Origin of the sequence: Candidatus Planktophila lacus, assembly GCF_002288385.1 — a bacterium.
Lineage (GTDB): Bacteria > Actinomycetota > Actinomycetes > Nanopelagicales > Nanopelagicaceae > Planktophila > Planktophila lacus_D.
Map to the genome: position 1 here is coordinate 1,198,150 of NZ_CP016783.1, position 113,798 is coordinate 1,311,947.

Consider the following 113,798-nt stretch of genomic DNA (forward strand, 5'->3'; position numbering starts at 1 on the left):
TTCGTTCTGCGTTCTTGGTTACTAAAGAAAGATCTCCTTCGCCATGGAAGGGAACTTCTGCTTTATACAAATCTGGCTTCCAAGTCGCAGCTTCACGTGCTGCGATAATTAACTCTTCTTCGCGATCAAAAGATCTTGAAGTATCAGTTGGTGGCTTCACGATGATTTCTATAATCGATGGCAGACCAGAGACTTCGCATAACTTATTAAATTCGGCTACGAGTTTGGCTCGGCTATCCGGAGATTCATCGTTGCGCCACAGCACCAAGAATTTCAATCCGACGCTTTTGATATCACGCATTCTGATCGGATCAACATCAGGATCGACAGCAGTATCAGTAGCTGCGCCACCTGCGGGACCAACCAATAAATCAGCGGCAGCGATTAATCCGCATGAGCCTTTTAGCGCGCCCTGGTTGATAATCGCATCAATGCCAAACTCTTGATCAACTAAGAGCGCTGATGCAAATGGCGAAAGTTCGCGGGCAACATCTACTTTAAATTGAGTTAACTGTGAGTCAGGGACCGGTGTGCTCTGATGTGCCGCAAACATTCCGCGCAGAGCTTCACGTTGATCCACGGCAACCATCGCAAGTGCACCAGATGGACGGGCTAATTTGGTAAGTGGTGCTCTCATGATCGCTCCTTTAGGAATTTATCTAGCTCTGCGGTATTTGGAATCATCGATTGACCATCTAGGCCACGACATGAAAGTGCGGCGACTGCATTAGCGCGCATTAAAGAGGCTTCGAGAGTGTGGCCTTGAATTACTTGAGCAAGAAGCGCTCCATGAAAAACATCGCCGGCGCCTAGCGTGCTTACAACATCAACGGCAAAGCCATCTGCGTGAACTAAGCCTGATTCGCTGGAATAACCAGTACTTCCCGCAGAACCTTGCGTTGCAACCGTTATATTTTTTGCGTTAACCGCATCTCTTTCGACCGCTGTGCCCAGTTGAAGGTCGGGGTAACGAAGCGCCATCTGCCGATCAGTTGGAACAAATAGATCTACCTCTGAAGCCTCGAAATCAGCAACGTTGTAGCCGGCATCAAATGAAATCTTCGGTCCGTTTCCACGAGCGATCTTTTCAGACTTTAAACGGTTAATTCCAACGTGATCTACGTGGAGCCACTCAGCCTGACTAATCAACTTCTTCGCTTCTGCATTTAGATTTACTTGTTGCATTGGTTGACGGGTGCTAATTGCACGTGCGCTATGGGCCTTCGAAGCAACGATTACGCTTCCTGATGTTGCGCTAGCACCGATTGAAATCCCTGAAGTATCAACGCCTTCACGGACAAAAATGCGCAGAACTTCTGCGCCATCTTCATCATCGCCAATTGTTCCCACAATCGCCGTTGAAACACCGAGGCGGCTTAGCGTTACTGCGGCAACAGCTGCCGGGCCACCACCTGCACGGGCTATCTGGTGGGCTAAAACTCTTTCATCTTCGCCTGGATAGTTATCGACTAAGGCGATTGTGTCGATAGTTATTACGCCGAGACAAACAACTTGAATATCGCTCAACGCTCATTCTTTTCATTTGCATCGGCAAGGGCTACTGCACGTGCGCCAGAAATATGTTGCAGCGTTAACTTAGAGACAAGTTCTCCATCTCTTGCTTCAATCGCATCCAAAATAGCGTTGTGCTCGCGCTTTGATACATCTGATCTGCCTGGCAAACGCAACGTGGTTTCCATCGACATCTTCATTACATCTTGCAAGACGTTGAGAGTTTGGTTGATAAATCTATTTTCGGCGATTCCGACGATTGTTAGGTGAAACTTCGCATCTAACGCCTGCAATTGGTTGTAATCAATTGGCGTCGTTGAAGTAACTGTCTCGATCTGATTTAAAGTTGCACGAAGTAAGCGGATATCTTCCTTGGTTGCCTTTGCCGCTGCCCACTTTGATGCCGGAACTTCCAGAACTTCACGAGCATCAAAGAGCTCATTTAAGCCGTGGGTGGTGGCCATCATCGAAGCGCGCAGTTCTTGCGCAACTATCGGTTCTTGAACAAAAGTGCCTTGTCCATGCTTTATTTGCACTAAGCCTTGGGCCTGCAGAATATGTAGAGCTTCGCGCAGAGAAGGACGACTAACCGCCAACAATTCCGCGAGAGTTCGCTCTGATGGCAGGCGGTCGTTTGGCTTTAGATTCTGAATTTCAATTAGTTCAACTAATTGTGTAGCAATGCGCGCTGCACGTTGTGGAGCAAGCGGGGTTACAGCGCTCATCATTTAACCCTTTACCGCTCCTGCTGTAAGACCGGCGATAAACGAGCGTTGCATCATGAGGTACATGATAACCATTGGAAGTGATGCCACCATCACAGCGGTGAAGAGCATCGAGAAACTAACGAAATATTCACCGCGGTATGCCAACATCGCAAGTGGCAGAGTTTTCTTATCTGATTCTTGAATAAGCAAAAGTGGCCAGAGAAGATCGTTCCAGTTGATTACAAATAGGAAAATCGCTGTTGCACCCATCGCAGGTCGGGATAACGGTAGGGCGATAGAGCGATAGATGCGAAGCGGCGATGCGCCATCTACCTCAGAAGCTTCATACATATCTCGAGATATCTCTCGGAAGAAAGCGGTAAGAATAAAGATAGAAATTGGCAGGGTTGTGGTCACATTGATAATCACTAAGCCAAAGAACGAGTTGGTAAGTCCCAAATCTCGGAAGATGTAATAGATCGGAACAAGGTTGATCTGGGCGGGAATTGCCAAGCCGAGTGCAAATAAAGTTGCCAATACTTTTCCGGAAACTGTGATCATTCGGGCGATTGCAAATGAGGCCAGGCTGGCAAATAGCAAGGTGAAAATTACGGATAGCAGGGTTACAACTACGCTATTTCTAAAACTAACTTCAAGGTCGCTGTCGCTAAGCAATCTCTTGTAGTTATCCAGACTCCAGACATCTGGGAGAGAAAGTGGCTTGTTATAGACCTCAGAGTCGGTCTTGAAGGAGCCTAGAACAACAATAAGCGAAGGAATCAGAATTAGCGCGGCAAAGAAAGTAAGCGAGACAATCCGAGAACTCTTAAAGATCATTTCTTATCCCTCACTTCTCGTATCGTCCGCTAAATGCCCGGCGTTGCAACCAAGTTATAAGCACCATAGTGGCAACCATAAAGATTGTCTGTGCCGCCGCGTATCCAAGTCGAAGTTCATTAAACAAAGTGAAATAAACCAAGGTGCTAAAAATACTTGTTGAGTTATTTGGTCCCGCGGTTGAATTTGTCATAACCATGATCAAATCAAAGGCGCGGAACGATTGAATAGTCGTATATGCCATAACCACCAAGGTCGTAGGCATCGCCATTGGCCAAGTTATCTTTGTAAATTGCTTCCAGCGAGATGCGCCATCTACCTCTGCGGCCTCATAAAGTTCTTTGGGAATCTGCTGCAGGCCGGCGATATAGACAACCATCATCTGACCGGTGTGGAACCAGACTTGGCTAAAAGCGATCGCATAGAGCGCGCTGCTTTCACTACCCAGCCAGTTAAGTGCAAAGGAAGGCAATCCAACGCTATTAAAGAATAGGTTGATCGCTCCGAAGTTTGGATCATATAGAAAGAGCCAGATCATTCCCACAGAGACTGAAGAGAGAATTGTTGGGAAGAAGTAAAGAGTACGAAGTGCAATATTAACTTTGGTGTTTTTAACTAAGAAGACTGCAAAAATCAGAGCCAGCGCAGTTTGGAAAATAACAACCAGGAATGTGAATTCAATGTTGTTACCTAGCGTTTTATAGAAGAGATCGTCATTGGTAAGTAGATTTGTAAAGTTTCTAAAGCCCACATTTTCAGGCTCGGTGATGCCATCCCAACGTCGTGTGGCAAATTGCAGGTTTTGCAGCGCTGGATATAAATAAAAAGCAAGGAAGAGAATCATCGCCGGTGCGCCCATTACATAATAAACAAGCGCATCTTTCTTACGCTTTTTACGGGTAGCAGGAGTACCGCTCCCACCAATGGTGGGAGCGGTACCGGTAGCTAGTTTTGTCTTAATTAGCCTTGCAACTTCTGCTTGATCTGCTTAGAGAAGTCAGGCAGAACATCGTCTGGGCTCTTGCCACCAACGATTTGAATGAGGGCATCCTGAGTCAAATCTGAAACTGAAGTATTCAGAATCAAGAAGCGTGGAGCCAACATTGTGTTCTTAGCCTGGAAGGCAGATGTATTTAGCAAGTCAACGTTTGCTGAGTAATCAACATCTAGAACGTTAACGTGCTGAGTAGTTGCAACTGCATAGATCGCTGCAACTGGACCTGTAGCCAAATATGACAAGAAGGATTTTGCAATCCGCTGGTCAGTTGGATTTGACTTAGCATTTACACTGAGGTTGAAGGTGTTGTTCATAATTCCTTCAGCGACAACTTTGCCATCTGTTAGAACCATGCTCATCAACTGCATCTTGCCGGTTAGCGCTGGGGCCAAAGTCTTGATTGAACCCATTGAGAATGTACCGGTAGGAAGAATTGGTGACTTACCTGTTGCGAACAAGTTGTAAGCAGCAGCTTCAGTAACACCTGTTGGGTTATCTGGGAAGCATCCTGCGTTACGTAGCTTGACGTAGATATCTGCAACGCCCTTGAACCATGTTGAAGTCAGATCGATCTTTCCTGAGTTCAAATCTGCCAAGTTTGCAGATAACGCATCGTAATCTGCTGCAGAGTTCATTAGAGCAGAGTTTGAGATCTGCGCTGCTTGTCCACGTGTTGCTCCTGGCCATGCAAGAGGAACATATCCCTTGGCCTTGGCATCCTTACACCAGGCGACCCAACCAGTTAGGTTCTTAGGAATATCCCACTTCTCTTTTGCCCAGAGTTCAGTGTTATAGACCGGGTTGTTAAATAGGTAGTGATAAGGAACTGCGAGTACGCGACCCTTTTCAACTCCCGCTGTTAGACCCTTTGATACGAGGTTGCGCTTTACGAAACGCTCGTTAGTTAGATCTGCTGGCAATCCACTCTTAACGAAGTCGTTGAAGATTGAACCACGTGCTGCAGCGAATAGAGCAGCCTTTGGATTTGCGAGGATCTGCACGCGTGCAGTTGCGTTGTAATCAGTTGTTGTCTTGATTACCTGAGTAATTTTTGTACCTGGGTACTTTGCTTCGTAGTTTGTAATGATCTTTTCGAAGTGGGCTTTATCTTCTGGGCGATAGTGCCAGAATTCAATTGATCCAGCTGGTGGAACAATCTCCTTGATTGGAGCACCGAGGCTTGAGCTTAGGCGAACCTTCTGCCAAGTCAGTTTTCCATTTGATCCAGCCTTGCAAACTAGTGATGTTGAACTTGTTCCTGTTGAAACACCTTCAACCTTGCAAGCCTTTCCTAAGACTTCTCCAGCTGCAAATGCCGATGGCAATGTTGAAACAGCGACTGCGAATGCAACCACAGCTACTGCGCCAAGGCGACGTGCACTAAAGGAAGTCATTCCTTGAGTTTTCATCATTTGTAGTCCTTTGCTAATCGAGGGTTTTAGTTGTTTTACCATTCTGTGAGGGGTATCCCTAACATCTTTGCCATTTGACGAATACCCGGACGCACATCTATCCACGAGATGACTAGATGATGCGGATATCCGCCAGTGACTATTCCATTTACTAACGCAGCAGCATCAGGTTGAGTGATAACCGTTGCGGTATTACCTTGGAAGTGATTGGGAGCAGGGATAGATTCCCCTCGGCTCACAACCATTCGTAAACCCGTGCTATTGCTCGGATCTACATCCCGATCAATACGGAACAGCGTTACTGGTCCGGTCTTGAGCGGAAAATTACCTGCAACGCCTAGTTTGCGATTGCAGTGTGTTGTTTGCGTTGCATTTTGTGGATCTGCCGCCAACTTTGTCGCAGCTGATCCGCAATGCCATAGTCGAACTAAACCTTTATCTGCATCTAGATCGACGATATCTACCAAATAGTTTTCATCTGAACCCAGTGACTCGCAAACCATCATGGTTACGGCGCCCAGCACATCGCGTTCGCAGGTTGTGACTGTGCCGCGATCTGAAAGGCGGCCAAGGGAAGAACAGATACAGGCACCCATTTCCGTTGGAAATTCTGGCCAGCAACGGATAGCAATTGCATCTAGGGACTCTTCTTCGCGCCAAGTATCTAGCGCAACTTCAACACCATAAACTTTCTTTGCCTCATCAACGTTTACTGAAGAAAGAGAAGGCTGCGCTGCTACCGCGTTTGCATAGGCTAATTCACGCGCTTCTTCCTTAACTTCAGCAATTCGGCCAAATGCATCTGTAATTGTTATCTGGCGAACATCAAGTCCAAAATACTTATTCAACTGTTTGCCATCAAATACACATGGAGTAAATCCAATTGGAGCATCTCCAACAGCGCCGATCTTTTTGCCCTTTAACCAAGCAAAAGCTTTTTCAACTTCGCCAGCGGGTGCAAATTCTCCAACAATAGATTTTGGAGCAGTCGCCTCTGGAAGTTTGCCGGCGAGCGCATCACGAATTGCACTGCGCACATTCGCTTCATCGGCGTTTCCATGGATATGACGGATTGATTGCCCAACATTCATCAGAGCATGTGCCGCAAGATTTACGCCGCACATTGAATTCAATTTAAGTCTTTCGCCAACTTCACCAGGTTCGCGCATCGACCAACCAAGGATGGGTCCATTAACTTTTCCAAAGAGTTCAACTGCCGGTGATGCATCTGCAAATGAGGCCATAAATAAAATGTGAAGGTCAGCCGCTGGAAGTTTTACCGCAGCGAGATCTTCAACAGTCATTACGAGTTCACTTGGCCCTACTACTGATGCGCCTAGTTCATTTAACAGTGCACGCGCGCTATCGAAATTAGCCTGGGCGCAGGTCAGATCAAAGGTAGGTCGCGCTAACGCGACGAGAGCTACAGTGCTCAATTTGCCTCCAGTGGTAAGACCTCTTGGTGAAGGGTGCCACTGGCGACCTAGCGAGTCAATGGGAAAGCGCGAGTTTTTCGCTTGTTATGAGACCGTTATGAGCAGGGCGATGGGGTTATCTTTGAAGGATGAAGGGTCTGGTCCGACCATTGACCTCAAAAGCGGGCCAATTCGGATCGTTGGTAAGTACCTCAACCCCCGACTTGGTCGCCAAGATCGTATCCTCAGCCTTCCAGCCTGTACCCGTTGGGTTCCATGCGATCGGTTGGTTGTGCGCAATCAATCTGGTTGTTCCCTGATTTGCTGGCCAATCACGAGGAAGGAAGCCGGTTGGCCCACCTTGGTGATGGTTCTGCCACTCATCCTTATCGAAACCATTTAGCGGGTAAGCAGCGATCGCAGCATTTATTGGATCTGAGAAAGGCCGACCAACCACAGTGGCATCGAACATCGCCGCCTCAACTTTAAATATTGATTCGTAGCCGTTTATCTCCTCTTGAGATAACTGCCCAAAACTGACAATTCTGGTTATTGATGCGATTAGCCCCTTATGTTTTGCGCATATTGAGGCCGAGACACGGTCTCCAATTGGCGTTGAGGTCGGTAGTGGATGGCGAAACTTGGTGACTCGCTCTTGGCCGGCAACGCCTAGAAATGCGATCTCTAAATTAGAGCGCCATAAGGAACTAGTTATTAGCGCTGCCACATCGATTTCTCGATCGCTACTTTTTACCTCTTTCATAGCGCTTCCTAGAGCTGATGCGGCTTCCAGGCAGATCTTCTTAAAGCGTTCTACATCATCTGCAATAAGTGAGCCGCGAATAATCTCGATCTCAACGCCTAGATCAACTCTGTCACCACCAGGTTGATCAGAACCAACTTTTGCTCCTGTTGGCAATAACGGATCGCGTCCTTGTGACCACGGCACGGTTTGTACTGAAACTTCTGCAGGAAACTCTTCAGCAATTAATCGTGGCGCCTCGACAACATTTGTTATTGCAACAGCTGAATCTTTTGTAATGATTAAATCAAAACACGCCGCATCGATAGTTGTTGGAACATGTGCTCGTCCAGAAATGGCCCAAGCCAGATTTGGATTACGGCGGAGCACAAATGCATCAAGCCCTTTTTCAGCCATTAAATCTCGTACTGGTTGGATCCGAAGATTAAATGCGCTCATGGTAAGGATGCTACAACTTTGGGCTCATAAGAAAAAGTGAGCAAAATAGGCGTTACTGGTGGCGGGTGAAGGATTTGAACCTTCGAAGGCAGAGCCGGGGGATTTACAGTCCCCTCCCATTGGCCGCTCGGGCAACCCGCCAGGGTCATTCTTTTACGGCGGGCGCAAGATTACCTCAAATATTTAGCGAGGGGTAATCGGCTATTTTGCCCGCTTTTTCCAGATAAAAATCAAGATTAGTAAGCCACCAACAATCGCAGTAGCGCTAAGAATTAGATAGATAGAAATTTTATTACCTGAAGGAGATGGTGAAGTGGTTATAGGTTCAGATTTAATCTCTGAAGTTGTTACTGACGATGCTTCAACTGTGAAAGTAAATTCGCCCTCAATCACATGCCCATCAGCAGCCACTGCACGATACTCGACTCTAAATTCTCCAGTTTTATCGATTGTTTTTAGCGCTTTAGTAAGCGTTGGACCAGCAACTAAAACCTTACCTTGGCTTACATCATTATTGGTGGAGTCAAAAACCTTTATTGAATTCGAATCTCCAATAGCAATCAACTCTTCTGCAAAGGTGATAGTCGCTTCTGGTGGAAGCGAATTAATCACTGATTCACTCTGAGGAATTGAGTTAACTAGCACTGTGTGCGCTGGCGCTGGAGATGCCAAAAATGCAAGGAAAATGGCTCCCGCTAAAGCGATAATCTGTCGTAAGCGCATGGATCAATTCTACTTCGCATAAACTTTATTAATCCTTCTAAGCGCGATAACCTAGCGCTATTCAAAGTGATCTTCACCGCTTTTAGGAGGGCCCCATGGCTGATAGCAGTTTCGATGTAGTTTCAAAGATTGATCGTATGGAGCTTGATAACGCGATCAACCAAGCGATCCGCGAGATTGACACGCGCTTTGATTTTAAAAATACCGGCGCAAAAATTGAAATGGCCGGCGAAAAGATAAATATTGAAGCTGATACCGAAGAACGCGCTAAGGCAACTCTCGACGTCATCAAAGATAAAATGATTAAGCGCGGGGTTTCACTTAAGCATATTGATCCAGGCGAGCCACAACTTTCTGGAAAGATCTACAAGATCTCTTGCCCGCTTAAAGAAGGTATCTCTACAGAGAATGCAAAGAAGATCGCTAAGTTTTTACGTGATGAGGGTCCAAAGTCAGTTAAATCTCAGATCCAAGGTGATGAACTACGCGTCACTAGTAAGAGCCGTGACGACCTGCAAGCCACGATGGCGATGATCAAAGAAGGTAAGTGGGAGTTCGCAGTTCAATTTGTGAATTTCCGTTAATTGAAAAAGCAGAAGCTTGGCCTCATATATGGGGTTAGCGCATATGTCTTGTGGGGAATGTTTCCTCTCTATTGGCCGCTGCTCGAGCCTGCTAACCCACTTGAAATAGTTTCGCACCGCGCTGTCTGGACTTTGATCTTCTGTGTAATTGTTCTGGCCATTACCCACGCCCTTAAATCGACCTTAGCCACATTCCGCCGGCCAAAGGTGGCAATCAAGTTATTTCTTGCCTCAATTCTTATCTCAATTAACTGGCTGATTTATATCTGGGCAACCAATAACGGGCACGTTGTCGAGGCTTCGCTTGGTTATTACATAAACCCACTGATCATCATTGCCTTCGGTGTGATTTTGCTGAAAGAGAAGATGCGCCGGCTTCAATGGGTAGCAGTTTCAATTGCAACAGTTGGAGTAATTATCCTTACCGTTGATTACGGTCGTCTGCCTTGGGTTGCTTTGGGGCTTGCTCTTTCCTGGGGAACTTACGGACTTGTTAAGAAACAACTTGGGCTTGGTGCGCTCGAAGGCCTAGCGATTGAAACGATGATCGCCTTTATTCCTTACTGCGGTTATCTCATCTTTATCGGATCTAAGGGCGAAGGACAGTTTGGCAATGGCGCAGGTCTAACCATTCTCTTGATTAGCGCAGGCGCAGTAACTGCGATTCCTTTGCTGTTATTTAACGGTTCTACTACACGACTTCCATATTCAACGATCGGACTCTTGCAATATATAACTCCGACGATTCAATTTTCGATCGGTGTTTGGGTAAACCATGAAGCGATGCCTACTGCTCGTTGGGTGGGATTTATCTTTATCTGGTTAGCGCTAATGACGCTGGCAACGGATCTTTTAAAATCAGGCAGATCTGTCGACAACAGCATCGCATAGCGAGAATAAAGCGCTAGTTGCTGAATTTAGTGGCAGCGGGCCAAGTGCGGTGCGCGCATCTTTAGCAACGTTTCCAAGCTGTTGGCGGGCTTGCTGCAAGCCATCATGGGTGCGAAGAGCGCGAAGAACTTGCTGCACTACAACTTCATCATGAATAGGTGCACTCAATAGCTCTTTAAGTTCGGCATCTTCAGCTTTATTTGAAGCCATAACATTTAAAGTTACAAGAGTAGGAACGCCTTCACGTAGATCCGTTCCTGGAGTTTTTCCAGATTGGCTAGATTCGCTTGCGATGTCGATTACATCATCAGCCAGTTGGAATGCGATACCGATCTGTTCGCCAAATTTAGTTAGCGTTTCAACGGTTTCACGCGGTGCTCCCGAGAGAAGTGCACCAAAGCGCGCACTAGTTGCAATAAGCGAGCCAGTCTTATCCCCCACAACGCGCAGATAATGTGCGAGTGGATCTTCACCATTCTGCGGACCTTGGGTCTCCATAATCTGACCAATAACTAAACGCTCGAAAGTTCGCGCTTGCAGGCGAACTGCTTCCGGGCCTAAGTCAGCAAGTAGATCTGATGCCTTAGAGAAAAGATAATCACCGGTCAAAATTGCGATGGTATTTCCCCAACGATTATTCGCACTTTCTACACCGCGACGAAGTGGCGCTTCATCCATTACATCATCGTGATAAAGCGTTGCCAGATGCGTTAATTCACAGACCACCGCTGCGGGAATTACTTCCTTGCGCGTTGGATCACCAAAGTGAGATGAGATAAGAGTTAATAGCGGGCGCAATCGCTTGCCACCGGCAGCAACTAGGTGGCGAGAGGTTTCTTCAACTAGTGGGTAATCACCTTTGATGTGTTCACGCAGTAAATGTTCAACGCCTTGCATACCTGTAGCAAGATCTGCCTCAAGTGCGGGATCAAGATCAGGAATGCCGAATGATGACATTAGCGAAGGAATGTAGCTGAGCTTTGAATAAAGTTAATCAAAGGAGTTGGGTAGATTCCGAGTGCGAATGTTGCTAATGCAGATACCGTGATTGTGATCTGTGTATAGATTGAAGGAATCACAACGCTAGTGCCATCTTCGACTGGATCTTTAAAGAACATCAGAACAATTACGCGGATATAGAAGAAGGCTGCGATCGCTGATGAAAGAACGCCGGTAATCAAAATTGCTGTTGATCCACTTTCGTAGGCAGCTGAGAAGATCGAGAACTTTCCGATAAATCCGCTCGTTAGCGGAATTCCAGCAAAGGCCAGTAAGAAACCAGCGAAAGCTGTGGCAACCCAAGGAGAACGCTTTCCTAGACCGCTCCAGCGATTTAGATCGGTAACTTCACCAGCTGAATCGCGAACTAGAGTCACGATTCCGAAAGCACCTACTGTGGCAATTCCATATGCGAAGAGATAGAAGATTGAAGATTCCAAACCTGATTTGCTTAATGCAACTACACCTGAGAGCAAAAACCCTGCATGGGCGATAGATGAGTAAGCGAGCATGCGCTTTATATCGCGCTGTGCGATTGCAACAAGTGAGCCAAAGACCATTGTTATAAGTGCAATTGCGATAATCGCTGGACGCCATTGCCAGTAAGCCTCAGCGAATGAAACATAGAAGATACGGAGCATTGCACCGAATGCGGCAACTTTGGTGGCAGCTGCCATAAGGGCGGTAACTGCAGTTGGTGCGCCCTGGTAAACATCTGGCGACCAAGCGTGGAACGGAACTGCGCCAACTTTAAAGAGAAGTCCGATTGAGATAAATGCGATTCCGAGAAGTAGATAAATATCGTTTCCGCTTCCACCGATTACCGCTGAGTGGATTCCAGCGAAGGTAACTGATGATGAATAGCCGTAAAGATATGCGATACCCATCAGGAAGAACGCTGATGCGAAAGCGCCGAGCAAGAAGTATTTAAGCGCTGCCTCTTGCGACATCAAACGGCGACGGCGCGATAGACCAGCCAATAGATAAAGTGGAAGTGAGAGAACTTCTAGCGCCACAAAGAGCGTAATTAAATCTGTAGCAACTGGAAAGAGCATCATGCCCGCAACTGCAAAGAGGGTCAGTGGGTAGATCTCGGTGACTCTTAGATCTTGCTGCAGTGATGCACGTTCTTCATCTGATCCTGGAAGAGCAGCAGCCAGCGCGGTGAAGTTCTCTTGATCTGCAAGCAAAAAGACCGCAATAATTGAAATAAGAAGTATGGAACCTTGAATCAACATACCTGCGCCATCGAAGGTGACTGACTCCATCGCAGCCGCTGATGAGGAACGATCGCGCACACGAATTAACGATGCCACTTGCGATAGAACCAAAGTTGCCAGAGTAATAAATAGTTGTGATGAAGCGCGTGATTTACGAGGAGCAAAGGCTTCGATGAGCACGCCGAGAACTGCGCCACCAAGCACGATCAGAATCGGTGCAAGAAGTGCGTAATCAAGGGTTGGAGATACGAATTCAATCATTACTTGCCCTCACTCGTGGTTGGCGCTGGATCGCTAAATCCTTGTTGCGAAATGATGGTCTGCGATGCTGGATTAATGATGTTTAACAACGGTGATGGGTAGAAACCAAGCACAACGATCGTTGCGATAACTGGTGCGATCGCAATTTTTTCGCGCAGAGTTAGATCGCTTAAATTCTCATTGCCCGGAGTTGTTGGGCCATGGAGCGCGCGTTGTACCGGAATCAAAATGTATAGAGCCGCTAAGACGATACCGAAGGTAGCGATAACCGCTGCAACTGGATATCGCGTAAAGGTTCCAACTAGAACGAGGAATTCGCTAACGAAGCTAGAAAGACCCGGCAGCGCCAAGCTCGATAGACCTGCGATGAAGAATGACCAAGCCATGATTGGTGTGACGCGTTGTAGTCCACCGAAATCAGAGATTGTTGATGAGTTACGGCGAGTGATCATAAATCCAGCAACTAAGAAGAGCGCTGCTGTTGAGAATCCGTGGTTAAACATGTACAGCGTTGAACCAGACATACCTTGCGAAGTCATCGCGAAGATTCCCATGGTGATAAATCCGAAGTGAGAAATCGAGGTATATGCGATCAAGCGCTTGATGTCTTTGGCGCCAATTGCAAGGAATGCACCGTAGAGAATGGAGATAACTGCCAAGGTAATAATCATCGGAGTAAATGTCTTACTTGCCTCTGGAAAGAGAGTTAAGCAATAACGGATCATTCCGAATGTTCCGACCTTATCGAGAACACCTAAGAGCAATACTGAAGTTCCAGGGGTCGCTGACTTTGCAGCATCTGGTAGCCATGTATGTAGCGGCCAGAGCGGAGCCTTGATCGCAAATGCGATAAAGAATCCAAGGAATAAGACGTTCTCCATCATTGGTGTTAGAACTGTGTGCAGCCCCGAAAGAGTTGTTATATCGAAGGTGCGGTTGCCGTAGCGAGTTGCCATGACATAGATACCGATAATTGAGGCGAGCATCAGCAAGCCACCAAAAAGGCTGTAGAGCAAGAATTTAACTGCTGCGGCAGCGCGTTCGCCGGAACCAAAACCACCAATTAAGAAGTAAACCGGAACCAACATCGCTTCAAAGAAGACGTAGAACAAGAAGACGTCAGTTGAAGCAAAGACGCCGATCATCATTGTTTCAAGTACTAGAAGTAGTGAGTAGAAGACCTTAGGGCTCCAACGTCCGCCTTCAGATTCATTCCATCCCGCAACTACAACAATTGGAGTTAAGAGAACAGACATCAAGATCAATACGAGGGCAATGCCATCGACGCCAAGTGCATATTTGATACCAAAGGCAGGAATCCATTCGCGAGATTCTACGAATTGAAAACCATTAGCGTTGAAGTCAAAGGAGATCGTCATGTAAATGCCAACAAGAGCAACCAATATTGTGGTCACAAGTGCGATCTGTTTAGTTAAAAGAACGTTTGTCTTAGGAGCTAGCGCGATGAAAGCGGTACCAATCAGCGGCAGCAGCATCAAGAAAGAGAGGATGTTCATATCTGCCAGGTTCACGTTGTTACCACCCAAATTGCCGCGATTAGCGCTGCTGCGCCGATCAAGATTAGAACTGCATAGCTACGAACAAAACCTGTCTGAGTTTCGCGGAGCGCAGAACCAGAGCCGAGCGCCATCTTTCCAACACCGCGAACTGCGCCATCAACAACTGAGCCATCAATCTTGACTAGGGCAGAAGTTAACGCTTGTCCTGGTCGCATAAAGAGCGCTTCGTTTACATCATCTTGTAGCAAGTCGCGACGTGCGATGCGAGTAAAGATAGAGACTTTCTCTGGTGCCACGTTATCAATTTCAGAGAGTTGGTATTTGATAACTGCGATTGCAACACCAATTGCAACCATTGTGAGAGCAAGACCGGAGACAACAATTGGAGGCAGTAGCTCGGTGTGCTCACCATGTTCTTCAAAGAGTGGCTCAAGCCAATGCTTAAAGGCTTTTCCACGATAGAGCAGATAACCTGAAATAACTGAGCCGATTGAAAGGATCACCATCGGTGCCCACATCAAAGCAGGTGATTCATGTGGATGTTGGTTATCGTCCCAACGCTTTGGACTTGTAAAGGTCAAGATCATTACACGCGTCATATAGAAGGCGGTGATCGCTGCACCTAAGAGCGTGACTGAACCAAGAATAATTCCCTTTGCACCACCGGCATTTAGCGCCGTTTCAATAATCATATCTTTGGAGTAAAAACCAGCGAATGGTGGAACCCCGATAATTGCTAAGTAGCCAAGACCAAAGGTCACAAATGTGATCGGCATAAATTTACGCAGTCCACCATATTTGCGCATATTTACTTCATCGTTCATGCCATGCATTACCGAACCTGCGCCAAGGAACATTCCGGCTTTAAAGAATCCGTGGGTAAGTAAGTGCATGATTGCAAATGCGTAACCGGCAGGTCCAAGGCCTGATGCCAAGATCATGTAACCGATCTGAGACATCGTTGAAGCAGCAAGTGCTTTCTTGATGTCATCTTTAGCCATACCGATAATGGCACCGAACAAGAGAGTGATTGCACCAACGATAACGACGAGAAGTTGCGCGGTTGGCGCAGCATCAAATACAAAGTTTGAGCGAACGATGAGATAAACGCCGGCAGTAACCATGGTTGCGGCGTGGATCAACGCAGAAACTGGAGTTGGGCCTGCCATCGCATCGCCGAGCCATGCCTGCAATGGGAATTGCGCAGACTTTCCGACTGCCGCAACCAACAACATAACTCCGATGGCAGTCATCGCTGCTTCAGATGCATGATGTGATTGTTCTTTTACTCCGCTAAATGAAACGGTGCCTAATGTGGCAAAGGCGATCATGATCGCAAAGGAAAGCCCCATATCGCCGATACGGTTCATGACAAATGCCTTCTTAGAAGCAGTTGCATATGCTGGTTTTTGATTCCAGAAACCGATCAATAGATAAGAGGCAAGTCCTACGCCTTCCCAACCAACATAGAGGTTTAGGTATGAGTCACCGAGCACCAAGAGCAACATCGCTGCGATAAAGAGGTTTAGGTATGCAAAGAAACGACGGCGATCTTTGTCGTGAGACATATATGAGATGGAATAGATATGAATCAAAGTTCCAACGCCGGTGATTAGCAGTACAAAGCAGATCGATAACTGATCTAGCAAGAGCGATGCATCAACGTTAAAACTTCCAACGCTGATCCAAGTAAAGAGCTTCTGCGTCACCGGGCGAAGCTCTGCTTCGCGATCAAGCATCTGTGAAAGTTGAATTAAACCAACTGCAAATGATCCAGCAGACATCGCAGTAGCAAGTAGGTGTCCCCACTTATCAGCCTTACGTCCAAGAAGCAGCAGGGCAAGTGCGCCAAAGAGTGGAAGCGCGATTAAATAAACGAGACCGTTATTGGTAGCCATGTTTATCGCTTCAACAAACTAGCATCATCGATAGATGCTGATCGGCGTGAACGGTAGATCGTGACGATGATCGCAAGGCCAACTACTACTTCACAGGCTGCAACAACCATCGTGAAGAAGGCAACTACTTGACCATCTAGAGTTCCGTTGATTCTTGAGAAAGTTACTAGTGAAAGATTTGCTGCGTTGAGCATTAGCTCAATACACATAAAGACAACGATTGCGTTGCGGCGAACGACTACGCCAACGGCGCCGATGGTAAATAGAATCGCGGAAAGGTAGAGATAGTTATCGAGGCTCATTACTTCTCCTCCACAACTGATGTATCAACGTTATCGAGTTGGAACTGGGCTGAATCAATTACATCTCCACGCGCCTTAAGCGTTGCAGAAATTGAAGAAGGGGCTGGCGTTCCATCTGGCAAAAGCGCTGGAACATCGACTGCGTTGTGACGAGCAAAGACGCCTGGGCCAGGTAGTCCAGCAGCGCCTGCTAAAGAATCTGAGCGGAAACGATTTACTGATTGTTCGCGCTGAGTTGGGCGCGGGGTTGTGCGTTGATGATGTGCCAGAACCATTGCGCCAACTGCTGCGGTAATTAGCAGCGCTGAAATAACTTCAAATGGCCATACGTACTTTGAGAATAAGAGTGCAGCAAGTCCTTGCACATTTCCTGGTCCATTTGCAGCATCTAATCCAATTGGTTCGCGACCCAAAGTTGCACGACCAAGGAGTGAAACCATTAGTCCGCCAAAGCCGACTGCTGCAGTGATTGCAATAGGACGAAGTCCAGTAATTGTCTCGGTTAGCGAATCAGATGAATCAACACCGACCAACATCAAGATAAAGAGGAAGAGCATCATCACCGCACCGGTGTAGACAACCACCTGAACAATTCCGAGGAAGAGCGCGCCTTGTGCGATGTAGAAAATTGCGAGCGAGACCATAACCCACGCAAGTAATAGCGCTGAATGAACTGCCTTCTTAACCAACAACATTCCAAGTGAAGCAAGAACTGAAAGTGGTGCTAAGAACCAGAAGAGAACTGTCTCTGGCGTCTGAATAGTTAGTAAAGGTTCCATTATTTTTGCTCCTGTGAGGGATGAGCTTCCTTAACATCGCCGTTGTAATAGTTGGTATCGGTCATACCTGGATACATTGGATGTGGAGGTGGCAACATGCCTGCGCGAAGTGGACCTAGTAAATCGTCTTTTTCGAAGATCAATTTGCTGCGAGTTGAATCTGCTAGCTCGTATTCATTTGTCATGGTTAGCGCACGAGTTGGACATGCTTCAATACAAAGCCCGCAGAAAACACAACGTAGATAGTTAATTTGGTAGACCTTGCCGTAACGCTCTCCTGGTGACATTTGATTATCAGGCGTGTTATCTGCACCTTCAACATAAATCGCATCAGCAGGACATGCCCACGCGCAGAGTTCACAACCAATGCACTTTTCGAGTCCATCTGGGTGGCGATTTAACTGATGGCGACCGTGGAAACGCTCTGCAGTCGGCTCTTTAACTTCTGGATATTGAACAGTATTAACCTTCTTAAACATGGTTATGAAGGTGACCCAGAAACCTTGTGCCTGTTTGAGCAAACTCTTTGGACCAGGTTGTTCTACTTTTTCATAGGCAACGCTGGTGATATCTACATCTTTATTCTCTTTATTTACGAGTGGTTGAAATTCGTTTTGGTCAGCCACGATCGCCTCCCTTGTCTGAAACACTATTTGAAACATTGATTGTGGTTATCTCGGATGGAAGCGATGGAACGGCAAAACTTGGAGCTGCTGCTTCTGGGTAAACATGTGCAGCGCGCTTTCTCTTTGAGGCATCAACCGCTGTAGAAATTCCCATAACGATGAGGACTACGACGCCAGCGAAAATAAAAGTGGTGACGCGAGATTGGCTGGTAGTTGAAATCAGGCGAAGCGTTGCAACGACCAAGATCCAGAGCAATGAGACCGGAATCAAGACTTTCCAACCGAATTGCATAAATTGGTCGTAGCGCAAACGAGGAAGAGTTCCACGTAACCATACGAAAACAAAGAAGAAGAAGAGAACCTTTAAGAAGAACCAGACGAGTGTGAACCAACCGCCGAGCCATTGCTCTGTAAAGCCCAGACCTGGAATTGCGTGGTAACCACCAAGGAATAACGTTGTTGCTAGCGCTGAAACAGCGATGATATTTACATATTCTGCCAAGAAGAAGAGTGCGAATTTAAGTGATGAATACTCAGTATGGAATCCACCAACGAGTTCGCCTTCAGCTTCGGCTAGGTCGAATGGCGCGCGGTTTGTTTCGCCAACCATTGAGATCGCATAGATAACAAATGATGGGAAGAGAACAAGTCCGTACCACCAAGTGCTCTGCTGCGCGGCAACAATCGATGATGTAGACATTGATCCGGAGTAGATAAAGACTGAAACAAGTGAGAGGCCCATAGCAATTTCATAAGAAACTACCTGAGCACTTGAACGAAGTCCGCCAAGTAGCGGGTAAGTCGAACCTGATGACCAACCAGCAAGAACAATTCCGTAGACACCAACTGATGCAGTGGCAAGAACGTAGAGAACGCCAACTGGAAGGTCGGTTAACTGCATAACTGTTTCTTCGCCGAAGAAGTTAACTGGACCAGTCATTGGCATTACCGCAAAGGCCATAAATGCTGCAGTAACGCTGATTACTGGAGCGATGATAAATACAACTTTATCCGCAGCTGCCGGAATCAAATCTTCTTTAAGCGCAAGCTTTACGCCATCTGCAAGAGCCTGAATTAAGCCGAATTTTCCAACGCGGTTAGGGCCAACGCGCATCTGCATGCGAGCAACGATGCGACGTTCGCCCCATACAGACATGATCGTCAAAACAACACAAACGGCAAAGACAATAACTGCCTTAAGGGTGATGATCCAACCTGGATCATCTACCAATAACTGGGCGTTATTCATGCCTTCACCACCGATACAACATCGCCGTGAACAGCATTTAATGAGATCAATACCTGCGTACCGAATGAGTTACGTGGCACCCAAACTGCATCATCGTGAATATCTTCAACTAGCGCAGGAAGAGAGATTGATCCGTGTGAGTTAGAGACTCGCAAAATATCGCCATCTTTAACGCCCATTGCTTCTGCGCGCTTTGGAGAAATCACTGCAACAGATTTACGTGCAGTACCAGCCAAGTTTGCCTCGCCCTTTTGCAAAGTACCGAGATCTAACAAGCGACGCCACGAAGTAAGTAACGCTTCATTTCCAGAGATCTTATTTGCACCCGCTGCAGAAACTGTTGCGAAGTTTGCGCGTGCGCCATCCCATTTACCGAGTGATGAAATCTCACGCGCTGCTTGGGTAACTGTGCCGAGCATGATTGATTCGCCCATTTCATCAGCAATTGCCGACAAGATGCGAAGATCAGAACGATTTAGTGAATCTGCAACTGCGGCATCGAAGGCACGTGCGCGGCCTTCCCAGTTAAGGAATGAGCCAGATTTTTCTGTAACTGCAGCAACTGGCAGAACTACATCAGCCACATTGGTAACTGCAGAGTGTGCAATTTCTAGTGAGATAACAAAAGACTTGGAAAGTGCGGCAAGTGCAGCTGTGCTATTTGGCATATCTTGTGGATCAACGCCACCAACAACAACTGCATCAAGTGAACCGTTGCCAAGGCTTTCAATAATTTCAGAAGTAGTGCGACCTACATTTGCTGGAATTGTTGGAACTCCCCAAACTGCTGCGATATCTACGCGTGCTGCAGCATCTGCAACTGGGCGGCCGCCTGGAAGAAGTGTGCCGATTGCTCCGGCTTCAAGTGCACCGCGTTCGCCTGCGCGACGTGGAATCCAGGCAAGCTTTGCGCCAGACTTTTGGGCCAACGCAGAAGCTGCAGAAAGCAGACCAGTGGTTTCAGCGGCGCGTTCGCCAACCAAGATGACTGACTTACCAGTTAAGGAAAGTGCTGAAACTGCAGCGCCTTCAGATCCTGGTGCCACCTTAATAAATTCAGCCTTCAACTTTTCAACGCCAATTGAGAGCTTGGTTGCAACTGCGCTGACCTTTAGAGCGCGCTTGCGAACCTGCTTATTGATGCGTAGGAAGACGATTGGTGATTCTTCTTCTGGTTCAAAGCCAATGAGAACAACGTGATCTGCAATATCGATATCGCGGTAGGTAGTTGCTGAGCCAACAACTTTTGCACCAAGGAAGTCGCGTTCTTCATCTGATGAAACGCGGGCACGGAAATCAATATCGTTTGTGCCAAGTGCGATACGCGCAAACTTGCTGTAACCGTAAGCATCTTCTGCAGTTGCGCGTCCACCAACTAGGACAGCAGCGCGCTTGCCCTTAAGACCTGCTGCAGCTGCAGCGATTGCTTCTGGCCATGATGCAGGAGCAAGAACTCCGTCGGCGCCACGAACCATTGGTGTTGTTAGACGATCAACTTCGGTTACATACTTAAATGCCCAGCGACCTTTATCGCAGTTCCATTCTTCGTTAACTGCGGCATCATCACCAGCAAGGCGGCGTAAAGTCTTTCCACGACGAACATCGGTGCGCATATCGCAACCGGATGCGCAATGTTCGCAGGCAGATGGTGTTGAAACTAAATCGAATGGACGTGCGCGGAAGCGATAAGCAGCCCCGGTAAGTGCGCCAACCGGACAGATCTGCACGGTGTTACCTGAGAAGTAGGACTCGAATGGTTGGTTCTCGTAGATACCAACTTGCTGCAGTGCACCGCGTTCGTTAAGAGTAATAAATGGATCGCCAGCAATTTGATCAGAGAAACGTGTGCAACGAGCGCAGAGAACGCAACGTTCGCGATCGAGCAGAACCTGTGAAGAGATCGCAACCGGCTTCTCAAAGGTGCGCTTTACGCCTTCGAAGCGAGTCTCACCATTTCCGGTGCTCATCGCTTGGTTCTGCAATGGACATTCGCCGCCCTTGTCGCAAACAGGGCAATCAAGTGGGTGGTTAACAAGGAGAAGTTCCATAACACCGCGCTGTGCTTTTTCAGCAACTGGTGAAGTTAGTTGAGTCTTTACGATCATATTTGGTTCTACTGGAATCGTGCATGAAGCCTGTGGCTTTGGAAATGCGCGACCGTTAATTTCGATATCAACTAAACATTGACGACAAGCGCCAACTGGATCAAGAAGTGGGTGATCGCAGAAACGTGGAATCTGAATTCCTAGTTTTTCTGCGGCGCGAATAACCAAGGTTCCCTTTGGAACGCTGACTTCAAAACCATCGATAACAACGGTAATGAGTTCTACTGCTTGCGCGGTTGTGTTCTCTTGAGTCGTAGTCATTATGCGTTTGCTCCAGAGAAGAGAGTTGATTTAACTGGATCGAATGGGCATCCACCGTTTGTTAAGTGGGCGATGTATTCGTCACGGAAATATTTGATTGAAGATGTGATTGGGCTAGTTGCGCCATCACCAAGTGCGCAGAATGAACGGCCCATGATGTTGTCGCAGAGATCGAGCAACTTAGCTAGATCTGCTTCAGTACCCACGCCGTTTTCTAGATCGCGCAGAATCTGAACCAACCACCATGTGCCTTCGCGACATGGTGTGCACTTGCCACATGACTCGTGCTTGTAGAACTCAGTCCAACGCAGTACTGCGCGAACCACACAAGTAGTTTCATCAAAGATCTGTAGCGCTTTAGTGCCGAGCATTGAGCCAGCAGCGGCAACGCCTTCGTAATCAAGTGGAATATCAAGGTGCTGATCTGTAAATAGCGGTGTTGAAGATCCACCTGGTGTCCAGAACTTCAACTTATGTCCAGCGCGAATTCCACCTGACATCTCAAGAATTTCGCGAAGGGTAATTCCAAGCGGGGCTTCAAATTGACCAGGATTTACAACGTGGCCAGAGAGTGAGTAAAGCGTTGTTCCCTTTGATTTTTCAGTACCCATTGATTGGTACCACTCAGCGCCGTTTGCAACGATCGCTGGAACTGAGGCGATTGATTCGACGTTATTTACAACTGTTGGTCGTGCATATAAACCTGCGATCGCAGGAAACGGTGGACGCAGACGTGGTTGGCCGCGGAAACCTTCAAGTGAATCAAGGAGCGCAGTTTCTTCACCGCAGATGTAAGCGCCGGCACCGACGTGGAGAACAACATCGATTCCTTTTCCAAGGTGGCCCGCTTTGTAAGCATCTTCGATCGCTTGATTTAAACGACGAACCACATGTGTAACTTCACCGCGGATGTAGATAAATGCATGCTTTGCACGAATTGCATGGCAAGCGATGATGCAGCCTTCAATAAGTACGTGTGGGTTTGCCATCAAAAGTGGTGTGTCTTTGCAAGTACCTGGCTCTGATTCGTCAGCGTTTACAACTAGGTAATGATCTTTGTTATCGCCCTGTGGGATAAAGCCCCACTTCATTCCGGTTGGGAAACCTGCGCCGCCGCGACCGCGAAGTCCAGAATCTTTTACAAGTTGGATAACTGCATCTGGATCCATAGCAAGTGCTTTTGCAGAAGCCTTGTATCCACCGTGACGTGTGTATGCCGCAATTGTGAATGAATCTTTCTCATCCCAATGTGCAGAAAGAACTGGAGCTAGTTTTGTCATTACTTGCCCTCTTTCGAAAGTTTTAAACCAAGAAGTGTTGGTTCGCCAGCCTGCAAGCCTTCATTGGCTTTTCCATCGCTTAACCCGGCAAGAACTGCTGATGCTTCTTTCCAAGTAACCAAAGAGTTAGGTCCACGTGTTGGTGGCCTAGGTGTTCCCTTGCGCATTGAATCAACTAGATCTTTTGCAGTCTCAACGTTCTGGTTGTCGTAGAACTCCCAGTTCGCCATAACAACTGGTGCGTAATCGCAGGCTGCGTTGCATTCGATATGTTCTAGTGAAACTTTTCCATCAGCGGTAACGCCATCATTTTCAACGCCGAGGTGGTCTTTAAGGGCTGCAAATATCGCATCTCCGCCCATAACTGCGCACAAAGTGTTGGTGCAAACACCAACGTGGTACTCGCCTACTGGGCGGCGCTTGTACTGGGTGTAGAAAGTTGCAACAGCAGTTACTTCAGCAGTTTCTAATTCAAGCAACTTGGCAATCTCTTCAATGCCTTCATTTGTTACATAACCAGCAAGTGATTGCACGTAATGGAGCAAAGGCATGATGGCAGAGCGGCTACGTGGGTAGCGCTTGATAATCGAATTCATGATTTCGATCTGATCTGGTGAGTAAGCCATTAGCGGTCAACTCCTCCCATCACAGGATCGATTGAGGCAACAGCGCCGATGATGTCGGCAACCATTGAGCCTTCACACATTGCAGATGTTGATTGCAAGTTATTGAAAGATGGTTCGCGGAAGTGAACGCGGTAAGGGCGTGTGCCGCCATCAGAGACAACGTGTGCACCGAGTTCGCCACGTGGTGATTCAACTGCTGTGTAAACCTGACCTGCTGGAACGCGGAAACCTTCAGTAACAAGTTTGAAGTGGTGGATCAAAGACTCCATTGATGTGCCCATGATTTCGCGGATATGGTTAAGCGAGTTACCCATTCCGTCTGCGCCAATTGCCAGCTGTGCTGGCCAGGCGATCTTCTTATCTGCAACCATTACTGGAGCGCCTTCAAGTGATTTAAGTTTTTCAGCGCATTGTTCGATGATGCGAAGTGATTGTTCTAGTTCGTTGATACGAATCAAGAAGCGACCGTAAACATCGCAGGTATCTGCAGTGACAACATCAAACTTGTAATTTTCGTAACCTGAGTAAGGCTGAATCTTGCGCAGATCAAGTGGCAAACCGGTTGCGCGGATAACGGGACCTGTAACTCCAAGCGTCGTTGCGCCGGCAAGATCGAGGTAACCAATTCCCTCGGTGCGCTTCATCCAGATGCTATTACCAACGAGCAACTTCTCATTATCTTTAAAGCTATGGCGCAGATCTTTTACCGTTGCTAAAACTTTCTCGACAGTGCCAGCAGGAAGATCCTGAGCAACACCGCCTGGGCGGATATAGGCCATATTCATACGCAAGCCAGAGATAAATTCGAAGATATCTAGAACTTTTTCACGTTCGCGGAAGCAGAAGATCATTGGTGAAAGCGCACCAAGTTCTAGCGCACCAGTGCCAAGGGCAACCATGTGTGAAGAGATACGGTTGAACTCCATCATCATTACGCGAATAACGTCGGCCTTTTCAGGAACATCGCCTGTGATTCCAAGGAGCTTTTCAACGCCTAAGCAGTAAGCCGCTTCGTTAAATAACGGTGCCAAGTAATCCATACGAGTTACAAATGTTGTGGCCTGAGTCCAGTTACGGAACTCGATGTTCTTTTCAATACCTGTGTGCAGGTAACCGATTCCGCAACGAACTTCAGTAACAGTTTCGCCTTCAAGTTCTAGAACCAAGCGAAGTACGCCGTGTGTTGATGGGTGCTGTGGACCCATATTTACAACTACGCGCTCTTCTTTCGCCTGACCAATTTCAGTTACGAGTGAATCCCAATCGCCACCGGTTACCGAGAAGACAGTGCCTTCAGTGGTTTCGCGTGATGATGCATATGGATCTGCGTACGTGCTCACTTGTAAGACCTCCGATCTGATGGAGGTGGTGTAACAGCGCCCTTGTATTCAACGCCGATTCCGCCAAGTGCGTAATCCTTACGTTGTGGATGTCCTTGCCAATCATCTGGCATCAAGATGCGAGTAAGTCCTGGGTGGCCATCAAAGATGATTCCAAACATGTCGTAAGTTTCGCGTTCGTTCCAGTTAGATCCAGCCCAGACTTCAACAAGTGAAGGAATGTGTGGATCGACATCTGGAACAGAAACTTCCAAACGAATTCGTTGGTTATTTGTCACTGATAACAAGTGGTAAACCGCGTGAAGTTCGCGATTGGTATCTTCTGGATAGTGCACACCAGATACGCCCATCGACATTTCAAATTTCAATTTATCGCGCAAGATAAGTGCAACTTCTACTAAACGCTCGCGCTTTATGTGAAGTGTTAGCTCGCCGCGATCAACAACTACGCGCTCAATAGCATCTGCAAAATCTGGATATGCGCGCTCTAGATCATCGGCAACCTGATCGAAATAACCACCAAATGGGCGCTGTGAAGAGCCTGCAGAAGCAGTTGCGCGAACTAGCCCACCGTAACCCGAGGTATCCCCCGTGCCGGCAGCACCAAACATTCCGTGTTGCTCATCAGACATTTAAGCCAACAACCCCTTCAACTGATGGGTTGGAACAGCGGCCATAGCTGCAGCTTCAACTTCCTTGATAACTTTTTCGCGGTTAGGTCCGAGTTTTTCGTCGTAAATCTGATCGTGCAATTTAAGAATCGCATCCATCAACATCTCAGGGCGCGGTGGACAGCCAGGCAGATAAATATCTACTGGCACGACGTGGTCAACGCCTTGCACGATGGCGTAGTTGTTAAACATTCCACCGGATGAAGCACAAGCACCCATCGCAATAACCCACTTTGGCGCTGCCATTTGATCATAAATCTGTCGAAGTACTGGGGCCATTTTATTTGAAACGCGACCGGCAACAATCATTAAATCCGCTTGACGTGGGGATGCGCGGAAAACTTCCATACCAAAGCGCGCTAAGTCATAACGACCCGCACCAGCTGCCATCATCTCAATTGCGCAACATGCCAAACCGAAAGTTGCTGGCCAGAGTGAATTTTTACGCATGTAACCTGCAAGTTTTTCAACTGAGGTTAAAACAATTCCGCTAGGTAACTTCTCTTCTAATCCCATTCGAGGCCTCCGCGACGCCAGACATATGCAAATGCAACGAAGACTGTTCCGATAAAGATCGCCATTTCGACTAAACCAAATAGTCCAAGTTGATCAAAGGTGACAGCCCATGGATATAAGAAAACGATTTCAATATCAAAGATGATAAAGAGCATCGCGGTTAAAAAGTACTTGACTGGAAAACGTCCACCTTGTGCTGCTTGCGGTGAAGGTTCGATTCCGCACTCGTACGCTTCAAGCTTTGCGCGGTTGTAACGAGCAGGTCCGGTAACGGCGGCTGCGGCAAGGGAGAAAATTGCGAACCCAAAACCAACGGCGGCAATCGCCAGAATTGGAATATATGGGTTACCGATCACAAGCGAAATCCTAAGGTGGCCACGGGGGTGGTCGCGACCGTTAAGCCTTTACGCCTCTGTGAACTGCAACAACCCCGAAAGTTAAGTTCTGCCAGCCGACTTGGCTCCATCCCGCGGCCTCGATCTTGGCGGCGAGCGCCTGCTGATTTGGCCAGGCCCGGATCGATTCGGCCAGGTAAATATAGGCATCTGGGTTAGAAGAGGTTTTCTTGGCGATCGCCGGGAGGGCGCGCATTAAGTAATTGGTATAGAGCTTTCGAAATGGTGCCCAAGTTGGGCTGGAAAACTCGGCTATGACGATCCTGCCACCCTTTTTGGTCACGCGTAGGGCTTCCCCAAGGGCTTTATCCACATCTGAGGTATTTCGCAGACCGAAAGAGATGGTCACAACGTCGAATTCGCCATCGGCGAAGGGCAGATTTAAGGCATCGGCGAAGGTGAAGGGCAGGTGCGGGCGGGCTTTACGGCCAGCTGCCAGCATGCCTTCAGAGAAATCGGCTGGAATAACGTCGGCGCCAGCGGCAGCCAGGGGTTCGGAGCTAGATCCCGTACCTGCAGCCAAATCCAAGATCTTCATCCCAGGCTTTGGGGCGATGATCGCTGTGGTCGCTCGGCGCCAAGCCTTGGTTTGGCCCAGGCTGAGCAGATCATTTACGAGGTCATAGCGCTTAGCCACCCCATCGAACATTGCGGCGACTTCATCGGGGTTTTTATCCATATTTGCGCGCGACATAGGCCAAGTCTCTCGCAATAGTAGGCTCACTCACAACTCCAAAGCCGTAAAGGGGAAGTAAATGTCGATCTCAACCGGATCACTTCGGGCAACGGTCTTTCCTCGCAGCACCGCGCTAACCCATGCCACCTTCATCGTCGGCGGAACGCTATTTATCGCAGCTCTGGCACAAATCGCTGTTCCGGTGCCAGGTTCACCTGTTCCTGTAACAGGTCAAACACTTGCCGTTTATTTAATCGGAACCACTTACGGTGCACGTCTTGGATTTGCAACATTCGCAACGTATTTATTAGCCGGCGTTGCAGGAGCTCCAGTCTTTGCTGCAGCAACAGGTGCAGCTAGCCACGGTATTGCCCGTTTAACTGGTGCAACTGGTGGTTACCTAATCGGAATGCTCGTAGCCACATTTATTCTTGGCGCGCTCGCAGATCGCAAAGCCGATCAGAAATTTAAAACTTCATTTCCAGCGCTAACTTTGGGAAGCGCAATTGTCTTTGGCTTTGGATTGATCTGGTTAAAAACATCGCTAGATCTTTCTTGGGCAGCAACAATTAGCGCAGGCCTTACTCCATTTATTTTCGGCGAACTTTTGAAGATCGCAATCACTGCAACTTCTCTGCCACTGATTTGGCGCAAGATTTCACAAAAGTTAAATCGATAAACTAAATTTTTATGCCGCAACTTATCCCCGTTACTACTGCGCGCCTGGGCGAGCACTTACCGCTGCTGGAGCTACTTCCAGATAGCGCACCTGTTACTTGGGTTCGCGGCGGCGATGGCTTAGTTGGTTGGGGCTCTTACGCAACCACATCAGTAAGTGGCCCAAATAGATTTAACGATGCTCGCATTTGGTGGCATCAGCAGCTAGAAAAACTAGCGATCTCAGATTCAGTTCACGTAAGCGGTACAGGTCCAATTCTCTTTACCTCTTTCTCTTTCGATCAGAACGAAGAGTCAATTCTTGTCATTCCCGAAATCGTCGTCGGAATGCGCAATGGCAGCTCTTGGATCACATGGATCGGCGATCAAGCTCAGCCGAAACTCGCGGAAAGCGCACAGTACTTAGAAGATGCTGAATACAACTGGGGTGATGGATCACTAAGCCCAGCTGAGTGGCAGATTCGCGTTGCGCAAGCGATTAAAGAAATTGAAAGCACCAAACTTGAAAAAGTTGTCCTTGCCCGCGATTTAAAAGTTAACTCACATCGCGCCATTGATCCACGGAAAATTCTCCGCAATCTAAGTGCCGAGTATCCATCTACATGGATCTTTGCAGTGGCCGGTTTAATCGGAGCAACACCTGAGCTCTTACTCCGCTTATCTCGCGGCATGGTTACATCACGCGTTTTAGCCGGAACCATCAGTAAAACCGGCGATGATGAGAGAGATTTGGCGCTAGCGGCATCCCTTGCGCGATCATCTAAAGATCTCGAAGAACACGAATATGCAGTCAGATCAGTTGCAGATGCGCTCGATCCTTTCTGCACATCCACAAACGTTCCTGAATCCCCATTTGTTCTTCACTTAGCAAATGTTATGCACCTTGCGACTGACGTTACAGGTGCTTTAATTGAGAGCAAGAAGAGCATTGATGCTTTTACAATTCTTGAAAAATTACATCCCTCTGCCGCTGTCTGCGGCACACCAACTGAGATTGCTGCAAAGCTGATTAAAGATATTGAAGGGATGCCACGTGGTCGCTATGCCGGACCAGTAGGTTGGCTCGATGCACGCGGTGATGGCGAGCTAGGAATCGCACTTCGTTGTGGGCAAATTACTGAAAATGAACTCCGCGTCTTTGCGGGCTGCGGAATTGTGGCTGGTTCCAACCCAGAGAAAGAGTTAACTGAGAGCAACGCTAAATTTGCGCCGATGCGCAGCGCACTTTCCTAGACTTTAAAGCGATTTCATCTTCTCTGCCAGATCTTTAATTAGATCGGCATTTGCTTCACGGTTAGGAACATCCAGGACTACAACGCTTAGCCCCTTAATTGGTGCAGTTATCTCTTTACTTAATTCTGCGGTGTTATCGATAGTTTTTGCGCTGATTCCCATTGATTTCGCAATCGCCGCAGGGTCTAGCCCGTGTGGTGTTCCAAAAACTTCTTCAAATCCTTCTACTCCGCGTTGTGGCAGAGTTGAGAAAATTCCGCCACCATCATTATTTACAACGAAGATCTTGAGGTTTACCTGGTCGTGATGAATTAACCCAGTTAAGTCATGTAAGAAAGCTAAATCTCCAAGTACTGCAATTGCCGAACCGTGATGTGTTGCAATTCCGGTTGCGGTTGAGATATTTCCATCAATGCCTGCAAGCCCACGATTGGCATAGGTAATGACTCCTGATCGTGCAGCTGCAAAAGCTTCAAGGTCTCTAATCGGACGCGATGATGCAATAAATATTGCCGTTTCTGCAGGAAGGTTGGCTGCAATCTCACGAGCGATCAGTGGTTCAGACCAGATTGAAATATCTTTGACAACTTTTGCAGTGCGTTCAGAATATTTCTGCCATTTAGCAATCCATTCCAGATCGGCAGGCGCAACATAAAGTTCTGGAAGATCGGTAAATCGCTTATCTGCCGCGCGGTCGGAATCCACTGTTGCAATGCGCGGATCAATAACAAATGTTGAACGTGCAGATTTAATGAGTGCGTTAACTGATCTAGACAGCGTTGTGCGGCCAATAACGATCACAGTATCTGGAGTTAAATCTTTAGCGATTGGTGTTGCCGTTAGGAATAAACTGGCGTGGGCGTTTGCCTGTGCAAATGTCAGTGGATCCTCACTGATTACCGGCCATCCGAGAGATTCAATAAATGCGCTAACTGCGGCAACTTCAAGTCCACCACGATCATGGCCAATTACTAGTAAGCCACGTGTTGATTTACTTGCGAGAGTTCCGGCTTTCTTGCGATCAAAGACTTTTGGTGGATTTACCTTTAAACCATCGAGCCACGCATCGTTATCGTCGCCAAGAAGTGGTTCTTCAAATTGCACATTGATGTGGACAGGTCCGGTTTGCAGGGCGTTAAGTGGAAGTTCTAGCGGATAGGCCCCGCCAGAAACATCAGAGAAGTAACGAACTGCTTTGCCAAAGATGCGTGCTTGCTCAGTTGTTTGGTTGGCACCAGTTCGACGTAGTTCGGCTGGACGATCTGCAGTAATTACAAAGAGCGGAATATTTGAGTGTGATGCTTCCAAAACTGCTGGGTGGTAATTAGCAACGGCTGTTCCGCTAGTGCAGATAACTGGCACTGGACGATTGCTGGCTTTTGCTAAACCGAGTGCGTAGAAAGCAGCAGTGCGTTCGTCGATGCGGATATGTAACTTAATCAAGCCGCGCTTTTGTGCCGCAACGAGTGCAAGAGATAAAGGTGCGTTGCGAGATCCTGGTGAAATAACTGCATCAGTTATTCCAGCCTCAAGAATTTGGCGAATGATTACCCGAGCAAGTTGAGTTGCTTGGTTCATGCGATTAGCTCCCAAGTCTTCATTAGGCGATCTTGCCACCATTTATATCTCTCTGGTGAAACTTCCAAGCCCTCGAAATTTGGATCGATTCGCTTTACTTCAATTTCTCCGTTAACAATCGGCAGCTCACCAATATTTGCTGAAAGCAAGGAACCTGTGGCAAGTCCGCAATCAAAATTCATCTCGTTAAATGAGGCGGCCAGCGCCAGACCGTGGGAAATTCCCACAGCGCTTTCTAGGGCGCTGGAAACGACGATAGGTAAATTATGGTGCTGCGCTAATTGATGTACGCGCACGATTCCACCTAGTGGTTGCACTTTTAGAGCCAAGATATCAACTGCATCGTTTAAATCTACTTTAAATGGATTAGCAGATTTTCTAAGTATTTCATCGCCAGCGATCGGAATATCAACCTTTAACTTTGCCTTTAATTCGCGCAGCTCTTCAACGCTCTGGCAAGGTTGTTCGACATATTCAATCGCACCAATGTTTTCGTATATTGCTTGCAGGTTAGTTATTGCATTTGTAACGATCCAATTCCCGTTTACATCGATTCGCAATTTAGCGTTTGGTCGAAGCGCGCGAACTTTGGCTAGGCGAGCGATATCTTCACTTAAGTTATCGCCTACCTTTACTTTAAAAGTATTAACCCCAGGAAAAGTTTCGATGATTTGTTCGATTTCATTTGGATCATTTAGCGCAGGAATAGTTCCATTTACTTTTACTTTGCTCCGCTTGAGTTCTGGCCATGGCTTGGTTGCGGCTTCAATTGCAGATTGCAGCCAAGGTACACATTCACTTGGTTGGTATTCCAGAAATGGTGAAAACTCTCCCCATCCAGCCTCACCTTGAATGAGCGCTACTTCGCGGATATTTATCCCGCGGAAGTTTGTCTTAGTAGGTAGCGCAACAACGCGCATTGTGGAGAAGAGTTCTTGCGACATATTTAGGGACGCTTGGGAAACTTTCCAAAATCTGGAGCGCGCTTTTCCTTGTAAGCATCGCGGCCTTCTTGACCTTCTTCACTTAAGTAGAAGAGCAGCGTTGCATCGCCAGCCAGTTGTTGAATTCCGGCAAGGCCATCATCGGCTGCGTTCATTGAAGATTTAAGTAAGCGAAGTGCGAGTGGAGAATTGCGCAGCATTTCGCGGCACCAGGAAACTGTTTCGGCTTCAAGTTCTTTAAGTGGAACAACAGTGTTAACAAGTCCCATCGCGAGCGCTTCATGCGCATCGTATTGACGAGTCATAAACCAAATCTCGCGCGCCTTCTTCTGTCCAACGCTTGCGGCAAGTAAACCTGAACCGTAACCGCCGTCGAATGAACCGACCATTGGGCCGGTCTGCCCAAACTTGGCGTTATCTGCTGCAATTGTTAAATCACAAACGACGTGCAGAACATGTCCGCCGCCAATTGCCCAACCCGCGACCATTGCAACAACTGGCTTAGGTGTGCGACGAATTTGAATTTGTAGATCTAAAACATTTAGGCGGCCAATACCTTTTTGTGCCAAAGGGTCTTCGCCGAGATATCCGTCATCTCCGCGCACGCTGATATCTCCGCCAGAACAGAAGGCTTCATCGCCGGTTCCGGTAAAGATGATTACGCCGACATCTGAGTTATCGCGCGCAAGTGAGAAAGCTTCTTGTAATTCAATAATTGTTTGGGGGCGAAATGCGTTGCGCACCTCTGGTCGATTGATCGCGATCTTGGCCATGCCGTCGCCTACTTGATAGGTGATATCGGTAAATTTCTCTCCACCTGCGCCAGTTGCCCACGCAGGGATAGAACGGTTACCAAATTCACGCTTGATCGGCTTGCTCACGATTCCTCCATCTTCGACTTCGAGCGATAGCCTACGCGTGCAATGGAGCAGACGTCACAACGAGAGATTCGTGCGATAGATCCCACGTGGGACCTCGCCGAGTTAATGGCGCGCCTTGCCAAAGCTCTTATTGGAGAAGGCCCGGCTCTGGCCCTTGGCCCGGTTTCAGTCGCCGGCGCCCCAGATCGCGTGGCGCTAGTAGTCAATACCAGTGGATCAACTGGGTTAGCTAAGGAAGTTGGTTTATCCGCCAGCGCACTTTTAGAGAGCGCCAAGAGCGCAAATAAATTTGTTGGTGCAAAGCCAGGGCAGATCTGGTCGTTGTTGCTGCCGTTAACTCATATCGCTGGAATAAATGTTTTAGTTAGAAGTTTAGAGCTTGGAACGGTGCCAATTGATGCGCGAGAAATTATTGGCAAATACCCTTTTGCTGATTTCACTGCAGTTGTGCCGACTCAACTATTTCGTGCGCTAAATGGCGATAGCGATCTGCTGGAACATTTGATTTCCGCGCAAGCGGTATTGGTGGGAGGCGCGGCACTTTCTGCAGAACTGCGTGAAGCCTCATATAACGCAGGTATCAAGGTAATTGAGACTTATGGAATGACCGAAACATCAGGTGGATGTATTTACAACGGAACACCGCTTGACGGAACCGAATTTGAAATTGACGATCTTGGAATTATTTCAATTTCTAGTAAATCGCTAGCCACAACGTATCTAAATGATCAAAAATCTTGGGATGAGAAAATTCGTAATGGTTTCTTTGTAACCACTGACGTTGGACATCTCGTAGATGGAAAACTTATCGTAACCGGCAGAAGTGATGATCTAATTATCTCGGGTGGCGAAAATATCTCGCTAGCTGAAGTCGAAAGAATCGTTTCAACAACTTTCTCCGGAATTGATTGTGCAGCATTTGCAGTGCCTGACTCACAATGGGGTCAATCACTTCAATTAGCAATTGCTGGCGATGTTAAGCCAGAGCAATCTGCGATAAATGAATATCTCTCTTCACAAATCTCAAAAGCGGCAAAGGTCAAGAACTTCTTATATGTAAGCCAACTCCCCCGTACCGCCCTTGGCAAAATTGATCGCCGCAAACTTGCCGAGCTCGCGACCGAGGCAAACCATGGCTAATAAATGGATCCTCGGTGCGCGCCCGCGCACACTTGCTGCAGCTATTGCTCCAGTGTTAGTTGCTACATCCTTTGCAGGAAGTGACTGGAAACCAGTCCCTGCTGCACTCGCACTCTTAGTTAGTTTGTCGCTGCAAATCGGCGTTAATTACGCAAATGATTATTCAGATGGAATCCGCGGCACCGATGATTCTCGTATCGGCCCTATCCGTTTAACCGCAAGCGGTCTGGCTAGTGCAAAATCTGTGAAGAACGCTGCCTTTATCTCCTTCTTCGTTGCGGCTATCGCTGGACTTGTCTTAGCGATTCAAACTTCCTGGTGGTTAATTGCAGTCGGTGCGCTAGCCATTGCGGCTGCTTGGGGATACACAGGTGGTTCTAGCCCTTACGGATATAAAGGCTTAGGAGACATTTCAGTCTTTGTGTTCTTTGGGATTGTTGCAACTGTTGGAAGTTATTACGTACAGACTGAAGAGTTGAATTTGCAGATATTTATTGTGGCAGTTCCGATGGGTTCTCTGGCATGTGCGATCCTGGCAATTAACAACTTAAGAGATCGCGCCGAGGATGAGTTAGTTGGAAAACGCACGATGGCGGTGCGGCTGGGAGATAAAGGTGCGCGCGCCCTTTACATTTCACTCTTTGTATCGGCCCACCTCTTTGCTCTGCTTACCTTCGAGCCTTTTGCGTTACTTACTTTGCTAGCACTGCCCCTAAGCGCATCTCTGACACGTTCGGTCTGGGCTGGGACAACTGGCGCAGCGCTGATTCCACTTCTGGCAAAGACCGGCAAGTTGCAGATGCTCTTTGCCGCCCTATTTGCACTCGGCCTAGTCCTCTAACTTTCGCTAGACTCTACCCATGCTCAGATTTCAAGCGCTCTTTGTTATCGCATCTCTTGCCTTAACTCTTTACTCTTTTATTGATTGCGCAAAACGAGATGAGTCGCTAATTCAGAAACTTCCTAAATGGGGTTGGCTGCTAATTATTTTGTTCTTCTCAGCTTTTGGAGCTATCGCTTATCTATTTATTGGTCGCACCCGCAGAGATAAAGGCCCTCGTCCACCAAAGCGCAGAATCTTGCCTCCGGATGATGACCCAGATTTCTTGCGTCGCCTTTAGTATTTAACTCTTAAAGACCGCTGTATGTGTGCTTTCCAGTTCCCCAAACATTTACATATACATAGTTAAATAGAAATGTTGAGCCTGCAAATAAGCAGAGCCAAGCAGCGCGACGTCCACGCCAACCAATAGTTACGCGCGCATGAAGATATGCGGCATAGGCAACCCAAGTAATAAAGGCCCAAGTCTCTTTTGGATCCCAACCCCAGTAACGCCCCCATGCGCTCTCTGCCCAAATTGCACCCGCGATAACTGAGAAGGTCCAAAGTGGAAAGACAAACGCAACGAGTCGATAAGAGAGTTGATCTAGCGTCTCAAGCGATGGAAGACGTTTGGCCCAAGGTTTACGATCGCCACGTTTCTCCATTGAATCTAAGTAAAGAAATGCGCCTGCGATTACATTCGCTAACAAGAAGACGCCACCAGAAATGATTGCGGCAACGACGTGGATAACCAACCAAGTAGATTTCAGCGCTGGTACTAAAGGTGCGCTATCGCGATAAAGCAAAGTAATTGCCGTACCGAGCGTTAACAAGACTGCAATAGATACAAATAGCCCAAGCCAACGCAGATCGTGTTTACGTAAAGCGATTAGATATGCGCCGGTAAATGCCAGCGCACCGGTGATTGAGAATTCATACATATTTCCCCAAGGGACATGGCCATTGGAAATTCCACGCGCGATAACGCCAGCGAAGAGAAAGAGAAACCCTAAAACCATCATCGCAGTTGCAATTCGCGCTGCACGTTCGGTTCGCGTGTAATCAAAAGTTCTAGTTAAAGTATTTCCTATCGCGCTATCAGCAAGCTCTGGTGAGCGCACTGCCCAAGCAGTCTCGAAGGCATGGGCTAAGAAAGAGAGCGCAAAAACTGCCATAGCCGAATAAATAGAGTAATTAGAGATATATGCCCAAGTTGTTTGCATTACTTCTCATCTCTCATATGCGCGGTTAATGAAGCGATCTCTTCTTCAAGTCCTGGGGCACCATTCTTGGCTAGCCCTGCTACTTCCACAACTCCAGACGGTGTGATCCTGATCCAAATACGACGGCGTCTTCCGAAGAGCGATGCAAGCAGACCAAGGATTGCGGCGATCGCGCCATAGAGCGCGTATTCCTTGCCGGGATCGTTAACTATTTGCAGGTTTATCCAAGGTACAAAAGTTTCAAAGGTAATTGAGCCAGCGCTGAAGTTAAAGGTTTCACCTGGTTTAAGTGAGCTAAGGGCGATCCGAGACATCTCTGAAGTATCAATGCGATAAACAGATTGTGGGATTCCTGAATCTAAACCCAGGTCACCTTCCCAAATGGAGAATAGAAGTCTTGGATCTAGCGCCTCAGGAAAGAGTGAAATTCCACCATCAACTGCAGAGCGCGCATAAGTCGGTAAGAAACTGGCAACGAAGCCGAGCTGCGGACGTGCATCAGGAACTTTTATCGAACCGATTGATTTTAGATTTCCATCTTGTGGCAAGAAGGTAACTGGCCCTTGAAAAACAACAAATCCTGCCGTATCACGCACTGTAACAATTGGTGCATAACCATTTGCCTGTAAATAAACACGGGTATTTCCAAAAGTTAGTGGGCTATTTACCTTAAGCGTCTTTACTTCAGAGTTCTCCTCACCTGGATTTGTTACACGAACCGTTGCCGTGTAATCACGTGGAGCATTTGTAATCGGATCGTACTTTGCTTGGAAATCCTCAACCTCAACGATAAATGGATCGATTACATCTTCATCTACTAACTTTCCAAATGACAATGTGTCATACGAAGTAGGAACGCTAATAAATCTCTCACCCTTATTTACGATCGCTTCACCGCGCATTCCAAAGAGCGATCCCACGCTGACGCCAATCAAAATCAAGATAAGTGAGAGGTGGAATAAGAGGTTTCCAGTTTCGCGCAAGTAACCCTTCTCTGCAGAAACTGCGCCAACTTCGTAGCGAATTCGAAAACGCTTGCGCTTTAACCAAGCAGCGCCTTTGTCGAATTGAGATTTATCACCATCAAAAGAAGTGAAGAACTCCATGCGAGAAAGATTCTTTGGAGTTGCAGGAGGCACGGCGCGCATCGCTTTGAAATGCTCAACCGATCTAGGTAATACACAACCAATTAGAGAGATGAAGAGCAGAATATAAATAGCGCTAAACCAAGGCGATGAATAAACCTCAAAACCAGAGAAGCGATCAATCCAGCGAGCTAGCTGCGGATCATCAATAAAATATTGCCGCACCGCCATTGGGTTCTGGCTGCGTTGCGGGACAAGTGAGCCTGGAATCGCAGCAACACCGAGCAACATCAAGAGAATTAGCGCAGTGCGCATACTTGTTAACTGGCGCCAAGCAAAGCGCGCTAAACCGCCTGCGCCGAGCTCGGGAACTTCTACTTGGCTACTCATTAGATCACCGGCGCAAAATCTGAAATTACAGAGCGAAGTGAGGCCATCAAATCAGACCAGAGACCAAGTAATTGCGCGATGCCGATCAGAATCAAAATAACTCCACCGATCTTTGAAATCAAATCACCGCGTTTAACCAAGAACTTACGTAACTTCTCTGATTTATCTAGAAAGAGTCCGGTTGCGATAAATGGTGCACCTAAACCGATGCAATAACCCAGCGATAAAATTGCTCCACGTGCCGCACTTGATTCTTGAAATGCCAGAGTTTGTACCGTTGCTAGCGCAGGTCCGATACATGGCGTCCAGCCGATACCAAAGAGAAATCCCAGAAGTGGGGCGCCAACTAACCCACCAGTTGTTGAGATACGGGGATGAAAAGTTGGTGCCATCGGAAAGATACCCATGAAGAGCAGACCCAAGAGAATTGTTAAACCACCGAGAATTCGAGTTATCAACTCTTCTCGTGCAAATACTTCAGAACCGATTCCGCCGAAGAGCGCACCGTAAGAGATAAAGAGCGCGCTAAAGCCGGCAACAAAGAGAATTGATCCTAAGAAAACTCGACCGCGAGATCTTGAAAAACCTGCCGCGTATGCGAGATAGCCCGGAACTAGCGGCAGTACGCAGGGAGATAGAAAAGAGATGATGCCGGCAAAAATTGCGAAGGGCAGAGCGGCGATGAAATAGCCACCAAATAACTGATCAACAATAAAGTCGATCATTCTGCTTCTAACTTTCTAATTATTTTGCTTAGCGAAGTAAGTGTTACTTCACCAGAGATTCGTGCGGCAACATTTCCGTTCTTATCGATCAGAACAGTAGAAGGAATGGCATTTGCAGGAAGTGTAGATTTAAAGCCCAGCAAGAGCGCATCATCGATAAATGTTGGATATTGGATATTTAATCTGCGCGCTAAGGCTTCCGCATTTACTGGGTTATCGCGAGTCAATATCCCCATAAATTGCACGTTGGGATATTGCTTAGAAAGTTCGATCAGCGTTGGAATCTCTGCGCGACATGGTGAACACCAAGAAGCCCAAACGTTTACTACCGCAACTTGTCCAGGGTTAAAGATAAAAGTCTTGCCCGTTAGCGTCATCCCCGATAGCGCCGGCGCTGCTTTGCGATCCTCCAAATTTATATTGGTGACTGCCCCACTGCCCTCAATAAAACTTTCTTCCGCTATCGAACTTCCGCCACCGCACGCAGTTAAAGTAAATGCGATAAGCAGAAGTGGTGCAAGGCTAGAAAGTCTTTTGCGCATTACTTATTTCTTCTCGGGCAGTAAATGTCCGGCTGGTTCAGAATAAGAAAGTCCAGAAATAACGCCTTCGTCATCAAAGTGAACGCTGGTCACCGAAGCGAGTGTGCAGATCCGCTTTCTTGGATCGTGCAAAAGAGATCGACCTTCGATTGCACTTCTTAAAATCCAAATTGGAAGTTGATGAGAAACCACGATCGCATCTTTACCATTGGCAGCCTTACGCGCGGCAAAGATTGCGGCAAGCATGCGGTTGATCTGCTCTTCATACGGTTCTCCCCAAGATGGTTTCCATGGGTTGTATAAATGGCGCCAAGAAGATGGGTGTTTTAGTACTCCGCTTCCTAGTTCAAAACTCTTTCCTTCAAAGATATTGGCAGCTTCAATTAAACGCTCATCAGTTGTTATCTCGATACCGTGTGCACGAGCAATTGGTGCTGCGGTTTCTTGCGCACGTTGTAGCGGTGAGACATGGAGCGCGCCGAGGTTTATAGATTTAGACCATTCACCGAGAGTTTCAGCCATTTGCTGTCCGCGCGTTGAAAGTCTCCAACCTGGTTGACGTCCATAGAGAATTTTCTCAGGATTCTCTACTTCACCATGTCGCGCGATGTGAACCGTTGTACTCATAGCGCTAAGCATAAAGCGTCTGAAGGCTATGGATTAAACGAGAAATAGCGGTGATAATCGCTAGGGTAGTGACATGTCACTCACCGTCAGACGCGCAGCGTTCTTTGACGTCGATAACACCTTGGTTCGTGGCTCAACAATTTACTTCCTGGGCCGCGGCATGTACCAACGTGGTTTCTTCACAAAATCAGATATCTCGCGATTTGTATTAGCCAATCTGAGATTTAGATTAACGGGGACTGAAAAGCAGGATGAGATAAATCGCTTTCAAAAATCTGCCCAAGACTTTATCGGCGGCCATAACGTTTCTGAGATTAGAACTGTTGCTCAAGAAATTTATGACGAATACGTCTCGCCCTCACTCTGGGAAGGAACCATCGAAATCGCGCAAGCACATCTAAATGATGGCGTAGAAGTTTGGTTGGTTACCGCAGCTCCGGAAGATATGGCGACACTTATCGCAGAACGACTTGGATTCACAGGCGCTCTTGGCAGCAAGGCGGCGATAGTTGATGGCCATTACACCGGCGCTATGAACGGTCCCCTGTTGCACGGTAAAGAGAAAGCAGTTGCAATTAAAGAGATTGCTAAAGAGCGCGGATTTGTTCTAGCCGATTGCTTTGGATATTCCGATAGCCACAATGATCTTCCTTTACTTCAAAGCGTTGGCCATCCATCTGCAATTAATCCTGATGCAAAGTTAAGAATTCGTGCACTTAAGGAGAATTGGCCGATCCATGACTTCCGCAGAATGCGCTCTATCAATCGCTATCTGGGTCCGATCGTCTCGCGCGCTGCCTGGCTGGGAACTCGCTTAACTCCACGCAGAGAATCCAGATAACTCTTACAGTTCGCGCGAAGCGGTCACTTGCCAGTAATGTAGGCAAGTTATGGAAACGCGCTCCTTTGCAGATTACTTACGTACCTTGGATGACGCTGCCCTAATTTCCTTATTTTCACATCGCCCAGATTTAGTAACACCAGTTCCACCTGATGTGGCGTCTCTTGCAGTGCGTGCATCTTCTGCGCCCAGCCTGGCGCGCGCCATTGATGCGTTAAACGCCTGGCAATATCAAGTACTGGAAGCCTGCGCGATCGCTGCTGAACCATTTACTGAAAAAACTATCGCCGCTTTAACCGATAAGGCAGCGCTCTTTGTTATTCCAGGCTTGCTAGAACGCGGCCTTATCTATCAAGGTAAAGATGGTTTCTATATTCCGACCACCGTTCGCGAAGTTCTGGGCAATGAAATACAAGGGCTTGGTCCACAAACTGTTGTGAAGTTAAATCTGAAGCACTTAGATGAAGCACCACCTGCGGCACAGAAAGCGCTCGAGGCGATGGTCTGGGGTCCACCGCGCGGGACTGTTGCAGATGTTAAGAAGCCTGGTGCCGGCGTTGCTTGGTTACTTGAAAATAACTTCGTAGTTGCCGCCAATACCAAGACAGTTTTATTGGTACGCGAAGTTGCTCTTGCGCTTCGTGGTGGCAAGTTACATAAAGAGTTACAAGTCCAAGAACCTACTTTGAAAACTGAGAAACGCGATCTCAAGAGCGTGCAGTTAGCTGCGATCGCAAATATCACCACCTTCCTTAGATGGACAGAGGAGATTCTAAATTTCTGGGCGCAAGAGCCTGCCGATGCGCTGCGCTCTGGTGGTTTAGGAGTTCGCGATCTGAAAGTTCTCTCAGCCCATCTTGGCGTCGATACCTCATGTGCCGCCTTTATCGCTGAGGTTTCCTATCTTGCAGGCCTTGTAACAATTGATGCAGATGATCGAATTCTTCCAACTACCCAATTTGATATCTGGTTGATGCAAACGCCATCTGCGAGATGGCAATCTCTAGTTTCGCCGTGGCTAATTACCTCTCGTGTTAGTGGATTAGTTGGAAAAGTTGAGAGTAAGAATGTTGCTCCACTTGGGCCAGAGTTAGATCGCGTATCTGCAGCGCCAATCCGTAAGTTGGTGCTTCGCTTACTTTCCGATAACCCATCAGTCGCGCCTGAGTTCAACTCATTTGCAACTCTTGCCACTTGGCATATGCCGGCAAAGCGCAGCAATGGAATACCAACCGATTATCTGCAATGGGCGCTGCGCGAATCAGAATGGCTTGGAATTACCGGCCAAGGTGTAATTTCGAAATATGGCATCGAGTTCTTAGCAGGCGGTGAGTTAGAAAGTATTAATGAAGATCTGCCTAAACCAGTTGATCACATACTTATTCAGAGCGATCACACCGCAATTGCGCCCGGACCGCTGGAACATGAAATCGCGCAAGAGCTTGCGATCTTGGCAGAGATTGAAAGTCGCGGTGGTGCAACTGTTTATCGCTTTAGTGAAGCAACAATTCGACGTGGATTGGATCATGGCCGAAGTGGCGATGAAATTAAGGCGTTCTTAAAGAAGACTTCCAAGACTCCGATGCCTCAGCCACTTGAGTATTTGATTGCAGACGTTGCGAAGAAGCATGGCAAGTTGCGCGTTGGAAATACATCTGCGTTTATTCGATGTGAAGATTCTGCGCTTATCGCGCAGATCATGAACGATAAGCGTTTAGATCTCTTATCGCTGCGCCAGATTGCCCCAGAAGTTTTAATCTGCCAACACGATGCTGGCGATGCCATGAACATCTTGCGCAGCTTTGGATACTTACCAGCAGGCGAAGATTCGCAAGGCGCTTTGCTGAGCGGACCGCGAATTCAACGCGCTAAGACAAAAGCTCGTCCGCCACGAATTATCGGTGAGTTCGAGCGACCAGATGAGATTCAACTTGAAGGTGCGCTCCGTGCGCTGCGCACTGGCGAAAAATCTAGCCATCGCCAAAGCACAATGCGAAATATCGCTTCCAATGCACTGGGATCACTTCCTCGAACAACAGCGAATGAAACTTTAGATATTTTGGCTGATTATCTGCAGAACCAACCAGCCACATCTCTTTCAATTGGTTACGCCGATAACAATGGTCTGGTCTCACATCGAATAATCGATCCGTTGAAACTCTCTGCTGGCTCACTTGTCGCGCGAGATCACGCGACAGGAGAAGTTCAGAGCTTCCGGATCGCTCGTATTACAGGTGTGGCTTCGATATGACGAGCGCCAATAGCGATAAATACGGCAGACTTGACCCTATGTTGGCGGCGATAGAAGCGTTGGTTCGTTGTGAATCACCGAGCGAAGATATTGAAGCCTGTCGCAACGTTGTTCGTTTAGCTAGCGATATTTCAACGCGCGTACTTGGAACACCTGCGCAAATAAAAGAGATCGAAGGCCGACCAGTTTTCTGGTGGGGATCAGATGCACCCGAGATTTTAATTTTGGCCCATCTCGATACCGTTTGGCCACATGGTTCTTACTCACCGCTCTGGGAAGTAAATGGCGATGTAGTTCGCGGCCCCGGAGTATTTGATATGAAGGCGGGATTTGTTCAAGCTCTCTACGCACTTAAGGGAATCTCTGAAGCTGGTAATCGCGTGGCACTTATTGCAACAACTGATGAAGAGACCGGAAGTTTTGCATCACGCAAATTAATTATGGATTTATCCGCCAAGGCTAAAGCGGTTTTAGTTCTAGAAGCATCGCTTAATGGAAAAGTGAAGACCGGGCGCAAAGGCACCGCGATGTACAAGGTCAGCGCACATGGTCTGGCATCACATGCCGGCCTTGAACCAGAAAAGGGCGTCAACGCAACTGTTGAGATCGCACATTTAATTCTGAAGTTATCTGCGTTAGAAGATTCGGCTCATGGAACAACTGTGGTCCCGACACTTCTGCGTTCTGGAAACAGCGCAAATACAGTCCCTGATTTAGCGGTGCTAGAAATTGATGCCCGTTCTTTCTCACAGGCCGAACTAGAGCGAATTGATAAGGCGATTAAAGCGCTACCTTCCACGGTTTCTGGAGCACGTATTGAAGTAACAGGTGGTTTAAATCGTCCGCCGCTACAACCTTCATCAACAAAAGAACTTTATGAGCGCGCAGAACGTGTGGCGAAAGAGATCGGCATGGCGCCTCTTGGTTGCGCTGAAGTCGGTGGCGCAAGCGATGGCAACTTTGCCGCGGCCGCTGGTGCACAAGTACTAGATGGTTTAGGCGCTGTTGGTGGCGGAGCACATGCACCAAATGAATGGTTAAGTCTGAAATCTATCGAAGAACGAAGTGCGCTTCTGCATGCTCTAATAAAGGATCTCTTGAAATGAGCGAAGGCCCGCTAATTGTTCAGAGCGATAAGACGCTCCTGCTAGATATTGATCATCCGATGTCGACGGAATGTCGTCGCGCTATTGCACCTTTTGCTGAACTCGAACGTTCGCCTGAACATATTCATACCTACCGTTTAACAAACCTTGGATTATGGAATGCGCGCGCTGCCGGCCATGATGCTGAACTAGTCATCGATACTTTAATTAAATACTCGCGTTACGCGGTGCCACATTCTCTTCTTGTAGATGTTGCCGAAACCATGTCGCGTTACGGCCGTTTGCGCCTTGAAGCCGACCCAGTACATGGCTTGATTCTTGTGACTACAGATGTCGGTGTACTTGAAGAAGTTATCCGCGCCAAGAAGATTGCACCGCTGCTCGGTGTTCGAATCGATCCGGAAACTATTGCAGTTCATCCCAGCCAACGTGGTGCGATCAAACAATCACTTCTGCGTTTAGGTTGGCCGGCAGAAGATTTCGCAGGATACGTTGACGGCCAAGCACATGAAATCGCGCTAAAGCAGAGCGACTGGAAAATTCGTCCCTATCAAGAGTTAGCTGCCGAAGGTTTCTGGCACGGTGGTTCTGGCGTTGTTGTACTTCCTTGTGGCGCCGGAAAGACAATTGTCGGTGCTGCAGCAATGGCACATGCCAAAGCAACAACTTTGATTTTGGTTACAAATACAGTTGCAGCGCGCCAATGGCGTGAAGAACTCCTTCGCCGCACAACGCTTAATGAAGATGAGATCGGCGAATACTCAGGTGCTAAGAAAGAGATTCGCCCAGTCACAATTGCGACTTATCAGGTTATGACGAAGAAGAAGAATGGTGTCTATTCACACCTTGATCTCTTTGATACCCATGACTGGGGCTTAATCATTTACGACGAAGTTCATTTACTGCCAGCACCAATCTTTCGCTTTACCGCTGATATTCAATCGCGCCGCCGTTTAGGGCTAACTGCAACGTTGGTTCGTGAAGATGGCATGGAGGGCGAGGTCTTTTCGCTAATTGGTCCAAAGCGCTTTGACGTTCCATGGAAAGAGATCGAAGCCCAGGGATATATCGCACCTGCCGAATGTATTGAAGTTCGTGTAAATCTGACCGAAGCAGAACGCCTTTCCTATGCAACAGCAGAGCCAGAAGAGCGTTATCGCTACTGCGCAACTACCCGCACTAAGCGTGATGTTGTTGAAGAACTTGTTGGCCTACATGCAGGCGAGCAAATTCTAGTTATCGGTCAATACATTGATCAATTAGATGATTTATCAGAGACGCTTGGTGTGCCAGTAATTAAAGGTGAGACACCAATCAAAGAGCGCGAAAAGCTCTTTGCTGCATTTCGCACCGGTGAGATCACGTGTTTAGTTGTTTCAAAAGTTGCCAATTTTTCTATTGATTTACCAGAGGCAACCATTGCGATTCAGGTATCTGGCGCTTTTGGTTCTCGTCAGGAAGAAGCACAGCGCTTAGGGCGAATCTTGCGTCCCAAGGCAGATGGCCGTGGCGCTAAGTTTTACTCAGTTGTTTCGCGCGACACTATCGATCAAGATTTCGCGCAAAACCGTCAGCGCTTCCTTGCCGAGCAAGGTTATTCATATCGAATTATCGACGCTGATGATGTATTTCAAGGGAAGATCTAAAGCGCTCTACATCCACTCTGAAAAAGTCATGATGCTCGCCATTGATATGAATCACCGGAACTTCGTGTCCATATAACTTTTCTAACTCTGGACTTCCGTCAATCAGCTTTATCTCTAAATCAAAATTGAGTTCTTCTGTCAGCCCCGCCAAAGTTACTTCAACGTTCTCACATAGATGACATCCACTGCGTGAATAAACAGTTACTACTGGCTTCACTTCTTCTTTTTCTTTGGTGAAGTAAATGCTCGGTCGACCAACTCTTGAATAATTAAGGTGGCATCACCTTTGGCGCGATAAAGATTCTCTTCCACGTTCTTTAACAAAGTCTCAGCGGTTGTCTTTGTGACAGTTCCAACGAGTGGACCATACTTCTTTGAGAAAACCTTGTGAGCGATCTCGCCGATCGAATTTGCTAACTCGGTGCGCGCTTCATCTAAGGTCGGTTCTGGGCGTGGTGCAGAAGTATTGAAATCTAAGGTTATTGGTCGCTCAGATTTCATCCTTGAGATTACTTCTGTGAAATCTACTTCTGCCATATCGGCTTGAGACTTGGGGGTCATGGCGACATTCTCGCATCCTGATAGCGTTAGGCGCTATGGCAAGGAAATTTATGCGAATTCCCACTCGCTCTGTTGCCATACTCACAGCGATCTCCGCGCTCTTCCTGGGGTTAGTTACTCCGACATCAGCAGATGCTTTAGTTCTGGTTCGCCCTGCAACACATTGGGGCAATGTTTATGCCGGCCCTTCTGCAAACATTCTCCAATCGCCAACTCCGAAAGTTGGAAAGCTCGAGAAGAAATCAAAGATAATTGTTAAGTACAACAACTTTCCAGAATGGACCAAGGTTCAGGTGCAAGCCGCCGTTGATGTCTGGGCGGCAAATTTTGAATCTAGCGTTCCAATTTATATAGATGCGACTTGGGGAAGATCTTCCTCGTATAGCGTCTTAGGAAGTGCCCGACCTGGAAGTTATTTCTCAAATTTTAAAGGCGCACCAGATTCCAGTCTCTGGTATCCCTCAGCGCTAGCCAACGCACTTGCCGGTAAAGATTTAGATGGCGATAACCCCGAAATGATTATCACCGTTAACTCGTTAGCAAATTGGTACCGTGGAACTGGATCTGGTCCAAGTAGATCTGAATACGATCTGCAATCTGCAATTCTCCATGAGATGGCGCACGGACTTGGATTTCTCTCAACTGATAGTTACGACGATTTCTTTGGTTATGGTTCGATTGATCAACCAACTCCGTATAGCGCTTATGTCCAAACAGGAGATGGGCGCAGACTCTCAGATCTTCCCTCACCTTCATTAGAACTTGGTGAAGCGTTAACTTCGAAGTTAGTTTGGTCAGGACCCCTCGGAGTTGCAGCAAATGGCGGTGTAAAGCCACTGCTTTATACGCCTAAGAAATATGAAGATGGGTCTTCTGTTAGCCATTTAGATGAGGCAACATTTTCTAACGCTGGTAAAGATGCAGCGATGTCTCCTAATCTCGATGCCGGAGAAATTTTCCATGAGCCAGGGCCGCTATTGCTGGCGATGATGCAAGATCTACGAATTAAGCCGCCTGTGGGTATTGCCGTTGGAATTCCACAGCAAGTTCGTAACGCTCAAGCCCTTGTTTCAGATAGTTCAGCGATCATTCGCTTTGATCCACCTGCCAATGCGCGCGCTGCACAAATAACCAGCTACACCGTAAAGAACACTAAGACTGGCGCAGAGAAGAGTTTTACAACTAGCCCGGCTGTTATGGCAGGGCTAAAAAATGGCACGGTTTATTCCTTTGAAATAACTGCATCAAACTCTTTGGGAACTTCTGATCCAATCACTACGAATTCCATAACGCCGCAAGAGCCTTGGAAGAAGACGGTGATCGATCCGAAAGTTGATGCAGGTAATCTAACCAGCGCTACCTTTAACGCTAATCCTGCGATTGTTTATCAAGATGCAATAAATGGTTCGCTTAAAGTTGCGCTCTGGAATGGCAAGGTGTGGAGCAAACTAACTGTTGATGGTCGCGGCGGGTCTGCGGGCCGTACGCGTAATCCAATTGCAGGAGATGTCTCTGCCTGTGTAAGTGGATTTGGTAAAGAGCAAACACTGCATATCTTCTATTCAGATTCGGTAGATAAAGATCTGCGTTATGCCACATACGATGGCAAGAGTTTCAAATATGAAATTATTGATGGCAATGGCACAGCGGTAAATAGCTACGAAGATCCAATTCGCGTGCGCACAGCCAGTGATGTCAGCGTTTCAAACGCCTGCTCAATTAGCTCAGCTGGTATCCAAGTCTTCTATCGCGATGAGTCTCAAGGAATTCTCTTAGGCGCAGTCAAAGCCAAATCCAGTACCGAATGGAAATACGAACTCGTTGATGGCGATCGTAAAACTGATGATCGAACAACAGGTGATGTGGGCTTCCATCTAGATGCGCTCTTTGATGGCAAAGAGACTGTTCTGCTCTATGACTCGATTCTTACAATCAACACTCGCAAAGAAGCGACATCAGGTGCGATAAGAGTTGCTAAGCGAATTGGTCTAGCTGCGAGTAGCTGGCGATACCAAACACTTGATACTTCAGGTGAGGCGATATCGGTTGTGGGTTACGACGTAGCGCTACATAAAGGCGCTCGTGGAATTATCGCAACCTGGCTTACCTCTTCAATTCTTACGATTCCTAAGGCGGAACAGATTCGTTGGGCATATCTAGGCGCTCCAACGGTATTAACAACTTTGCCACCAACTAACTATGGAACACCCTCTAAGTTCCTAAGTAGCGATGGAACAACAACGGCCTTCAACTGTCAGGAAAGACTCTGTGCAATTGATATCTCGAAAAAGACTATCTCGCTGGTCACTAAAGAACAGAGCGCAGATGGAATTGATTCGACTTGGATCGTCTTAAATAAAGTGCGTAATTTGATTGCCGGCGTTGGTAACCAACTTATTTCACTGCGCCCACTCTAAATATTCCAGTTTCTGTCAATAGAAATAGTCCACCGCCAGCGGAGAAACCTGTTGATTTAACTTGACTCAATTCTGCAGCGGTAAAGGCGTTAATTAGCAAACCTTTACTATCAAACTGCAGAACAATACTTTGACCTTTTACTAACTTGGTGGGAGCTAGACCTTTAATTGCAGCGGTAGGTTCGAGAACAGCATAGAACGAGTTGTTGGGGCCATTTGATGCGAGCGTGCTTCCAGTAGATGCAAAACGAGTTGTCCAGGTCGGTGTAAAAGAACTCGCGAATTTTGTAATGGCACTCTCACTCGTTGTTCCTGATCTAACTGAACCAGTCAGAAATAAGGTGCTAGTTGCGCTACTCCAACTACGTTGTGCTCTCGGGGCAGAGCTTCGAACAACTGAAGAAATTGCTCCGGCTTTAGAGACTTTAATCAAGACTCCATCTTCGCGTCCTACCAATTTCTTGCCAGCCAAAGTTTCAGTACTTGATCCAAATAAGTTAACAGTTCCATCACCGAGTCTGACTACAGAGTTCAACTTGGTCTTGGCTGTTCCGATCTTTAACTCTTTACCAAATTCACCTTTGAGGTTTGCTGAGATTAGAAATGGTCCAGATTCACGAGAGCCGATAAGAGATATACCTGTTGCGCTAATTGATATCGCCTCAACAATTGAAATCTCACTTTGGGCGCTAGAAAAAGTTTCGGTAACTTCGCCAGCTTTGCTCATCTTCCAGAGCGTTAATTGGCGCATATCTTGGCGAAGCGGAGTTACATTTTCGAGCGCTACGTTATCTGGGTTAAGTGCGCCGCCCACTGCAGTAGTCGTTTCTATGCTTGCTGGCAGTGCAGAATTTCCAGCGAGCCAGATATTTCCCTGGTTATCTGCAGCAATTGCCGTTGCAACTTCATCGCTTCCTGAATCGATGGTCTTTGACCAAAGACTGGTTCCAGCGAAATCTCTAGCCTGAATCTCGATATTCGATGTGTTAGTCAATACGTTCTTCAGCGTGATTACTGACTCTGCAGTAACAGCGAATAGTTCTACTTCAGCGCTCTCTGCCCATTTAACAGCGCTTTTTACTGTGACTAATTTTGGTGCCGCGTTGGCAGTTGTCGGAAATACCAACGCCGAAATTAGTATTAGAGCAAATAACTTACGCAAGTTCTTGTGAGCGATCACGTGCCGCCTTCATAGCTTTTGCAACAGTTGCAGAGATATCTGAATCGTTAAAAGAATTTAGCGCTGCAAAAGTTGTTCCGTTAGGGCTAGTCACCTTTTCGCGAAGCGTAGTTGGGGAATCACCAGATTGATCAAGTAGCTTTGCTGCTCCCACAATCGTCTGAATTGTTAAGGTGGTTGCATCTTCTTGCGATAGACCGAGTGCAACTGCGCCATCGACCATCGCTTCAACAAATCTAAAGAAATATGCGGGGCCAGATCCGCTAGTCGCTGTTACGGCATCCTGCAGATCCTCATCTACCTCAATCACTTTTCCAACTGCGCCTAAGAAGCCGAGTGTGAAAGCTTTCTGTTCAGGAGAAACTAGCGCACAGCAAGAGATAGCTGACATACCTGCTCCGACCAGAGTTGGCGTATTTGGCATCACGCGAATAACTGGGTTGGCAGAAGTTCCGATGATGTCGGCAATACCGCGGATCTGCTTACCGGCCACGAATGAGATAACTAGTACGCCCTTGCTGATCACAGGCGCGATTTCAGCCAATACCGTGGCCATATCTTGTGGCTTAACGACTAGAAGAATTAGATCGCTCTGCGCAACGTTCGTGGCTAAATCAGCGTTTGCCACTTTATAGCGAGCGATTAACTCAGCAGCGCGTTCTTCGCGCTTTTCAGAGATAGTGATATTTGTTGGCTTAACTCCGTAGGTAATAAGGGCAGAGATAAGTGCTTCGCCCATTACTCCGGCCCCAATAACTGCGACCTTGGAGTCGATTAACGATTTCTCTGAATTAGCCATAGCGAAAGAGTACGCGTAGGCTCTGCGACTATGTCAGAAATTAAGCCAGGTTTCGCACGCGATTGGGTCGAATTCACAGATCCCAACGATCCTGAGGAAATCTTTAAATGTGACCTCACTTGGCTGACTTCATATTGGACCTGTATTTATGGCGATGGTTGCAAAGGCGTATTTGAAAACCGTCCTAATGCAGGATGTTGCACAGAAGGTGCAATGTATTCCGATGAAGATGACGAAGAACGCGTACGCAAGGCCGCTGCTGATCTAACTCCTGAAATGTGGCAGTTCTATGATCAAGCGCGTCCTAAGAAACCAAATGGCCAACTTCGTATCTCAGATTTAGATGAAGATAAAGAACGTAAGACTCGCACCATTGATGATGGATGTATCTTCTTAAACCGTAAAGGTTATGAAGCTCCAGGATTTACCGGAAACTTCGGTTGCGTTCTGCATCATTTAGCTCAAAAAGAAAATCGCCACTTCGTTGATACTAAACCAGATGTTTGCTGGCAGTTGCCGTTGCGTCGCAGTTTTGAAACGCGCGAAGTCGGAGAACGCGAATATTCAATTACCGTAATTGGTGAATACGAAAGACTTGCATGGGGCGATGGCGGAGATGATTTCGATTGGTACTGCACAAGCAATACCGATGCACACGTCGGTAGCGAACCGGTTTACATCTCTAACCGCACCGAACTCCAAGCGCTAATGGGCGAAGCTGCATATGCAGTACTCGCCGAACATTGCGATAAGCGGGTTCAGGGAATTAACGATGCGAAAGCGCGCTCACTTCCACTCTTTGTAATCCAACACCCAGCATCTATCGCCGCTGGGAAGTAGTCAGCCCGACCCTCTAGAGTTTGGTCATGGCCAAGGTAGAGAAAGATCCATTCCGCTGTTCTGAATGCGGTTGGGGCTCCCAAAAATGGGTTGGTCGCTGCGGCGAATGTCAGGCTTGGGGCAGCGTTGAAGAACTTGCTGCACCGAAGAAACTCTCGCTTGTTCCCGGAAAAGTTACTCATGCTGCAACTCCAATTGGTGATGTCGATCTTTCATCTGCCCGCGCACGTGCAACGGGCGTCTCTGAATTAGATCGCGTACTCGGTGGCGGCCTTGTTCCAGGCGCTGCAATCTTGCTCGCCGGCGAACCCGGCGTTGGTAAATCAACACTTCTGCTTTCAGTTGCTGCACAAACTGCGTCTAAAGGAATTCCTGCGCTCTACATCAGCGGCGAAGAGTCTGCATCCCAAGTTCGCTTACGTGCCGAACGCATTAATGCAGTTGATCCCAAATTATTTTTAGCATCCGAAACCGATCTCGGCGCAGTTATCGCACACATTGATTCAGTTAAGCCTGAGCTATTAATTATTGATAGCGTGCAGACCATTGGTTCTGCGGCAGCAGATGGCTCACCTGGTGGTGTAACGCAAGTACGCGAAGTTGCCGGCGCACTTATCCGAATCTGTAAAGATCGTGACATCACGTTGTTGTTAGTTGGACATGTTACAAAAGATGGCTCAATTGCCGGTCCTCGTCTGCTCGAACATATCGTCGACGTTGTACTGCAATTCGAAGGCGAGCGTCACTCTCGTCTGCGCTTAATCCGCGCAATTAAAAATCGTTTTGGTGCATCCGATGAAGTCGGTTGCTTCGACCTGAGTGACACCGGAATCGAGAGCGTTCTTGATCCAACTGGTTTATTTACTTCACGCCATGCCGAGCCAGTGCCAGGTACCTGCGTAACAGTTACCCTCGAAGGTCGCCGCCCGTTATTGGCCGAAATTCAAGCGCTGGTAAGCCAAGGTCGCGAAAATGATTTCGGAAATTCACGTCGCGTTACCAGCGGACTCGACTCTGCTCGCACCGCAATGACTCTGGCTGTTCTCGAACTTCGTGCAGCCGTACGTGTTGGTGGTCGCGATGTTTACGCCGCAACAGTTGGCGGAATGAAGATGTCTGAACCCGCTGCTGATTTAGCGCTTGCTCTTGCCGTTGCATCTGCCGCAAAGGCTTTAGCGCTACCCGCAGATTTGGTTGCAATCGGTGAAGTCGGTCTTGCTGGAGAAATACGTAAAGTCAGTGGTGTCTCTCGTCGCTTAGCCGAGGCATATCGTCTTGGATTTAAACGAGCTCTTGTTCCTGCAGGCAGTGATGTAAAGATCGATGGCATGGAGATTGTTGAAGTATCTAGACTTGATCAGGCGCTACAACGAGTGAAGATAACTGGTGACTAATGAAAAATAACCGCTTAGTAACTACTCTTCTTGCAATCATTGCAGTGCTACTTGCCGCCATCCTTGCAGCAGTCGTCTTAAGAGATGGCAATTCGATGGAAGAAACCATGGGCCATGACATGGGAAGCCATTCGTCGACAAGTTCCAATTCATCAAGCACCGGATTCACCGGTGCAGACACCATGTTCTTGCAGATGATGATTCCTCACCACCAACAAGCGATAGATATTTCAGAGCTAGCGCTGCAGAAATCTCAAAATTCAGAGTTATTAAGCCTTGCAAAAATAATTATCCGCGACCAGAAATCAGAGATTGCCCAGATGAAGTCATGGCTAGATCAAGCAGGATCTTCTGAGCATATGGGGCACTCCATGGAAGGCATGGGCGGGATGTTAAACGATGAAGATCTAGCCGCCCTAGATAAAGCGATCGGAAAGAACTTCGACACCCTTTGGTTAAAGGGCATGATCGAACATCATGATGGAGCAATCCATATGTCAGAGATGATCAGGGATGCTAGTAATTTAGAGATAAAGGCCTTCGGAGAAAAGATTGTGAAGGATCAATCAGCCCAGATTACGCAGATGAAGAAAATGCTGGCATGAGCCAACTCGTAGCGCTAGCCGCAGCGCTTGGACCAGATGCCACACTGATCTCCGATTCCGATATCACTACTTCTTATTCACGTGATCACGCACCGTTTGCCGTTAGCGCTCCACCTTTTGCAGTTTTACTTGCTAAGAACGCACAAGAAATTTCTAAAGCTTTAATTTTTGCCAACGAACACAAGATCCCCGTTGTTACACGTGGCGCCGGAAGTGGTCTATCAGGAGGCGCAAACTCAGATGCGCAAAGCTTAGTTATCTCTCTTGAAAAGATGAACCAGATACTTAGCCTTGATGCAGCGAATCAAATTGCACGTGTGCAAGCAGGTGTAATCAATATTGATCTAGATACTGCCGCTAAAGAACATGGTATGGCCTATCTGCCTGATCCAGCAAGCCGCGAATGGTCAACCCTTGGTGGAAATGCTGCAACCAACGCTGGCGGAATGTGCTGCGTTAAGTACGGTGTCACCTCAGCTCATGTGCGTGCGCTGCAAGTTGTCTTAGCAACTGGCGAAATCATTGAACTAGGTAGTGCAACTAAGAAATCTGTTACAACTTATGACTTAGTCCATCTCTTTGTAGGCTCTGAAGGAACGCTCGGAATCATTACCGAGTTAACTCTTAACTTAGAAATACGCCCGGCTCCCCCAGCAACGCTAATTGCAACTTTCCCCAGCGTTACTAACGCTGCAGCCGCTGCAGCGGCGCTACTTAAATATCGTCCCTCAATGCTCGAAATAGTTGATCAAACAACTTTAAAGGCTGTCCAAGCTTGGCACCCGCTTGGCTTTGAAGTAGCCGGCAGTGTTCTGTTGATGCAGCTAGATGAAAATCATTCACTCTGCGAAGCAGCGCTAGAGACTTGTAAAGAATTCGATCTAATCGATGGCGTTTACTCAGATGATCCAGCCGATGCCGCTGATTTAATTCGCGTGCGAAAGTTGGCCTACCCCGCGCTAGAACGCATGGGTGCAACTTTGCTTGATGATGTTGCACTGCCGATTACCAAGATTGCCGAGTTTGTTGAAAAGGTTGAAGCGCTAAGTCGCGAGACCAATTTGGTTATCGGAATCTTCGGTCATGCAGGAGACGGAAATATGCACCCAACAATTGTTCACGATCACGGAGATACAGCAGCCGCCGATCGCGCTAAGCAAGCCTTTGCGCGGATCGTTGAAATCGCTCAATCACTAGGCGGAACGGCAAGTGGCGAACACGGAATTGGTTCGATTAAGCAAGGCTTTGTGGCAAATGAAATATCGCCAAAAGTTGCAGCGCTACAGCGAGAAGTTAAGAAAACCTTTGACCCAAACGGGATATTAAATCCCGGTAAGAAGATTTAAATACCAAATATTTTATTTGGCAGCTTCAGCTAGATCTTCTGGTGAATCAGGCAAGGTTGCCTTTGGTGATCCAGCAAAAGTGAACTTGGCTTCAGCATCGACGCCTTCAACATCTACAACGATGATCTCGCCGGCCTTGAGTTCGCCAAAGAGAATTCGCTCTGAAAGTGAATCTTCGATCTCGCGCTGAATAACGCGACGCAGTGGACGCGCACCAAGAAGTGGATCGTAACCACGAGCAGCAAGGAGATCCTTAGCTGCTTGAGTAAGTTCGATACCCATATCTTTTGCCTTCAAGCGATCATCAAGGTTTGCGATCATGAGATCAACGATTTGAATAATCTGATCCTTCGTCAACTGGTGGAAGACGATTACATCATCGATACGGTTTAAGAACTCAGGGCGGAAGTGGTTCTTGAGTTCATCTTGAACCTTGCCCTTCATGCGATCGTAATTTGTTAGATCGTCATCAATGTTGGCAAAACCAAGTCCGAGGCTCTTAGAGATATCGCGAGTACCAAGGTTGGTAGTCATGATGATTACAGTGTTCTTAAAGTCAACGGTGCGACCTTGTGAATCAGTTAGTCGACCATCTTCAAGTACTTGAAGCAGTGAGTTGAAGATATCTGGGTGAGCCTTTTCGATTTCATCGAAGAGAACTACTGAGAATGGGCGACGGCGAACCTTTTCAGTTAGCTGTCCACCTTCGTCATAACCGACATATCCTGGAGGTGCACCAAATAGTCGTGAGGCTGTGTGGCGCTCAGAGTATTCAGACATATCGAGTTGGATAAGTGCGGTCTCATCACCAAATAAGAATGAGGCAAGAGTGCGAGAAAGTTCGGTCTTACCAACACCTGAAGGACCGGCGAAGATAAATGAACCACCAGGGCGCTTTGGATCTTTCAAGCCAGCGCGAGTACGGCGGATTGCTTGTGACAACGCCTTGATCGCTTGATCTTGTCCAATAACGCGACGGTGTAGTTCATCTTCCATGCGAAGCAGACGTGCAGTCTCTTCTTCAGTTAACTTAAATACTGGGATACCAGTTGAGGCAGAGAGAACTTGTGCAATTAACTCTTCATCAACTTCGGTGACCTTATCGAGGTCAGTTGCCTTCCAATTCTTTTCAGCCTCTGCCTTTTCAGCGATAAGCGTCTTTTCCTTATCGCGAAGTGCGGCAGCACCTTCAAAGTCTTGGCCATCGATTGCAGATTCTTTCGCCTTACGAGCCTCGGCGATCTTGTCATCGAATTCGCGGAGTTCAGCAGGTGCGGTCATGCGCTTAATGCGCAGACGTGAACCGGCTTCATCAATTAGATCGATCGCTTTATCTGGCAAGAAGCGATCTGAAATGTAGCGATCTGCCATATTTGCAGCAGCCGCTAGTGCGCCATCAGTGATTGATACGCGGTGGTGGGTTTCGTAACGATCGCGAAGTCCCTTAAGAATTTCAATGGTGTGAGCAACTGATGGCTCTTTAACTTGAATTGGTTGGAAGCGACGTTCTAGCGCAGCATCTTTCTCAACATGCTTGCGGTATTCATCGAGAGTTGTTGCACCAATTGTCTGGAGCTCACCGCGAGCAAGCATCGGCTTCAAGATGCTGGCAGCATCGATCGCACCTTCTGCAGCGCCTGCGCCAACAAGTGTGTGAATTTCATCGATAAACAAAATAATGTCGCCGCGAGTTTTGATCTCTTTTAGAACTTTCTTTAGGCGCTCTTCGAAGTCACCGCGGTAGCGGCTACCGGCGACAAGTGCACCGAGATCTAGCGAGTAAAGCTGCTTATCTTTAAGAGTTTCTGGAACATCGTTCTTGTAAATTGCTTGCGCAAGACCTTCAACGACTGCTGTCTTTCCAACGCCTGGTTCGCCGATTAGCACTGGGTTATTTTTGGTACGGCGTGAAAGAACCTGCATAACGCGTTCGATTTCGGTTTCGCGACCGATAACTGGATCAAGCTTTCCTTCGCGCGCTGCCTGTGTGAGGTTGCGACCGAATTGATCGAGAACAAGTGAAGTAGATGGTGTGCCTTCTGCAGGACCGCCAGATGTTGCAGCTTCTTTTCCTTGGTAACCGGAAAGCAGTTGAATAACTTGTTGACGTACGCGATTTAAATCAGCGCCAAGTTTTACAAGAACTTGTGCAGCAACGCCTTCGCCTTCGCGAATTAGGCCTAGCAAAATATGTTCTGTACCGATGTAGTTGTGGCCGAGTTGCAACGCTTCGCGAAGTGAGAGTTCTAGAACTTTCTTAGCGCGAGGTGTAAATGGAATATGACCGCTAGGTGCTTGCTGACCTTGGCCGATGATTTCTTCAACTTGTGCGCGAACGCCTTCAAGTGAGATGCCTAGAGCTTCGAGGCCCTTTGCGGCGACGCCTTCACCTTCGTGGATGAGGCCAAGGAGAATGTGTTCTGTGCCGATGTAGTTGTGATTGAGCATGCGTGCTTCTTCTTGAGCCAAGACAACAACGCGTCGGGCTCGATCGGTAAAGCGCTCAAACATGGGCAAGGCTCCTTCTTTTCGTTTCTAACTTGTAACTACCTATATATGGCAAGCCTATAACCCAACGCAGGGAAGGCGCGAGGTGGATGGCTTGTACCCCTTAGAACCCCAGATTTAGCGGGGATATTCCCTATTAGGCCTATTTGTGGGGCTAAAGAGTCAGGAGCATGCGGGTGTTGCCAAGGGTATTTGGCTTTGCCGCTTCGAGATCCAAGAACTCAGCCACACCGGCATCGTACGAACGAAGGAGTTCTTGATAAACATCTGGCGCAACGGGCGTTCCTTCAATTTCAACAAAGCCGTGGCGACCAAAGAATTCAGTTTGAAAGGTTAGGCAGAAAATTCTTTCAACTCCAACAATGCGGGCGCGTTCGATAATATTTTCGAGAAGTTGGTGACCTATTCCTTTTTTGTGAAAGTCTTTATCGACAGCAACTGTGCGAACTTCGGCTAAGTCATCCCACAACACGTGGAGTGCACCGCAACCGATAACTTTTCCATCAACTTCAGCAACGGTGAATTCCTGAACACTTTCATACAAAGTCACTGTCTCTTTGGATAGCATCTGACCGGGAGCTGCATAAGAATCTACTAACTGGCGAATTGCTTTTACATCTTTGGTGCGCGCCGGACGAATATTTACCATGAGAAAACTTTGCGTTATTCGATTTCTGGCTTAACGAGTGGGAAGAGAATTGTTTCGCGAATACCAAGACCAGTAAGTGCCATGAGCAATCGATCAACGCCCATTCCCATTCCACCCATTGGTGGCATTGCAAATTCCATCGCGCGCAAGAAATCTTCATCAACTTGCATCGCTTCTAAATCACCCTTGGCACCGAGCGTTGCTTGTTCTACTAAACGCTCGCGCTGAATAACTGGATCAATTAACTCGGAATAGCCAGTTGCTAGTTCAAAGCCATCGACGTAGAGATCCCACTTTTCAGCAACTCCTGGAATTTCGCGATGTGCACGAACGAGTGGTGATGTATCAACTGGGAATCCCATAACAAATGTAGGCTCAATTAACTGATCTTTTGCCACGTGCTCAAAGATCTCTTCAGCTAACTTGCCGGTGATCCACTTCGGATCGATCTTCATACCGAGCTTGGTTGCAATCTTCCTTAGATCATCAATCGGGGTAAGCGCCGTAACGGTCTCGCCAACGCCTGTTGAAATAGCGTCATAGAGCGAAATCTCTTTCCACTTTCCGCCGAGGTCCGCTTGGCGACCATCGTGATGAGTAACAGTGTGCGAACCGGCAACTGCCATCGCAGCGTTCTGAACAAGTGAACGAGTTAAATCCGCGATTGAACGCCAATCGCCATATGCCTGATAGCTCTCGATCATCGCAAACTCTGGTGAGTGTGATGAATCAGCGCCTTCATTGCGGAAGTTACGGTTGATTTCAAATACGCGTTCAATTCCGCCGACAACACAACGCTTTAAGAAAAGTTCAGGTGCGATACGCAGGAAGAGATCCATATCGTAAGCATTTGAGAAAGATTTAAAGGGGCGGGCTGCTGCGCCACCGTGCATTACCTGCAACATTGGTGTTTCAACTTCGATGAAATTCTCGTTATGGAAAGTCTCGCGCAGTGAACGCATTACCGCCGGGCGCAGGCGCGCATTAGAGCGCGCTTCTGGGCGAACAATTAGATCTACGTAACGCATGCGCACACGCGTTTCCTCAGACATTGGCTTGTGATCATTAGGCAACGGACGAAGTGACTTTGCTGCAATTGCGTATGAGTTTGCCAAGATAGAAAGTTCGCCGCGCTTAGAAGTGATGATTTCGCCAGTAACGCTGACAATATCTCCAAGATCGATATCGCTCTTCCAGGAATCTAAAACTTCTTGACCGACTTTATCTAGAGAAAGCATCGCTTGAAGTTCAGTGCCATCGCCTTCGCGCAGAGTTGCAAAACAGAGCTTGCCGGTATCGCGCTTGAAAATTACGCGACCAGTAAGGCTTTGAATATCTCCGGTGGCTTTATCTATTTCGAGATCAGCGTACTTAGCGCGGATATCGGCGAGTGAAGATGTGCGAGCAACGGCAACTGGGTAAGGCTCAACGCCACGTTCGATTAGGCCAGCGCGCTTTTCGCGACGGATGCGCAGTTGTTCTGGCAGATCGTCTTCGATTGGCGCTTGTGGTTCGTTACTCATAATGACGAGAGTCTACCTATTAGATATTTCGCTCGTGGATCAGGCGCAGGCCAATTAGCGTGAGATCAGGCTCATGCTCATCAATAGTTTCGGCAACGCCAATAATTAACGGGGCTAGGCCGCCAGTTGCAATAACGGTTGGTGCTTGGTCATAACTCTGCGCTAATTCGGCAGTAATGCGATCGACCAAACCATCTACCTGGCCAGCAAATCCAAAGATCGTTCCCGATTGCAAAGCTTCAACGGTGTTCTTACCAATAACGCTCTTCGGACGAATCAACTCAACTTTACGCAATTGAGCTGCGCGCGCGGCAAGTGCATCAACTGAAATTTCAATTCCGGGTGCAAGTGCGCCACCAAGGAATTCACCCTTTGGTGAAACAACGTCGAGATTTGTAGAAGTTCCGAAATCAACCACGATTGCTGGGCCACCATAGAGAACATGGGCCGCCAAGGTATTAACGATTCGGTCTGCGCCAATTTCTTTTGGATTATCAACTAATAAAGGAACACCAGTCTTGGTGCCAGGTTCAACAATGGTTGTTGGAATCTTAGAAAAGTAAGAGGCGATCATGGTGCGAAGTTCGCGCAACGTCGCTGGAACAGTTGAACAGATTGAAAGTCCAGTGACTTCATAATCTGCAACTAGCGCGTTGAACTGCAGCCAGAGTTCATCGGCGGTTGTGCGTGGGTCGGTCTTTACGCGCCAAGAGCGCACAAGTTCTTCGCCATCGAAGATTCCGAGAACCGTATTGGTATTTCCGACATCAACTGTTAACAACATAACTACTCCGCTCTCAGATCTAGACCGATATCAAATACTGGCGCTGAATGTGTAAGGGCACCGATAGCGATGTAATCAACGCCGCTTTCGGCATAGGCACGCGTGTTCTCTAGAGAAATTCCACCTGATGCTTCGAGTTTGCAAGCACCGTTAACAATTGCAACTGCTTCAGCGCATTGTGCGGGGCTCATATTGTCGAGCAGAACTAGGTCGGGCTTCTGCGATAAAACTTCACGCAATTGATCGAGCGTATCTACTTCGATTTCAATCTCTGAATCTGGGTATAAAGCGCGCACTTTGGCAAAGGCTTCTACTACGCCACCAGCTGCGGCAATGTGATTATCTTTAATCAGCGCTGCATCGCTTAAGTTCATGCGATGGTTTGTACCGCCACCCATGCGCACGGCATATTTCTCAAGCACCCGCATACCCGGAGTTGTTTTGCGAGTATCGCGAACCTGGCATTTGGTACCAGCAACTTCTTTAGTCCAAGCGCTTGTTAAAGTTGCTACTCCGCTTAACTGGCTAAAGAAGTTAAGCGCGGTGCGCTCGGCCAATAAAATTGCCCGAGTATTTCCAGAAACGCTGAGCAAAATATCTCCAGCGCTTACCTGATCACCATCGTTCTTTACTCGCTTAATTTCAGTTATGCCGACCTCACGTAATACCGCTTCGGCAACTTCTATTCCAGCGATTACTCCGCTCTTGCGCGCAGTGAAATCAGCCTTGGCGGTTGCCTTTGCGTCAATGGTGGCAACGGAAGTTATATCTTCGCCACCGGCAAGATCTTCAGCCAGGGCTGATTTAATCAAATCAAAATCAGATTTAGAAAGTGTCATTTCTTTCCTACCTCCTGATAGCTAGTGGTCCAATCGCCGCGTTTATCTAGTTGCTGGACAATGCGCTTTCGCCAATTACTTTCAGTGTTTGGAAAATCTTCTCGCCAATGCGAACCGCGGGTTTCTTGGCGAATCAACGCTGCTTTAAGAATCGCTTGCGCAAGTTGAAAGAGATTGGTGGTCTCCCAAGCTTCAACACATGGTTTATCGCTAGTGCGATCTTGAATACGAGTTAGATCAGCGCTGGTTTGCAATAGCGAATCGGAAGAACGCAGAACACCGGCTCCACGACTCATACTTAACTGCAACTCACGACGAGTTGCTGGGTCTAGTAAAACGCTTTCGGAATTGTTTTCAATGGGTTCGCTATGTTCAGTCAAATTACCGGCGATATCGGCAGCAATTCGCGCACTGAAAACCAAACCTTCGAGCAGTGAATTTGAAGCCAAACGGTTGGCTCCGTGAACTCCAGAACAAGCAGTTTCACCGCAGGCATAGAGGCCATTGACGCTGGTGCGGCCATTTAAATCAACGCGAACTCCGCCTGATGCGTAATGTGAAGCCGGAGCAACTGGGATCAAATCTTTTGCAGGATCAATTCCATTTGCGATGCAAGATGCGTAAATAGTTGGGAAGCGCGCTTCAAAACCAGTTAAGTGTCGAACATCTAACCAAACATGATGTGCGCCAGTTTTATTCATAGTGCGCATTGAGGCGATTGCAACGACATCTCGTGGTGCAAGTTCGGCTAACGCATGTTCGGCAACCATAAATCGTTCGCCAGCGTCGTTAAGCAAATAAGCGCCTTCACCTCGAACCGCTTCGCTAATTAGCGGTTGCTGACCTTGGGTATTATCGCCGAGCCATAAAACTGTGGGGTGGAATTGAATAAATTCAACGTCGGCAACTTTTGCACCGGCTCGAAGTGCCAGCGCGACTCCATCGCCAGTTGAGACTGATGGGTTTGTGGTTTGTGCGAAAACTTGTCCGAGGCCACCAGTGGCAAGTACAACTGCTTTACCAAGTGCGCGTCCAACGCCATCGCGACTACCTGCACCGATTACGTGCAAGGTAACACCACAAACAGAACCACTGGCATCTTTAATTGCATCTAAGACGAGTGCATGTTCAACAACTTCAATCTCTGGGTCATCATGAACCGCGGCAAGAAGTGCGCGTGATACTTCAGCACCTGTTGCATCGCCACCCGCGTGCAAGATGCGATTACGTAGATGACCACCTTCGCGAGTTAACGAGATTTCACCGCTTGCTTCAGTATCAAAAATTGCACCGCGTTCGATTAACTTGCGAACGGCTTCTGGTCCTTCGGTAACAAGTACGCGTACCGCTTCTTCGTCGCATAAATCAGCGCCCGCAACCAAGGTATCTTTTAGATGTTGATCAGGTGTATCTCCTGGGCCAAGTGCTGCAGCGATACCGCCTTGCGCCCATTTGGTAGAGCCTTCATCGACCTTTGATTTAGTAACAATCAAAACCGAAAGTCCATAAGTGCGCGCCTGTAGAGCGGTAGTTAACCCAGCGATTCCAGAACCAACAACAATTACATCTGCTTGGGCCGTCCAGCCAGGAGCGGGCGCTAACAACTTCATCGCACAGCTCCTAACTTCATCTCCATATTGTCGATCAAACGCACCCCATTTAGCCAACCGGCGATAATCGCACGCTTATTTGCCGTCGCATCTATCGCCTTTGAAAAATCTTTCTCATCGATGATCTCGGCGTAATCCAGAGTAAAACCTGCTGCCGATTTTGCCACAGTGGTTAACGCTGCCTGCGCTGCTGATAAATCAGGAGAATCCGCTGCAGCATTTAGTGCACTGTAGAGAACTTGTGCTTGCTCGCGCGCTTTTTCATCCAATCGCACATTGCGAGATGACATCGCAAGTCCATCAGCTTCACGGATTGTTGGTGCGGCAACAATTTCAATATCTGATTTAAGCTCTGTGATGAGCTTTCGAATAAGTGTTAACTGCTGAAAATCTTTCTCACCAAAAATCGCAGTTTTTGGTCTAACCAATTGAAATAACCTAGCAACAACCGTCACAACGCCATCAAAGTGTCCAGAACGAGAAGCGCCCTCATAGAGATCTCCTAAAGCGCCAGCAGAACGCTTTGCAAAGCCTGCTGGATAAATCTCTTCGTAGGTAGGTAACCAGAGATGAGTAACGCCAGATTCTTTAGCTAAATCAATATCCCGATCTGGCGTTTTAGGATATTTCGTTAACTCTTCTTGATCTTCAAATTGCAGCGGATTAACAAAGATACTTGTGACAACATAATCTGATTTTTCACGCGCTAATTTAAAGAGTGAAGCATGGCCTTGATGAAGTGCGCCCATCGTCGGAACAAATGCGCAGCCGTCAGCGAGTTCGGTTGAACTAGTGACTATCTTCATGATCTTGGCTCCAGTCCTTTCAGGTACCGGGCGGTGATGAAGACAAGTTTAAGGCTTTACGGCAATTGCACCAAAAGCTCAGAAATCTTGCCATGGGTAAGAAGAATCGCCTCAGGATCGATGGAGATCCAAGGTTCTAGAACGAAGCGTCTTTCATGTGCGCGCGGGTGCGGCAGTTTTAACTCATCGGCAGAACTCAAGAGCGATCCATATTGAATCAAATCTAAATCAATAGTGCGCGGTCCCCATATTTCAAGGCGCTGCCTGCCAAGTGCTTTTTCGATACCGTGGAGTAATGAAAGTAAATCCATGGCAGGCAGTTCGCTTTCAACGATACAGACTGCATTTAGATAATCAGGTTGCTCGATATCGCTGACGGGTTTTGTGGAGAAATACTCAGAAACAGAGATTACATCCGTGGCCTCGCGCAACATCGCTACCGCTAAATCCATCTGTGCTTTGGGATCTCCAATATTTGCACCTAGCGCGATTACCGCTTTCATCGTGAGATGGTGACCGAGATGTCTTTTACTTCAGCCGCAACTGGCGCTTGTGGTTTATGAACAGTGACAGTTACTCGTGCTGCTTGAGCAAATGTAATCTTGATTCGTTCTGCAATACGACCGGCCAGTTTTTCAATTAGTGAAACTGGATTTGTGGTGATCTCTTCGATTACCAAGTCGGTAACTTCGGCGTAGTTAATTGTGTCTTTCACATCATCGCTGATACTTGCCCGAGTTAGGTCGACTTCAAGTTCTACATCGACATAGAAATCTTGGCCGTTGGCGCGTTCTGCCTCAAAGACTCCGTGATAACCAAAGCCTTTAATTCCAGTGATGCGAATTAGATCAGCCATGGTTTACAACTAAATCTTTATGAGGTTTCACGCTATGAACTCTAACTGCCCAAATACTTTTATCAAGTAAAGATTTGGTGAGCGCTATCGTCGCTTCTTCACGCTCATCAGGAGTGCTGCCCCCAAGGAAACGTTTGCGCGATCCTCCAATTAGCACTGGATATCCAAGTTCAGTGAATTCACCTATGCGATTTAAGATCTCCCAGTTATGTTCGGCCTCTTTAGAAAAACCTAAGCCTGGATCAATTATCAAGTTATTGCGGGCAATTCCAGCCTTTAACGCTAGATCGATCTGCAACTGCATTTCTGCAATTACTTCTTTGACCACATCGCCGTATGTCGCAAGCGAATTCATATCTTTGGAATGACTGCGCCAATGCATCAAAATATATGGGCAACCCATTTCGGCAACGCTTTCATGCATCAAGTCATCAGCTAGCCCGCCACTTACATCGTTGACGATACTTGCGCCAGCTTCAATTGCTAGCGCTGCTGTTTCGGCGCGCATTGTGTCGATACTTATGGGAACTCCGGTTTGCGAAAGTTTTTTTATAACTGGCAAGACTCGAGATTGTTCTTCTGCGGCGGATACCCGATCCGCACCCGGCCGAGTTGATTCGCCGCCAATATCGATTATGTCTACGCCTTCGGCGATCATCTCTAAACCGCGAGCAACCGCCTTTTCGTAAGTGTCATGCTTGCCACCATCTGCAAATGAATCAGGTGTGACATTTAAAATGCCCATGATCTTCATGATTTATCGATTGCTTTAGCGATTGGCTTAGCGGTTGGTGATCAGGCTGATCGCTTCAGCTCGTGTTGCTGGATCGCGCAGAACACCACGTACCGCGCTTGTGGTTGTGCGAGCTTGTGATTTACGAACTCCGCGCATCGACATACATAAATGTTCGCAATCGATAATTACGATAACGCCCATCGGATCGAGAATCTTCACCATCGCATCGGCAATTTGAGTTGTTAAGCGCTCTTGCACCTGTGGGCGACGGGCAAATAAATCAACTAAACGTGCAACTTTGGAAAGTCCCGTAATTTTGCCGCGCGGGATATATCCAACATGTGCGACTCCGTGGAATGGAGTTAAGTGGTGTTCGCAATGTGAAAATACTTCGATATCGCGGATGATTACCAACTCTTCATGGCCGATATCAAAGGTGGTTGTTAACACCTCTTCTGGCGACTTCCAGAGTCCTTCAAAGTTCTCTTTAAAGGCGCGGGCAACGCGCGCTGGAGTCTCTTTTAAACCTTCGCGATCTGGATCTTCACCGAGTGCAAGAAGAAGTTCGCGAACTGCAGCAGTTGCGCGCGCTTCATCGTATGGGTGCAGAGCGCGCCCATCTTCAGGTCCCATTGAAACCGGAGTTACATCGTTCACTCTTGATCGGAATCTTTCTTTGCGCTCTTGCGAACTCGTGAAGGTTTCTTTTCCACATCTGGTTCGATGACAATACGTTCTGGAACATCAACCGGTGGTTGCTGTGAAGGAATACGCGTTGCTGAACCTGTCCAGGCCGGACGGCGTGGCCAAGAGTTAACTTTCTTAAAGATCTTTGCTATCTCTTCTTTATTGAGAGTCTCTTTCTCAAGAAGCTGCAGCACCATCGCATCTAAAGTCACGCGGTTTTCAACCAAGATATCAAAGGCTTCTTGGTGCGCATTTTCAATAAATTTACGGATCTCAGCATCAACGGTTGCCGCAACGTTTTCAGAGTAATCACGTTGGTGACCATAATCGCGACCCATAAATGGTTCTGATGCATCTGCGCCGAGCTTGATGGCACCGATAGTTTCGGTCATTCCGTATTGCGTAACCATGGCGCGGGCTAGTGCGGTTGCCTTTTCAATATCATTTGATGCGCCAGTTGATGGGTCATGGAAGATTAACTCTTCAGCAGCACGTCCTCCGAGTGAGTAAGCAAGTTGATCTAACAACTGATTACGAGTTGTTGAGTACTTGTCATCATCTGGCAGAACCATTGTGTAACCAAGTGCGCGACCGCGCGGCATGATCGTAATCTTGTGAACTGGATCAGTATGTGGAAGTGCATGCGCAACAAGTGCGTGGCCAGCTTCGTGATAAGCGGTAACGCGACGTTCATCATCAGACATAATCCTTGATTTACGCTGCGGACCAGCCATTACGCGATCAATTGCTTCATCGATCTGGCTATTTGAAATTACCTTCTTCTCCTCGCGTGCGGCAAGAAGCGCAGCTTCGTTAAGAACGTTTGCTAGATCTGCACCAGTAAATCCTGGAGTACGACGTGCATAAGTAATTAGATCTACTTCATCTGAAAGTGGTTTGGTCTTGGCATGCACTTTGAGAATTTCTTCGCGACCCTTTAGATCTGGGCGATCAACTGCGATCTGGCGATCGAAACGACCTGGACGCAATAGCGCAGGATCAAGTACATCTGGGCGGTTAGTTGCTGCGATCAAGATAACTTGACCGCCAGTTTCAAATCCATCCATCTCGACAAGAAGTTGGTTAAGAGTTTGTTCGCGTTCGTCGTGACCGCCACCCATACCGGCGCCGCGCTGGCGACCAACTGCATCAATTTCATCTACGAAGACAATTGCGGGTGCATTGGTCTTTGCCTGCGCAAATAAATCGCGAACTCGCGCTGCACCAACACCAACGAACATTTCAACGAAATCTGAACCAGAGATTGAATAGAAAGGAACTTGCGCTTCTCCTGCTACTGCACGAGCAAGAAGTGTCTTACCGGTTCCGGGAGGGCCGTAGAGAAGGACGCCTTTAGGAATCTTCGCGCCAAGGAGTGCGTACTTAGGTGGGTTAGCGAGAAAGTCTTTTATCTCCTCTAGCTCGGCGATCGCTTCATCAGCGCCAGCTACATCGGCAAAGGTATTTTGTGGAACATCGTTATCTTGTAATTTGGCGCGAGATTTTCCAAATGAGAAGACGCGATTTCCACCTTGCGCGCGGCTCATCAAGAAGAAGAACAGGAAGCCAATTAAGAGAATTGGGAATATTGAGAAGAGAAAAGAAAGAAATAGCGATTGTGATGGAACTTCAACGGTCCAGCCTTTTACAGGAGAGTTCGCGCTTAAAGCATCGATAAGCGTTGGCTCTTGGCGGGCAATATATGAAGCTTCGACTTTGCTATCGCCTTTGATTAATACGCCTGGCTTTAGGATCAAACGAATCTTTTGTGATCGATCAACCAAGACCGCAGATTCAACTTCGGATTGTGAAATTGCAGCGAGTGCGCGTGAGGTATCGATTTGGGTATAACGGTTACCGGCTCCAGTTATTTGTCCGAAGATAGTTACCGCCAAGATTGCTGCAACTATCCAGAAGAGTGGACCGCGAAAAATCTTTCCAGCGCGGGAAGTCGGCGCCTTCTTGGGGGTCTTCTTAACGCTCTTCGAATTTGTTGAACTTTTCTTCTTCAACAAATTCTTGCCATCAATTTTCTTTTTTTCCATTAGCGAGAGCGCCGTCCTTACGAGTACATGTGCTTTGCGAGCACACCGATAAAGGAGAGGTTGCGATACTTCTCGTCAAAATCAAGTCCGTAGCCAACTACGAAATCTTTAGGAATATCAAAGCCAACGTATTTGCAATCAACTTCTACTTTTGCAGCTTCTGGTTTACGCAGAATCGCGAGAATTTCAACACTGGCTGCGCCACGTGACATTAGATTTGCGCGTAACCAAGAAAGCGTGAGACCAGAATCAACAATGTCTTCAACGATCAAGATATTGCGGCCAGTGATATCGCGATCTAGATCTTTCAAGATACGAACAACGCCGCTGGACTTTGTGCCAGATCCATAGGAAGAAACCGCCATCCAATCCATTTCAATATGGCGTTGCATCGCGCGAGTCAGATCTGCCATCGCCATGATCGCACCTTTAAGAACACCTACAAGAAGTAAGTCGCGGTCCTTGTAATCTGCATCAACGCGCGCTGCAAGTTCTGCAACTTTTTCACGAAGTTGATCTTCAGTAACGATTACGCGTTCTACATCTGTGCCGACTGCAGCTAGATCCACTTAAGGACTCCTTCATGTGGTTATGAGGTGATCAATTTGGACGGGCCAAGAGCGAAAGTCTGCCCGAAATCCGGGCAACCTTCACACCACCCGGCAGGCTCGCCTCCCCTTGTCCGCGCCAAGAAGTGACCAGCGCCTCAACGGCAGCGAGGTGATCTGCGCTTATTGAGCCGCTGGGAGCCCCTGCTGCATAGATCGCAGCCCTCAAAATCCGAGAACGGATCGCTCTGGGAAGTTCGGCAAGTGCTGCGCAATCTAGATCTTTGAGGTCAACTCTAGAGATAACTGCCTGCGCCATCTCATCTAAAGCATCAGCATCATCGCGCAAGATCGCTGCACTGCGGGAAAGCGCTGCTGCGATGCCCGGACCGATCTCTGATTCCATAATTGGCAAAACTTTATTGCGCACTTTAACGCGCGTGAACTTTTCATTTTCGTTATGTGGATCGTTCCAGGGTGTCAGATCTGCTTCGGTGCATGCAGCAACTGTTTGCTCACGAGTAAGGCTTAAAAGCGGTCGCGCGTACTTTCCATGAACAACTGCCATTCCGGAAAGTGAACGTGTGCCAGAACCGCGGGCTAACCCGAGTAAAACTGTTTCGGCTTGATCATCACGAGTATGCCCCAAGAAAATTTGTGAAGCACCGTATGCATGGGCAGCAGAATCAAGAGCGGCATATCGTGCAGCGCGCGCATCGGCTTCTAATCCGGATTTTTCGACGACATCTACTTTTTCAATTAAAACTTCTTGATAGCCCATAACTTTTAAAGCGCTTTGTACTTTCTTAGCTTGATCTGCCGAACTGCTTTGTAATTGATGGTCAACGGTTACGCCAATTAAGGTAATCGCTAAAGCCGGCGCTTCTTTAATAAGGGCATAAGCAAGCGCAAGTGAATCTGCACCACCGGATACCGCAACTAGCGCACAATCACCAGCGGTTAAGTTTTCTAAGAATGGTCGGACAGCGTTTCGTAGGTCAACGAGCGCACTGGTCATGCGCTAACTCTAGACCCGACCACCAAATGGCATAAGTCCTTTTACGCTGTAGATATTCGAGTAGAGCAGGCCTTTCCCCTTTGAATTGGCCTCCCACATCATTCCGTTACCAGCATAAATAGTGATGTGGTGGATCGATGAAATTGTTCCTTTATATGAATAGAACAAGAGATCACCTGGAACAAGTTCATTTAAAGATACATGTTTGGTATATCCCGCATAAAGTGATGAGTTTAAGCGATCCCAATTTGGCCAACCGAGTCCTGCCGCTTTGTAAGCGGCGTAAACCAAGCCAGAACAATCAAATGAGTTTGGCCCTTCCGAACCCCAGATATATGGCTTGCGCGCTAAAACCTGCTTCTTTGCGAAAGCGACCGCAACTGCACGTTGTTCTTCAGTTGTGCGGATTGTAGAACGTCCCTTAAATCCGGTATCTGCCCAAACCTTTTTCTGGCCAGAAGTATTAGCCGCTGTATTAGCAAGACTTTCTTCAAGGAGTGCAAGTGCACGTTGCTGTTCAAGCGTAATTCGCACTTTTTTTGCGCTGGCAAGTTCGCGCGCTAACTTATCTTGAATCGCTTGCAACTTATCTACTTCTTTTTGTTGCAGGGCTTTTGCATCATCTGCAACTTTTTTAGCCCCCGCAACTTTTGCAGTTGCAGTTTCTTGCACAACCTTTGCCGCATCGGCCTTTACCTTTGCATCGCGCGCAACAATTTCTGCAGCTTTGTAGCGATCAAGCGCCATTGTGTTCTGCACACCCAACTTATCCAAGGTTGAAATCTGATCAATTAAATCTTGTGGGCCATTAGCGCTAAGCAGTGGTTCGATATCTGTCATCGATCCACCCATTATGTAAGCATTCGCTGCCAGCTTGCCAATTACTCGGTGCGCTTGTGCAACAGCTTCTTGCGTCTCGCGGGCATACTCTGCGGCGGCTACCGCAGCAGCAGTTGCTACAGCGAGTTCACGCTTTGCCTTTACATATAACGCCTGCGCTGCATTTGCTTTGGCGGTCAAAGTTCGAAGAGTTTGATTGGCTGCCGCTAATTTCTTCGCGGCTACATCGGCGGCTTTTTTCTTCGCGGCTTCAGCTTTCTTCGCCGCCTCAATCTGCGCCAGAGTTGGTTTTGGAGTTGCTGCGACGGCAGGAGTAATCGGTAGCGCGAGCCCAAAAATCAAGGCTAGCGCTAGCGCTTTTCTGCGATGCAACACAAAACCCCCAAGTGTTAAGCCCCCAGAATAAGTGAGCAACCTGTGGAACTCCGTTAAAAGGTGGTGAGTGTCGCTAGTTGGCTACATCTCGTTTTGTGAATAGAACGGTTGCGATAACCAAAGCGATTCCCACGTAAATCCCAGAAAGCGAAAGGGCATGGGTATAACTAATTGTTTCGGTTCCACCAGCAGCAACTGTTGCCAACTGACTTCCGGGCAACCATTCCAAAGTGCTGGATTTAACTGCGCCCACAATGTTTTCTACAATCAATAGCCACAATACGCCAAGTGAAATTGAGCTAATTGGTGAGCGGAAGAGAATTCCCAGAACCATGCCGATGATTCCAAAGCCTAAGATCGAGATGAAAACATTGAGCAGAGTTTTCGCTATTTCAATACGTCCATCGCTATTGAACCAAAGCGTGGTGCTGACATCTTTACTTCCGGCCAGTATGTAAGAAACACCGATTGAAATTACGGCTCCGACCAAAGTCATAATGACTGCGAAGGCTTTCATCGATGCCAATTTGCCGATTAATAAGCGGATACGGCCAGGTTGACGTACCAAAAGATTGCGCAGCGTTCCGAGTGAGTATTCCTGAGCGGTTTGAGCCGCAAATACACACAGAGCGATGATTCCGAGTAGGTTTCCGATACTCGTAAATGCTTGTGTAGAACCACTTGGCAGCGCGAGCATTTCGCGGGTAATTCTTACCCCACGGTCGCCATTGCCTTGTGGTGAATCGATAAGTAAGAAAAGTAGTGAAGAAACCAAGACGCTAAAGAATGCAACTGCTCCCATAGTGCCCAGTAGCAAGGTAGGACGTCGTAATTTGCGCCATTCAGCAAAGAAGATTCTAGTTAGGCTGCCGATCATTTCTGATCTCCTGTCATTTCAAAGAAAGTTTCTTCGAGGTTAGGTAGTTGCGGTGAAAGCTGGGTAAGTAATATTCCGGCCTCAAACGCCAACTTATTTAGAACTCCCGCCCATTCTGCAGGTCCTTCAATATGTGCAACTCCATCGCGAATATGTGCTTTATGCCCAGCGCCTTCGGCAAGAGAAATAATTTTTTCTAAATCGCTTAACTTTTCAGTCTTAACCAGCATAAATGGTTGCTGCGCATCGAAAAGGTCTTGCATTGCGCCTGCAAAAACTACTTCTCCCTTTCGCAACATAACCAAATACTCGCTAATGATTTCTAACTCTGAAAGTAAATGTGATGAAACAAATACTGTTGTACCGCCATCTGCCAGCGAACGAAGAAGTTGGCGAATCTCTTGAATTCCTTCAGGATCTAATCCATTAGTTGGTTCATCTAAAATCAAAAGCTTTGGATTTGGCAGAAGTGCAGCTGCGATACCCAAGCGCTGTTTCATACCAAGTGAGTAAGTTTTGTACTTTGATTTTCCGCGATCAGCGAGCCCAACTTGTGCGAGTAATTGATCTACACGTTCAAGGGGAAAGCCTCCAAGGGTTGCTAGAACTTTTAGATTCTCAGCGCCAGATAGAGCTGGATAGAAAGCAGGGCCTTCGATCATCGCCCCTACTTGAGAGAGATATTTCTCTGGAGATGTAATCGGCTCACCCAAGATGCGCCCCGTGCCACCGCTAGGTGAGATAAGTCCGAGCAACATGCGGATCGTCGTTGTCTTACCAGCGCCATTTGGGCCAACAAATCCGCAGATCGTTCCGGCTGGCACCTCAAAATTGGTATGTGAAACGGCAAAGCCAGAGTCATATTTCTTACTTAAATCGCTAACGGATATCGCTAATTGAGGCATGTACTCAATATAGCAATTGCACCTTAGAATTCTCGGTGTGAGTAATGAGATCTGGGGTTATCAACCAACCAATCAACGGCCTGCACCAGATTGGGAAATCAACCCTCAAACTGCAGCAGTGCGTGCCGGTCTTGCTCGTTCTGGTTTTGGCGAAACATCTGAGGCCCTTTATTTAAATAGTGGCTTTACATATTCCTCCGCGCAAGAAGCATTTGATGCATTCGCTGATGAGACAGATCATTACTTATATAGCCGTTTCCATAATCCGACAGTGCAGATGTTTGAAAAGCGTTTAGCAGCAATTGAAGGCGCAGAATATTGCGTTGCAACAGGTTCTGGAATGTCCGCCATGTTCGCATCTGTCGCCTGTCTTGTTAAAGCTGGAGATCACGTAGTCGCATCAGCCGCGATGTTTAGTTCTTGCCACGTTGTGTTAACTGAGATATTGCCCAAGTGGGGCGTTACCGTAGAGCTTGTAAAAGGAAATGACTCAACAGTTTGGGCTGCAGCGTTAAGCAAACCGACAAAAGTCGTCTTTATCGAATCTCCAAGTAATCCTTTAATGGAAATAGTTGATATCCGTATGGTTAGCGATCTGGCTCATAAAGTTGGCGCCACTGTGATCGTTGATAACGTTATGGCTTCTCCGGTTTTGCAGAAACCCCTTGAACTCGGTGCAGATGTAGTTATGTACTCCGCAACAAAACATATTGACGGTCAAGGGCGCGTACTTGCTGGAGCAGTTCTTGGTTCCTTCTCCTATATTCACGAACATTTAATTCCATTTAATCGCCACACTGGTCCATCACTAAGTCCTTTTAACGCCTGGGTGCTTTTAAAATCTTTAGAAACTATGGAGATGCGCGTTCAACGTATGTGTGAAAATGCCCATGCGATTGCTGAATTTCTAGAGACTCGCAAAGAGATTAAATCTGTTAAATACCCTGGGCTAAAGTCGCATCCAGATTATGTAACTGTTCAGAAGCAAATGACTGGCGGCGGAAGCACAATCGGGATCGAATTTGCTGGCAGCCAAAAAGATGCTTTCGCCTTTATGGATGCTCTGCGAATTATTGATATCTCTAACAATTTAGGCGATAGCAAATCACTTATTACCCACCCATCTTCTACAACTCATCGCCGTTTAGCGCCAGATGTTCAAGCCGAGATGGGTATTACTCCTTCAGTGCTTCGCCTGTCAGTTGGGCTAGAGCATGTAGATGATTTGATAAAGGATTTAACTCAAGCCTTTAAAAGTTGAGCCGCAACAAGCAAAACAGATAGCAGGCTCAAGTAAGTAATAGACCATTGAAAAATTTTTCCTGCAGTTTTCTCATAATTTACTGATTTTTCATTTAAGCCACGGAGTTGAGCGGCGAAAACTAATCCCAGTGCAACCGTAACCGCCATCGCCCAGTTCTGTAGCTCTGCATTAATTATTAGCGCTACTGACGAAGCAATCATGGCAATTGTATAGATCCACATCTGACGAAGTAGATGTGTCTTACTGGCTACAACTGGCAGCATTGGAATATGCGCGGCAGCGTAGTCATCCTTATATTTAATTGCTAAAGCCCAAAAATGAGGCGGTGTCCAGAAGAAGATAACTAGGAAAAAAGACCACGCGGTAACCGAGAGCGAATTTGTAACAGCAGCCCAACCGATTAGCGCTGGCATACATCCTGCTGCCCCGCCCCAAACAATATTCTGCGGAGTGCGCTTCTTTAGCAAAATTGTGTAAACCCAAACGTAGAAAACAATTGCAGTTGCAGTTAGTGCGGTTGTTAGCGCGTTTGTATATACCGCAAAAATTAGAAGTGATATCAAGCCAATTAAAGTTGCAAAGATTAGCGCTTCGGCTTTTGTAAGTACACCAGTTGCAAGTGGCCGCTTTGCCGTGCGCTTCATTAACTTATCTGATTCGGATTCGATCACCATGTTAAATGCATTTGCACTTCCGGCAGCGAGGGTTCCACCAATTAAAGTTGCCATGGTTAAGGTGAGTGAAGGCAGACCTTCATTTGCTAAGACCATCGAAGGAAGAGTTGAAACCAATAAAAGCTCGACTACGCGTAACTTCATGAGGTCTACAAATCCGCGAACCTTTACAGAAGGTTTTAAGCGTGAATTCGTGGACACAGGCAAAGATTACTCAGCATTAATGTGCCGCGTTCTCATGGTCCTCTAAGGAAGGACGCCTATTGTGCGTATTGACGCTAAAACTTGCTATCAAAGATAGGGATATGACCAATGACACCTCCAAAGAAGCCTGACTGGATCGAGATCGCCGAAAACGATGGCGGTTTAAATCAACCAGCACCTAAGGCAAAGAAGAGCGGTCCAGTACTTATTGCTGCGACTGCATTGGTTCTGACTTTCGGTGGCGCTGTTGTAGCCCAAACAAATCAAGGTGGGACTGGGGATACTCAGCAGCCTCAATTGGTGCAGGCATCGCAATCAGCCACAATGGCGACTCCGGCGCTAAGCGCCGTAACGCCACAATCAACATCTCCAAATTTATCTAGTTCTGTGCAATCACCGTCGATAAAAGCTCCTTCAATTGGCAAAAACACTCTTCCGGCCATTGCTACCCCACCAAATATGAATGGCGGAGATGACGATGATGAAGATGAGGACGAAGATGAGGACGAAGGTGATGACGAAGATGATGACGACCGTGACGATCATTAATGCCAGTAAAGTTAGCGAGTGCCTCGCAAACTAGTTAAGAAGATTTCACTGGCAGTTACTTGTCTGCTCCTAACTGGCATCGCTAGCCCGATTAGCCAGGCGAATAGCCAAGATCTTTCTGCTTCGAAAAAGATCGTTTTAGTAAAAACCATTAACGGTGCGATTGCACCTAAATCGGTTGAGGCATCAAATAGCGGGCTAGTCAGCGCCCATAACATGATGTATCGCCATAGCGTGACCCTTTATAACGCGCAGACGATGGAGCTTGAAGCTACGATTCCTGATTCGGTAAAACTCTCAGATTTTGGCTACTCGAAATATTCTGGAACATATAAAGGCTCACCTGTAGAAGGCGCCTTCTCTCCTGATGGCAATTATCTTTACTTCACAAATTATGCGATGTATGGCAAAGGCTTTAACAGAGAAGGAACCGACACTTGTTCTCCTAGCGATAACTACGATAAAAGTTTTCTATCGCGCGTAGAACTTTCAACTAAGAAAATTGATGCGATCTATCCTGTCGGTTCAGTTCCTAAGGTTGTTAAAGTCTCACCGGATAATAAATATATTCTTATATCGAATTGGTGTTCCTACACAGTCACAATCATTTCTGTAGAAACTCAACAGGTAGTAAAAACTATAAAAATTGGTCGATATCCGCGGGGCATTGCAATCACCAGCGATAGCAAATTCGCTTATGTTGCCGAAATGGGTGGAAACCGAATCCACCAGATCAACCTGGAAGATTTCTCAGTTAACTACATACCAATTGGATCAAACCCTCGTGCAATTGTGCTCTCCCCAGATAACACAAAACTTTATGCAACTTTGAATATCTCGGGAAAAGTTATCGCTTGGGACTTAGCTACAAATAAGGCGATTAAGAGCGTGGCTACTGGAAAATCCGCACGTAGTTTGGCGATCTCAACAGATGGCTCAGCGCTTTATGTAGTCAATTTTAGAAGTGGGACTCTATCTGTCGTCAGTACAGAAACAATGAAAGTCTTACAGAACGTAAAAGTCTGTAGCGAACCTATCGGAGTTACTTACGATCAAACCGAATCAAAGACCTGGGTGGCTTGTTACGGCGGTTCAATTAAAGTATTTGCACCTCAGTAACAACAGTTGCGCTTTCCGGTGCAGGGATAGCCAACGGCGCAGCAATCTTGGCTAGATAACGATCTAAAGTCTTGCGTGCACGATCACTTGCTGAATTAGTTCTACGAATCTTGTCGGCGATGATTACAAAAGCGTATTCACGATCTCCTGATTGCACATAGCCAGCAAGGCTTACCGTGCCGGTAAGAGTGCCGGTCTTTGCCTTAACCAAACCAACCGCATCTGGAGCCGTCTCGATATAGCGATTTCGTAGCGTTCCACTTTCTCCACCGACCGGAAGGCTCTCAATCAACCTTGAAAGAACCGGATCGGAATGAATTTTGTAGAGCAGTTGTGCAAGTGCGTGTGCAGTAACTTTATTCTGTCGCGATAAACCACTGGCATCGATAACGACTATCTGCGCTGGATTTATCCCAAATGAAATCAAAATTTCTGCGAAGGTAACTGCTACGCCTTCATCGTTAAATTCATTGCCGGCATACTTTGCTGCGATCTTAGCCATGCGTTCTGAAAGTTGGTTATCACTCCAAAGCAAGAACCAATCAAGCATCTTTATAACTTGTGGTGATTCTGAAGTTAAAATCTCTTCGCTAACTAATGAAGTAGCCTTTTCATCGCTTACCTTGATAAATGCAGCGGTAACTCCACGTTTCTTGTAGAAGGCTTTATAACTTGCAACTTCGTTGGCATAGATACCGTTGTAATAAACCTTTAACTTCTTTATCGAACCGCCTGAGCTCTCTTTAACTTTACTAAGGCTATTAAAGGCAATCCGTGGAAAAGAGGTGCGCTTCATCTTTGTTGCAACCCGATGATCCATCGAAATCCAAGGATCAAACTCGCCATCGATAACAATTGAATCAGGAACCGTGCCGAGTGAAACTCGAGTTGTAAAGACTTGGTCAGGCTGTAAGTGTTTTAAGGTGGCCGCGGCTGCAAGAATCTTCATTGTCGAAGCGGGCTTGCGTTGTGAAAATGCATTTGATTCAAAGACGATCTCGCCGGTGCTTACATCAATTAACGACACCGATGGATTACTTAACTCTGGCTCTACCGCTAGACGCGAGAAAACGCTGGCTGCTGAGATGGGATCAAATGCAGAAGCGCTAGGAGTGATAGCCAATACCGCTGCGGTCAGCAGCGCAGAGCGCCTAACAAAACTATTAAACAAGCGCTGTGTTACCCAACTGTGGCGATAAGAATATTGAGAACTGTTAGGCCAATTAACGTTAGCCAGATGCTCTTCTTTAATTCGCTCTTCTTCGCGTTTATGTAGCTAAGTACCAGAATGGCTAGGACTACCAAGAGCTTTATTCCAACTTTGGTGTGATCTAAGGTCTCATCTGGTTTTGCCGATGAATAAGTACCAACCATCACAAGACCTGCCAATAGCGCAGTCGCTGCGGAATGCATTACACCTTTAGAAAGTTTGCGAGGGCTTTTATTCCATTGCATAAGAAGCAGAATAAGAATTCCAGCGATCGCCAACATATGTGCGATATATGCGATCAGAAATACAGTCTCCATAGTTTCTAGCCCTTTCTAGCCTTTCTTGCATATTAAGTTTAGAGTGCGCACATGGAAATAAATACACCTGCCACGATCGGCCCAGGAGAATTTTTTCCTGTTGTAGGTGTTGGTCCTCATGAAAAACCTTGGCCAACAGGTGCTCAATATGACTCAGAATTGCTTGAGAATGGTGATCGTCGCAATGTTCTAGATCACTATCGCTATTGGTCCGTTGAAGCAATTGTTGCTGATCTCAATACTAAGCGCCATAAACTGCATATCGCTATTGAAAATTGGCAACATGACTTAAATATCGGTTCAGTTGTTCGAACTGCAAATGCCTTTAATGTTTCGGCCGTACATATCGTTGGAAAGCGTGACTGGAATAAGCGTGGCGCAATGGTTACAGATAGATACCTAACCGTTATTCATCACCCCACAATCGCCGACTTTGCAACTTGGTGTAAAGAAAATAACCTGCCGATTATCGGAATCGATAACGTCCCGACTTCTAAACAACTTGAAGGAGCGCAATTACCTGAATCATGTGTGCTTTTATTCGGACAAGAAGGCGCCGGAATGTCAGATGAAGGTATTGAAGTCTGCGAAGTGCTCTATGAGATACGCCAATATGGATCTACTCGTTCCATGAACGCTTCAGCTGCTGGCGCGATAGCGATGTATCACTGGGCGCTGCAACACCTACCTCGTTAACTCCTGCAGCAAACCATCTATCGCACGTTCCACCATTCCGAGAACTTCTTCGAATGCCGAATCAGGTAGCGAATAAGGATCTGGAACTTCGCGATCGCCAGCAATTGTGTAATCAAAGTCGCGCAAGAAATGAACTTTACCGTGCAGTTCTTGATTTTCAGTAAGCGACAAAACATTTCGGTGGTTGCTGCGATCCATCACCAAAATCAAATCAGATTTCTCCATTCGTGCAGCAGTCATTTCCGACGCGATGTGATCGAACTTGTAACCTGCTGCTTCCCAAGTTTTCTTGGAAGGTGGATTTGGACCTTCACCTACATGCCAATTTGAAGTTCCCGCACTATCGACCAGAATTTTCGGTGCGCTCCAAGTAGAAGTTCTATTTGCTAAAACCGCTGCCGCCATTGGAGAACGACAAATATTTCCTAGACAGACCATGGTGATTAAAAGTTCATCGCGATTTCGCAGATGAGATAAATCAGGCACGAGTTATTTAGTCGCCTAAATCATCCGAGACGGGGACATCTTCCATCGCCTCGCGCACAGCAACCAAGCGGCGGTCGATTTCATCTGCTTCAGCCATACGACCAAGAGCGCGAAGCACTTTGGTCATACGGGTTTCGATATCAACAATTAGTTCGAAATCCTTTGGTTCTTCTTCAGAAATAATCTGCAGAACACCATCTAACGTCGCCAGACCTTCATCGAGTTTTCCGAGTAGAACTTCGGCTTTTCCGTATTCGTAGAGCGCAAAGGTTTCACGGCGGTGATCATGGCCGGTTTCAAAGACATCGATCGCCTTGCGAGCAGCTTCGATCGCTTTTTCGCCATCGCCGAGTTCGACATAGCAAGATGCGATCTTCTGATCACAGCGTGCAACTTGAATAACTTCTTTTTCGGTCTTAAAAATCAAACGAGCTTCTTTAAAGGTAGTAATTGCCTGGTCGTACTGCTTTAGCTCGCGATATGCGCAACCAAGCAAATGGAGATCATTAGCGGCACCGATTTGATTTCCATCAACTAAATGCTCTTGCGCACATTCATCCATGATCTCGACAACTTTTACAAAGTTCTTCGAGGCATACCACCACTCACCCAATGTGCAGGCAAGTTCTAATGAGAGTGGAGATTTGCTCTCGCGCAAAATTTCCACAGCTTTGCTCATGGCAGTGGCCGCTTCATCCATACGCTTTAACTGATTTAAGTTATAACCAATTGCAGAGTAAGCCTGCGCAAGTCCTTCGCTAGATTCAGCAGCGCCGAGTTCAGAGAAGATATCGCGCGCGGTTTCGGCAAGTGCTAAAGCTTCGTCGTACTGTCCGCGTGCAAAAATTCGCGCACTTAATTCGTAATATGTATTTGCACGATCTGCGCCATGGACCTCTGGAATTCGATCCCAGAGCATCTCTTCGGTTACGAGCTCGTCCTGGCCTTCATCATCGCTCATGGCGGCGAGATTACTCTTAAATAATTAGGAAGGCGCGTTATATTGTGTAAACGCCATGCGCCAATTTCCCAACGGGCCAAGCGCTGCGCCTTTCAAAATATTCTCAGTTACTGCACGGATTTGCCGTTGGGTCGCCTTGTCGAAGCGGTGTCCCCATGGGCAGCGATCTTCCATCGCGCAAACCCAGCCATTTGTAGCCATATTCAGGGCGCCCGCACCGGATGGGCGTGTGTAATAAGTGGCCATTGATGGGACGGATTTTTCAAAAGGCAGAATTGAAGATCGCGCGATCGTCTCAACTGGCGGACCGTTAAATGTAATCGGAGTATCGGCTTCATAACCAACGACGCCTTTGATAACTGCCCCAGGTTTTAATACATCAAAAGGCCAGAGGCTGGTTTCAACGACCATATCTCGTTTAAAACCGAGTGAAAGATATTGCGAACCTAAGAGCGTGACTTCTGGTCGGCCTAAATCACGCCAAGGTGTAACGCCAGAAATCGTTTCGCCATTTATATCAATCCGGTTATAGGCGGTATTGCCACCAAGGACAATTAGATTAACTCCACGGTCAACCGCTGCTTCAACTGCATTGCGCATTTGCGTTGTCCAGTATTCGCTGTGTCCACCAAAGACCAGTGCCTTGGTCTTACTTGTTAAATCAGGGTTGCGATCTAAATCAAAGTCGGTGGCATAGTTAATGGAAAGACCTAGCTTTTCTGCTGCTTTTATTACGGGGTATTCCATGTAGCGGAACTGCCCCGATCCATCACCATCGTAAGGACGCGCAAAGGAAACTTCGCTGGCGCGAGTTTCGCGTTTTCCGTCAGGGCCTTTATAAAGGCTGTATCCACCCCACTGGTTGTAAGTCTGCCAAGTTATAACTGATGAGATAAAAGTTAAATCACTTTCAACGTCAGGATTGTTTATGACTAGCGGAATAAAAGTTGCTTCGCGATTTGGAGCCTGTAACTTAAACAAATATTGACCAGGCAGATACTTTTCAGAGGCGACAAAATTCCAACCATCTCTTGCAGATAAAGATGCAAAACGGCGAGCGCCAATGCCGTCGTAGTAACCCATGCGATAGATAGTGACCTTGGCTTTTTCACTTTCAACAAGGGTTAACTTCGCACTTTCTCCGCAACGAAGTGAGGTGGTATCGAAATAACCTTCTGCGCGATCAATTGCCTTGCGCCTTGAGAAATCTGCGCTGAGGCGAAATGGCACACCCTTGCTCCAGGTGGGATCGCCCTTTCGAGCGTTCTCAGATTGAACCCATCCCTGCCCCGGCTGCGAGCAGCTTTGTGCACGAGCAGGCGTTGCCATAGCTGTCGCTCCAGCAAGGACTACAAGGACGCTAACGATCAATTTACGCATGATGTGCGAAAGGATAGGCGCCCTTATTGGGTAGCGCCTGTGAGCCAACCAAGGATTTTGCAGATGCGAATGATTTGCATCTGGCTTACAATTTACGCATGCATATCCCTGATGGCTTTATCGACCTGCCCACCTCTGCCGCCTTCGCCGCGGTAGCCGCAGCAGGCGTTGCCATCTCCATCCGTGGCGCAAAATCTTCGCTTGATGAGAAGACCGCGCCGTTAGCCGGACTTACTGCAACCTTTATCTTTGCGGTGCAGATGCTCAATTTTCCGGTCGCTGCCGGAACTAGCGGACACTTACTTGGCGCAGGACTTGCTGCAGTATTGATTGGTCCTTATGCAGCAACTTTGGCGATAACAATTGTTTTGATCTTGCAAGCCCTGCTCTTTGCAGACGGTGGATTAAGCGCACTTGGCTTAAGTATCTTTAATATGTCACTCGTTGCCGTCTGGTTTGGTTACGGCGTCTTTCTCTTGGTTAAGAAGATTGCACCGAAGAAGAAACTTTCAATCAGCATCGCAGCGGCAATCGCAGCGTTGTTATCTGTACCAGCTGCTGCCGCAGGATTTGTTCTGCAATATGCAATCGGTGCCAATGCCACTTTCTCAGTCTCTGCAGTCTTCACTGCGATGATCGGTACACACTTCCTTATCGGAATCGGTGAAGCGCTAATTACCTTCTTCGCCGTTGGTGCAGTACTAGCCAGTCGCTCAGATTTGGTTTACGGATATAAGAACGAGAGTTCCAAACTAGAGATTCGTGCCAACTAATGAAGCAGAAAACATTTTTGATCACGGGGTTTATTGCCTCACTATTTCTTGCAGGAATTGTTTCGTTCTACGCATCGTCCAATCCTGATGGCCTAGAAAAGGTTGCTGGTGACATTGGTTTTATTGATACGGCGAAAGAGAACACCAATAGCGAAGGAATACTTGCTGACTATGGCGTCAAGGGCGTAGATAACCAGCGTCTTTCAACAGGTGCAGCAGGTGTAATTGGTGTTGTTGCCACGGGAGCAATTTCAACTGGACTCTTCTTCTTAATTCGCCGTAAATCTGGTGACAAAAAATAAAACTTCAGACCACAGAACTTGATCTCGTACATACCCATGGCCACCACCACGGCCACGATGTGGGCGAGCGACTTTATCTACACCGCCATTCAGTAACGCATTCACTGCCCTCACACGTAAAGATTCTGACCGTTCTTGTCTTCATCTCAGTCTCTGTTGCAACGCCAATTACTCGCTGGCCTGCATTTATCGCCTTTTTTAGCCTGCTTATCTTCACAGCAGTTATGAGCAAGATTCCGATTCTTCTGCTCTTTAAGCGTGCGTTAATTGAGATTCCATTTGTCTTCTTTGCAATCCTGATGCCATTTTTTGGTGAAGGTGAAAAGTTCTCCATCTTTGGCGTAATGGTTTATCGCGATGGTTTATTGGCTGGAACTTCTATTGTGGTTAAGGGAACGCTTGGCGTTCTAGCCGCGGTGATTCTTTCAACTACAACAACGGCGCGCGAAATCCTGCGGGGCTTAGAAAAACTCAAACTTCCAATGATCATGGTTCAGATCGCCTCATTTATGTTGCGCTATATCAATGTGATTAGCGATGAGATGGAGCGGATGAAAGTTGCCCGCGAGTCACGTGGCTTTATTGCAACTGGGATCAAACATTGGAAAGTTTTAGCAACCGCAGCAGCTGCTCTCTTTATTCGCTCTTACGAGCGCGGTGAACGAGTTCACTTAGCGATGCTCTCTCGCGGCTTCGATGGCGCACTTCCATCGCTAGATTCTCATTCCGTAACTACACGTGAATGGTTCACTGCGCTATCAATTCCAGGCCTCGCCTTAATTGCTTCAATAACCGCATCACTGATTGGTTGGTAGAAATGTCTAACGTCCCAAGCTTGCAGATCACCGAATTGGCATTTGCTTATCCCGATGGCAACCAGGCGTTGTATGGCGTAAATCTGACAATCCAAAAGGGTGAGCGCGTTGCACTACTAGGTCCTAACGGTGCCGGCAAGACAACACTGGTTATGCATATGAATGGAATTCACCCAACAATGCAGGGTGAAGTACGTATTTCAGGCGAGCTAGTCGATAGCAAAAATAAAGAGTCTCTAAAAGCGATTCGCTCCAAAGTAGGAATCGTCTTTCAAGATCCAGATGATCAACTATTTATGCCTACCGTTGGAGAAGATGTCGCCTTTGGACCGTACAACATGGGGCTCCGCGGTGAAGCGCTAGATAAAGTTGTTCAAGAAGCGTTAACCCAGGTTGGCATGTTGGATTTCATCGATCGCCCACCGCACCATTTATCTTTCGGACAACGTCGCCGTGTTGCTGTTGCAACAGTGCTTGCGATGAAGCCTGAGATCTTGGTCCTTGATGAACCATCTTCTAACTTAGATCCTGCTAGCAGGCGCGAACTTGCAGATATCTTGCGTTCGTTAGATATCACTATCGTCATGGTTACTCACGATCTGCCCTATGCCTTTGAACTCTGTGAGCGTTCGGTAATTCTCTCTGGCGGCATCATCGTTGCAGATGGCAAGACAGGCCAAATTCTCAACGATGAGAAGTTACTGAAGTCGCATCGCCTAGAACTACCGGTTGGGTTTTCATTTAACTAGCCGAAGTTTGATGCGATTTTGACCGATTGCAGCGCCCAGTAAAACAATGAGTGCTCCAACTGGTTCATACCAATGAATCTTCTCTTGTAAGAAGATCACACCAACAATCACCGCTACAACTGGCGTTAAATACGTGACGCTGCTCGCTATTGCACTTCCTGCCAGCGCCATAACTTTAAAGTTCCAAATGTATGCAAACCCGCTACCAAATACGCCAAGTGCGATCATCGCAAAAACAGGAGCTGCTTTGTATTCGTATGTATCAATACCGTTGTAGATAAAGAAGGGAAGCAAGGTGAGCGCACCAAGAGTTACTTGCCCAGCTGCAATAGATTCTGGCGCCAATTTATGCGGTAGAACGAAGCGGCGTGAATAAGGAAATGAAAACCCATAACAAGTAACAGCAGCAAGCAAAATTAGAATTGCCCAGAGCGGATTGTCACCAAGACCTTTCCAAGCACCTAAAACAGTTAATACTCCAGTAAACCCAATCAAGATACCTACTACCTGATGAAGTTTCGGTTTCTCTTTTCGCGTAACAACCATAATTGCTAGCAAAGTCATTAGAGGTGTTACCGCGTTAATAATTCCCGCTAGAACAGAAGTGACTTCCGTTTCGGCTAGCGCGAAGAAGACCCCTGGAATAACATTTAAAAGTAGTGAAACAACCCAAAGGTGAAATAGAACCTTCTTTGATTCGGGAAGTGCAATTCCTTTGTACTTAGCCCATGCCAGCAAAGTCAGCGCACCAAGTGCACAGCGACCAAAGGCAACTCCAAATGGAGTTAGAAATTCAAGGCCCAATTTGATAAATATGAATGAACAGCCCCAGACAACTCCTAAGGCTAGGTAGATCGGTAGCCACGAACTATCTTTCTGTGGCTGCGAGGATGACACGTGGGCCCTGTCGGGCTCGAACCGACGACCCACGGATTAAAAGTCCGTTGCTCTACCGACTGAGCTAAAGGCCCCACTGTATTTCGGCGAAAGTAGCACCGAACACTCGCCGTATCTTAGCGGAGTTTTATCACCGTCTAACAGCTTTATAGGTGCTAAGTGAGGTGCCACCGAGATCATCCCCGTCATCGGGTGCAACGTGGAGAAAAAGATCTTCTCCTGTAATCGACAGGGAAAATGGATTTCTGGTGAGCACATGCCCAGCCTTTGTGTGCGAATAGATCGGTATTTCATGAACTATTTTTTTGGTTTTAAAATCTAGTAAGGCTAGGCCGCCAAGTTCTGATGCCATTTGTTTTTCAGCTTCTTCATTGGATAAGAGTACTGAAATCCCACTAGCGATCACTTCACCAGAATTGAGAAAAATCGCGTCTTGATAATCAACGAAGTGGCTGGGGTTTTTCCATTGTTCAATTTCTTCACCTTTTTGATTCCACACATAAAGCACACGGGATCCCCAATTGCCTCCATAAATCAATGATTTTTCTGGGTCTGGCACAGCCCAGCCAATGGAATCATTTATACGAAAAACTTCACGAATTGAAAAATCAAATGCATTAACTGCAACAACCATGCTGCGTGCATGAGGTCTATATTCTCCAACTGGAATCCAAATATCTTCTCCATCAAAATCTATTCCACCCGGATGGTACATAGATCCTTCACCGATAATCAGGTCTTTTATTAGCGACCCAGACCGATTCGCAATAAATAGGTGACCAACACCGCTACCCGGTGTTGATTTATTTGGATCAAAAACATTTTGTGGGGGCTCATTAACTTCAACAGATGAGAGAAAGACATAATTTTCTGTAACAACTAAGCCTTGCGGATGATATGTAGGAAACTTAAATGAAATTGAATCTTCAAGTTGCCACTGGGTAGTGCGATCGCAGGCTAGGAAACTTTCACGTATTTCTTGACTGTTACGCATAGCCGAAAGCCTACCAACCTGATTTACGAAAACCATATTTATTTTGATCACTAGACCTACGCAAAATCTTCATGTTCCAAAAGAGTTCTATCTCCCCTTTGACGCTCGCAATAAGCGGTCGCGGATGGCGAGGGCCAATCCATTGCCAGTTGGCTCTTGAACTACAACAGTTTTGAGGCCTTTTTTATCAGCTTCGCGAAGTGCTGAGTAAATAACGCGTGCGAATTCTTCTACTGTTTTTGGTGAAGCTAAACGAATAACACTTTCGGGTGTTTCAAATTCTGCGAGAGCAATAAAACCTTCTGTGGCAATTGGTGTTCGATTTAATTCAACGGTTGCACTTGGCGCGTAATGGTTTTCAAGCGATCCACTAACACGGATATCTGTTGCCTCGGTTAGAACTTTCAATCCAGTGACTTCTTCAATCATCTCGGTTGTGATTGCTCCTGGGCGCAAGATACGAGGAGCGGTAGATGTGCAATCGATGATCGTTGATTCAACTCCTACCGATGATGAACCGCCATCGAGGATTTGATCGGTTGGCGCTAGATAGTTAGCAAGCTCTTCGCGCACTGCATCTGCAGTCGTTGGCGAAACATGGCCAAAGCGATTGGCACTGGGCGCAGCAATTCCTTTGCCGCCAATCTTTTCAAAAGCAGATAGCAAGGCAAGTGCAACAACGTGGTCAGGTACTCGTAAACCAACTGTTGGTTGGCCACCAGTTACAAAATCTTCGGCGAGTATTGAGCGCTTTAGAACTAGCGTCATCGGACCCGGCCAGAAGTTGCGAGCAAGTGCGATTGCGTAGTCAGGGATTTCATCTGCCCACTCACCTATTGCTTGCATTGAATGGATATGAACAATTAGCGGATGATCTGCGGGGCGACCTTTTGCTTGATAAATGCGAGCAACGGCTGCAGCGTTTGTGGCATCGGCGCCAAGGCCATAAACAGTTTCGGTGGGAAAAGCGACAAGGCCACCGTCTTTAACCAACTGGGCTGCTGTTGTTAGAGCGTCAGCGGTGCAATTTGAGACGAATTCACCACTGGTCATGTGCGCAATTATCGCGCCTTTTTGCGAGAAGATAACCACATGGCCGCGCAGGTAAAGGTAATGCAGATAATCGCCCGCATGAATGTGGGTGGTCCTGCTGTGATCGTGGCCGAACTCATGCGCGGGCTAGATAAAAGCCAGTTCGAGCAAATCTTGGTAACTGGTTATTGCGATGAGAATGAAGCAGATTATTTAGATACCGTTGCCAAAGATGTTAAAGCGACGCGCATTGCAGGTTTGGGGCGATCAGTTTCTTTGATTGCTGACCTCAAAGCATTTTTTGGTCTGGTTTCACTAATTCGTAAATACAAACCAGATGTAATTCATACCCACACCGCTAAAGCCGGAGTGCTGGGTCGATTGGCATCTTTGTTAGGGGGTCGCGGAGCAGTGCGCGTTCATACATTCCACGGACACTTACTGCATGGGTATTTCAGTTCTGCGTTAACTAAATTAGTTATATTGATTGAGAAGTTCCTTGCCGCGCGCACCAGCGTGTTAATCGCAATTGGCAGCAAAGTAAAAGAAGATCTATTGGCAGCCGGAATTGGTCGCGCCCATAAGTACCGAGTCTTCTTCCCCGGTTTGCCTGCGCCAAAGACTGGTTCTAAAGCAGCGGCCCAGAGCGCGCTAGGTATTTCTTCTGAAGTCTTGTACTGCACTTTCGTTGGTCGCTTAACGCAGATTAAACGCCCCGATCGTTTATTAGATGTGGCCGCTGAATGTAAGCGCCGTGGAATTGATCTTCGTTTCTTGGTTGCCGGCGAAGGCGAACTATTTGAGAGTTCAAAGCAGCGCGCACTGAAAGATCAATTAAATGTGACCTTCTTTGGCTGGCGCAGTGATATCGATCAGATATTTGCGTCAAGTGATATCGCGATTCTGACTTCAGATAATGAAGGTATTCCACTTACTTTGATCCAAGCAGCACAAGCTGGTCTACCAATTGTTGCGACAAACGTTGGTTCGATCTCGGATATCGTCATAAATGAGAGCACGGGCTATCTCACCGCAACAACTGCCACAGAAATGGCTGATGCGATTGAGAAATTGGTGCGTGACCCACAACTTCGCCAAATGATGGGCGCTGCAGGAAAAGCACATGCCGAGCGCTATTTCTCGCTAGATCGCATGATCAAAGACCACTCAGATCTATATCGCTCGCTATAAATCACACCTTTTTCACAGAACCTCCACAGTCACGTATAACTAAATAGGAGATACTTATCCCATGATAACTACACGTACTCGCAAAATAGCCGCCGCACTAATCGCACTGACATTAGTTGGGGGAATTGCAGCTTCACTTCCCGCAGAGGCAGCAACCACTGCTACTCGCTATGTCACCGTTAACTCTGATGGATCTGTAAAGGTCACTCCAGATGCGGTTCGCCTAAATGCGAATGTAAGCGTTGTCGCAGGATCAAATAAAGAAGCGCTGGCAAAGACCTCAACTTCAGCAGCTGCTGTTCGCGCTGCTTTAACTGCTGCAGGTATTGCTAAGGCAGATATCGCAACCCAGAGCATCAGCGTCTATCCCGAGTACAACTACACCCAAGATAAAGGTTCAGTTCTAATCGGCTACCGCGGATCACAAGGTTTTGTCGTAACTATTAAGAACGCTGAAAACGCTGGTGCAGTTGTAGATGCTGTAGTTGCAGCTGGTGGAGATAACTTGCAGATTCAAGGCGTAACTCCATTTGTTCTCGATTCATCAAAGGCAACAGAATCAGCGCGTGCAAATGCGGTGAAGAACGCCAAGGCGAAGGCTGCTTCATATGCGAAGTTGCTCGATACAAAACTTGGTCGCGTTAATTACTTAGTTGAGAACTCAAGCCCAGTTAACTATCCACCAGTAATGGCGATGGCAAAGGCTGCAGATTCAGAAGCGACTGTTGTTGATTTAGGTCAGCAAGATGTAACTGTCTCAATCACTATTCAGTGGGCGCTTCTTTAAAATACATCGCCTTTTCTCGCTGTAATTCGCGCTTTTGCGCGGGCATTTAACCAATTTGGGTTAGCGCCCCTCTAACGGGTACGATTTGCGAGCCTCAAACGTCCCCATCGTCTAGGGGCCTAGGACATCGCCCTTTCACGGCGGTAACACGGGTTCGAATCCCGTTGGGGGCACGCAAGGCCGAATTTATTCGGTGCAACGGCTTTAAGGTGACATAAGAGCCACTTATGTTTTCATTCTTTAAGGCCCGGTAGCGCAGTTGGTTAGCGCGCCGCCCTGTCACGGCGGAGGTCGCGGGTTCAAGTCCCGTCCGGGTCGCGAGAAGAGAGTGTCCACACACTCTCTTCTTTTTTAATAGTTTTTAACTATTGAAATCACAATTGAATATTGGCTCTTTAAGGCCCGGTAGCTCAGTTGGTACGAGCGCGCGACTGAAAATCGTGAGGTCGACAGTTCGATCCTGTCCCGAGCCACAAGATTATTTTTTAAGTTTAAATCCCGCAGGGCACTTGGGGTTAGATCCAGAAACCTTTTTGCTTTTATTTCCTTTTTTGCAGGTAATTGATTTAGTTGCGACTTTTGCTGCTTTGTTGATCAGTTTTATCTTTATCTCGGGTGCAGAGAACGTAAAGCCACTGGCATCGAAGTAGATCCAGTCCTTCGAAGTTCTTAGCGAACTTACAGCAATATTCCGAGTACCTTCAGAATTGGTAATGCTGATAGTCGCTGATGCTCTTGTAGTATCAAAGTTCCAAAGGCAATCAGCCTTCTTTTTTGAGATAGCCAAGCTGTAGCTACCTTTATTTACATTACCGTTTCTGTCCAAGTGAGTAGATGCGATCCGGTAGCTAAGCGTGCTGGTCTGTTTATCCCATACAGGCGGATTTACTGAATACAACATTGCATTGCTAGTTGCGAAACTGAAACTCTTTGGATCGGCGCAGGAATCCAACTTATTACTATTCTTAGCATTGGAAAATGTCCATCGTTCTAATTCGCCGTTTTGAATTACGGATTCCTCAGTTGCATCAAAAAGTGCTAAGGCGACTTCATCGTTTGAGTTGGTGAAAAACATGGAGCTTCCTAAAGTGCAAATTTCGGGTGCTCTCGGAAAAAACTTGGACATTACTGAACTGATTTTTGTTAGACATTCTTCTTGAGACTCAAGCATTGAAAATCCCATGGGATAAACCACAGGTCTTCCCGATATTGTGAGTTTTTCTGCTTTGAAATCAACCGTGGGTTTTTCTAATCTTCCGACTGCCCAGGTCCCAATTCTTGAGGACAAGAAATCTGTTCTAATTGTCATTCTGAACTCAGAATCTTGAGGAAAGCTAAAAATAGAAGCTCCCAGTTCAACTCCAAGGGAATCGCAATTGAAACCCATTTCAGCACATTTCCATGACCAGGGTTGAATCATTCCGTTTAGCTCTGAAAAGCCTAACTCTGGATTGAAGGCGATGCGTTCATTTATAAGGGAACTTTTGAATTGGACGATCGCTAAGTAGCTAACTCCATCTCTGTGAGGATTAGCTGGAAAGTCCCAAGATGAGGCGACGCCGCCTGCAGCCATCTGCGACAACTTGTCCGCAGGCCATGTTCCATATTCAAATTCACGTGGAAATCTACTTTGAGAGATTTGCAGTTTTTTTACATCTAGTTGGTATGTAGAAAGGGTTCCCTTGGTCCAGGTTCCTTCGCCAACTTTTCTACTTTCAACAGATTCAATACATGTTTGATCTGATGGCTTGAGGCATGCCGGCAAAATTGCTTGATAGTGCGGCAGGGATCTTGTGGGGTCAACATCTTCGCTGGGTCTAACGCGATAACTGTAACGCTCGCCAAAAAAACCATCTGCTGATTGATTGAAAGTTATTTGGAACTGGCCTTTTTTAGGCGGTAGAAGTTTTCCATTCAACACATTCTTCGAATCTTCTGCAGTCGCACCAGATGCACCAGCGATTGAAAAAACGAGAAGAATTGCAAAAAGTTTAGGAGCTTTAAAACTTTTCACTTGAAAATTAAGCGGGAATTAACCAGCAGATCCTGAACCAGATGGTCCAGCTTTGCGCTGAACTTGTGGGGCGCCGCCGCTGCGTTGACCACCACGAATCTTGGAACCGCCCTCGGCGTGAGTCTGTGTTCCTGGTGCGCCCTTTTTACCTTTTTTCGCTTCAAGGGCAGCGAGCATTCTCGCCTTTACGTCGTCGTTGTTAGCCATGTGTGCAGTCTACCCCTCAGATGGAATACGTAAGAAGTAAACCAATTTAACGAGCCAAGCAACTCCACCAAGTGCCATTAATTGATAACCCAAGGTATCTGGCCAGGTGTAGATAGCGAGTGCGAGTGCGCCATAGAAGGCGGCAAATCCCCACAAAGTAAATGCAGTTGCCCGACGTTGTAAGCCAGCGCGCATTAGGCGATGTGAAAGGTGATCGGTACCGCCTTGAAACGGTGAAATACCACGATAAATGCGCGAAGTGACAGCCACAGTTGTATCCAAGATCGGAACTGCCATTAGCGCCAATGGAATCGCAAAAGATTTAATCTGCGGAACAACGCCTGGGCTGAGGCGAATAGTTAAAACCGAGATGATGATTCCGAGAAAGAGCGCGCCAGCATCGCCCATATAGATCTTGGCTGGAGCACGGTTCCACATAAGAAATCCTGCTGTGGCGCCTGCGGTAACTATTGCAAGGGCGCTCACCAAAATCTGTTGGCGGTCATATGCAATAAAGAATAGGAAGAAGGTAATAACTGCAACTGTGCCTGCAGCTCCACCGTCTAGGTTGTCGAAGAAGTTAATTGAGTTACAAACACCAACAATCCAGAGAACAGAGACTGCATAGTTTAGAAAAGTATTATTGAAGGCTACGCCCATGGTGTCGGTCGAAGTCAGAATCACCGCAACGATTACACCGGTTGCAGTTTGTGCTATTAAACGCGGCCATGGTTCTAAGCCTTTTAGATCATCAATTAATCCCATAAGCGAAATTGCCATCGCTGGAACCAATACGAAACTTGCTAAGCGAAAAGTCTCCATTGAAAAATCGACTGCAAGCAGAGAACCGTAAGAAGCCCCGACAACGCCAATCGCGATTGCAACGCCACCTAAATAGGGAACTGGCTCCTTCTGAGATTTACGTGCCAAGTTGGGGGCATCGACTGCGCCAACGCTAATTGCGATCTTGCGCATCAGCGGCGTAATTGCACCAACAAAGATAAATGTGAGCGCGCCAAGTAAAAGGAATTGCGAAACTGAATATTCCATCTGGTTAGTTACTTATCTTCACTCTTAAAATAGTTATTACGAAGATCATCTACTTCGGATTTGCGGAATCTGCGATGGCCGCCGAGTGTGCGGATCGAAGTTAACTTGCCGGCTTTTGCCCAACGTGTAACTGTCTTTGGATCAACACCGAATAGTTCAGCAACTTCGCGTGGGGTGAGCAAGATTTCCGCATCTGGCAGACGATTCATAACGCACCTTTTCCACTAGCTCAGGCAACGCTTAAAGGCGATGTCCGATTTGTAACGAGTGTCGGAAGTATCCGCCAAAGTGAGCGTAAATAGCAATAGCCAGAAGTGCGGCTAGATTGCCGATTCGAAGCCTTGAACCATGCGCCAGCGCGTGACTAAACGTTCGTAGCCCTGACCTGCCATCTGTCCATCGCCTGCAGCAAGGCCAGAGAGTGAGTGCAAGACATCTTCAACTGAAGTATCTGCTTCGATGCCAGTTTCTTCTCCCGCTAATTTCATTCCGAGATCGAGATATCCAGCTAGCCCGCCGTAATCGAGTTCAACGAGCGATTTTTGATGGAACATCTCAAGCCATTCCAGTAAATGTTCGATCTCCGCTTCTACTGATCCTTCGCCAAATGCGCCCAAGACTGTTTGGTGGGCAACTTGGGTACGAGCAATCGCATCAGAAAGCTTGGCGCGCATAATGCAGAAAGGTCCATCTTGATCAACACCGCGCGCACGTTCTTCTGGCATAAACATCGAGAACCAGCGTGGAGGAATAAGCCAATTTTCGGTGATGATATGCGGAACGCGATCTTCCATCAGATCAACACCAGCGGTGATTACATCCTCTAAATTCTGCGGCAAGAAAAATGGTGTGACAGAGGATGGAAGTGAATCTTTGAAATCATCGAGTGCTGCCCAACAACGAGTTGCCGTCGACCAGGGAGATACATAACGAACGCCATCGATATCTAAAATATGTGCGCCATCGGGGCGACCGGCAGGAGGTTCTGGAAAAACTAAACGGCGCAAGGCTAACTTTTGTTCATTGCGAGTTGAATTTTCATCTGCAACTAAATCTTGCCAGCGCAAACGATCTGCTGGTTCGAATGCAGAAAGTGGTTCGTAGATTCGAAGTGATGCTACGTACGGAGTTGGTCTCAAGGCTTTTACTTTACCCGCGAGAAATTAAGCACGCGGAATATAATTTCCTTCAGCAAAGGGATCTTCGTCATCGCGAGATTTATTTGCAGGATCTTCGCCATGGAGTTCTTTCGCAAGACGATCGAGGTCCATCTCCTGAGAGTTGTACTTGAGATCTCTGGCGACTTTTGTCTGTTTAGCTTTTGCACGGCCGCGACCCATAGGGCGACCTCCTTACCAAAGTGAAATTCGTCAAGACGCGAAGGTTATCGCGTCCTGTAGTTACCTTCCAAAGCAGCGGCGCCGGGGCCGTTTTGAGCGTGAATTGAGCCTGCCACCCAGGCATTCATGCCACGGGCGGCAAGTGAACGGATGGTCAGATCGGCGATAGCGGGGTCGACGATGGCGACCATACCGATGCCGACGTTCCAGGTGCGCTCGAGATCGGGCTGTGGAACTCCGGCGATTTTTGCCATGAAATCCATTTCGGCAGGAAGTGCCCAAGTACTGCGGTCGTACTTTGCAATCAAACCATCTGGAATAACGCGCGCAGTGTTATCGGCTAAGCCGCCGCCGGTAATGTGAGAAAAAGTGCGAAGGTTTTCTTGCTGCGCTTTGATCAACGCTAAACAATCAAGGGTGTAAATCTCGGTTGGCGTAAGAAGTATTTCACCAAGCGATTTTGTTAAACCTTCATAAGTTTTATTGAGATCCAGTTTCTGTGTAGCCAGGATATGGCGCACTAGAGAATAACCATTGGCATGAAAACCGCTTGCTGGCATCGCAATAATTGCATCTCCTGCTTTAACGCGGTGTGAACCGAGTTGCTTATCAGCATCAACTACACCAGTTGCAGCACCTGCAATATCAAATTCTTCTTCTTCGAGTAAACCTGGGTGTTCAGCAGTTTCGCCACCGATTAAGGCGGTATTGGCCTTTATACAACCACGAGCAATACCGCTAACAATTTCAGCGATACGTTCCGGGATCACTTTGCCGACTGCGATGTAATCGGTCATGAAAAGTGGTTCTGCGCCACAAACAACTAAGTCATCGACAACCATCGCAACTAGATCTTCGCCGATGGTGTCGTACTTGCCCATCAAACGTGCGATTTCGGTCTTAGTTCCAACGCCATCAGTTGAAGTTGCAAGAAGTGGTTTCTTGTAATTCTTTAGCGCGCTGGCATCGAATAAACCAGCGAATCCCCCTATGCCACCTTGTACTTCAGGACGTGTGGCTTTAGCGATTGAAGCTTTCATTAACTCAACTGCGCGATCTCCGGCATCGATATCGACGCCCGAATCTTTATATGTGCTCATGGTTTTTCACCACCTCGGTAACTTCAAGGCGCATCTTTCCTTCTGACATATCTGCAGGTACCGCAATTGGGTAAGTGCCTGTAAAACAAGCGGTGCAGAGCTTGTTTTCATCAATCGTCGTTGCAGCAATTAAGCCTTCCATCGATACATAACTCAGTGAATCTGAGCCGATTGAGCGGCGGATCTCTTCGATTTCTAGGCCGCTCGCAATTAATTCGGCGCGGGAAGCGAAATCGATTCCGTAGTAACAAGGCCATTCCACTGGCGGGCTAGAGATACGCACGTGAATTTCTAGGGCTCCGGCTTCGCGCAGCATCCGCACAATTGCGCGTTGGGTATTTCCGCGAACAATCGAATCATCTACAACCACAATGCGCTTGCCTTCAATAATTTCACGTAGTGGATTTAACTTAAGACGAATGCCAAGCTGGCGAATAGTTTGTGAAGGTTGAATAAAGGTACGACCAACATAAGAGTTCTTAACTAAACCAAGTCCGTATGGAATTCCTGATTGTTGTGCGTAACCAATCGCAGCTGGCGTTCCGGATTCAGGAACTGGAATAACTAAATCGGCTTCAACTGGCGCTTCGATTGCTAAGCGCTTGCCGATCCGGACGCGAGTTGCATGAACGCCTTGGCCCGCAATAGAAGTATCTGGGCGTGCTAAATAAACATATTCGAAGATGCAGCCTTTGGGATCTGGTGTAGCCCACATCTGCGAACGAATTCCATCTTCATTAATTGCTAAGAACTCACCGGGTTCAACTTCGCGCACAAATGCAGCGCCGACAATATCCAGCGCTGCAGTTTCAGAGGCAACTACCCAGCCGCGTTCGAGTTTTCCGATTACCAGTGGGCGAACACCGTGACGATCACGAGCGGCATATAAAGTCTTTTCATCCATAAAGACGAGCGAGAACGCGCCTTCTAGCTTTGGCAAGACTGCAATTGCACTTGCTTCAACGTTCTTCTCATCCTGCAATCCAATTAACGCGGTCATGATCTCGGTATCAGTTGTTGCACCGCGACCGCTCTTGGCGTTATCGCCTTCGAGCTTCTGAACCATTTCTGCAAGATCGCCAGTATTGGTGAGATTGCCGTTGTGAGCTAGCGCCAAAGTGCCGTATTTAGTGGGTCTTAGCGTTGGTTGTGCGTTAACCCAAGTGCTTGATCCGGTGGTGCTGTAACGGCAGTGGCCAATTGCTAGATCGCCAGTAAGTGATGCTAAATCGGTTTCAGTAAAGACCTGCGATACCAGACCCATATCTTTATAAATCAAAATTCTTTCGCCATCAGATGCTGCGATTCCTGCTGATTCTTGCCCGCGATGTTGCAGCGCATAAAGTCCGTAGAAAGTTAACTTGGCAACTTCTTCGCTAGGTGCCCAAACACCAAATACTCCGCAAGCATCTTGTGGCGCTTTATCGTCATCTAAAACATTGTGGTTAAGCAAACCATCAGGGCGACGGGTCATCGCTTCACCTCCAACGGCAATAGTTCAGTTAAATCTGCGCGAACACCGGATGCGCTAATCAAACCAGCAGACATGGCATCTGCCCAACTGCGCTCACCGCTGGCGAGTGCCAACCAAGTTTCCGCGTTCATCTCGATCACATTTGGTGGTGTGCCACGTGTATGTGTTGGACCGTCTCCGCACTGCACTGCAGCATATGGCGGAATACGTACTTCGATTGCGCGACCCGGAGCGCGTTCGGTTAAGAGCGCAAGGCTCTGCTTCACCGCTTCGAGAATCTTAGGATCACGCATCATTTATCCAAACAACTTTGGGAAAGTTCCAGTGTGTGCCTTGCGAAGTTCGGTAAGAGAAATCTTTGCGTCATTTATCTCCAACGCATCTCCCCCAGTTGATCCGATCTTGGTAATCGCGATTGAGTGTTTATCGGCAAGTGCAGTGAGTGCAGAAGCCTTGCTTGGATCTACTGCAACAACCACACGACCTGGAGTCTCGCTAATTAGTGCAACGCCTACATTTTCCAAAGTTACCTTTGCACCAACGTTGTGGCGCAAGACCATTTCAGTGAGCGTTGCAACTAAACCACCCTGACTTAAATCATGTGCGGCGGTGAAGATCTTCTCGGCACGCCCTGCAACCAACACCTCAATTAAGCGCATTTCACGCTGCAAATCTGCAATTGGTGCAGATCCACCGCGCTGGCCATGGATGTAAGCCCATTCGCTGCCAGCGATATCTGCTTTGGTTTCACCAAGTAGATAAAGATCAAGCCCTGCTTTATCGAAACTCATCGGCGTGCGGGTGCGCACATCATCGATAACGCCAAGTACGCCAATGACTGGAGTTGGCAAGATCGCAACTGCGCCAGTTTGGTTATAGAAAGAAACGTTTCCACCTGTAACAGGTAGCCCCATCTCTAAACATCCATCAGCTAATCCGCGAACAGATTCAGCGAATTGCCACATCACACCTGGATCTTCAGGAGAACCAAAGTTAAGGCAGTTAGTGACCGCAAGCGGCTTAGCGCCAGCAGTTGCAATATTGCGCGCAGCTTCAGCAAGTGCCAACTTCGCACCTTCATATGGATTTAGGTAAGACCAGTTTGCGTTGGCATCGGTTGCAATGGCAACACCAAGATGTGTCTTCTCATCGATACGGACCATTCCCGAATCATCAGGTTGTGACTGAATTGTGTTGCCTTGTACATAGCGATCGTATTGTGATGTCACCCAAGATTTATCTGCCAAGTTTGGCGTTGCAGCCAACTTCAAAACCGCAGCCTTGATTTCATCTGCAGTGCTTGGAAGTGCCACATCGATAATTTCTGCGTTTACGTGATCGATGTAATCAGGCTTGGCAAGGGGGCGGTTATAAACCGGTCCATCGTGCGCCACGGTGCGTGGTGGTACATCAACGATCAAATCTCCATGCCAGGTAATTTCTAGGCGATCCCCATCAGTAACTTCACCAATAACCGTGACCGTGACATCCCATTTCTTACAGATTTCCAGGAAGCGATCGATGTGCTTTGGTTCGACAATTGCGCACATACGTTCTTGTGATTCAGACATCAAGATTTCTTCAGGTGAAAGCGTGGCATCGCGCAACGGAACGCGATCGAGTTCTACCTTCATGCCGCCGCTGCCGCCAGAGGCGAGCTCGCTGGTAGCGCAAGATAAGCCTGCCCCGCCAAGGTCTTGGATGCCTACAACTAAATCTTCGGCGAAAATTTCTAGCGAACATTCAATTAGTACTTTTTCAACAAATGGATCTCCGACTTGAACCGCTGGACGCTTTGCAGGACCGGTTGATTCAAATGTTTCCGATGCAAGGACGGATACGCCACCGATTCCATCGCCACCAGTTTTTGCGCCATATAAAACAACTAGATTTCCGGCACCCGCAGCTTTAGCAAGTTTGATATCGCTATGTTTCATAACGCCAACGCAGAGCGCGTTAACAAGTGGGTTACCTAAGTAAGTCTGATCAAAGACAACTTCGCCACCGATATTTGGCAGACCTAAGCAGTTTCCATAACCACCAACACCTGCAATAACTCCTGGCAGTACGCGACGGGTATCTGGATGATCTGCCGGTCCAAAGCGAAGCGGATCCATAACTGCAATTGGGCGCGCACCCATCGTCAAAATATCGCGAACGATTCCACCGACGCCGGTTGCAGCGCCTTGATACGGCTCAATAAAAGATGGGTGGTTATGTGATTCGATTTTAAAAGTAACGGCATATCCCTGGCCAACATCGACAACGCCCGCATTTTCACCGATACCAACTAGCAACGCATCGGTCTTAACTGCCTTGTCACCAAATTGCTTTAAGTGAACTTTCGATGATTTATAAGAACAGTGCTCAGACCACATAACTGAATACATCGCGAGCTCAGAAGATGTTGGACGACGTCCCAAAATCTCTTTGATGCGTGCGTATTCATCGGGCTTTAAACCGAGTTCGGCAAAAGGTTGTGATGTTCCAGGGTTTGCAGTTGCAATCGCGACGGTATCGAGAGCCATTTACTTCACCATCGCGCTTAGTACTGAGGTAAAGAAGCCAAGACCATCTGCGGTTGGGCCAGTTAAGGTATCGATCGCGTGTTCTGGGTGTGGCATTAGGCCAACCACGTTGCCGCGTTCATTGGTAATACCGGCGATTTTATTGCGTGAACCATTGGGATTTTCACCTAGATAGCGCGCAATGATGCGGCCTTCGCCTTCAAGTTTTGCCAGCGTTGCATCATCACATTGGAAAGAGCCTTCTCCGTTTTTAAGTGGAATCACAATCTCTTGCCCAACTTGGTAAGAAGATGTCCAAGCAGTGGTGTTATTTGTGATCTCTAACTTCTGATCACGACATAAGAAGTGAAGCTCGTGGTTGCGAGTCAACGCACCTGGAAGCAAATGCGCTTCGCATAAGACTTGGAAACCATTACAGATTCCAAGTAATGGCATTCCGCCATTTGCAGCATCAATGATTTTTTCCATCACTGGCGCAAAACGTGAGATTGCACCACAGCGCAGGTAATCACCATAAGAAAATCCGCCGGGCAAGATGACCGCATCTACACCTTTGAGATCAGCATCTCCGTGCCAGAGCGAAACCGCAGTTGTGCCAGCATGTGTTGCCGCGCGCGCAGCATCGCGATCATCTAGCGTGCCAGGAAAAGTTACAACGCCAACTTTCATTTACTTCTCAACTCTTACCGTGAAAGTTTCGATAACTGGGTTTGCAAGGAGTGTTTCAGCGGCTTTTTCAACTTCAGCAAGCTGCGCAGGTGTTGGTTCGCCATCTACTTCAATCTCAAAGCGCTTTCCTTGGCGCACGCTCTTGGCAAAGTTAAATCCCAGACGAGGAAGTGCAGCAGATACGGCCACGCCCTGTGGGTCGAGGATTTCTGGCTTAAGCATTACATCAACCACGATCTTCGCCATCTTTATCTCCTTTTGGAACTTGGATTAGAACTTGCTGCCGGTAATACGGAAATACGCTTCTTCATATCGCGCAGCAGTTTTCTCGACGATTTCTGCCGGCAATTCTGGTGGTGGGCTCTTCTTATCCCAGCCGCTTTGAGTAAGGAAATCTCTAACGAATTGTTTATCAAATGAACCCCGTGCGCTACCCGGCTGCCAGGTTGATAACTCCCAGAACCTTGAAGAATCAGGCGTTAGCGCCTCATCTCCAAGGGTTATTACACCCTTAGCATCGCGGCCGAATTCGAATTTGGTATCAGCCAGAATGATGCCGCGGCTGCGCGCAAAGTCGGCCGCTGTTTCATAGAGCGAAAGAGTTAAGTTGCGAAGTTCGGCGGCATCATCTGCACCAACAATCTGTGCCGCTTGGTCGAAGTCAATATTTATATCGTGATCGCCGATTTCTGCCTTCGTTGCGGGCGTGAAAATACTGTTTGGAAGTTCGGATCCATCAACTAGCCCTGCCGGCAGCGCGTTTCCGCAAACCGCTTGGTTGGATTTGTATTCAGCCAAGCCACTTCCAGTTAGATAACCTCGCGCTACACATTCAATCTCAAACATATCTAGTGGCTTAACAATTACTGCGCGGTCTGCAACTTGATCTGGAACATCATCTCTGATGATGTGGTTTGGGACAATATCTTCAAGGAGTTCAAACCAAAAGAGCGAAAGTTGAGTAAGGATCGCGCCTTTATTTGGAATTGTGGTCGGCAATACCCAATCGAATGCCGAGATGCGATCAGATGCAACTAATAAAATTTCATCGGAGTCGTTCTTATATAGATCGCGTACTTTTCCTGTGCGTAGGTGTTGCCAACCGTTGATAGTTGGTGCTGGCGGTGCGCCAGCTACGCCGAAGCCGCTCACCGGATCGAGTGCGGTTTGTACTGCGCTGCGGCAGGGTGCGCGGATGTAATCGCATCGATGCGATCTACAACTCGAGCAATTTGTTGGCGAGCATCGCCAGTAAATTCAATTGGTTGGCTAATCAGCGCATCAAGGGCGGCGCGATCAAGCGGTAAGCGCTCATCTGAAGCGAGTGCATCAAGAAGTGTGTTTGCCTTACCTGCGCGCATTAACAAAGCCGCTTTTACAGCGTGCTCCTTAATAACTTCATGCGCTACTTCGCGACCAACTCCAGCTTTAACTGAAGCCATCAAGATCTTGGTTGTCGCTAAGAAAGGTAGGTAACGATCGAGTTCGGCAGCGATTACTGCAGGGAAAGCGCCGAATTCGCTAAGAACAGTGAGCGTTGTTTCAAGCAAACCATCGATGGCGTAGAACGCATCTGGCAAGGCAACGCGACGAACCACGCTGCAAGAGACATCGCCTTCGTTCCATTGATCGCCGGCAAGTTCTGAAACCATCGATGCATATCCGCGCAAGATCACGCTTAAGCCATTGATACGTTCGCAAGAGCGCGTGTTCATCTTGTGCGGCATCGCAGATGAACCAACTTGTCCGGCTTTAAATCCTTCAGTGACAAGTTCGGCACCAGCCATCAAGCGGATTGAAGTCGCAAGCGAAGATGGACTAGCAGCGAGTTGTACAAGAGTTGTCACAACATCGTAATCAAAAGAACGTGGATAGATCTGACCGGTTGAATCAAGTACGCGATTGAAACCAAGTTCGTTAGCGATCTCTAGTTCCAGGCTGTGATGCGCTTTCGATGAACCAAGCAGGTCAATTGAATCTTGTGAAGTTCCAACTGGGCCCTTGATGCCACGCATTGGATAGCGATCTTGCAGTGATGCTAAACGTTCGTAAGCAAAGAGCAGCTCTTCAGCAGCAGATGCAAAACGCTTTCCGAGCGTTGTGATCTGCGCTGGCACATTGTGAGAACGGCCGGCAATTGCCTGATCGGAATACTGTGCTGCCTTATCGGCTAGTTGTGCAAGAACTGCAACAACTTTGTCATGGACAATCGCTAAACCGTTTTTGATTTGGAGTGCTTCGATATTTTCAGTTAAGTCACGGCTGGTCATACCGGCGTGAATTGCTTCGTGGCCAGCTAGTGCGTTGAACTCTTCGATGCGCGCTTTCACATCGTGACGAGTCTGCTTTTCGCGAGCATCGATAGAAGCCAAATCAACTTTATTGATTACCTTTTCGTAATCGGCGATGACTGCATCTGAAATTGCATGGCCAAGTTTGTTTTGCACACGGGCCACAGCAAGCCATAAACGGCGCTCGGCGATGATCTTCTCTTCAGGTGCGAAGATGGCGCGCATTGCAGTTGATGCATAACGATCAGCAAGGACGCTCACTGGCTTATTCTCCCCCATTTAATTGCCCTTCTCGGCGACCGACGCATTGAAAGCGATATCGCTGCGATAGAAAGAGCCTTCAAGTTCAATCTGTGAGATTGCGCGGTATGCGCGATCGCGGGCCTCAGTTAAATCCGTGCCCAAACCAGTCACTGTTAAAACGCGACCTCCACTAGAAACTAAGCCAACGCCGTTAAGTGAAGTACCAGCATGAAAAATCTGCGTCTTTGAAATTGCTGGAATATTTGTAATTGCGCCCTTGGTCTTTGGTGATTCGGGATATCCCTGCGCTGCAAGCACAACTGTTACCGCGCTTTCATCGCGCCAAGAAAGTGCAACATCATCAAGTGAATCAGTCGCTGCTTTGTATAACAATTGTGCAAGCGGTGTTGCAAGTCGTGGAATCAAAACTTGAGTTTCGGGATCTCCAAAGCGCGCATTGAATTCGATAACTCGTAACCCGTGATCAGTTAAAGCTAAGCCTGCATAGAGGAGTCCAACAAATGGTGTACCGCGCGCTGCCATTTCGGCGATTACCGGCGCCAAGACTTTTTCGTAAGTCTCTTCCATGATGTCATCGGGTGCCCAAGGAAGCGGTGAATACGCGCCCATGCCACCGGTATTTGGACCTTCATCGCGATCGTAGGCGCGCTTGAAATCTTGTGCCGGTTGCATCGGCAGAACATTGCGCCCATCTGAAATTCCAAATAATGAAATCTCTGGACCATTTAGAAATTCTTCAATTACAACGCGCTTACAAGCAAGGGCATGTTCTAAAGCTTTGGCGCGATCATCTGTAACGACAACGCCTTTGCCTGCGGCAAGACCATCATCTTTAACAACGTAAGGTGCGCCGAAAGCATCGAGCGCGTTTTCAATTTCTGCTTGAGTTTCGCAGGTAAAGCTACGCGCAGTTGGAACGCCCGCATCGCGCATAACACCTTTTGCAAAATTCTTCGATCCTTCAAGTTGTGCTGCCGCTTTTGATGGGCCAAAGACAGCCAATCCCGCTGCTCGCAGCTCATCAGCAACGCCATTTACTAGCGGAACTTCAGGACCAATTACAACGAGATCAACTGCTAATTTCTTTGCAAGATCAACGATTGCCTTGTTATCGGTGATTGCAATTGGATGCAGTGTTGCAATTTCTGCGATACCTGGATTTCCAGGTGCGCAATGAAGTTCAGTACAACTTGGATCTGCTTGTAACCCTAGTGCGAGTGCGTGTTCACGACCGCCGCTTCCGACTAGGAGGATTTTCATGGTTTAGATGAAATCCTTCACGACAATTGTTTGGTCGCGACCCGGCCCGACGCCGATTGCGCTCATCGGCGCACCGGAAATCTTTTCCAAGAAGGCGATGTAATCCTGTGCATTCTTTGGCAGATCGCTGAGCTTGCGCGCACCAGAAATATCTTCGGTCCAACCTGGCAAGTTTTCATAAATTGGTTTTGCATGGTGGAAATCAGATTGTGATGCGGGAAGTTCTTCAACGCGCTTGCCATCGATTTCATAGGCAACGCAGACTGGGATTTCTTTCCAGCCAGTTAAGACATCGAGCTTGGTTAAGAAGAAATCGGTAAGCCCATTAACGCGAACTGCATAACGCGCAATCGGTGCGTCATACCAACCGCAACGACGCGCACGACCAGTTGTTACACCGATTTCACCGCCGATAGTGCGCAGCTTCTCGCCATCTTCATCGAAGAGTTCTGTTGGGAATGGGCCCGAACCAACGCGAGTTGTGTAGGCCTTAACGATTCCGATTACGCGATCGATCTTGGTTGGTCCGATTCCAGAACCTGTGCAAGCGCCACCTGCAGTTGGGTTTGATGAAGTTACGAATGGATAAGTACCGTGATCGACATCGAGCAGCGTGCCCTGTGATCCCTCAAGTAATACGCGCTTTCCGGCCTTTAACGCTTCATCTAGCAGCAGAACCGTGTCTGCAACATATGGGCGCAAGATTTCGGCATAAGCAAGGTATTCGTTTAGAACTTCATCAACATCGATGTTCTTGCGGTTAAAGACCTTAATTAGTACTTGGTTCTTATCGCGAAGCGCACCTTCGATCTTCTGACGCAAGATAGATGGATCAAAGAGATCTTGTACACGGATACCGATGCGGTTGATCTTGTCTGCGTAAGCAGGTCCGATGCCACGACCAGTTGTGCCGATCTTTGATTTTCCTAAGAAACGTTCTGAAACTTTATCGATGGTGCGGTGATACGGAGTAATCAAATGCGCATTAGTTGAGATAACTAACTTTGAGCAATCGATACCGCGTTCAGTTAACCCACGAATTTCTTCAAGCAATACACCTGGATCAATCACAACGCCGTTACCGATTACTGGAACAACATTAGGACTCAAGATTCCGGAGGGAAGCAAGTGAAGTGCGTACTTCTGATCGCCGATAACTACGGTGTGGCCCGCGTTGTTGCCGCCCTGATAGCGAACGACATAATCAACGCGGTCACCGAGAATATCTGTGGCTTTACCCTTGCCTTCGTCGCCCCATTGAGCTCCGAGCAGAACTAACGCTGGCATGGCAAAACCTCTCCGCAGGTGTTAACGATTATTTATTTACTTCTTCAGTGATGTGCCGGTTGAACGAAGATCTTCGCAAGCATGTGCAACGCGAGCTGCCATTCCTGCTTCAGCAGCCTTACCCCACGCACGTGGATCGTAAGTCTTCTTATTTCCAACTTCGCCATCGATCTTTAGAACGCCGTCGTAGTTCTTGAACATGTGATCAACAACTGGGCGTGTAAATGCGTACTGAGTATCGGTATCTATATTCATCTTGATTACGCCGTAATCAAGTGAATCGCGGATCTCTGAGAGAAGTGAACCTGAACCACCGTGGAATACAAGATCCATTGGCTTGCTACCTGCAGCAAGGCCCTTCTTGGCAACAACTGCATCTTGCAGAGTCTGTAAAATCTTTGGCTGCAAAACAACGTTGCCTGGTTTGTAAACGCCGTGCACGTTACCGAATGTTGCAGCAACCATGTAGCGACCACGTTCTCCGAGGCCAAGAGTTTCGATTGTCATCAACGCATCTTCAGGTGTTGAGTACAACTTTGCATCGTGCTTTGCTTCAACGCCATCTTCTTCGCCACCAACAACGCCGATTTCGATTTCAAGGATTGTGCGCGCAGCAACTGACTTTGTTAGAAGTTCATCTGCGATCTTCATGTTTTCATTCATATCAACTGCTGAGCCATCCCACATATGTGAGTTAAAGAGTGGCGCTTGACCGTTCTTGATGCGCTGTGCGCCGATTTCAAGAAGCGGACGCATGTAGCCATCTAGTTTTTCTGCTGGGCAGTGATCTGTGTGGATTGCAATATTTACGTTGTAGTTCTTTGCAACAACGTGTGCGAACTCAGCGAGCGCAACTGCACCATCAACCATGTTCTTTACTGTTGAGCCAGATGCGTATTCCGCACCGCCCCATGAAAATTGGATGATTCCATCTGATTCGGCTTCGGCGAAACCACGAAGCGCGGCGATGATGGTTGAAGATGATGAAACGTTAATTGCGGGATATGCGAATGCGCCAGCTTTCGCGCGATCAAGCATCTCTGCGTAAATTTCAGGGGTTGCAATGGCCATGATGACTCCAAATTATCTCGGGGCGTAATCCCTGACCGAGCGCTTCATTGGGCCGCATTCAGGCTTACGCCTAATCCAACCACCTCTGCGGGCGGATGAAAAATCGCCATTCCCTATACGCATAGGACCATTCTCTACACGCGTAGGAATTGGCGATTCTCCAGCCGGTTCGACTCCTTTTACGGATTGAGGGTCTTCTGCAGGAAGGCGATTAGGCCAGCGAGCAGAGCAGGGCTATTGATGATTTTTAGTAAGAGCGCTAGGAACGTTGTAAGCATTTTTCTCCTTTTCTTAAATAGTTCTTCTCTTGTTCTCGAGACTGGGGATCATCCCTCTTATCTTCTTTGCCACATCGCTAAAGCCTTCCGCCTGTTGATATTCACGGGTAATCTGCTGAGTTATGAGCAACCCATCAACCGGTGATTCCAGCGGCGATTCAATAGAAAACCTCTCCCACGAAAATCGCCACTTTCCTCCGAGCCCAGCCTTTGCAGCTCAGGCCAATGCCAAATCTGATTTATATGCACATGCTGAAAAAGATCGACTTGCTTTCTGGGAAGAACAAGCGCGCGAGTTAACTTGGGATAAAAGTTGGGAGACAGTTCTTGAGTGGAACTCTCCTTATGCAAAATGGTTTATCGGCGGCAAGATAAATGCATCGGTAAATGCTCTCGACCGCCACGTTGCAGCCGGTCGCGGAGACCGAACCGCATTTCATTTTGAAGGAGAACCTGGCGACACTCGCACAATCACTTATGCGCAGATGTTGGCAGATGTCAGCAAAGCTGCACATGCCTTAACGCAAATTGGAATTAAGGCCGGCGATCGCGTTGCCATTTATATGCCGATGATTCCTGAAGCAGCGGTTGCGATGTTGGCATGTGCGCGAATCGGTGCAGTGCATTCAGTTGTCTTCGGCGGATTTTCTGCTGATGCACTTCTATCTCGTATTCAAGATGCCGATGCCAAGTTGGTAATTACTGCAGATGGTGGATTTCGCAAAGGTGCCGCTTTTGCGCTTAAGCCCGCAGTTGATGAAGCGCTAAAGGGAAAGCACAACGTCGAGAAGGTTTTAGTTGTAAAGCGCACTGGTCAAGAAACTGCGTGGAACGCAGATCGCGATATCTGGTGGCACGAGCTCGTTGATAGCCAAAGCAGCGAACATAAGCCTGAATTCTTCGATAGCGAGCGTCCGCTCTTTATTCTCTACACCTCTGGCACAACCGCTAAACCAAAGGGAATCTTCCATACAACAGGTGGTTATTTGACTCAGGCGGCGTACACACATCGCGTGGTATTTGATATCAAGCCCGAGAAAGATGTTTATTGGTGCACCGCAGATGTGGGCTGGATTACCGGCCACTCTTACGTTGTTTACGGTCCGCTAATCAATGGTGCTACTCAAGTTATGTATGAAGGAACACCTGATACTCCACATAAAGGAAGAATGTTTGAGATCGTTGCAAAGTACGGCGTAACAATTTTGTACACCGCACCAACCTTGATTCGTACCTGGATGAAATGGGGAGATGAATTTCCTAAGGCGCACAACTTATCTTCACTTCGTTTACTTGGTTCAGTTGGTGAACCGATTAACCCAGAAGCATGGATGTGGTACCGCGAAATTATTGGTGCAAACAATTGTCCGATTGTTGATACTTGGTGGCAGACCGAAACTGGTGCGATCATGATTTCGCCACTGCCAGGAGTTACATCAACTAAACCAGGCTCTGCGATGAAAGCCATCCCTGGTATTAGTGCAGTTGTCGTTGATGACAATGCAAACCCTGTTCCAAATGGACATGGTGGTTTCTTGATTTTGGATAAGCCTTGGCCATCAATGTTGCGTGGTGTTTGGGGCGAGGATGAGCGTTACAAGGAAACTTACTGGTCGCGCTTTAAGGGAATTTACTTTGCAGGAGATGGCGCAAAGTTAGATGACGAAGGTGCGATCTGGTTGATGGGTCGAGTCGACGACGTCATGAACGTTTCTGGACACCGTATTTCAACAACAGAAGTTGAATCTGCACTTGTTTCACATGAAGCAGTTGCTGAAGCTGCAGTCGTTGGGGCAGCAGATGAAATGACGGGTCAAGGAATTGTTGCCTTCGTTATCTTGCGCGGCGGTATTCCTCACGCTGGCGGTGAAGAGTTAGTGAAAGAGCTTCGCGCCCATGTAACTAAGGAAATTGGCGCTATTGCCCGTCCACGTCAGATCATGGTTGTTGCAGAATTGCCGAAGACTCGTAGCGGAAAAATCATGCGTCGTTTGCTTAAAGATGTCGCTGAAAATCGCGCAGTTGGCGATGCCACAACGTTGGCAGATCCAAATGTTATGAAGTTGATTTCAGAAGGTTTGAATTCTTCTAAAGACGAAGATTAAGAAACTCTTCCTTAACCCAATCGTTTGCTTGGGTGATTAGCCCCGGAATGTAGGGCTGAACTTTAGGAAGAATCTGGCTATCGGTGATTTGGTTTTGCGCTGCCTGCCATGGTGACCAGAGCAGAACCGTTGCGATCAAGTAAAGCGCGATTACGGTGCGCGCGATTTCCAGAAGAGCACCAGCAACAGAATCTAAGAAAGCAATTGGGCCACGAAAAATTGAGGCCCGCAGACCCTTGGCTAGCGCTCCTGCGATAAATGAACATAAGTAGCCACCGCCAACAATTGATGCGATAACAAAGCCAATTCGCTTTATATCCAGCGACCAATCGTGTGAGAACTTAAGGGAAAGGTAGATTCCAAGAACTCCGCCTGCAACAAATCCGACAAATTTAAAGAGGGTGCGGATCAAGCCATTGCGGTAGCCAATAATTGTTGAAAAAACTAGCGCCACGATAATTACTAAGTCAGCAATCATTAAATCTTCACTCCTAGATGTTTCTCGGTTAAATCTATTAACTCTTGCTCAGATTTTACTTCGCCGATCTTCTTAAACTTGACATCGCCTTGGGCATCGATAAACCAGGTAACTGGCACGCCCATTCCAAAGTAACTACGAGTTTTGTTCTCGCGATCGTAGAAGTTAGGCCAACTCATGCCGTTTTCTATGATGAATTTACGAGAATTATCTGGAGATGATTCTTCTACTGCGACGCCGACTAACTGAACTTTGCCTTTAGCTTTCTTATAAAAGCTAACAAATTCAGGTGTTTCGGCCAAACAAGTTGAACACCAAGAACCCCAAATGTTGATGATCATCGGACCGCGGAGAGATTCCATGCTGGCACCGGCCGTGCCATCTAGACATTCAATAGTTGTGCCTTTGGTAATTGATTTATCGAAAGTAATTGACGCACAGGAAATTACTTCGCCTTTTATCGCAACGGGTTCTGGTGAAGAACATCCAGTAAGAAATAGTGCTGCGACAACAAATAAGGCGCGCTTCATCGGAAATCCTCATCGCTTTTAACCAAAGCCTTGGCTTTTATTTTATCCATTTCGCCAATTCCGAATGAAGGGCAAATTTTTGCAACAGGACATGCGCCACACGCTGGTTTGCGTGAATGGCAGATGCGCCGGCCGTGCCAGATCATCCGTTGCGACAAATTAGTCCATTCTTCTTGAGGGATTAACTCTCCCACTTCGAATTCAACTTTAACGGGATCTTTCGATTCGCTCCACTCAAATCTTCGAGAAAGGCGACCGAAATGGGTATCGACTGTAATTCCGGGAATATCAAAGGCATGTCCTAGAACAACATTGGCAGTCTTTCGACCTACACCGGGCAGAGTGATTAACTCTTCCAAAGTTTGTGGAACGTCACCGTCAAAATCCTCGATGATCTTTACAGCAAGACCTTGGATATGGCGAGCCTTGGCGCGAAAGAAACCGGTTGTATAAATCAAATCTTCAATATCGTTTAGCGAAGCTTTGGCGTAAGCGAGCACGTTCCTATATTTTTTGAAGAGCGCTGGTGTAACCGCATTGACTCGCTTATCAGTGCACTGCGCAGATAAAACTGTTGCAATCGTGAGTTCTAATGGGTTGGAGAAATCTAGTTCGCAGCGCACATTGGGATAAGTTTTGGTCAATATTCGATATATAGCCCTTGCGCTTTTACGAGTTTCGCTATCGGGGGCCATGCGAGTAAACTACCCACGTGCCTCAAGAAGATGAAGTCGTACGCAGAGCCCCGCTCTTTACCGCCCTCGATGACGCTGCCGCAGTATCCCTGCGCGCCTCGATGGATACTGTAAAGATCGCGAAGGGTTCAATCCTCTTTAAAGAAGGCGATGACGGCGAGCACCTTTATGTAATTATCGAAGGCAAGCTAAAGCTCGGAACCTCCAGCGGAGACGGTCGCGAAAACTTGCTCTCTATCCTCGGGCCTGGCGAAATGTTTGGCGAACTTTCACTCTTTGATCCCGGCCCACGCACTTCAACTGCAACTGCAGTGACCGATGCAAAATTACTTTCACTTAGCCATGAAAAAGTTATTCCTTGGCTTAAGCAGAACCCAGAAGTTTCACTGCAATTGCTTGCACGTTTGGCACAGCGCCTACGTCGCACCAATGAAGCGGTCGGCGATTTAGTTTTCTCTGATGTTCCAGGTCGCGTTGCTAAAGCCCTGATCGATCTCGGTGATCGCTTTGGAAAGACTACTGCTGAAGGTTTGCTCGTTAACCACGATCTAACTCAAGAAGAACTTGCACAGCTTGTTGGCGCATCACGCGAAACAGTAAATAAGGCTCTCGCCGATTTTGCTGGTCGCGGATGGCTAAAGCTTGACGGTCGCTCAGTGCTAATTACTGATGTCGAACGTCTGAGCAAGCGCTCTCGCTAAGTAATTAGCTAAATTAACTAAGCAACTTCAACGGTGAGTTCAACCTCAACCGGTGAATTCAAAGGAAGCTCTGCAACGCCAAGTGCGCTACGTGCAGCAATTCCTGGTTCTCCCCAGATATGCATAAATAACTCTGAAGCTCCGTTTGCAACAAATGGTTGGCTGATAAATCCTGGGGCGCCATTTACATAACAAACTATGCGAACAATCTTGACGATTGAATCAACTGGTGCCACTAACTCAACTGCTGCTAAACAATTAAGTGCACAGATTTCTGCAAGCTCTTTTGCTCGTTCTTGAGTAATTTCAGCGCCAACTTTTCCTGTATCAGCCATTGATCCATCAACGAGAGGCAACTGGCCTGCGGTGAAAACTATATTTCCGGTGCGTACTGCAGGGACATATGCAGCTACTGGCTTTGCTGCAACTGGAAGTGTTAAACCTTTTTCGGCCAACTTGGCGCGGACATCAACTGCCATTTTTACTTAACCTCTCGCTTCATGTAAGCAACGAGTTGTTCGCCGCCAGGTGCTGGAATAACTGTTACGAGTTCCCATCCATCAGAACCCCAAGTATCGAGAATCTGCTTTGTTGCGTGAGATAGAAGTGGAACGGTGGCATATTCGAATTTCATTAATTTCCTCCGGCTAGCGCTGCTTTAACAAGTGATGAAACCATTGAGCCATCTGCTTTTCCTGCGATCTGTGGCTTGATCGCGCCCATTACCTTGCCCATATCGGCAGGTCCGGCAGCTCCTGTTGATGCAATCGCTGCAGCAATCAACTTCTTAACATCATCTTCTGAAAGTTGAGCAGGTAAATACTTTGCGATTACTTCGCCTTCGGCCTTTTCTTCTGCAGCTTTCTCAGGGCGGTTACCTTTTGCAAATTCTTCAGCAGCTTCGCGGCGCTTCTTTGCCTCACGCGAAAGAACCGCGATGATCTCTTCTTCGCTAAGTGTGCGCGCCTCTTTGCCAGAAACTTCTTCGTTTGTGATCGCGGTTAAAACCATGCGGATCGTGCCTGATACAACCTTGTCGCTGCTGCGAATCGCCTCAGTTAGGTCGCTCTTAAGTGTCTCTTTAAGTCCCACTTGATTGTTGCTCCAAACCTTTGAATTGCTCGAACCCTTGAATTGCCCGAACCCTTTAATTACCTAGGTGTATCTTCTCATGCAATGAGTTATCAACTTCGCCAGGCCGAGATCCCAATCCTGCCCGCTGGCCACGCACCGATCCGCGTTCTGCACTTCTCGGATCTGCACCTGACCCCTGCGCGCAAGACCGAGATCGCCGATATCAAATCCTTTATCGATCTCTCCCCCGATTTAGTTATCTCAACCGGCGATTTTTTGGCACATATGCAAGCAGTTCCGGTCGCACTTGATGCCCTTGATGCACTACTAAACCTTCCTGGTTTATTCGTCTTCGGTTCTAACGATTATTACGCACCAAAGCCAAAGAACCCACTTAAGTACTTACTGCCAAATCACGGAAAAAGAATTCACGGTGAAGATCTACCTTGGCCAGATCTAGATAAAGGTCTGCAATCGCGGGGGTGGATAAATCTAAATCGCTCACGTGCCACAATAAAAATTAAAGATACAACTATCGAAACTCGCGGTACTGATGATGCCCATCTCGAATTTGATGATTACTCACTCGTTGCAGGAAAACCTGGTCAGTGTGACATTGCGATCGGTGTAACGCATGCACCTTATTTAAGAATTCTCGAAGGAATGTCGCGCGATGGTCTGGATGCAATATTTGCTGGCCACACACATGGCGGCCAAGTTCGTTTGCCGATGCCTGGTGGTTCACGTGCACTTACGACTAACTGTGACTTACCAACTTGGCGCGCACGCGGCTTAACAAAGTTTGGAAGCGAGCCTTACTTACATGTATCAGCAGGAATGGGAACAAGTCCCTTTGCCCGAATTCGTGTTGCAAGTCCGCCAGAAGTAAGTTTAGTAACGCTTACTGCAAAGCTTTAATGTCAGCGTCAACCATTAATTCAGCCAACTCTTTCCAATGAGTTGTGGCTTTCCAACCAAGGGCTTTAGTTGCCTTTGATGGATCTCCGATAAGCGCATCAACTTCAGTTGGGCGGATGTACTTCTTATCGGTCTCAACATGGTCTTGCCAATTTAAACCTGCGCGCGAAAATGCTGCTTCAGCAAAGTCTTTAACTGTTGCTCCAACGCCTGTGGCAACCACATAATCTGAAGGCTTATCTTGCTGCAACATCAGCCACATAGATTCAACGTATTCCTTGGCATAGCCCCAGTCGCGAACCGCATCGAGATTTCCGAGGAATAACTTGTCCTGCTTGCCAGCTTTGATCGCCGCAACTGCGCGAGTGATCTTGCGAGTTACGAATGTTTCACCGCGACGTGGAGATTCGTGGTTAAACAAAATTCCGTTTGTGGCATGCATTCCGTAACCATCACGGTAGTTAACGGTGCACCAGTACGCCATTAGCTTTGCTGCCGCATATGGAGATTGTGGGCGGAACATAGAAAGTTCGTTCTGTGGTGGTGGAGTTGAACCAAAGAGTTCAGATGTTGATGCTTGGTAGAAACGGGTATCAATATCTGCTGAGCGAATTGCTTCAAGGAGACCAACTGCGCCAACCGCATCTACCTGTCCGGTGTACTGCGGCATGGTGAAAGAAACTTGAACGTGTGACTGTGCGCCAAGGTTATAAACCTCAGTTGGTTTGATTTCACGGATTAAATTGGTAAGCCCAACACCATCAATTAGATCGCCGTAGTGCAAGAAAAGCTTTGGGTTTTTAGCGTGTGGATCTTCGTAAATATGATCGATACGAGAGGTGTTAAACGTTGAAGAACGGCGGATAAGACCGTGTACTTCATAGCCTTTAGCTAGTAAGAACTCTGCAAGGTATGAACCGTCTTGGCCGGTAACACCAGTTATGAAGGCAACTTTTTTACTCATCGTCGACTTACTCCCTTTGCAGTTGCATCGATATACCACTCGATTGTTGAAGCGATTCCGTCTCTAAGCGAGATCGCAGGTGACCAACCTAGCGATTTAACCTTCGTAACATCAAGAACCTTGCGTGGTGTTCCGTCAGGTTTCGATGAATCCCAAGCGATTTCGCCAGTAAAACCCGCAACTTCAGCGACTAATTCAGCCAAAGCCTTGATCGTTAGATCTTCGCCGCTGCCGATATTTAAGTGCTGCGCAGAATCATATTTTTCACCCGCGAGAACAACTGCAGAAGCCAAATCATCTACATGCAAGAACTCGCGCATTGGTGAACCGGTGCCCCATAAAGTTTCTTTAGCGCGACCAGACTCTTTCGCTTCAACAAAGCGGCGGATAAATGCTGGCAGTACGTGCGAACCTTGAAGCTCAAAATTATCGTTCGGACCATAAAGATTTGTTGGCATTAGTGAGATCCACTTGCGGTCATACTCTTTACGGAAAGATTTAATCAATTCGATGCCCGCAATCTTGGCGATTGCATATGCAGAGTTTGTTTCTTCCAGCGGACCAGTTAATAAATACTCTTCTTTGATTGGCTGTGCGCAATCGCGTGGATAGATACAACTTGATCCAAGGAAGATGAATTTTTCTACATCTGCCGCATGTGCAGCTTCCATTAAATTACTTTGAATTCGCACGTTATCGGCTAAGAACTCAACCGGGAAAGCGTTATTAGCCCCGATTCCGCCAACCTTGGCTGCGGCGTCGACAACGATCGAAGGTTTGGCTTTCTTAATGAAATCAATGGTGGCATCGCGGTCAAGGAGATCGCAGACGCTGCGATTAATGCCGATTACCTTTTCGCCAGTTTTCTCGTAGGCGCGAACGATTGCTGAACCAGCAAGACCGGTGGCACCTGCGACAACGATGGTCATGCGGTGAGTCTACAGGCGAAGCGTTGCGAAATTAGCGAGTGAATTCAGCGGCAACAAGCTCTGCGATTTGTGCAGTATTTAACGCTGCACCCTTACGCAAGTTATCGCCGCAGACAAATAAATCAATCGCTTTAGGATTATCCAAAGATTGGCGCACGCGACCGACCCAAGTTGGATCAGTACCTACGACATCAGCAGGAGTTGGAAATTCCTTCTTCTCTGGATTGTCGTAAAGGAGAACGCCCTCAGCTTTTTTCAGTGCGGACTGTGCAGCTTTACGAGTGATTGTCTTTGAGAAGACTGCATGCACAGTAAGTGAGTGTGTTGTGATTACAGGAACGCGTACGCAAGTCACAGCGACTTTTAGTTTAGGCATACCGAGAATCTTGCGTGATTCATTGCGAACCTTAAGTTCTTCAGATGAATAACCATCTTCCTTAAGCGAACCTGCCCATGGAATAACGTTCATAGCGAGTGGTGCTGGGAACGGTCCAAGATCTTTGACAACGGTGCGGAGATCGCCTGCGACATCACCTAAACCTTTACCGGCAACCTGATCAATTTGCGCACGCAGGCTGTCGATTCCTGGTTGTCCGGCGCCTGATGCTGCTTGGTAAGACGAAACAACAAGTTCCTTTAGACCGAACTTCTTATCTAGCGCACCCATTGCAACAATCATGGAAAGAGTTGTGCAATTTGGGTTAGAG

The 113,798-nt window shown here is 47.5% G+C and carries 118 protein-coding genes and 5 tRNA genes (2 of these 123 only partly in view); 32 read left to right on the top strand and 91 right to left on the bottom strand.

Annotated features, from left to right (window positions below; genetic code table 11):
• The 10 genes from A1sIIB60_RS06075 to A1sIIB60_RS06120 all read right to left on the bottom strand — a co-directional run.
• On the bottom strand, positions 1–637 hold the 5' portion of the coding sequence (locus A1sIIB60_RS06075; RefSeq protein ID WP_095689478.1) for a hypothetical protein. Its footprint begins 245 nt before the window's first position; 637 of the gene's 882 nt are visible here — the first part of the coding sequence; it begins with the start codon at positions 635–637; its stop codon lies off the left edge, out of view.
• Complete coding sequence (locus tag A1sIIB60_RS06080; RefSeq protein ID WP_095689479.1) at positions 634–1,527, bottom strand: carbohydrate kinase family protein; 894 nt, start codon at positions 1,525–1,527, stop codon at positions 634–636. The genes A1sIIB60_RS06075 and A1sIIB60_RS06080 overlap by 4 nt, the downstream gene beginning before the upstream one ends.
• Positions 1,524–2,237: a FadR/GntR family transcriptional regulator gene (locus tag A1sIIB60_RS06085; RefSeq protein ID WP_095689654.1), complete on the bottom strand. Its 714-nt coding sequence runs from the start codon at positions 2,235–2,237 to the stop codon at positions 1,524–1,526. The genes A1sIIB60_RS06080 and A1sIIB60_RS06085 overlap by 4 nt, the downstream gene beginning before the upstream one ends.
• Positions 2,238–2,240: 3 nt before the next feature.
• A complete protein-coding gene (locus tag A1sIIB60_RS06090) occupies positions 2,241–3,056 on the bottom strand; it encodes a carbohydrate ABC transporter permease (RefSeq protein ID WP_095689480.1) in 816 nt (271 codons plus the stop codon).
• A gap of 10 nt (positions 3,057–3,066) precedes the next feature.
• Positions 3,067–3,915: a carbohydrate ABC transporter permease gene (locus A1sIIB60_RS06095; RefSeq protein ID WP_095689481.1), complete on the bottom strand. Its 849-nt coding sequence runs from the start codon at positions 3,913–3,915 to the stop codon at positions 3,067–3,069.
• Between the two features lie 101 nt (positions 3,916–4,016).
• Positions 4,017–5,465, bottom strand: coding sequence for an ABC transporter substrate-binding protein (locus tag A1sIIB60_RS06100; RefSeq protein ID WP_190279201.1), 1,449 nt, complete (start codon positions 5,463–5,465; stop codon positions 4,017–4,019).
• 35 nt (positions 5,466–5,500) lie between these two features.
• Entirely contained in the window at positions 5,501–6,901 is a 1,401-nt protein-coding gene (locus tag A1sIIB60_RS06105) for a hypothetical protein (protein ID WP_095689483.1), read from the bottom strand.
• Between the two features lie 115 nt (positions 6,902–7,016).
• Positions 7,017–8,081 (bottom strand): M24 family metallopeptidase, encoded by a 1,065-nt coding sequence (locus A1sIIB60_RS06110; RefSeq protein WP_095689484.1) that lies wholly within the window; start codon positions 8,079–8,081, stop codon positions 7,017–7,019.
• Between the two features lie 56 nt (positions 8,082–8,137).
• A tRNA-Tyr gene (locus A1sIIB60_RS06115) sits at positions 8,138–8,222 on the bottom strand.
• A 60-nt stretch (positions 8,223–8,282) separates the two neighbouring features.
• Entirely contained in the window at positions 8,283–8,804 is a 522-nt protein-coding gene (locus tag A1sIIB60_RS06120; protein WP_095689485.1) for a copper resistance CopC family protein, read from the bottom strand.
• 95 nt (positions 8,805–8,899) lie between these two features.
• Here A1sIIB60_RS06120 and A1sIIB60_RS06125 point away from each other — a divergent pair, with 95 nt between their 5' ends.
• Both A1sIIB60_RS06125 and rarD read left to right on the top strand, forming a co-directional pair.
• On the top strand, positions 8,900–9,388 hold the full coding sequence (locus tag A1sIIB60_RS06125; protein WP_095671580.1) for a YajQ family cyclic di-GMP-binding protein: 489 nt from the start codon (positions 8,900–8,902) through the stop codon (positions 9,386–9,388).
• Entirely contained in the window at positions 9,389–10,279 is an 891-nt protein-coding gene (gene rarD, locus A1sIIB60_RS06130; RefSeq protein WP_095689486.1) for an EamA family transporter RarD, read from the top strand. It abuts the gene before it with no gap.
• On the opposite strand, the gene A1sIIB60_RS06135 is transcribed toward rarD, so the two are convergent.
• The 16 genes from A1sIIB60_RS06135 to A1sIIB60_RS06210 all read right to left on the bottom strand — a co-directional run bounded on the left by A1sIIB60_RS06135 (position 10,247) and on the right by A1sIIB60_RS06210 (position 27,021).
• A complete protein-coding gene (locus A1sIIB60_RS06135) occupies positions 10,247–11,236 on the bottom strand; it encodes a polyprenyl synthetase family protein (RefSeq protein WP_095689487.1) in 990 nt (329 codons plus the stop codon). The genes rarD and A1sIIB60_RS06135 overlap by 33 nt on opposite strands.
• Positions 11,236–12,759 carry an NADH-quinone oxidoreductase subunit NuoN gene (gene nuoN, locus A1sIIB60_RS06140; RefSeq protein ID WP_095689488.1) on the bottom strand — a complete coding sequence of 508 codons (1,524 nt, stop codon included), beginning with the start codon at positions 12,757–12,759 and terminating at the stop codon, positions 11,236–11,238. Before nuoN ends, A1sIIB60_RS06135 begins: the two co-directional genes overlap by 1 nt.
• Positions 12,759–14,276 carry an NADH-quinone oxidoreductase subunit M gene (locus A1sIIB60_RS06145; RefSeq protein WP_095689655.1) on the bottom strand — a complete coding sequence of 506 codons (1,518 nt, stop codon included), beginning with the start codon at positions 14,274–14,276 and terminating at the stop codon, positions 12,759–12,761. Before A1sIIB60_RS06145 ends, nuoN begins: the two co-directional genes overlap by 1 nt.
• Positions 14,277–14,287: 11 nt before the next feature.
• Positions 14,288–16,177 carry an NADH-quinone oxidoreductase subunit L gene (nuoL, locus tag A1sIIB60_RS06150; RefSeq protein WP_095689489.1) on the bottom strand — a complete coding sequence of 630 codons (1,890 nt, stop codon included), beginning with the start codon at positions 16,175–16,177 and terminating at the stop codon, positions 14,288–14,290.
• A 2-nt stretch (positions 16,178–16,179) separates the two neighbouring features.
• The gene (gene nuoK / locus A1sIIB60_RS06155; RefSeq protein WP_095677677.1) at positions 16,180–16,479 is read right to left on the bottom strand and encodes an NADH-quinone oxidoreductase subunit NuoK; all 300 of its coding nucleotides are present in this window, start codon (positions 16,477–16,479) and stop codon (positions 16,180–16,182) included.
• A complete protein-coding gene (locus tag A1sIIB60_RS06160) occupies positions 16,479–17,258 on the bottom strand; it encodes an NADH-quinone oxidoreductase subunit J (protein ID WP_095671585.1) in 780 nt (259 codons plus the stop codon). Before A1sIIB60_RS06160 ends, nuoK begins: the two co-directional genes overlap by 1 nt.
• A complete protein-coding gene (gene nuoI / locus A1sIIB60_RS06165) occupies positions 17,258–17,779 on the bottom strand; it encodes an NADH-quinone oxidoreductase subunit NuoI (RefSeq protein WP_420021916.1) in 522 nt (173 codons plus the stop codon). The genes A1sIIB60_RS06160 and nuoI overlap by 1 nt, the downstream gene beginning before the upstream one ends.
• A 97-nt stretch (positions 17,780–17,876) precedes the next feature.
• Positions 17,877–19,133, bottom strand: coding sequence for an NADH-quinone oxidoreductase subunit NuoH (gene nuoH, locus A1sIIB60_RS06170; protein WP_095689490.1), 1,257 nt, complete (start codon positions 19,131–19,133; stop codon positions 17,877–17,879).
• Complete coding sequence (locus A1sIIB60_RS06175; RefSeq protein WP_095689491.1) at positions 19,130–21,499, bottom strand: NADH-quinone oxidoreductase subunit G; 2,370 nt, start codon at positions 21,497–21,499, stop codon at positions 19,130–19,132. Before A1sIIB60_RS06175 ends, nuoH begins: the two co-directional genes overlap by 4 nt.
• Positions 21,499–22,779: an NADH-quinone oxidoreductase subunit NuoF gene (nuoF, locus tag A1sIIB60_RS06180; protein WP_095689492.1), complete on the bottom strand. Its 1,281-nt coding sequence runs from the start codon at positions 22,777–22,779 to the stop codon at positions 21,499–21,501. The genes A1sIIB60_RS06175 and nuoF overlap by 1 nt, the downstream gene beginning before the upstream one ends.
• The gene (nuoE, locus tag A1sIIB60_RS06185) at positions 22,779–23,405 is read right to left on the bottom strand and encodes an NADH-quinone oxidoreductase subunit NuoE (RefSeq protein ID WP_095689493.1); all 627 of its coding nucleotides are present in this window, start codon (positions 23,403–23,405) and stop codon (positions 22,779–22,781) included. Before nuoE ends, nuoF begins: the two co-directional genes overlap by 1 nt.
• Positions 23,405–24,745, bottom strand: a complete 1,341-nt coding sequence (locus tag A1sIIB60_RS06190; protein ID WP_095677683.1) for an NADH-quinone oxidoreductase subunit D — start codon at positions 24,743–24,745, stop codon at positions 23,405–23,407. The genes nuoE and A1sIIB60_RS06190 overlap by 1 nt, the downstream gene beginning before the upstream one ends.
• Positions 24,742–25,377 (bottom strand): NADH-quinone oxidoreductase subunit C, encoded by a 636-nt coding sequence (locus tag A1sIIB60_RS06195; protein WP_095671592.1) that lies wholly within the window; start codon positions 25,375–25,377, stop codon positions 24,742–24,744. Before A1sIIB60_RS06195 ends, A1sIIB60_RS06190 begins: the two co-directional genes overlap by 4 nt.
• Positions 25,378–25,932, bottom strand: coding sequence for a NuoB/complex I 20 kDa subunit family protein (locus tag A1sIIB60_RS06200; RefSeq protein ID WP_095671593.1), 555 nt, complete (start codon positions 25,930–25,932; stop codon positions 25,378–25,380).
• Positions 25,923–26,288 (bottom strand): NADH-quinone oxidoreductase subunit A, encoded by a 366-nt coding sequence (locus tag A1sIIB60_RS06205; RefSeq protein ID WP_190279202.1) that lies wholly within the window; start codon positions 26,286–26,288, stop codon positions 25,923–25,925. The genes A1sIIB60_RS06200 and A1sIIB60_RS06205 overlap by 10 nt, the downstream gene beginning before the upstream one ends.
• A gap of 40 nt (positions 26,289–26,328) precedes the next feature.
• Positions 26,329–27,021: a demethylmenaquinone methyltransferase gene (locus tag A1sIIB60_RS06210; RefSeq protein WP_095689494.1), complete on the bottom strand. Its 693-nt coding sequence runs from the start codon at positions 27,019–27,021 to the stop codon at positions 26,329–26,331.
• 61 nt (positions 27,022–27,082) lie between these two features.
• On the opposite strand from A1sIIB60_RS06210, the gene A1sIIB60_RS06215 reads away from it, so the two are divergent.
• Positions 27,083–27,682, top strand: a complete 600-nt coding sequence (locus A1sIIB60_RS06215) for a biotin transporter BioY (RefSeq protein ID WP_095689495.1) — start codon at positions 27,083–27,085, stop codon at positions 27,680–27,682.
• Between the two features lie 11 nt (positions 27,683–27,693).
• Positions 27,694–28,914, top strand: coding sequence for an isochorismate synthase (locus tag A1sIIB60_RS06220; protein ID WP_095689496.1), 1,221 nt, complete (start codon positions 27,694–27,696; stop codon positions 28,912–28,914).
• 3 nt (positions 28,915–28,917) lie between these two features.
• On the opposite strand, the gene menD is transcribed toward A1sIIB60_RS06220, so the two are convergent.
• Genes menD through menB form a run of 3 tightly spaced genes read right to left on the bottom strand, consistent with a single transcriptional unit; the run spans position 28,918 to position 32,278 of the window.
• Positions 28,918–30,492: a 2-succinyl-5-enolpyruvyl-6-hydroxy-3-cyclohexene-1-carboxylic-acid synthase gene (gene menD, locus A1sIIB60_RS06225; protein ID WP_095689497.1), complete on the bottom strand. Its 1,575-nt coding sequence runs from the start codon at positions 30,490–30,492 to the stop codon at positions 28,918–28,920.
• The gene (locus tag A1sIIB60_RS06230; RefSeq protein ID WP_095689498.1) at positions 30,489–31,436 is read right to left on the bottom strand and encodes an o-succinylbenzoate synthase; all 948 of its coding nucleotides are present in this window, start codon (positions 31,434–31,436) and stop codon (positions 30,489–30,491) included. Before A1sIIB60_RS06230 ends, menD begins: the two co-directional genes overlap by 4 nt.
• 2 nt (positions 31,437–31,438) lie before the next feature.
• Positions 31,439–32,278, bottom strand: coding sequence for a 1,4-dihydroxy-2-naphthoyl-CoA synthase (menB, locus tag A1sIIB60_RS06235; protein ID WP_095689657.1), 840 nt, complete (start codon positions 32,276–32,278; stop codon positions 31,439–31,441).
• 81 nt (positions 32,279–32,359) lie between these two features.
• Here menB and A1sIIB60_RS06240 point away from each other — a divergent pair, with 81 nt between their 5' ends.
• From A1sIIB60_RS06240 to A1sIIB60_RS06250, 3 genes are read left to right on the top strand one after another with little or no spacing between them, the layout of a single operon-like run.
• Positions 32,360–33,457: an AMP-binding protein gene (locus A1sIIB60_RS06240; protein ID WP_095689499.1), complete on the top strand. Its 1,098-nt coding sequence runs from the start codon at positions 32,360–32,362 to the stop codon at positions 33,455–33,457.
• Positions 33,450–34,298 carry a 1,4-dihydroxy-2-naphthoate polyprenyltransferase gene (locus A1sIIB60_RS06245; protein ID WP_095689500.1) on the top strand — a complete coding sequence of 283 codons (849 nt, stop codon included), beginning with the start codon at positions 33,450–33,452 and terminating at the stop codon, positions 34,296–34,298. Before A1sIIB60_RS06240 ends, A1sIIB60_RS06245 begins: the two co-directional genes overlap by 8 nt.
• A gap of 19 nt (positions 34,299–34,317) precedes the next feature.
• Positions 34,318–34,578 (top strand): PLD nuclease N-terminal domain-containing protein, encoded by a 261-nt coding sequence (locus A1sIIB60_RS06250; protein WP_095671601.1) that lies wholly within the window; start codon positions 34,318–34,320, stop codon positions 34,576–34,578.
• A 10-nt stretch (positions 34,579–34,588) separates the two neighbouring features.
• On the opposite strand, the gene ccsB is transcribed toward A1sIIB60_RS06250, so the two are convergent.
• Genes ccsB through A1sIIB60_RS06275 form a run of 5 tightly spaced genes read right to left on the bottom strand, consistent with a single transcriptional unit; the run spans position 34,589 to position 38,872 of the window.
• Positions 34,589–35,503: a c-type cytochrome biogenesis protein CcsB gene (gene ccsB, locus A1sIIB60_RS06255; protein WP_095689501.1), complete on the bottom strand. Its 915-nt coding sequence runs from the start codon at positions 35,501–35,503 to the stop codon at positions 34,589–34,591.
• On the bottom strand, positions 35,503–36,978 hold the full coding sequence (gene resB, locus A1sIIB60_RS06260) for a cytochrome c biogenesis protein ResB (RefSeq protein ID WP_095689502.1): 1,476 nt from the start codon (positions 36,976–36,978) through the stop codon (positions 35,503–35,505). Before resB ends, ccsB begins: the two co-directional genes overlap by 1 nt.
• Positions 36,978–37,703, bottom strand: coding sequence for a cytochrome c biogenesis CcdA family protein (locus tag A1sIIB60_RS06265; protein WP_095689503.1), 726 nt, complete (start codon positions 37,701–37,703; stop codon positions 36,978–36,980). The genes resB and A1sIIB60_RS06265 overlap by 1 nt, the downstream gene beginning before the upstream one ends.
• Positions 37,700–38,245: a TlpA family protein disulfide reductase gene (locus tag A1sIIB60_RS06270; protein WP_095689504.1), complete on the bottom strand. Its 546-nt coding sequence runs from the start codon at positions 38,243–38,245 to the stop codon at positions 37,700–37,702. The genes A1sIIB60_RS06265 and A1sIIB60_RS06270 overlap by 4 nt, the downstream gene beginning before the upstream one ends.
• A gap of 3 nt (positions 38,246–38,248) precedes the next feature.
• Positions 38,249–38,872: a histidine phosphatase family protein gene (locus A1sIIB60_RS06275; RefSeq protein WP_095689505.1), complete on the bottom strand. Its 624-nt coding sequence runs from the start codon at positions 38,870–38,872 to the stop codon at positions 38,249–38,251.
• 73 nt (positions 38,873–38,945) lie between these two features.
• On the opposite strand from A1sIIB60_RS06275, the gene A1sIIB60_RS06280 reads away from it, so the two are divergent.
• From A1sIIB60_RS06280 to A1sIIB60_RS06295, 4 genes are read left to right on the top strand one after another with little or no spacing between them, the layout of a single operon-like run.
• Complete coding sequence (locus A1sIIB60_RS06280; RefSeq protein ID WP_095689506.1) at positions 38,946–39,713, top strand: HAD family hydrolase; 768 nt, start codon at positions 38,946–38,948, stop codon at positions 39,711–39,713.
• Positions 39,714–39,762: 49 nt separating this feature from the next.
• Entirely contained in the window at positions 39,763–41,964 is a 2,202-nt protein-coding gene (locus A1sIIB60_RS06285) for a helicase-associated domain-containing protein (protein WP_095689507.1), read from the top strand.
• Entirely contained in the window at positions 41,961–43,070 is a 1,110-nt protein-coding gene (locus tag A1sIIB60_RS06290) for a M20/M25/M40 family metallo-hydrolase (RefSeq protein ID WP_223298676.1), read from the top strand. The genes A1sIIB60_RS06285 and A1sIIB60_RS06290 overlap by 4 nt, the downstream gene beginning before the upstream one ends.
• On the top strand, positions 43,067–44,716 hold the full coding sequence (locus A1sIIB60_RS06295) for a DNA repair helicase XPB (protein WP_095689509.1): 1,650 nt from the start codon (positions 43,067–43,069) through the stop codon (positions 44,714–44,716). The genes A1sIIB60_RS06290 and A1sIIB60_RS06295 overlap by 4 nt, the downstream gene beginning before the upstream one ends.
• On the opposite strand, the gene A1sIIB60_RS06300 is transcribed toward A1sIIB60_RS06295, so the two are convergent.
• Both A1sIIB60_RS06300 and A1sIIB60_RS06305 read right to left on the bottom strand, forming a co-directional pair.
• A complete protein-coding gene (locus A1sIIB60_RS06300; RefSeq protein ID WP_095689510.1) occupies positions 44,679–44,933 on the bottom strand; it encodes a glutaredoxin family protein in 255 nt (84 codons plus the stop codon). The two genes, A1sIIB60_RS06295 and A1sIIB60_RS06300, sit on opposite strands and share 38 nt — an antisense overlap.
• A complete protein-coding gene (locus A1sIIB60_RS06305; RefSeq protein WP_095689511.1) occupies positions 44,930–45,277 on the bottom strand; it encodes a hypothetical protein in 348 nt (115 codons plus the stop codon). Before A1sIIB60_RS06305 ends, A1sIIB60_RS06300 begins: the two co-directional genes overlap by 4 nt.
• A gap of 35 nt (positions 45,278–45,312) precedes the next feature.
• On the opposite strand from A1sIIB60_RS06305, the gene A1sIIB60_RS06310 reads away from it, so the two are divergent.
• Entirely contained in the window at positions 45,313–47,694 is a 2,382-nt protein-coding gene (locus A1sIIB60_RS06310) for a fibronectin type III domain-containing protein (RefSeq protein ID WP_223298677.1), read from the top strand.
• Here A1sIIB60_RS06310 and A1sIIB60_RS06315 read toward each other — a convergent pair.
• The gene (locus A1sIIB60_RS06315) at positions 47,672–48,874 is read right to left on the bottom strand and encodes a hypothetical protein (RefSeq protein WP_095689513.1); all 1,203 of its coding nucleotides are present in this window, start codon (positions 48,872–48,874) and stop codon (positions 47,672–47,674) included. The two genes, A1sIIB60_RS06310 and A1sIIB60_RS06315, sit on opposite strands and share 23 nt — an antisense overlap.
• On the bottom strand, positions 48,849–49,673 hold the full coding sequence (gene proC / locus A1sIIB60_RS06320; RefSeq protein ID WP_095689514.1) for a pyrroline-5-carboxylate reductase: 825 nt from the start codon (positions 49,671–49,673) through the stop codon (positions 48,849–48,851). Before proC ends, A1sIIB60_RS06315 begins: the two co-directional genes overlap by 26 nt.
• A 30-nt stretch (positions 49,674–49,703) precedes the next feature.
• On the opposite strand from proC, the gene A1sIIB60_RS06325 reads away from it, so the two are divergent.
• The 4 genes from A1sIIB60_RS06325 to A1sIIB60_RS06340 are packed head-to-tail and all read left to right on the top strand — an operon-like array spanning position 49,704 to position 53,858.
• The gene (locus tag A1sIIB60_RS06325; RefSeq protein ID WP_095689515.1) at positions 49,704–50,513 is read left to right on the top strand and encodes a DUF3109 family protein; all 810 of its coding nucleotides are present in this window, start codon (positions 49,704–49,706) and stop codon (positions 50,511–50,513) included.
• Positions 50,514–50,539: 26 nt separating this feature from the next.
• The gene (radA, locus tag A1sIIB60_RS06330; protein ID WP_095689516.1) at positions 50,540–51,907 is read left to right on the top strand and encodes a DNA repair protein RadA; all 1,368 of its coding nucleotides are present in this window, start codon (positions 50,540–50,542) and stop codon (positions 51,905–51,907) included.
• Positions 51,907–52,512: a DUF305 domain-containing protein gene (locus tag A1sIIB60_RS06335; protein ID WP_095689517.1), complete on the top strand. Its 606-nt coding sequence runs from the start codon at positions 51,907–51,909 to the stop codon at positions 52,510–52,512. Before radA ends, A1sIIB60_RS06335 begins: the two co-directional genes overlap by 1 nt.
• Positions 52,509–53,858, top strand: coding sequence for an FAD-binding oxidoreductase (locus A1sIIB60_RS06340; protein ID WP_095689518.1), 1,350 nt, complete (start codon positions 52,509–52,511; stop codon positions 53,856–53,858). The genes A1sIIB60_RS06335 and A1sIIB60_RS06340 overlap by 4 nt, the downstream gene beginning before the upstream one ends.
• A 12-nt stretch (positions 53,859–53,870) precedes the next feature.
• Here the strand turns inward: A1sIIB60_RS06340 and A1sIIB60_RS06345 are convergent, their stop codons facing one another.
• From A1sIIB60_RS06345 to A1sIIB60_RS06425, 17 genes are all read right to left on the bottom strand, one after another.
• Complete coding sequence (locus tag A1sIIB60_RS06345) at positions 53,871–56,369, bottom strand: ATP-dependent Clp protease ATP-binding subunit (RefSeq protein WP_095689519.1); 2,499 nt, start codon at positions 56,367–56,369, stop codon at positions 53,871–53,873.
• 151 nt (positions 56,370–56,520) lie between these two features.
• Positions 56,521–57,015 (bottom strand): amino-acid N-acetyltransferase, encoded by a 495-nt coding sequence (locus A1sIIB60_RS06350; protein WP_095689520.1) that lies wholly within the window; start codon positions 57,013–57,015, stop codon positions 56,521–56,523.
• A 14-nt stretch (positions 57,016–57,029) separates the two neighbouring features.
• A complete protein-coding gene (gene lysS / locus A1sIIB60_RS06355) occupies positions 57,030–58,538 on the bottom strand; it encodes a lysine--tRNA ligase (RefSeq protein ID WP_095689521.1) in 1,509 nt (502 codons plus the stop codon).
• Between the two features lie 19 nt (positions 58,539–58,557).
• Complete coding sequence (locus tag A1sIIB60_RS06360; RefSeq protein ID WP_095677709.1) at positions 58,558–59,322, bottom strand: type III pantothenate kinase; 765 nt, start codon at positions 59,320–59,322, stop codon at positions 58,558–58,560.
• A 2-nt stretch (positions 59,323–59,324) separates the two neighbouring features.
• A complete protein-coding gene (gene nadC / locus A1sIIB60_RS06365; RefSeq protein ID WP_095689522.1) occupies positions 59,325–60,161 on the bottom strand; it encodes a carboxylating nicotinate-nucleotide diphosphorylase in 837 nt (278 codons plus the stop codon).
• Positions 60,158–61,771, bottom strand: coding sequence for an L-aspartate oxidase (locus tag A1sIIB60_RS06370; protein WP_095689523.1), 1,614 nt, complete (start codon positions 61,769–61,771; stop codon positions 60,158–60,160). Before A1sIIB60_RS06370 ends, nadC begins: the two co-directional genes overlap by 4 nt.
• Positions 61,768–62,577: a pantoate--beta-alanine ligase gene (gene panC, locus A1sIIB60_RS06375; protein WP_095689524.1), complete on the bottom strand. Its 810-nt coding sequence runs from the start codon at positions 62,575–62,577 to the stop codon at positions 61,768–61,770. The genes A1sIIB60_RS06370 and panC overlap by 4 nt, the downstream gene beginning before the upstream one ends.
• Positions 62,578–62,633: 56 nt before the next feature.
• Positions 62,634–63,080: a 2-amino-4-hydroxy-6-hydroxymethyldihydropteridine diphosphokinase gene (gene folK, locus A1sIIB60_RS06380; RefSeq protein WP_095689525.1), complete on the bottom strand. Its 447-nt coding sequence runs from the start codon at positions 63,078–63,080 to the stop codon at positions 62,634–62,636.
• Positions 63,077–63,433: a dihydroneopterin aldolase gene (gene folB / locus A1sIIB60_RS06385; RefSeq protein WP_095689526.1), complete on the bottom strand. Its 357-nt coding sequence runs from the start codon at positions 63,431–63,433 to the stop codon at positions 63,077–63,079. Before folB ends, folK begins: the two co-directional genes overlap by 4 nt.
• Positions 63,426–64,187 (bottom strand): dihydropteroate synthase, encoded by a 762-nt coding sequence (gene folP / locus A1sIIB60_RS06390; protein ID WP_095689527.1) that lies wholly within the window; start codon positions 64,185–64,187, stop codon positions 63,426–63,428. Before folP ends, folB begins: the two co-directional genes overlap by 8 nt.
• A 27-nt stretch (positions 64,188–64,214) precedes the next feature.
• Positions 64,215–64,802 (bottom strand): GTP cyclohydrolase I FolE, encoded by a 588-nt coding sequence (folE, locus tag A1sIIB60_RS06395; protein ID WP_095677889.1) that lies wholly within the window; start codon positions 64,800–64,802, stop codon positions 64,215–64,217.
• Positions 64,803–64,822: 20 nt separating this feature from the next.
• Complete coding sequence (gene ftsH, locus A1sIIB60_RS06400; RefSeq protein ID WP_095689528.1) at positions 64,823–66,901, bottom strand: ATP-dependent zinc metalloprotease FtsH; 2,079 nt, start codon at positions 66,899–66,901, stop codon at positions 64,823–64,825.
• 17 nt (positions 66,902–66,918) lie between these two features.
• Positions 66,919–67,470 carry a hypoxanthine phosphoribosyltransferase gene (gene hpt / locus A1sIIB60_RS06405; RefSeq protein ID WP_095671630.1) on the bottom strand — a complete coding sequence of 184 codons (552 nt, stop codon included), beginning with the start codon at positions 67,468–67,470 and terminating at the stop codon, positions 66,919–66,921.
• Positions 67,471–67,501: 31 nt separating this feature from the next.
• Positions 67,502–68,467: a tRNA lysidine(34) synthetase TilS gene (gene tilS / locus A1sIIB60_RS06410; protein WP_095689529.1), complete on the bottom strand. Its 966-nt coding sequence runs from the start codon at positions 68,465–68,467 to the stop codon at positions 67,502–67,504.
• A 9-nt stretch (positions 68,468–68,476) separates the two neighbouring features.
• Positions 68,477–69,682, bottom strand: coding sequence for a C40 family peptidase (locus A1sIIB60_RS06415; protein WP_095677716.1), 1,206 nt, complete (start codon positions 69,680–69,682; stop codon positions 68,477–68,479).
• A gap of 73 nt (positions 69,683–69,755) precedes the next feature.
• Positions 69,756–70,559, bottom strand: coding sequence for an ABC transporter permease (locus A1sIIB60_RS06420; RefSeq protein WP_095677717.1), 804 nt, complete (start codon positions 70,557–70,559; stop codon positions 69,756–69,758).
• The gene (locus tag A1sIIB60_RS06425) at positions 70,556–71,464 is read right to left on the bottom strand and encodes an ABC transporter ATP-binding protein (protein ID WP_095677718.1); all 909 of its coding nucleotides are present in this window, start codon (positions 71,462–71,464) and stop codon (positions 70,556–70,558) included. Before A1sIIB60_RS06425 ends, A1sIIB60_RS06420 begins: the two co-directional genes overlap by 4 nt.
• Positions 71,465–71,501: 37 nt before the next feature.
• On the opposite strand from A1sIIB60_RS06425, the gene metZ reads away from it, so the two are divergent.
• A complete protein-coding gene (gene metZ / locus A1sIIB60_RS06430) occupies positions 71,502–72,725 on the top strand; it encodes an O-succinylhomoserine sulfhydrylase (RefSeq protein WP_095671636.1) in 1,224 nt (407 codons plus the stop codon).
• Here metZ and A1sIIB60_RS06435 read toward each other — a convergent pair.
• Positions 72,707–73,603, bottom strand: a complete 897-nt coding sequence (locus tag A1sIIB60_RS06435) for a heme o synthase (protein WP_223298678.1) — start codon at positions 73,601–73,603, stop codon at positions 72,707–72,709. The genes metZ and A1sIIB60_RS06435 overlap by 19 nt on opposite strands.
• A 111-nt stretch (positions 73,604–73,714) precedes the next feature.
• Here A1sIIB60_RS06435 and A1sIIB60_RS06440 point away from each other — a divergent pair, with 111 nt between their 5' ends.
• Both A1sIIB60_RS06440 and A1sIIB60_RS06445 read left to right on the top strand, forming a co-directional pair.
• Complete coding sequence (locus A1sIIB60_RS06440) at positions 73,715–74,155, top strand: hypothetical protein (protein WP_095677719.1); 441 nt, start codon at positions 73,715–73,717, stop codon at positions 74,153–74,155.
• A gap of 18 nt (positions 74,156–74,173) precedes the next feature.
• Positions 74,174–75,274 (top strand): YncE family protein, encoded by a 1,101-nt coding sequence (locus A1sIIB60_RS06445; RefSeq protein ID WP_095671638.1) that lies wholly within the window; start codon positions 74,174–74,176, stop codon positions 75,272–75,274.
• On the opposite strand, the gene A1sIIB60_RS06450 is transcribed toward A1sIIB60_RS06445, so the two are convergent.
• Both A1sIIB60_RS06450 and A1sIIB60_RS06455 read right to left on the bottom strand, forming a co-directional pair.
• Positions 75,252–76,397, bottom strand: a complete 1,146-nt coding sequence (locus A1sIIB60_RS06450) for a D-alanyl-D-alanine carboxypeptidase (protein WP_223298679.1) — start codon at positions 76,395–76,397, stop codon at positions 75,252–75,254. The genes A1sIIB60_RS06445 and A1sIIB60_RS06450 overlap by 23 nt on opposite strands.
• A 56-nt stretch (positions 76,398–76,453) precedes the next feature.
• Positions 76,454–76,801: a hypothetical protein gene (locus tag A1sIIB60_RS06455; RefSeq protein ID WP_095671640.1), complete on the bottom strand. Its 348-nt coding sequence runs from the start codon at positions 76,799–76,801 to the stop codon at positions 76,454–76,456.
• Positions 76,802–76,852: 51 nt separating this feature from the next.
• On the opposite strand from A1sIIB60_RS06455, the gene A1sIIB60_RS06460 reads away from it, so the two are divergent.
• A complete protein-coding gene (locus A1sIIB60_RS06460; protein ID WP_095671641.1) occupies positions 76,853–77,497 on the top strand; it encodes a TrmH family RNA methyltransferase in 645 nt (214 codons plus the stop codon).
• Here the strand turns inward: A1sIIB60_RS06460 and A1sIIB60_RS06465 are convergent.
• From A1sIIB60_RS06465 to A1sIIB60_RS06475, 3 genes are read right to left on the bottom strand one after another with little or no spacing between them, the layout of a single operon-like run.
• Positions 77,486–77,983: a low molecular weight protein-tyrosine-phosphatase gene (locus tag A1sIIB60_RS06465; protein WP_095671642.1), complete on the bottom strand. Its 498-nt coding sequence runs from the start codon at positions 77,981–77,983 to the stop codon at positions 77,486–77,488. The two genes, A1sIIB60_RS06460 and A1sIIB60_RS06465, sit on opposite strands and share 12 nt — an antisense overlap.
• A gap of 7 nt (positions 77,984–77,990) precedes the next feature.
• A complete protein-coding gene (locus A1sIIB60_RS06470) occupies positions 77,991–78,944 on the bottom strand; it encodes a tetratricopeptide repeat protein (protein ID WP_095689530.1) in 954 nt (317 codons plus the stop codon).
• Between the two features lie 24 nt (positions 78,945–78,968).
• On the bottom strand, positions 78,969–80,324 hold the full coding sequence (locus A1sIIB60_RS06475) for a N,N-dimethylformamidase beta subunit family domain-containing protein (RefSeq protein WP_095671644.1): 1,356 nt from the start codon (positions 80,322–80,324) through the stop codon (positions 78,969–78,971).
• Between the two features lie 98 nt (positions 80,325–80,422).
• Between A1sIIB60_RS06475 and A1sIIB60_RS06480 the strand changes: the two genes are divergently transcribed.
• Genes A1sIIB60_RS06480 through A1sIIB60_RS06495 form a run of 4 tightly spaced genes read left to right on the top strand, consistent with a single transcriptional unit; the run spans position 80,423 to position 82,963 of the window.
• A complete protein-coding gene (locus A1sIIB60_RS06480; protein ID WP_095671866.1) occupies positions 80,423–81,097 on the top strand; it encodes an energy-coupling factor ABC transporter permease in 675 nt (224 codons plus the stop codon).
• The gene (locus tag A1sIIB60_RS07325) at positions 81,097–81,399 is read left to right on the top strand and encodes a PDGLE domain-containing protein (RefSeq protein ID WP_095671645.1); all 303 of its coding nucleotides are present in this window, start codon (positions 81,097–81,099) and stop codon (positions 81,397–81,399) included. The genes A1sIIB60_RS06480 and A1sIIB60_RS07325 overlap by 1 nt, the downstream gene beginning before the upstream one ends.
• Before the next feature lie 59 nt (positions 81,400–81,458).
• Entirely contained in the window at positions 81,459–82,214 is a 756-nt protein-coding gene (gene cbiQ / locus A1sIIB60_RS06490; RefSeq protein ID WP_190276879.1) for a cobalt ECF transporter T component CbiQ, read from the top strand.
• A 2-nt stretch (positions 82,215–82,216) separates the two neighbouring features.
• Positions 82,217–82,963 (top strand): energy-coupling factor ABC transporter ATP-binding protein, encoded by a 747-nt coding sequence (locus tag A1sIIB60_RS06495; protein ID WP_095671646.1) that lies wholly within the window; start codon positions 82,217–82,219, stop codon positions 82,961–82,963.
• Here the strand turns inward: A1sIIB60_RS06495 and A1sIIB60_RS06500 are convergent.
• The 4 genes from A1sIIB60_RS06500 to A1sIIB60_RS06515 form a co-directional block, all read right to left on the bottom strand.
• Complete coding sequence (locus tag A1sIIB60_RS06500; protein ID WP_095671647.1) at positions 82,952–83,860, bottom strand: DMT family transporter; 909 nt, start codon at positions 83,858–83,860, stop codon at positions 82,952–82,954. The two genes, A1sIIB60_RS06495 and A1sIIB60_RS06500, sit on opposite strands and share 12 nt — an antisense overlap.
• Position 83,861: 1 nt before the next feature.
• A tRNA-Lys gene (locus A1sIIB60_RS06505) sits at positions 83,862–83,934 on the bottom strand.
• A gap of 56 nt (positions 83,935–83,990) precedes the next feature.
• Positions 83,991–84,854 carry a DUF6454 family protein gene (locus A1sIIB60_RS06510; RefSeq protein WP_095671648.1) on the bottom strand — a complete coding sequence of 288 codons (864 nt, stop codon included), beginning with the start codon at positions 84,852–84,854 and terminating at the stop codon, positions 83,991–83,993.
• Positions 84,855–84,941: 87 nt separating this feature from the next.
• A complete protein-coding gene (locus A1sIIB60_RS06515) occupies positions 84,942–85,907 on the bottom strand; it encodes an L-threonylcarbamoyladenylate synthase (protein WP_095671868.1) in 966 nt (321 codons plus the stop codon).
• 39 nt (positions 85,908–85,946) lie between these two features.
• On the opposite strand from A1sIIB60_RS06515, the gene A1sIIB60_RS06520 reads away from it, so the two are divergent.
• The 5 genes from A1sIIB60_RS06520 (at position 85,947) to A1sIIB60_RS06540 (ending at position 88,337) form a co-directional block, all read left to right on the top strand.
• Entirely contained in the window at positions 85,947–87,077 is a 1,131-nt protein-coding gene (locus tag A1sIIB60_RS06520) for a glycosyltransferase (protein WP_095671649.1), read from the top strand.
• Between the two features lie 61 nt (positions 87,078–87,138).
• Positions 87,139–87,864, top strand: coding sequence for an SIMPL domain-containing protein (locus A1sIIB60_RS06525; RefSeq protein WP_095671650.1), 726 nt, complete (start codon positions 87,139–87,141; stop codon positions 87,862–87,864).
• Positions 87,865–87,964: 100 nt separating this feature from the next.
• A tRNA-Glu gene (locus A1sIIB60_RS06530) sits at positions 87,965–88,037 on the top strand.
• A gap of 71 nt (positions 88,038–88,108) precedes the next feature.
• Positions 88,109–88,182: transfer RNA gene (locus tag A1sIIB60_RS06535), tRNA-Asp, on the top strand.
• An 81-nt stretch (positions 88,183–88,263) separates the two neighbouring features.
• Positions 88,264–88,337: transfer RNA gene (locus A1sIIB60_RS06540), tRNA-Phe, on the top strand.
• Positions 88,338–88,342: 5 nt separating this feature from the next.
• Here A1sIIB60_RS06540 and A1sIIB60_RS06545 read toward each other — a convergent pair.
• From A1sIIB60_RS06545 to fbaA, 17 genes are all read right to left on the bottom strand, one after another.
• The gene (locus A1sIIB60_RS06545) at positions 88,343–89,878 is read right to left on the bottom strand and encodes a hypothetical protein (protein ID WP_095671651.1); all 1,536 of its coding nucleotides are present in this window, start codon (positions 89,876–89,878) and stop codon (positions 88,343–88,345) included.
• 18 nt (positions 89,879–89,896) lie between these two features.
• On the bottom strand, positions 89,897–90,085 hold the full coding sequence (locus A1sIIB60_RS06550) for a DUF5302 family protein (protein ID WP_095671652.1): 189 nt from the start codon (positions 90,083–90,085) through the stop codon (positions 89,897–89,899).
• Positions 90,086–90,094: 9 nt separating this feature from the next.
• Positions 90,095–91,135: an MraY family glycosyltransferase gene (locus A1sIIB60_RS06555; protein WP_095671653.1), complete on the bottom strand. Its 1,041-nt coding sequence runs from the start codon at positions 91,133–91,135 to the stop codon at positions 90,095–90,097.
• 8 nt (positions 91,136–91,143) lie between these two features.
• Positions 91,144–91,344 (bottom strand): BldC family transcriptional regulator, encoded by a 201-nt coding sequence (locus A1sIIB60_RS06560; RefSeq protein ID WP_095671654.1) that lies wholly within the window; start codon positions 91,342–91,344, stop codon positions 91,144–91,146.
• Positions 91,345–91,455: 111 nt separating this feature from the next.
• Positions 91,456–92,274: a DUF8083 family protein gene (locus tag A1sIIB60_RS06565; protein ID WP_095671655.1), complete on the bottom strand. Its 819-nt coding sequence runs from the start codon at positions 92,272–92,274 to the stop codon at positions 91,456–91,458.
• Positions 92,275–92,298: 24 nt separating this feature from the next.
• Positions 92,299–92,475: a DUF3073 domain-containing protein gene (locus A1sIIB60_RS06570; RefSeq protein ID WP_095671656.1), complete on the bottom strand. Its 177-nt coding sequence runs from the start codon at positions 92,473–92,475 to the stop codon at positions 92,299–92,301.
• Between the two features lie 44 nt (positions 92,476–92,519).
• Positions 92,520–93,575, bottom strand: coding sequence for a phosphoribosylformylglycinamidine cyclo-ligase (gene purM / locus A1sIIB60_RS06575; RefSeq protein WP_095689531.1), 1,056 nt, complete (start codon positions 93,573–93,575; stop codon positions 92,520–92,522).
• Positions 93,562–95,049, bottom strand: coding sequence for an amidophosphoribosyltransferase (gene purF / locus A1sIIB60_RS06580; protein ID WP_095689532.1), 1,488 nt, complete (start codon positions 95,047–95,049; stop codon positions 93,562–93,564). The genes purM and purF overlap by 14 nt, the downstream gene beginning before the upstream one ends.
• Positions 95,046–95,342: a sterol carrier family protein gene (locus tag A1sIIB60_RS06585; protein WP_095689658.1), complete on the bottom strand. Its 297-nt coding sequence runs from the start codon at positions 95,340–95,342 to the stop codon at positions 95,046–95,048. Before A1sIIB60_RS06585 ends, purF begins: the two co-directional genes overlap by 4 nt.
• 3 nt (positions 95,343–95,345) lie before the next feature.
• On the bottom strand, positions 95,346–97,577 hold the full coding sequence (gene purL, locus A1sIIB60_RS06590) for a phosphoribosylformylglycinamidine synthase subunit PurL (RefSeq protein WP_095689533.1): 2,232 nt from the start codon (positions 97,575–97,577) through the stop codon (positions 95,346–95,348).
• Positions 97,578–98,246, bottom strand: coding sequence for a phosphoribosylformylglycinamidine synthase subunit PurQ (gene purQ, locus A1sIIB60_RS06595; protein ID WP_095689534.1), 669 nt, complete (start codon positions 98,244–98,246; stop codon positions 97,578–97,580).
• Positions 98,247–98,492 carry a phosphoribosylformylglycinamidine synthase subunit PurS gene (purS, locus tag A1sIIB60_RS06600; protein WP_095671662.1) on the bottom strand — a complete coding sequence of 82 codons (246 nt, stop codon included), beginning with the start codon at positions 98,490–98,492 and terminating at the stop codon, positions 98,247–98,249.
• Positions 98,493–98,516: 24 nt separating this feature from the next.
• On the bottom strand, positions 98,517–99,398 hold the full coding sequence (locus tag A1sIIB60_RS06605; protein WP_095677734.1) for a phosphoribosylaminoimidazolesuccinocarboxamide synthase: 882 nt from the start codon (positions 99,396–99,398) through the stop codon (positions 98,517–98,519).
• Positions 99,395–100,816: an adenylosuccinate lyase gene (gene purB / locus A1sIIB60_RS06610; protein ID WP_095677735.1), complete on the bottom strand. Its 1,422-nt coding sequence runs from the start codon at positions 100,814–100,816 to the stop codon at positions 99,395–99,397. The genes A1sIIB60_RS06605 and purB overlap by 4 nt, the downstream gene beginning before the upstream one ends.
• On the bottom strand, positions 100,817–102,061 hold the full coding sequence (gene purD, locus A1sIIB60_RS06615) for a phosphoribosylamine--glycine ligase (RefSeq protein WP_095689535.1): 1,245 nt from the start codon (positions 102,059–102,061) through the stop codon (positions 100,817–100,819). It lies immediately after the preceding gene.
• Positions 102,062–102,064: 3 nt separating this feature from the next.
• Complete coding sequence (locus A1sIIB60_RS06620) at positions 102,065–103,348, bottom strand: adenylosuccinate synthase (protein ID WP_095671666.1); 1,284 nt, start codon at positions 103,346–103,348, stop codon at positions 102,065–102,067.
• A 36-nt stretch (positions 103,349–103,384) separates the two neighbouring features.
• Positions 103,385–104,419 (bottom strand): class II fructose-bisphosphate aldolase, encoded by a 1,035-nt coding sequence (gene fbaA, locus A1sIIB60_RS06625; RefSeq protein WP_095671667.1) that lies wholly within the window; start codon positions 104,417–104,419, stop codon positions 103,385–103,387.
• 400 nt (positions 104,420–104,819) lie between these two features.
• Here fbaA and acs point away from each other — a divergent pair, with 400 nt between their 5' ends.
• Positions 104,820–106,802 carry an acetate--CoA ligase gene (gene acs, locus A1sIIB60_RS06630; RefSeq protein WP_095689536.1) on the top strand — a complete coding sequence of 661 codons (1,983 nt, stop codon included), beginning with the start codon at positions 104,820–104,822 and terminating at the stop codon, positions 106,800–106,802.
• Here the strand turns inward: acs and A1sIIB60_RS06635 are convergent.
• Genes A1sIIB60_RS06635 through nth form a run of 3 tightly spaced genes read right to left on the bottom strand, consistent with a single transcriptional unit; the run spans position 106,786 to position 108,505 of the window.
• Positions 106,786–107,280, bottom strand: coding sequence for a CvpA family protein (locus A1sIIB60_RS06635; RefSeq protein ID WP_095677738.1), 495 nt, complete (start codon positions 107,278–107,280; stop codon positions 106,786–106,788). The two genes, acs and A1sIIB60_RS06635, sit on opposite strands and share 17 nt — an antisense overlap.
• Positions 107,280–107,810, bottom strand: coding sequence for a TlpA family protein disulfide reductase (locus A1sIIB60_RS06640; RefSeq protein WP_095677739.1), 531 nt, complete (start codon positions 107,808–107,810; stop codon positions 107,280–107,282). Before A1sIIB60_RS06640 ends, A1sIIB60_RS06635 begins: the two co-directional genes overlap by 1 nt.
• On the bottom strand, positions 107,807–108,505 hold the full coding sequence (nth, locus tag A1sIIB60_RS06645; RefSeq protein WP_095677740.1) for an endonuclease III: 699 nt from the start codon (positions 108,503–108,505) through the stop codon (positions 107,807–107,809). Before nth ends, A1sIIB60_RS06640 begins: the two co-directional genes overlap by 4 nt.
• Positions 108,506–108,522: 17 nt before the next feature.
• Between nth and A1sIIB60_RS06650 the strand changes: the two genes are divergently transcribed.
• Positions 108,523–109,206, top strand: coding sequence for a Crp/Fnr family transcriptional regulator (locus A1sIIB60_RS06650; RefSeq protein WP_095671672.1), 684 nt, complete (start codon positions 108,523–108,525; stop codon positions 109,204–109,206).
• 17 nt (positions 109,207–109,223) lie between these two features.
• Here the strand turns inward: A1sIIB60_RS06650 and A1sIIB60_RS06655 are convergent, their stop codons facing one another.
• Genes A1sIIB60_RS06655 through A1sIIB60_RS06660 form a run of 3 tightly spaced genes read right to left on the bottom strand, consistent with a single transcriptional unit; the run spans position 109,224 to position 110,298 of the window.
• Entirely contained in the window at positions 109,224–109,685 is a 462-nt protein-coding gene (locus A1sIIB60_RS06655; protein WP_095677741.1) for a RidA family protein, read from the bottom strand.
• 2 nt (positions 109,686–109,687) lie between these two features.
• On the bottom strand, positions 109,688–109,840 hold the full coding sequence (locus tag A1sIIB60_RS07290; RefSeq protein WP_017954825.1) for a Sp36 family protein: 153 nt from the start codon (positions 109,838–109,840) through the stop codon (positions 109,688–109,690).
• The gene (locus A1sIIB60_RS06660) at positions 109,840–110,298 is read right to left on the bottom strand and encodes a GatB/YqeY domain-containing protein (RefSeq protein ID WP_095677742.1); all 459 of its coding nucleotides are present in this window, start codon (positions 110,296–110,298) and stop codon (positions 109,840–109,842) included. Before A1sIIB60_RS06660 ends, A1sIIB60_RS07290 begins: the two co-directional genes overlap by 1 nt.
• Before the next feature lie 84 nt (positions 110,299–110,382).
• On the opposite strand from A1sIIB60_RS06660, the gene A1sIIB60_RS06665 reads away from it, so the two are divergent.
• Positions 110,383–111,198 carry a metallophosphoesterase gene (locus A1sIIB60_RS06665; protein ID WP_095689537.1) on the top strand — a complete coding sequence of 272 codons (816 nt, stop codon included), beginning with the start codon at positions 110,383–110,385 and terminating at the stop codon, positions 111,196–111,198.
• Here the strand turns inward: A1sIIB60_RS06665 and gmd are convergent.
• The 3 genes in view from gmd to A1sIIB60_RS06680 are tightly spaced (at most 31 nt apart) and all read right to left on the bottom strand, a layout consistent with a single transcriptional unit that may run on beyond the window.
• Positions 111,182–112,162, bottom strand: coding sequence for a GDP-mannose 4,6-dehydratase (gene gmd / locus A1sIIB60_RS06670; protein WP_095677744.1), 981 nt, complete (start codon positions 112,160–112,162; stop codon positions 111,182–111,184). The two genes, A1sIIB60_RS06665 and gmd, sit on opposite strands and share 17 nt — an antisense overlap.
• A complete protein-coding gene (locus A1sIIB60_RS06675; protein ID WP_095689538.1) occupies positions 112,159–113,091 on the bottom strand; it encodes a GDP-L-fucose synthase family protein in 933 nt (310 codons plus the stop codon). Before A1sIIB60_RS06675 ends, gmd begins: the two co-directional genes overlap by 4 nt.
• Positions 113,092–113,122: 31 nt before the next feature.
• On the bottom strand, positions 113,123–113,798 hold the 3' portion of the coding sequence (locus tag A1sIIB60_RS06680) for an aspartate-semialdehyde dehydrogenase (protein ID WP_095689539.1). It continues 419 nt past the right edge of the window; 676 of the gene's 1,095 nt are visible here — the last part of the coding sequence; the start codon falls outside the window, past its right edge; the stop codon is at positions 113,123–113,125.

Bases quoted from the DNA above. Each gene is read 5' to 3' on its own strand.
- A1sIIB60_RS06585 (WP_095689658.1), bottom strand. From the start codon at position 95,342: ATGCGTGATCCTAAGATTCTCGAAGCGGTGAAGCAGAGCCTTGCGCTC.
- A1sIIB60_RS06480 (WP_095671866.1), top strand. From the start codon at position 80,423: ATGCATATCCCTGATGGCTTTATCGACCTGCCCACCTCTGCCGCCTTC.
- A1sIIB60_RS06640 (WP_095677739.1), bottom strand. From the start codon at position 107,810: ATGAAGCGCGCCTTATTTGTTGTCGCAGCACTATTTCTTACTGGATGT.
- A1sIIB60_RS06310 (WP_223298677.1), top strand. From the start codon at position 45,313: ATGGCAAGGAAATTTATGCGAATTCCCACTCGCTCTGTTGCCATACTC.
- purD (WP_095689535.1), bottom strand. From the start codon at position 102,061: ATGAAAATCCTCCTAGTCGGAAGCGGCGGTCGTGAACACGCACTCGCA.
- acs (WP_095689536.1), top strand. From the start codon at position 104,820: ATGAGCAACCCATCAACCGGTGATTCCAGCGGCGATTCAATAGAAAAC.
- purB (WP_095677735.1), bottom strand. From the start codon at position 100,816: ATGGGGGAGAATAAGCCAGTGAGCGTCCTTGCTGATCGTTATGCATCA.
- A1sIIB60_RS06120 (WP_095689485.1), bottom strand. From the start codon at position 8,804: ATGCGCTTACGACAGATTATCGCTTTAGCGGGAGCCATTTTCCTTGCA.
- A1sIIB60_RS06460 (WP_095671641.1), top strand. From the start codon at position 76,853: ATGGAAATAAATACACCTGCCACGATCGGCCCAGGAGAATTTTTTCCT.
- A1sIIB60_RS06290 (WP_223298676.1), top strand. From the start codon at position 41,961: ATGACGAGCGCCAATAGCGATAAATACGGCAGACTTGACCCTATGTTG.
- ccsB (WP_095689501.1), bottom strand. From the start codon at position 35,503: ATGCAAACAACTTGGGCATATATCTCTAATTACTCTATTTATTCGGCT.
- A1sIIB60_RS06495 (WP_095671646.1), top strand. From the start codon at position 82,217: ATGTCTAACGTCCCAAGCTTGCAGATCACCGAATTGGCATTTGCTTAT.
- A1sIIB60_RS06200 (WP_095671593.1), bottom strand. From the start codon at position 25,932: ATGGGATTAGAAGAGAAGTTACCTAGCGGAATTGTTTTAACCTCAGTT.
- nuoL (WP_095689489.1), bottom strand. From the start codon at position 16,177: ATGGCTACCAATAACGGTCTCGTTTATTTAATCGCGCTTCCACTCTTT.
- A1sIIB60_RS06265 (WP_095689503.1), bottom strand. From the start codon at position 37,703: ATGATCGACTTTATTGTTGATCAGTTATTTGGTGGCTATTTCATCGCC.
- A1sIIB60_RS06110 (WP_095689484.1), bottom strand. From the start codon at position 8,081: ATGAGCGCATTTAATCTTCGGATCCAACCAGTACGAGATTTAATGGCT.
- A1sIIB60_RS06425 (WP_095677718.1), bottom strand. From the start codon at position 71,464: ATGCCTCAATTAGCGATATCCGTTAGCGATTTAAGTAAGAAATATGAC.
- A1sIIB60_RS06675 (WP_095689538.1), bottom strand. From the start codon at position 113,091: ATGACCATCGTTGTCGCAGGTGCCACCGGTCTTGCTGGTTCAGCAATC.
- A1sIIB60_RS06090 (WP_095689480.1), bottom strand. From the start codon at position 3,056: ATGATCTTTAAGAGTTCTCGGATTGTCTCGCTTACTTTCTTTGCCGCG.
- A1sIIB60_RS06340 (WP_095689518.1), top strand. From the start codon at position 52,509: ATGAGCCAACTCGTAGCGCTAGCCGCAGCGCTTGGACCAGATGCCACA.
- A1sIIB60_RS06085 (WP_095689654.1), bottom strand. From the start codon at position 2,237: ATGAGCGCTGTAACCCCGCTTGCTCCACAACGTGCAGCGCGCATTGCT.
- A1sIIB60_RS06295 (WP_095689509.1), top strand. From the start codon at position 43,067: ATGAGCGAAGGCCCGCTAATTGTTCAGAGCGATAAGACGCTCCTGCTA.
- A1sIIB60_RS06220 (WP_095689496.1), top strand. From the start codon at position 27,694: ATGCCGCAACTTATCCCCGTTACTACTGCGCGCCTGGGCGAGCACTTA.
- A1sIIB60_RS06550 (WP_095671652.1), bottom strand. From the start codon at position 90,085: ATGGCTAACAACGACGACGTAAAGGCGAGAATGCTCGCTGCCCTTGAA.
- A1sIIB60_RS06655 (WP_095677741.1), bottom strand. From the start codon at position 109,685: ATGGCAGTTGATGTCCGCGCCAAGTTGGCCGAAAAAGGTTTAACACTT.
- A1sIIB60_RS06125 (WP_095671580.1), top strand. From the start codon at position 8,900: ATGGCTGATAGCAGTTTCGATGTAGTTTCAAAGATTGATCGTATGGAG.
- A1sIIB60_RS06325 (WP_095689515.1), top strand. From the start codon at position 49,704: ATGTCAGAAATTAAGCCAGGTTTCGCACGCGATTGGGTCGAATTCACA.
- folK (WP_095689525.1), bottom strand. From the start codon at position 63,080: ATGAAAGCGGTAATCGCGCTAGGTGCAAATATTGGAGATCCCAAAGCA.
- A1sIIB60_RS06270 (WP_095689504.1), bottom strand. From the start codon at position 38,245: ATGCGCAAAAGACTTTCTAGCCTTGCACCACTTCTGCTTATCGCATTT.
- purL (WP_095689533.1), bottom strand. From the start codon at position 97,577: ATGGCTCTCGATACCGTCGCGATTGCAACTGCAAACCCTGGAACATCA.
- tilS (WP_095689529.1), bottom strand. From the start codon at position 68,467: ATGACCAGTGCGCTCGTTGACCTACGAAACGCTGTCCGACCATTCTTA.
- A1sIIB60_RS06620 (WP_095671666.1), bottom strand. From the start codon at position 103,348: ATGCCAGCGTTAGTTCTGCTCGGAGCTCAATGGGGCGACGAAGGCAAG.
- lysS (WP_095689521.1), bottom strand. From the start codon at position 58,538: ATGAGTAACGAACCACAAGCGCCAATCGAAGACGATCTGCCAGAACAA.
- A1sIIB60_RS06370 (WP_095689523.1), bottom strand. From the start codon at position 61,771: ATGAAGTTGTTAGCGCCCGCTCCTGGCTGGACGGCCCAAGCAGATGTA.
- nuoK (WP_095677677.1), bottom strand. From the start codon at position 16,479: ATGAGCCTCGATAACTATCTCTACCTTTCCGCGATTCTATTTACCATC.
- nth (WP_095677740.1), bottom strand. From the start codon at position 108,505: ATGGCCCCCGATAGCGAAACTCGTAAAAGCGCAAGGGCTATATATCGA.
- A1sIIB60_RS06160 (WP_095671585.1), bottom strand. From the start codon at position 17,258: ATGGAACCTTTACTAACTATTCAGACGCCAGAGACAGTTCTCTTCTGG.
- nuoE (WP_095689493.1), bottom strand. From the start codon at position 23,405: ATGGCTTACTCACCAGATCAGATCGAAATCATGAATTCGATTATCAAG.
- nuoF (WP_095689492.1), bottom strand. From the start codon at position 22,779: ATGACAAAACTAGCTCCAGTTCTTTCTGCACATTGGGATGAGAAAGAT.
- A1sIIB60_RS06360 (WP_095677709.1), bottom strand. From the start codon at position 59,322: ATGTTGTTAACAGTTGATGTCGGAAATACCAATACGGTTCTCGGAATC.
- A1sIIB60_RS06145 (WP_095689655.1), bottom strand. From the start codon at position 14,276: ATGAACATCCTCTCTTTCTTGATGCTGCTGCCGCTGATTGGTACCGCT.
- A1sIIB60_RS06195 (WP_095671592.1), bottom strand. From the start codon at position 25,377: ATGTCTGATGAGCAACACGGAATGTTTGGTGCTGCCGGCACGGGGGAT.
- A1sIIB60_RS06175 (WP_095689491.1), bottom strand. From the start codon at position 21,499: ATGACTACGACTCAAGAGAACACAACCGCGCAAGCAGTAGAACTCATT.
- purS (WP_095671662.1), bottom strand. From the start codon at position 98,492: ATGGCGAAGATCGTGGTTGATGTAATGCTTAAGCCAGAAATCCTCGAC.
- A1sIIB60_RS07290 (WP_017954825.1), bottom strand. From the start codon at position 109,840: ATGAAATTCGAATATGCCACCGTTCCACTTCTATCTCACGCAACAAAG.
- radA (WP_095689516.1), top strand. From the start codon at position 50,540: ATGGCCAAGGTAGAGAAAGATCCATTCCGCTGTTCTGAATGCGGTTGG.
- A1sIIB60_RS07325 (WP_095671645.1), top strand. From the start codon at position 81,097: ATGAAGCAGAAAACATTTTTGATCACGGGGTTTATTGCCTCACTATTT.
- ftsH (WP_095689528.1), bottom strand. From the start codon at position 66,901: ATGGAAAAAAAGAAAATTGATGGCAAGAATTTGTTGAAGAAGAAAAGT.
- A1sIIB60_RS06095 (WP_095689481.1), bottom strand. From the start codon at position 3,915: ATGGGCGCACCGGCGATGATTCTCTTCCTTGCTTTTTATTTATATCCA.
- purQ (WP_095689534.1), bottom strand. From the start codon at position 98,246: ATGAAAGTTGGCGTTGTAACTTTTCCTGGCACGCTAGATGATCGCGAT.
- purM (WP_095689531.1), bottom strand. From the start codon at position 93,575: ATGAGCACATATAAAGATTCGGGCGTCGATATCGATGCCGGAGATCGC.
- A1sIIB60_RS06570 (WP_095671656.1), bottom strand. From the start codon at position 92,475: ATGGGTCGCGGCCGTGCAAAAGCTAAACAGACAAAAGTCGCCAGAGAT.
- A1sIIB60_RS06285 (WP_095689507.1), top strand. From the start codon at position 39,763: ATGGAAACGCGCTCCTTTGCAGATTACTTACGTACCTTGGATGACGCT.
- fbaA (WP_095671667.1), bottom strand. From the start codon at position 104,419: ATGGCCATTGCAACCCCTGAAATTTACGCAGAGATGCTTGATCGCGCG.
- A1sIIB60_RS06280 (WP_095689506.1), top strand. From the start codon at position 38,946: ATGTCACTCACCGTCAGACGCGCAGCGTTCTTTGACGTCGATAACACC.
- resB (WP_095689502.1), bottom strand. From the start codon at position 36,978: ATGAGTAGCCAAGTAGAAGTTCCCGAGCTCGGCGCAGGCGGTTTAGCG.
- A1sIIB60_RS06470 (WP_095689530.1), bottom strand. From the start codon at position 78,944: ATGAGCGATGATGAAGGCCAGGACGAGCTCGTAACCGAAGAGATGCTC.
- folP (WP_095689527.1), bottom strand. From the start codon at position 64,187: ATGAAGATCATGGGCATTTTAAATGTCACACCTGATTCATTTGCAGAT.
- A1sIIB60_RS06420 (WP_095677717.1), bottom strand. From the start codon at position 70,559: ATGATCGGCAGCCTAACTAGAATCTTCTTTGCTGAATGGCGCAAATTA.
- nadC (WP_095689522.1), bottom strand. From the start codon at position 60,161: ATGACACTTTCTAAATCTGATTTTGATTTGATTAAATCAGCCCTGGCT.
- nuoN (WP_095689488.1), bottom strand. From the start codon at position 12,759: ATGATTGAATTCGTATCTCCAACCCTTGATTACGCACTTCTTGCACCG.
- A1sIIB60_RS06635 (WP_095677738.1), bottom strand. From the start codon at position 107,280: ATGATTGCTGACTTAGTAATTATCGTGGCGCTAGTTTTTTCAACAATT.
- menD (WP_095689497.1), bottom strand. From the start codon at position 30,492: ATGAACCAAGCAACTCAACTTGCTCGGGTAATCATTCGCCAAATTCTT.
- purF (WP_095689532.1), bottom strand. From the start codon at position 95,049: ATGACCCGTCGCCCTGATGGTTTGCTTAACCACAATGTTTTAGATGAC.
- A1sIIB60_RS06455 (WP_095671640.1), bottom strand. From the start codon at position 76,801: ATGGAGACTGTATTTCTGATCGCATATATCGCACATATGTTGGCGATC.
- A1sIIB60_RS06525 (WP_095671650.1), top strand. From the start codon at position 87,139: ATGATAACTACACGTACTCGCAAAATAGCCGCCGCACTAATCGCACTG.
- A1sIIB60_RS06515 (WP_095671868.1), bottom strand. From the start codon at position 85,907: ATGACCAGTGGTGAATTCGTCTCAAATTGCACCGCTGACGCTCTAACA.
- A1sIIB60_RS06520 (WP_095671649.1), top strand. From the start codon at position 85,947: ATGGCCGCGCAGGTAAAGGTAATGCAGATAATCGCCCGCATGAATGTG.
- A1sIIB60_RS06440 (WP_095677719.1), top strand. From the start codon at position 73,715: ATGACACCTCCAAAGAAGCCTGACTGGATCGAGATCGCCGAAAACGAT.
- A1sIIB60_RS06275 (WP_095689505.1), bottom strand. From the start codon at position 38,872: ATGAGTACAACGGTTCACATCGCGCGACATGGTGAAGTAGAGAATCCT.
- nuoH (WP_095689490.1), bottom strand. From the start codon at position 19,133: ATGAATAACGCCCAGTTATTGGTAGATGATCCAGGTTGGATCATCACC.
- A1sIIB60_RS06250 (WP_095671601.1), top strand. From the start codon at position 34,318: ATGCTCAGATTTCAAGCGCTCTTTGTTATCGCATCTCTTGCCTTAACT.
- A1sIIB60_RS06555 (WP_095671653.1), bottom strand. From the start codon at position 91,135: ATGGAATATTCAGTTTCGCAATTCCTTTTACTTGGCGCGCTCACATTT.
- A1sIIB60_RS06100 (WP_190279201.1), bottom strand. From the start codon at position 5,465: ATGATGAAAACTCAAGGAATGACTTCCTTTAGTGCACGTCGCCTTGGC.
- A1sIIB60_RS06230 (WP_095689498.1), bottom strand. From the start codon at position 31,436: ATGTCGCAAGAACTCTTCTCCACAATGCGCGTTGTTGCGCTACCTACT.
- A1sIIB60_RS06560 (WP_095671654.1), bottom strand. From the start codon at position 91,344: ATGAATCGTCTGCCAGATGCGGAAATCTTGCTCACCCCACGCGAAGTT.
- A1sIIB60_RS06305 (WP_095689511.1), bottom strand. From the start codon at position 45,277: ATGACCCCCAAGTCTCAAGCCGATATGGCAGAAGTAGATTTCACAGAA.
- A1sIIB60_RS06665 (WP_095689537.1), top strand. From the start codon at position 110,383: ATGAGTTATCAACTTCGCCAGGCCGAGATCCCAATCCTGCCCGCTGGC.
- A1sIIB60_RS06350 (WP_095689520.1), bottom strand. From the start codon at position 57,015: ATGGTAAATATTCGTCCGGCGCGCACCAAAGATGTAAAAGCAATTCGC.
- A1sIIB60_RS06210 (WP_095689494.1), bottom strand. From the start codon at position 27,021: ATGTCGCGCGCAAATATGGATAAAAACCCCGATGAAGTCGCCGCAATG.
- gmd (WP_095677744.1), bottom strand. From the start codon at position 112,162: ATGAGTAAAAAAGTTGCCTTCATAACTGGTGTTACCGGCCAAGACGGT.
- proC (WP_095689514.1), bottom strand. From the start codon at position 49,673: ATGGCTAATTCAGAGAAATCGTTAATCGACTCCAAGGTCGCAGTTATT.
- A1sIIB60_RS06345 (WP_095689519.1), bottom strand. From the start codon at position 56,369: ATGTTTGAGCGCTTTACCGATCGAGCCCGACGCGTTGTTGTCTTGGCT.
- A1sIIB60_RS06335 (WP_095689517.1), top strand. From the start codon at position 51,907: ATGAAAAATAACCGCTTAGTAACTACTCTTCTTGCAATCATTGCAGTG.
- A1sIIB60_RS06215 (WP_095689495.1), top strand. From the start codon at position 27,083: ATGTCGATCTCAACCGGATCACTTCGGGCAACGGTCTTTCCTCGCAGC.
- A1sIIB60_RS06245 (WP_095689500.1), top strand. From the start codon at position 33,450: ATGGCTAATAAATGGATCCTCGGTGCGCGCCCGCGCACACTTGCTGCA.
- A1sIIB60_RS06510 (WP_095671648.1), bottom strand. From the start codon at position 84,854: ATGCGTAACAGTCAAGAAATACGTGAAAGTTTCCTAGCCTGCGATCGC.
- folE (WP_095677889.1), bottom strand. From the start codon at position 64,802: ATGGGACCTGAAGATGGGCGCGCTCTGCACCCATACGATGAAGCGCGC.
- folB (WP_095689526.1), bottom strand. From the start codon at position 63,433: ATGGCTGATCTAATTCGCATCACTGGAATTAAAGGCTTTGGTTATCAC.
- A1sIIB60_RS06135 (WP_095689487.1), bottom strand. From the start codon at position 11,236: ATGTCATCATTCGGCATTCCTGATCTTGATCCCGCACTTGAGGCAGAT.
- A1sIIB60_RS06475 (WP_095671644.1), bottom strand. From the start codon at position 80,324: ATGCGTAAATTGATCGTTAGCGTCCTTGTAGTCCTTGCTGGAGCGACA.
- A1sIIB60_RS06240 (WP_095689499.1), top strand. From the start codon at position 32,360: ATGGAGCAGACGTCACAACGAGAGATTCGTGCGATAGATCCCACGTGG.
- panC (WP_095689524.1), bottom strand. From the start codon at position 62,577: ATGAAGATAGTCACTAGTTCAACCGAACTCGCTGACGGCTGCGCATTT.